This is a genomic window from Bradyrhizobium sp. SZCCHNS1022 (genome assembly GCF_032484835.1).
Classification (GTDB): Bacteria; Pseudomonadota; Alphaproteobacteria; order Rhizobiales; family Xanthobacteraceae; genus Bradyrhizobium.
On the sequence record NZ_JAUETT010000001.1, the window covers coordinates 2,581,271 to 2,694,592 of the forward strand.

General features: G+C 64.3%; 110 protein-coding genes and 2 pseudogenes (2 of these 112 only partly in view). 77 read left to right on the forward strand and 35 right to left on the reverse strand.

Annotated elements, in window-relative coordinates; translation table 11 throughout:
• The 15 genes from ytfQ to QX071_RS11725 form a co-directional block, all read left to right on the forward strand.
• Positions 1-195, forward strand: the 3' portion of a protein-coding gene (gene ytfQ, locus QX071_RS11655) for a galactofuranose ABC transporter, galactofuranose-binding protein YtfQ (protein WP_315700673.1). It extends 774 nt beyond the left edge of the window; only the last 195 of its 969 coding nucleotides appear in the window; the start codon falls outside the window, past its left edge; its stop codon occupies positions 193-195.
• 201 nt (positions 196-396) lie between these two features.
• On the forward strand, positions 397-1,938 hold the full coding sequence (locus tag QX071_RS11660) for a sugar ABC transporter ATP-binding protein (RefSeq protein WP_315700672.1): 1,542 nt from the start codon (positions 397-399) through the stop codon (positions 1,936-1,938).
• Positions 1,935-2,927 carry an ABC transporter permease gene (locus tag QX071_RS11665; RefSeq protein WP_315700671.1) on the forward strand — a complete coding sequence of 331 codons (993 nt, stop codon included), beginning with the start codon at positions 1,935-1,937 and terminating at the stop codon, positions 2,925-2,927. Before QX071_RS11660 ends, QX071_RS11665 begins: the two co-directional genes overlap by 4 nt.
• A complete protein-coding gene (yjfF, locus tag QX071_RS11670) occupies positions 2,924-3,904 on the forward strand; it encodes a galactofuranose ABC transporter, permease protein YjfF (RefSeq protein ID WP_315700670.1) in 981 nt (326 codons plus the stop codon). The genes QX071_RS11665 and yjfF overlap by 4 nt, the downstream gene beginning before the upstream one ends.
• Entirely contained in the window at positions 3,901-4,641 is a 741-nt protein-coding gene (locus QX071_RS11675; protein WP_315700669.1) for a FadR/GntR family transcriptional regulator, read from the forward strand. Before yjfF ends, QX071_RS11675 begins: the two co-directional genes overlap by 4 nt.
• A complete protein-coding gene (locus QX071_RS11680; protein ID WP_315700668.1) occupies positions 4,638-6,374 on the forward strand; it encodes an IlvD/Edd family dehydratase in 1,737 nt (578 codons plus the stop codon). The genes QX071_RS11675 and QX071_RS11680 overlap by 4 nt, the downstream gene beginning before the upstream one ends.
• Positions 6,375-6,383: 9 nt before the next feature.
• Positions 6,384-7,313 carry a dihydrodipicolinate synthase family protein gene (locus tag QX071_RS11685; protein WP_315700667.1) on the forward strand — a complete coding sequence of 310 codons (930 nt, stop codon included), beginning with the start codon at positions 6,384-6,386 and terminating at the stop codon, positions 7,311-7,313.
• Between the two features lie 2 nt (positions 7,314-7,315).
• Positions 7,316-8,242: a Gfo/Idh/MocA family oxidoreductase gene (locus tag QX071_RS11690; protein ID WP_315700666.1), complete on the forward strand. Its 927-nt coding sequence runs from the start codon at positions 7,316-7,318 to the stop codon at positions 8,240-8,242.
• A 4-nt stretch (positions 8,243-8,246) separates the two neighbouring features.
• Positions 8,247-9,326, forward strand: coding sequence for an aldose epimerase family protein (locus tag QX071_RS11695; protein WP_315700665.1), 1,080 nt, complete (start codon positions 8,247-8,249; stop codon positions 9,324-9,326).
• Positions 9,326-10,207 (forward strand): SMP-30/gluconolactonase/LRE family protein, encoded by an 882-nt coding sequence (locus tag QX071_RS11700; protein WP_315703065.1) that lies wholly within the window; start codon positions 9,326-9,328, stop codon positions 10,205-10,207. The genes QX071_RS11695 and QX071_RS11700 overlap by 1 nt, the downstream gene beginning before the upstream one ends.
• A 109-nt stretch (positions 10,208-10,316) precedes the next feature.
• Positions 10,317-11,387, forward strand: coding sequence for a multiple monosaccharide ABC transporter substrate-binding protein (gene chvE, locus QX071_RS11705; protein ID WP_315700664.1), 1,071 nt, complete (start codon positions 10,317-10,319; stop codon positions 11,385-11,387).
• A 152-nt stretch (positions 11,388-11,539) separates the two neighbouring features.
• Complete coding sequence (gene mmsA / locus QX071_RS11710; RefSeq protein WP_315700663.1) at positions 11,540-13,111, forward strand: multiple monosaccharide ABC transporter ATP-binding protein; 1,572 nt, start codon at positions 11,540-11,542, stop codon at positions 13,109-13,111.
• A 5-nt stretch (positions 13,112-13,116) separates the two neighbouring features.
• Positions 13,117-14,307, forward strand: a complete 1,191-nt coding sequence (gene mmsB / locus QX071_RS11715; RefSeq protein WP_315700662.1) for a multiple monosaccharide ABC transporter permease — start codon at positions 13,117-13,119, stop codon at positions 14,305-14,307.
• 223 nt (positions 14,308-14,530) lie between these two features.
• Positions 14,531-15,988: a putative sulfate exporter family transporter gene (locus QX071_RS11720; RefSeq protein WP_315700661.1), complete on the forward strand. Its 1,458-nt coding sequence runs from the start codon at positions 14,531-14,533 to the stop codon at positions 15,986-15,988.
• An 18-nt stretch (positions 15,989-16,006) separates the two neighbouring features.
• Positions 16,007-16,159, forward strand: coding sequence for a hypothetical protein (locus QX071_RS11725; protein ID WP_315700660.1), 153 nt, complete (start codon positions 16,007-16,009; stop codon positions 16,157-16,159).
• A gap of 243 nt (positions 16,160-16,402) precedes the next feature.
• Here the strand turns inward: QX071_RS11725 and QX071_RS11730 are convergent, their stop codons facing one another.
• From QX071_RS11730 to QX071_RS11755, 6 genes are all read right to left on the reverse strand, one after another.
• Entirely contained in the window at positions 16,403-18,019 is a 1,617-nt protein-coding gene (locus QX071_RS11730) for a rhodanese-like domain-containing protein (RefSeq protein WP_315700659.1), read from the reverse strand.
• Entirely contained in the window at positions 17,979-18,566 is a 588-nt protein-coding gene (locus tag QX071_RS11735) for a cysteine dioxygenase (protein WP_315700658.1), read from the reverse strand. The genes QX071_RS11730 and QX071_RS11735 overlap by 41 nt, the downstream gene beginning before the upstream one ends.
• A gap of 66 nt (positions 18,567-18,632) precedes the next feature.
• A complete protein-coding gene (locus QX071_RS11740) occupies positions 18,633-18,785 on the reverse strand; it encodes a hypothetical protein (protein WP_315700657.1) in 153 nt (50 codons plus the stop codon).
• Positions 18,786-18,881: 96 nt separating this feature from the next.
• Complete coding sequence (locus QX071_RS11745) at positions 18,882-19,400, reverse strand: hypothetical protein (RefSeq protein WP_315700656.1); 519 nt, start codon at positions 19,398-19,400, stop codon at positions 18,882-18,884.
• A gap of 2 nt (positions 19,401-19,402) precedes the next feature.
• Entirely contained in the window at positions 19,403-19,810 is a 408-nt protein-coding gene (locus tag QX071_RS11750; RefSeq protein ID WP_315700655.1) for a hypothetical protein, read from the reverse strand.
• 150 nt (positions 19,811-19,960) lie between these two features.
• A complete protein-coding gene (locus QX071_RS11755) occupies positions 19,961-20,371 on the reverse strand; it encodes a nuclear transport factor 2 family protein (protein WP_315703064.1) in 411 nt (136 codons plus the stop codon).
• 121 nt (positions 20,372-20,492) lie between these two features.
• Here QX071_RS11755 and QX071_RS11760 point away from each other — a divergent pair, with 121 nt between their 5' ends.
• Entirely contained in the window at positions 20,493-22,115 is a 1,623-nt protein-coding gene (locus QX071_RS11760) for a flavin monoamine oxidase family protein (RefSeq protein ID WP_315700654.1), read from the forward strand.
• 31 nt (positions 22,116-22,146) lie between these two features.
• Positions 22,147-23,859, forward strand: coding sequence for an ATP-binding protein (locus tag QX071_RS11765; RefSeq protein WP_315700653.1), 1,713 nt, complete (start codon positions 22,147-22,149; stop codon positions 23,857-23,859).
• A 7-nt stretch (positions 23,860-23,866) separates the two neighbouring features.
• On the opposite strand, the gene QX071_RS11770 is transcribed toward QX071_RS11765, so the two are convergent.
• Positions 23,867-24,505: a glutathione S-transferase family protein gene (locus QX071_RS11770; protein ID WP_315703063.1), complete on the reverse strand. Its 639-nt coding sequence runs from the start codon at positions 24,503-24,505 to the stop codon at positions 23,867-23,869.
• Positions 24,506-24,617: 112 nt separating this feature from the next.
• On the opposite strand from QX071_RS11770, the gene QX071_RS11775 reads away from it, so the two are divergent.
• Entirely contained in the window at positions 24,618-25,067 is a 450-nt protein-coding gene (locus QX071_RS11775; protein WP_315700652.1) for a Rieske (2Fe-2S) protein, read from the forward strand.
• A 228-nt stretch (positions 25,068-25,295) separates the two neighbouring features.
• On the opposite strand, the gene QX071_RS11780 is transcribed toward QX071_RS11775, so the two are convergent.
• From QX071_RS11780 to QX071_RS11810, 7 genes are all read right to left on the reverse strand, one after another.
• Positions 25,296-25,541 (reverse strand): hypothetical protein, encoded by a 246-nt coding sequence (locus QX071_RS11780; protein WP_315700651.1) that lies wholly within the window; start codon positions 25,539-25,541, stop codon positions 25,296-25,298.
• 28 nt (positions 25,542-25,569) lie between these two features.
• Positions 25,570-25,884, reverse strand: coding sequence for a hypothetical protein (locus QX071_RS11785; RefSeq protein ID WP_315700650.1), 315 nt, complete (start codon positions 25,882-25,884; stop codon positions 25,570-25,572).
• Complete coding sequence (locus QX071_RS11790; protein WP_315703062.1) at positions 25,881-26,615, reverse strand: ankyrin repeat domain-containing protein; 735 nt, start codon at positions 26,613-26,615, stop codon at positions 25,881-25,883. Before QX071_RS11790 ends, QX071_RS11785 begins: the two co-directional genes overlap by 4 nt.
• A gap of 65 nt (positions 26,616-26,680) precedes the next feature.
• Positions 26,681-28,315 carry a SagB/ThcOx family dehydrogenase gene (locus tag QX071_RS11795; RefSeq protein ID WP_315700649.1) on the reverse strand — a complete coding sequence of 545 codons (1,635 nt, stop codon included), beginning with the start codon at positions 28,313-28,315 and terminating at the stop codon, positions 26,681-26,683.
• Positions 28,316-28,525: 210 nt separating this feature from the next.
• Positions 28,526-28,729 carry a hypothetical protein gene (locus tag QX071_RS11800; RefSeq protein WP_315700648.1) on the reverse strand — a complete coding sequence of 68 codons (204 nt, stop codon included), beginning with the start codon at positions 28,727-28,729 and terminating at the stop codon, positions 28,526-28,528.
• Between the two features lie 25 nt (positions 28,730-28,754).
• Complete coding sequence (locus QX071_RS11805) at positions 28,755-29,717, reverse strand: PDR/VanB family oxidoreductase (RefSeq protein ID WP_315700647.1); 963 nt, start codon at positions 29,715-29,717, stop codon at positions 28,755-28,757.
• A gap of 154 nt (positions 29,718-29,871) precedes the next feature.
• Positions 29,872-31,002 carry a sensor histidine kinase gene (locus QX071_RS11810; protein WP_315700646.1) on the reverse strand — a complete coding sequence of 377 codons (1,131 nt, stop codon included), beginning with the start codon at positions 31,000-31,002 and terminating at the stop codon, positions 29,872-29,874.
• A gap of 337 nt (positions 31,003-31,339) precedes the next feature.
• Here QX071_RS11810 and QX071_RS11815 point away from each other — a divergent pair, with 337 nt between their 5' ends.
• Positions 31,340-31,804: a GNAT family N-acetyltransferase gene (locus QX071_RS11815; protein ID WP_315700645.1), complete on the forward strand. Its 465-nt coding sequence runs from the start codon at positions 31,340-31,342 to the stop codon at positions 31,802-31,804.
• A 70-nt stretch (positions 31,805-31,874) separates the two neighbouring features.
• Here the strand turns inward: QX071_RS11815 and QX071_RS11820 are convergent, their stop codons facing one another.
• Positions 31,875-34,223 (reverse strand): phosphocholine-specific phospholipase C, encoded by a 2,349-nt coding sequence (locus tag QX071_RS11820; protein WP_315700644.1) that lies wholly within the window; start codon positions 34,221-34,223, stop codon positions 31,875-31,877.
• Positions 34,224-34,655: 432 nt separating this feature from the next.
• Here QX071_RS11820 and QX071_RS11825 point away from each other — a divergent pair, with 432 nt between their 5' ends.
• Positions 34,656-35,498, forward strand: a complete 843-nt coding sequence (locus QX071_RS11825) for a MurR/RpiR family transcriptional regulator (RefSeq protein ID WP_315700643.1) — start codon at positions 34,656-34,658, stop codon at positions 35,496-35,498.
• A gap of 19 nt (positions 35,499-35,517) precedes the next feature.
• Here QX071_RS11825 and QX071_RS11830 read toward each other — a convergent pair whose 3' ends face one another.
• The 5 genes from QX071_RS11830 to QX071_RS11850 form a co-directional block, all read right to left on the reverse strand.
• Positions 35,518-36,405, reverse strand: a complete 888-nt coding sequence (locus QX071_RS11830) for a DUF1259 domain-containing protein (protein WP_315700642.1) — start codon at positions 36,403-36,405, stop codon at positions 35,518-35,520.
• 35 nt (positions 36,406-36,440) lie between these two features.
• Positions 36,441-37,832, reverse strand: coding sequence for a chromate efflux transporter (chrA, locus tag QX071_RS11835; protein ID WP_315700641.1), 1,392 nt, complete (start codon positions 37,830-37,832; stop codon positions 36,441-36,443).
• On the reverse strand, positions 37,829-38,650 hold the full coding sequence (locus tag QX071_RS11840; RefSeq protein ID WP_315700640.1) for a sulfurtransferase/chromate resistance protein: 822 nt from the start codon (positions 38,648-38,650) through the stop codon (positions 37,829-37,831). Before QX071_RS11840 ends, chrA begins: the two co-directional genes overlap by 4 nt.
• Before the next feature lie 363 nt (positions 38,651-39,013).
• A complete protein-coding gene (locus QX071_RS11845; protein ID WP_315700639.1) occupies positions 39,014-39,412 on the reverse strand; it encodes an EF-hand domain-containing protein in 399 nt (132 codons plus the stop codon).
• Between the two features lie 200 nt (positions 39,413-39,612).
• Positions 39,613-40,341: an SDR family oxidoreductase gene (locus tag QX071_RS11850; RefSeq protein ID WP_315700638.1), complete on the reverse strand. Its 729-nt coding sequence runs from the start codon at positions 40,339-40,341 to the stop codon at positions 39,613-39,615.
• A 224-nt stretch (positions 40,342-40,565) separates the two neighbouring features.
• On the opposite strand from QX071_RS11850, the gene QX071_RS11855 reads away from it, so the two are divergent.
• The 11 genes from QX071_RS11855 (at position 40,566) to QX071_RS11905 (ending at position 49,615) form a co-directional block, all read left to right on the forward strand.
• Positions 40,566-40,913 carry a DUF2282 domain-containing protein gene (locus QX071_RS11855; RefSeq protein ID WP_315700637.1) on the forward strand — a complete coding sequence of 116 codons (348 nt, stop codon included), beginning with the start codon at positions 40,566-40,568 and terminating at the stop codon, positions 40,911-40,913.
• Between the two features lie 55 nt (positions 40,914-40,968).
• Positions 40,969-41,856 (forward strand): DUF692 domain-containing protein, encoded by an 888-nt coding sequence (locus QX071_RS11860; protein WP_315700636.1) that lies wholly within the window; start codon positions 40,969-40,971, stop codon positions 41,854-41,856.
• A complete protein-coding gene (locus tag QX071_RS11865) occupies positions 41,840-42,628 on the forward strand; it encodes a DNA-binding domain-containing protein (RefSeq protein ID WP_315700635.1) in 789 nt (262 codons plus the stop codon). The genes QX071_RS11860 and QX071_RS11865 overlap by 17 nt, the downstream gene beginning before the upstream one ends.
• A complete protein-coding gene (locus tag QX071_RS11870) occupies positions 42,625-43,131 on the forward strand; it encodes a DoxX family protein (protein WP_315700634.1) in 507 nt (168 codons plus the stop codon). Before QX071_RS11865 ends, QX071_RS11870 begins: the two co-directional genes overlap by 4 nt.
• Positions 43,121-43,753, forward strand: a complete 633-nt coding sequence (locus QX071_RS11875) for a sigma-70 family RNA polymerase sigma factor (RefSeq protein WP_315700633.1) — start codon at positions 43,121-43,123, stop codon at positions 43,751-43,753. The genes QX071_RS11870 and QX071_RS11875 overlap by 11 nt, the downstream gene beginning before the upstream one ends.
• Complete coding sequence (locus QX071_RS11880; RefSeq protein WP_315700632.1) at positions 43,750-44,418, forward strand: DUF1109 domain-containing protein; 669 nt, start codon at positions 43,750-43,752, stop codon at positions 44,416-44,418. The genes QX071_RS11875 and QX071_RS11880 overlap by 4 nt, the downstream gene beginning before the upstream one ends.
• Before the next feature lie 154 nt (positions 44,419-44,572).
• On the forward strand, positions 44,573-45,241 hold the full coding sequence (locus QX071_RS11885) for a hypothetical protein (RefSeq protein ID WP_315700631.1): 669 nt from the start codon (positions 44,573-44,575) through the stop codon (positions 45,239-45,241).
• 799 nt (positions 45,242-46,040) lie between these two features.
• A complete protein-coding gene (locus QX071_RS11890; RefSeq protein WP_315700630.1) occupies positions 46,041-46,649 on the forward strand; it encodes a nuclear transport factor 2 family protein in 609 nt (202 codons plus the stop codon).
• Positions 46,650-46,817: 168 nt separating this feature from the next.
• Entirely contained in the window at positions 46,818-47,861 is a 1,044-nt protein-coding gene (locus QX071_RS11895) for an aromatic ring-hydroxylating dioxygenase subunit alpha (RefSeq protein WP_315700629.1), read from the forward strand.
• A 5-nt stretch (positions 47,862-47,866) separates the two neighbouring features.
• On the forward strand, positions 47,867-48,622 hold the full coding sequence (locus QX071_RS11900; RefSeq protein WP_315700628.1) for a GntR family transcriptional regulator: 756 nt from the start codon (positions 47,867-47,869) through the stop codon (positions 48,620-48,622).
• Between the two features lie 12 nt (positions 48,623-48,634).
• Positions 48,635-49,615 carry a PDR/VanB family oxidoreductase gene (locus tag QX071_RS11905; protein WP_315700627.1) on the forward strand — a complete coding sequence of 327 codons (981 nt, stop codon included), beginning with the start codon at positions 48,635-48,637 and terminating at the stop codon, positions 49,613-49,615.
• Positions 49,616-49,627: 12 nt separating this feature from the next.
• Here the strand turns inward: QX071_RS11905 and QX071_RS11910 are convergent, their stop codons facing one another.
• Positions 49,628-50,236, reverse strand: a complete 609-nt coding sequence (locus tag QX071_RS11910; RefSeq protein WP_315700626.1) for a cupin domain-containing protein — start codon at positions 50,234-50,236, stop codon at positions 49,628-49,630.
• 170 nt (positions 50,237-50,406) lie between these two features.
• On the opposite strand from QX071_RS11910, the gene QX071_RS11915 reads away from it, so the two are divergent.
• From QX071_RS11915 to QX071_RS11930, 4 genes and pseudogenes are all read left to right on the forward strand, one after another.
• Positions 50,407-51,183, forward strand: a complete 777-nt coding sequence (locus QX071_RS11915; RefSeq protein ID WP_315700625.1) for an ABC transporter substrate-binding protein — start codon at positions 50,407-50,409, stop codon at positions 51,181-51,183.
• Entirely contained in the window at positions 51,183-51,836 is a 654-nt protein-coding gene (locus QX071_RS11920) for an amino acid ABC transporter permease (protein ID WP_315700624.1), read from the forward strand. The genes QX071_RS11915 and QX071_RS11920 overlap by 1 nt, the downstream gene beginning before the upstream one ends.
• Positions 51,833-52,565 (forward strand): annotated as a pseudogene (locus tag QX071_RS11925) (amino acid ABC transporter ATP-binding protein). Before QX071_RS11920 ends, QX071_RS11925 begins: the two are co-directional and overlap by 4 nt.
• 11 nt (positions 52,566-52,576) lie before the next feature.
• Positions 52,577-53,869: an FAD-binding oxidoreductase gene (locus QX071_RS11930; protein ID WP_315700623.1), complete on the forward strand. Its 1,293-nt coding sequence runs from the start codon at positions 52,577-52,579 to the stop codon at positions 53,867-53,869.
• A 35-nt stretch (positions 53,870-53,904) separates the two neighbouring features.
• Here QX071_RS11930 and QX071_RS11935 read toward each other — a convergent pair whose 3' ends face one another.
• On the reverse strand, positions 53,905-54,759 hold the full coding sequence (locus QX071_RS11935) for a LysR family transcriptional regulator (RefSeq protein ID WP_315700622.1): 855 nt from the start codon (positions 54,757-54,759) through the stop codon (positions 53,905-53,907).
• Positions 54,760-54,864: 105 nt separating this feature from the next.
• Here QX071_RS11935 and QX071_RS11940 point away from each other — a divergent pair, with 105 nt between their 5' ends.
• From QX071_RS11940 to hemC, 5 genes are all read left to right on the forward strand, one after another.
• Positions 54,865-55,257: a tautomerase family protein gene (locus tag QX071_RS11940; RefSeq protein ID WP_315700621.1), complete on the forward strand. Its 393-nt coding sequence runs from the start codon at positions 54,865-54,867 to the stop codon at positions 55,255-55,257.
• Positions 55,258-55,620: 363 nt separating this feature from the next.
• Entirely contained in the window at positions 55,621-57,027 is a 1,407-nt protein-coding gene (locus QX071_RS11945; protein WP_315700620.1) for a bifunctional enoyl-CoA hydratase/phosphate acetyltransferase, read from the forward strand.
• Complete coding sequence (locus QX071_RS11950; RefSeq protein ID WP_315700619.1) at positions 57,027-58,208, forward strand: acetate/propionate family kinase; 1,182 nt, start codon at positions 57,027-57,029, stop codon at positions 58,206-58,208. Before QX071_RS11945 ends, QX071_RS11950 begins: the two co-directional genes overlap by 1 nt.
• A gap of 101 nt (positions 58,209-58,309) precedes the next feature.
• On the forward strand, positions 58,310-59,935 hold the full coding sequence (locus QX071_RS11955) for a choline dehydrogenase (protein ID WP_315700618.1): 1,626 nt from the start codon (positions 58,310-58,312) through the stop codon (positions 59,933-59,935).
• A gap of 15 nt (positions 59,936-59,950) precedes the next feature.
• On the forward strand, positions 59,951-60,928 hold the full coding sequence (gene hemC / locus QX071_RS11960) for a hydroxymethylbilane synthase (RefSeq protein ID WP_315700617.1): 978 nt from the start codon (positions 59,951-59,953) through the stop codon (positions 60,926-60,928).
• Between the two features lie 3 nt (positions 60,929-60,931).
• Here the strand turns inward: hemC and hemE are convergent, their stop codons facing one another.
• A complete protein-coding gene (gene hemE / locus QX071_RS11965) occupies positions 60,932-61,978 on the reverse strand; it encodes a uroporphyrinogen decarboxylase (protein WP_315700616.1) in 1,047 nt (348 codons plus the stop codon).
• A gap of 212 nt (positions 61,979-62,190) precedes the next feature.
• Between hemE and QX071_RS11970 the strand changes: the two genes are divergently transcribed.
• The 3 genes and pseudogenes from QX071_RS11970 (at position 62,191) to QX071_RS34060 (ending at position 64,575) form a co-directional block, all read left to right on the forward strand.
• A complete protein-coding gene (locus QX071_RS11970) occupies positions 62,191-62,439 on the forward strand; it encodes a hypothetical protein (protein WP_315700615.1) in 249 nt (82 codons plus the stop codon).
• Positions 62,440-62,670: 231 nt separating this feature from the next.
• A pseudogene (locus tag QX071_RS34055) lies at positions 62,671-63,348 on the forward strand (cache domain-containing protein); the annotation flags it as partial.
• 243 nt (positions 63,349-63,591) lie between these two features.
• Positions 63,592-64,575, forward strand: coding sequence for a diguanylate cyclase (locus tag QX071_RS34060; protein ID WP_410052188.1), 984 nt, complete (start codon positions 63,592-63,594; stop codon positions 64,573-64,575).
• Here the strand turns inward: QX071_RS34060 and QX071_RS11980 are convergent.
• Entirely contained in the window at positions 64,572-64,805 is a 234-nt protein-coding gene (locus QX071_RS11980) for a SlyX family protein (protein WP_315706836.1), read from the reverse strand. The two genes, QX071_RS34060 and QX071_RS11980, sit on opposite strands and share 4 nt — an antisense overlap.
• Complete coding sequence (locus tag QX071_RS11985) at positions 64,798-65,562, reverse strand: rhodanese-related sulfurtransferase (RefSeq protein WP_315706851.1); 765 nt, start codon at positions 65,560-65,562, stop codon at positions 64,798-64,800. The genes QX071_RS11980 and QX071_RS11985 overlap by 8 nt, the downstream gene beginning before the upstream one ends.
• A 131-nt stretch (positions 65,563-65,693) precedes the next feature.
• Here QX071_RS11985 and ggt point away from each other — a divergent pair, with 131 nt between their 5' ends.
• Complete coding sequence (gene ggt / locus QX071_RS11990; RefSeq protein WP_315706835.1) at positions 65,694-67,280, forward strand: gamma-glutamyltransferase; 1,587 nt, start codon at positions 65,694-65,696, stop codon at positions 67,278-67,280.
• Between the two features lie 163 nt (positions 67,281-67,443).
• Positions 67,444-67,917 carry an FKBP-type peptidyl-prolyl cis-trans isomerase gene (locus QX071_RS11995; protein ID WP_315706834.1) on the forward strand — a complete coding sequence of 158 codons (474 nt, stop codon included), beginning with the start codon at positions 67,444-67,446 and terminating at the stop codon, positions 67,915-67,917.
• Between the two features lie 96 nt (positions 67,918-68,013).
• On the opposite strand, the gene QX071_RS12000 is transcribed toward QX071_RS11995, so the two are convergent.
• Positions 68,014-68,244, reverse strand: coding sequence for a hypothetical protein (locus QX071_RS12000; RefSeq protein WP_315706833.1), 231 nt, complete (start codon positions 68,242-68,244; stop codon positions 68,014-68,016).
• A gap of 384 nt (positions 68,245-68,628) precedes the next feature.
• On the opposite strand from QX071_RS12000, the gene QX071_RS12005 reads away from it, so the two are divergent.
• On the forward strand, positions 68,629-69,285 hold the full coding sequence (locus QX071_RS12005; protein WP_315706832.1) for an OmpA family protein: 657 nt from the start codon (positions 68,629-68,631) through the stop codon (positions 69,283-69,285).
• 45 nt (positions 69,286-69,330) lie between these two features.
• On the opposite strand, the gene QX071_RS12010 is transcribed toward QX071_RS12005, so the two are convergent.
• Positions 69,331-70,674, reverse strand: coding sequence for a phospholipid carrier-dependent glycosyltransferase (locus tag QX071_RS12010; RefSeq protein ID WP_315799351.1), 1,344 nt, complete (start codon positions 70,672-70,674; stop codon positions 69,331-69,333).
• A 153-nt stretch (positions 70,675-70,827) separates the two neighbouring features.
• On the opposite strand from QX071_RS12010, the gene QX071_RS12015 reads away from it, so the two are divergent.
• The 3 genes from QX071_RS12015 (at position 70,828) to QX071_RS12025 (ending at position 74,193) form a co-directional block, all read left to right on the forward strand.
• The gene (locus tag QX071_RS12015; protein ID WP_315706849.1) at positions 70,828-71,505 is read left to right on the forward strand and encodes a FecR domain-containing protein; all 678 of its coding nucleotides are present in this window, start codon (positions 70,828-70,830) and stop codon (positions 71,503-71,505) included.
• Positions 71,506-71,507: 2 nt separating this feature from the next.
• Positions 71,508-72,641, forward strand: a complete 1,134-nt coding sequence (locus QX071_RS12020; protein ID WP_315706831.1) for a hypothetical protein — start codon at positions 71,508-71,510, stop codon at positions 72,639-72,641.
• 109 nt (positions 72,642-72,750) lie between these two features.
• Entirely contained in the window at positions 72,751-74,193 is a 1,443-nt protein-coding gene (locus QX071_RS12025; RefSeq protein WP_315706830.1) for an MATE family efflux transporter, read from the forward strand.
• Here QX071_RS12025 and QX071_RS12030 read toward each other — a convergent pair.
• On the reverse strand, positions 74,180-74,668 hold the full coding sequence (locus QX071_RS12030) for a VOC family protein (protein ID WP_315706829.1): 489 nt from the start codon (positions 74,666-74,668) through the stop codon (positions 74,180-74,182). The two genes, QX071_RS12025 and QX071_RS12030, sit on opposite strands and share 14 nt — an antisense overlap.
• A 241-nt stretch (positions 74,669-74,909) precedes the next feature.
• Between QX071_RS12030 and zigA the strand changes: the two genes are divergently transcribed.
• The gene (gene zigA / locus QX071_RS12035) at positions 74,910-76,115 is read left to right on the forward strand and encodes a zinc metallochaperone GTPase ZigA (protein ID WP_315706828.1); all 1,206 of its coding nucleotides are present in this window, start codon (positions 74,910-74,912) and stop codon (positions 76,113-76,115) included.
• A 149-nt stretch (positions 76,116-76,264) separates the two neighbouring features.
• Here zigA and QX071_RS12040 read toward each other — a convergent pair whose 3' ends face one another.
• On the reverse strand, positions 76,265-76,786 hold the full coding sequence (locus QX071_RS12040) for a cupin domain-containing protein (RefSeq protein WP_315706827.1): 522 nt from the start codon (positions 76,784-76,786) through the stop codon (positions 76,265-76,267).
• 134 nt (positions 76,787-76,920) lie between these two features.
• On the opposite strand from QX071_RS12040, the gene QX071_RS12045 reads away from it, so the two are divergent.
• Together QX071_RS12045 and QX071_RS12050 are read left to right on the forward strand one after the other, a co-directional pair.
• Entirely contained in the window at positions 76,921-77,136 is a 216-nt protein-coding gene (locus QX071_RS12045) for a CsbD family protein (protein ID WP_315706826.1), read from the forward strand.
• 160 nt (positions 77,137-77,296) lie between these two features.
• Positions 77,297-78,466: a winged helix-turn-helix domain-containing protein gene (locus QX071_RS12050; protein ID WP_315706825.1), complete on the forward strand. Its 1,170-nt coding sequence runs from the start codon at positions 77,297-77,299 to the stop codon at positions 78,464-78,466.
• 17 nt (positions 78,467-78,483) lie between these two features.
• Here the strand turns inward: QX071_RS12050 and QX071_RS12055 are convergent, their stop codons facing one another.
• Positions 78,484-78,921: a DUF2809 domain-containing protein gene (locus tag QX071_RS12055; RefSeq protein ID WP_315706824.1), complete on the reverse strand. Its 438-nt coding sequence runs from the start codon at positions 78,919-78,921 to the stop codon at positions 78,484-78,486.
• Between the two features lie 126 nt (positions 78,922-79,047).
• Here QX071_RS12055 and QX071_RS12060 point away from each other — a divergent pair, with 126 nt between their 5' ends.
• From QX071_RS12060 to QX071_RS12155, 20 genes are all read left to right on the forward strand, one after another.
• On the forward strand, positions 79,048-80,382 hold the full coding sequence (locus tag QX071_RS12060) for an MFS transporter (RefSeq protein WP_315706823.1): 1,335 nt from the start codon (positions 79,048-79,050) through the stop codon (positions 80,380-80,382).
• A gap of 251 nt (positions 80,383-80,633) precedes the next feature.
• Positions 80,634-81,740 (forward strand): efflux RND transporter periplasmic adaptor subunit, encoded by a 1,107-nt coding sequence (locus QX071_RS12065; protein ID WP_315706822.1) that lies wholly within the window; start codon positions 80,634-80,636, stop codon positions 81,738-81,740.
• 240 nt (positions 81,741-81,980) lie between these two features.
• Complete coding sequence (locus QX071_RS12070) at positions 81,981-85,121, forward strand: efflux RND transporter permease subunit (protein WP_315706821.1); 3,141 nt, start codon at positions 81,981-81,983, stop codon at positions 85,119-85,121.
• A 58-nt stretch (positions 85,122-85,179) separates the two neighbouring features.
• Entirely contained in the window at positions 85,180-85,788 is a 609-nt protein-coding gene (locus QX071_RS12075; RefSeq protein WP_315706820.1) for a TetR/AcrR family transcriptional regulator, read from the forward strand.
• A gap of 100 nt (positions 85,789-85,888) precedes the next feature.
• Entirely contained in the window at positions 85,889-86,512 is a 624-nt protein-coding gene (locus QX071_RS12080) for a flavin reductase family protein (RefSeq protein ID WP_315706819.1), read from the forward strand.
• Between the two features lie 217 nt (positions 86,513-86,729).
• Entirely contained in the window at positions 86,730-89,006 is a 2,277-nt protein-coding gene (locus QX071_RS12085) for an acyl-CoA dehydrogenase (protein ID WP_315706818.1), read from the forward strand.
• Positions 89,006-90,289 carry an acetyl-CoA C-acetyltransferase gene (locus QX071_RS12090; RefSeq protein WP_315706817.1) on the forward strand — a complete coding sequence of 428 codons (1,284 nt, stop codon included), beginning with the start codon at positions 89,006-89,008 and terminating at the stop codon, positions 90,287-90,289. Before QX071_RS12085 ends, QX071_RS12090 begins: the two co-directional genes overlap by 1 nt.
• A 2-nt stretch (positions 90,290-90,291) precedes the next feature.
• Positions 90,292-92,388, forward strand: a complete 2,097-nt coding sequence (locus QX071_RS12095) for a 3-hydroxyacyl-CoA dehydrogenase NAD-binding domain-containing protein (protein ID WP_315706816.1) — start codon at positions 90,292-90,294, stop codon at positions 92,386-92,388.
• Complete coding sequence (locus tag QX071_RS12100; protein ID WP_315706815.1) at positions 92,385-92,816, forward strand: acyl-CoA thioesterase; 432 nt, start codon at positions 92,385-92,387, stop codon at positions 92,814-92,816. Before QX071_RS12095 ends, QX071_RS12100 begins: the two co-directional genes overlap by 4 nt.
• A 498-nt stretch (positions 92,817-93,314) precedes the next feature.
• Positions 93,315-93,557 carry a hypothetical protein gene (locus tag QX071_RS12105; RefSeq protein WP_315706814.1) on the forward strand — a complete coding sequence of 81 codons (243 nt, stop codon included), beginning with the start codon at positions 93,315-93,317 and terminating at the stop codon, positions 93,555-93,557.
• A gap of 294 nt (positions 93,558-93,851) precedes the next feature.
• Positions 93,852-94,043, forward strand: a complete 192-nt coding sequence (locus QX071_RS12110) for a hypothetical protein (protein ID WP_315706848.1) — start codon at positions 93,852-93,854, stop codon at positions 94,041-94,043.
• 137 nt (positions 94,044-94,180) lie between these two features.
• On the forward strand, positions 94,181-95,014 hold the full coding sequence (locus tag QX071_RS12115; RefSeq protein WP_315706813.1) for a DeoR/GlpR family DNA-binding transcription regulator: 834 nt from the start codon (positions 94,181-94,183) through the stop codon (positions 95,012-95,014).
• Between the two features lie 141 nt (positions 95,015-95,155).
• Positions 95,156-96,700, forward strand: coding sequence for a glycerol-3-phosphate dehydrogenase (gene glpD / locus QX071_RS12120; protein WP_315706812.1), 1,545 nt, complete (start codon positions 95,156-95,158; stop codon positions 96,698-96,700).
• Positions 96,697-97,779, forward strand: a complete 1,083-nt coding sequence (locus tag QX071_RS12125; protein WP_315706811.1) for an ABC transporter ATP-binding protein — start codon at positions 96,697-96,699, stop codon at positions 97,777-97,779. Before glpD ends, QX071_RS12125 begins: the two co-directional genes overlap by 4 nt.
• A 12-nt stretch (positions 97,780-97,791) precedes the next feature.
• The gene (locus QX071_RS12130) at positions 97,792-98,877 is read left to right on the forward strand and encodes an ABC transporter ATP-binding protein (RefSeq protein WP_315706810.1); all 1,086 of its coding nucleotides are present in this window, start codon (positions 97,792-97,794) and stop codon (positions 98,875-98,877) included.
• Entirely contained in the window at positions 98,877-99,782 is a 906-nt protein-coding gene (locus QX071_RS12135) for a sugar ABC transporter permease (RefSeq protein WP_315706809.1), read from the forward strand. Before QX071_RS12130 ends, QX071_RS12135 begins: the two co-directional genes overlap by 1 nt.
• Positions 99,782-100,588: a carbohydrate ABC transporter permease gene (locus QX071_RS12140; protein ID WP_315706808.1), complete on the forward strand. Its 807-nt coding sequence runs from the start codon at positions 99,782-99,784 to the stop codon at positions 100,586-100,588. Before QX071_RS12135 ends, QX071_RS12140 begins: the two co-directional genes overlap by 1 nt.
• 125 nt (positions 100,589-100,713) lie before the next feature.
• Positions 100,714-101,043: a DUF2160 domain-containing protein gene (locus QX071_RS12145; protein ID WP_315706807.1), complete on the forward strand. Its 330-nt coding sequence runs from the start codon at positions 100,714-100,716 to the stop codon at positions 101,041-101,043.
• Positions 101,044-101,184: 141 nt separating this feature from the next.
• Entirely contained in the window at positions 101,185-102,927 is a 1,743-nt protein-coding gene (locus QX071_RS12150) for an ABC transporter substrate-binding protein (protein WP_315706847.1), read from the forward strand.
• A 424-nt stretch (positions 102,928-103,351) separates the two neighbouring features.
• Positions 103,352-104,062 (forward strand): hypothetical protein, encoded by a 711-nt coding sequence (locus QX071_RS12155; RefSeq protein WP_315706806.1) that lies wholly within the window; start codon positions 103,352-103,354, stop codon positions 104,060-104,062.
• Here the strand turns inward: QX071_RS12155 and QX071_RS12160 are convergent.
• Both QX071_RS12160 and QX071_RS12165 read right to left on the reverse strand, forming a co-directional pair.
• Positions 104,059-104,868 (reverse strand): tetratricopeptide repeat protein, encoded by an 810-nt coding sequence (locus tag QX071_RS12160; RefSeq protein WP_315706805.1) that lies wholly within the window; start codon positions 104,866-104,868, stop codon positions 104,059-104,061. The genes QX071_RS12155 and QX071_RS12160 overlap by 4 nt on opposite strands.
• 126 nt (positions 104,869-104,994) lie before the next feature.
• The gene (locus QX071_RS12165; protein WP_315706846.1) at positions 104,995-105,387 is read right to left on the reverse strand and encodes a hypothetical protein; all 393 of its coding nucleotides are present in this window, start codon (positions 105,385-105,387) and stop codon (positions 104,995-104,997) included.
• A gap of 847 nt (positions 105,388-106,234) precedes the next feature.
• Here QX071_RS12165 and exbB point away from each other — a divergent pair.
• Genes exbB through QX071_RS12180 form a run of 3 tightly spaced genes read left to right on the forward strand, consistent with a single transcriptional unit; the run spans position 106,235 to position 108,321 of the window.
• The gene (exbB, locus tag QX071_RS12170) at positions 106,235-106,975 is read left to right on the forward strand and encodes a tonB-system energizer ExbB (RefSeq protein WP_315706845.1); all 741 of its coding nucleotides are present in this window, start codon (positions 106,235-106,237) and stop codon (positions 106,973-106,975) included.
• A 3-nt stretch (positions 106,976-106,978) separates the two neighbouring features.
• The gene (exbD, locus tag QX071_RS12175; RefSeq protein WP_315706804.1) at positions 106,979-107,404 is read left to right on the forward strand and encodes a TonB system transport protein ExbD; all 426 of its coding nucleotides are present in this window, start codon (positions 106,979-106,981) and stop codon (positions 107,402-107,404) included.
• Positions 107,401-108,321 (forward strand): TonB family protein, encoded by a 921-nt coding sequence (locus tag QX071_RS12180; RefSeq protein WP_315706803.1) that lies wholly within the window; start codon positions 107,401-107,403, stop codon positions 108,319-108,321. The genes exbD and QX071_RS12180 overlap by 4 nt, the downstream gene beginning before the upstream one ends.
• Positions 108,322-108,361: 40 nt before the next feature.
• Here QX071_RS12180 and QX071_RS12185 read toward each other — a convergent pair whose 3' ends face one another.
• Together QX071_RS12185 and QX071_RS12190 are read right to left on the reverse strand one after the other, a co-directional pair.
• Positions 108,362-108,703: a hypothetical protein gene (locus tag QX071_RS12185; protein WP_315706802.1), complete on the reverse strand. Its 342-nt coding sequence runs from the start codon at positions 108,701-108,703 to the stop codon at positions 108,362-108,364.
• Between the two features lie 65 nt (positions 108,704-108,768).
• A complete protein-coding gene (locus QX071_RS12190; protein WP_315706801.1) occupies positions 108,769-109,668 on the reverse strand; it encodes a hypothetical protein in 900 nt (299 codons plus the stop codon).
• A gap of 840 nt (positions 109,669-110,508) precedes the next feature.
• Between QX071_RS12190 and QX071_RS12195 the strand changes: the two genes are divergently transcribed.
• Positions 110,509-110,904 (forward strand): EF-hand domain-containing protein, encoded by a 396-nt coding sequence (locus tag QX071_RS12195; protein WP_315706800.1) that lies wholly within the window; start codon positions 110,509-110,511, stop codon positions 110,902-110,904.
• A 119-nt stretch (positions 110,905-111,023) separates the two neighbouring features.
• Here the strand turns inward: QX071_RS12195 and QX071_RS12200 are convergent, their stop codons facing one another.
• Positions 111,024-111,662 carry a response regulator transcription factor gene (locus QX071_RS12200; protein WP_315706799.1) on the reverse strand — a complete coding sequence of 213 codons (639 nt, stop codon included), beginning with the start codon at positions 111,660-111,662 and terminating at the stop codon, positions 111,024-111,026.
• 291 nt (positions 111,663-111,953) lie between these two features.
• Between QX071_RS12200 and QX071_RS12205 the strand changes: the two genes are divergently transcribed.
• Positions 111,954-113,322, forward strand: partial view of a TonB-dependent receptor gene (locus QX071_RS12205; protein ID WP_315706798.1) — the 5' portion only. It continues 1,013 nt past the right edge of the window; only the first 1,369 of its 2,382 coding nucleotides appear in the window; it begins with the start codon at positions 111,954-111,956; its stop codon lies off the right edge, out of view.

Below are 113,322 nucleotides of genomic sequence, written 5' to 3' on the forward strand. Positions count from 1 at the left end.
GCGATGGCCGCCGGTGAAGCCAACGCCACGGTCGAGCTGACGCCGAACATGGCCGGACCCGCGCTCGATGCGATCGTTGCCTACAAGGACAAGGGCACCACGCCGCCGAAGTGGATCCAGACCGAGTCCAAGCTCTACACCGCGGCGGACGATCCGCAAAAGGTCTACGACAGCAAGAAGGGCCTCGGCTACTGAGCCGAGAGCTCTGATGGACGTATCACCGTCGTCCTGGCGAAAGCCAGGACCCATAACCACAGACGCTGGCGAGGCGCGCGGTATTGGCCATGTGCCTAATTGAATCGGTCCGCGGTATGGGTCCCGGCTTTCGCCGGGACGACGCAAATACATCGCGCGGCGTCCGTACATGGTGCGGACGCCGGCGTGGTTGACCTTGCGATGCAAACAAATATCGGTCCCATATCGCCGCTGCTTGAAGTGCGCGGACTTGCCAAGAGTTTTGGCACGCTGAAGGCCTTGCAGGAGGTCGATTTCACGTTGCGCGAAGGCGAAATCCACGCGCTGCTCGGCGAGAACGGCGCCGGCAAGTCGACGCTGATCAAGGTTGTCACCGGCGTGTTCGCGTGTGACGCCGGCGTCGTCAGGTTGTCAGGAGTGGAGATCGCGCCGCGCTCGGCCAAGGCCGCGCTCGACGCCGGGATCGCCACGGTCTATCAGGAAGTGAATTTGCTGCCGAACCTGTCGGTGGCGCAAAACCTCTATCTCGGGCGGCAGCCGACGCGCTTCGGCGTGGTGCGCGAGGCCGAGATGCGGCGGCGCGCCAAGGCGCTGCTCAACGGTTTCGGCCTCGATATCGATGTCGGCGCGCCGCTGTCGAGCTATTCGGTCGCGATCCAGCACGTCACCGCGATCGCGCGCGCCGTCGACCTGTCGGCGCGCGTGCTGATCCTGGACGAGCCGACCGCGAGCCTCGACCGTCACGAGGTCGAGATCCTGTTCAAGGTGATGCGCCAGCTTGCGGCTGGTGGCATCGGCATCATCTTCGTCAGCCATTTCCTCGACCAGGTCTATGAGATCTGCGACCGCATCACGGTCTTGCGCAACGGCCGCCTGATCGGTGAGCGCGAAACCGCCGCGCTGCCGCGGCTGGACCTGATCCGGATGATGTTGGGGCGCGAGCTCGCCGAGACCACGGAGACGCGCGCAGCCGAACAATCAGCCAACGCGGGCGAGGTCTGCGCCGGCTTCAAGGGGTACGGTAAGCAGGGGTATGTCGCGCCGTTCGATCTGGATCTGCGTCGCGGCGAGGTCGTCGGCCTCGCCGGCCTGCTCGGTTCCGGGCGCACCGAGACCGCGCGGCTGATCTTCGGCGCCGAGCGCGCCGATACTGGCGAAGCTAATGTCGATGGCAAGCCGGTGCGGCTGAATTCGCCGCGCGATGCCGCGCGCCTCGGCTTCGGCTATTGTCCGGAAGAGCGCAAGACCGAGGGCATCGTCGCCGACCTCACCGTGCGCGAGAACATCGTGCTGGCGTTGCAGGCGCGGCGCGGCCTGCATCGGCCGCTGTCCCGCCGCGAGCAGGACGAAATCGCGATGCGCTTCATCCGTCTGCTCGACATCCGCCCCCCGGACCCGGAGCGACCGATCGGGCTGCTCTCCGGCGGCAATCAGCAGAAGGCGCTGCTGGCGCGCTGGCTCGCCACCGAGCCGCGGCTGTTGCTGCTGGACGAGCCGACCCGCGGCATCGATGTCGGCGCCCATGCCGAGATCATCCGCCTGGTGCGTGAGCTCTGCGACCAGGGCCTCTCGCTGCTCGTCATCTCCTCCGAGCTCGACGAGATCGTCACCTATTCGAACCGCGTCGTGGTGTTGCGCGACCGCGCCCATGTCGAGGAATTGAAGGGCGAGGCGATCGAAGTCTCCAGCATCCTGGCCGCGATCGCCGCCGATGCTGCCTCAGCGCAAGAGGCGGTGTCATGACGCTCCGCCTGCCGCGCCGTGGCCTTGCGCAAGTGCTCGCGCTGCTCGTGATCCTGCTGGTCGATCGTGCGGTGTCGCCGCAATTCTTCAACCTGCATCTGCAGGACGGACGGCTGTTCGGTTCGGTCATCGACGTGCTCAACCGCGGCACGCCGGTGGCGCTGCTTTCGCTCGGCATGGTGCTGGTGATCGCAACCGGCGGCATCGACCTGTCGGTCGGCGCGGTCATGGCGATTGCCGGTGCCACGGCGGCGAGTCTCGCCGATAGCCATTCGTTGCCGGTCGTGCTCGGGGCGGCGCTCGGCGTCGGCCTGCTCTGCGGCCTCTGGAACGGAATCCTTGTTGCGGTGCTGCGCATTCAGCCGATCGTCGCCACGCTGATCCTGATGGTGGCGGGGCGCGGCATCGCGCAGCTGATCACGGAAGGCCGCATCGTCACCTTTACCTCGCCAGATCTGGTCTGGTTCGGCAATGGCGCCGTGCTCGGGCTGCCAGCGCCGGTCGCCATCGCGATCGGCATGCTGCTGCTGACCGCCGGCGTCGTGCGCGGCTCTGCGCTCGGGCTTCTGATCGAGGCGACCGGCGGCAATGCCCGCGCGAGCGAACTCTCGGGCGTAGGCACCCGCGCCATGATCCTCTCGGTCTATGTCTGGTGCGGCATCTGCGCCGCGCTCGCCGGCGTGATCGCGGCCGCCGACATCATGGGCGCGGACGCCAACAATGCCGGGCTTTGGCTCGAGCTCGATGCGATCCTTGCGGTGGTGATCGGGGGGACCTCGCTGTTCGGCGGGCGTTTCAGCCTGATCCTCGCCGTCGCCGGCGCGCTGATCATTCAGGCGATGAACACCGGCATCCTGTTGTCGGGCTATCCGCCGGAGCTCAACCTGCTGGTCAAGGCCGTCGTGGTGCTGACCGTCCTGCTCGTGCAATCGCCGCGGCTCGGCGAGTGGTCCGGATTCGTTGCGCGCTGGCGGAGCAGCAAGCCATGAAACGCCTGTCCCCGATCGCCGTCACCGCGCTAGTGCTCGTCGCCGGCTTCGCCCTTTGCGCGCTGCAGTTTCCGAACATCGCCTCGACCCGCGTGGTCGCCAATCTCCTCACCGACAACGCCTTCCTCGGCATCGTCGCAACCGGCATGACCTTCGTGATCATCTCCGGCGGCATCGACCTGTCGGTCGGCTCGGTGATCGGCTTCACCACCGTGTTCGTGGCGCTCGCGATCGAGCGCTGGGGCATTCCGCCTTATCTGGCGTTCGCCATGGTCCTGTTGCTCTGCGCGTTGTTCGGCGCTGCGATGGGGGCCATCATCCATGTCTTCGACCTGCCGCCCTTCATCGTCACCTTGGCCGGCATGTTCCTGGCGCGCGGCGTAAGCTTCCTGCTTTCGACCGAATCGATCCCGATCACGGCGCCGATCTATTCCACCGTCTCCGACTTCGCGATCCACCTTCCTGGCGGCGGGCGGCTGACCGCGATCGCCATGGCGATGCTGCTGGTGCTGATCGCGGGCGCGCTGTTGCTGCATCTCACGCGGTTCGGCGCCAATGTCTACGCCCTCGGCGGCAGCCGCGCCACCACGGCGCTGATGGGCATCCAGGTGGGGGCGATGACGGTGCGCATCTACATGCTCTCCAGCGTACTCGCGGGTCTCGCCGGAATCGTCTTCTCCTTCTATACTGCGGCCGGCTACTCACTCTCCGCTGTCGGCGTCGAGCTCGACACCATCGCCGCGGTGGTGATCGGCGGCACGCTGCTCACCGGTGGACAGGGCTCGGTGATCGGCACCTTTTTAGGGGTACTGATCCAGGGCATGATCCAGACCTACATCAATTTTGACGGCACGCTTTCGAGCTGGTGGACCAAGATCGCGACCGGCGTGCTGCTGTTCGCCTTCATTGCACTGCAGCAGGGCTTGATGGCGCTCTCGCGCAGCTCGGCGGCCAAGACGGTGAGGGGCCACGCATGACCTCGAGCATCGTCGTCATCCCGACCCGGCGGGCGCATTCCAACCACGCGGAAGTCGCGCGCAGCATCGGCATCGACATCATCGCCGGGCGCTATTCTGAAGGCACGCGGCTGCCGGGCGATGCCGAGCTGATCGCGATGTTCGGGGTGTCGCGACCGGTGCTCCGCGAAGCCGTGAAGACACTGGTCGCCAAGGGCCTGCTCTCGACCAAGGCCCGCGTCGGCACCGTCGTGCGCGGGCGGGCGGACTGGAACATGTTCGATCCCGACGTGCTGGCCTGGCATCTGGACGCCGGCATTGGCCGGCGCTTCCTTTCCGACCTCGCCGAGATCCGCCTTGCCGTCGAGCCGCGCGCGGCGGCACTTGCGGCGGAACGTCGCACTGAGAACGACCTGTCGGAGATGCGCAAGGCGATGGAGTGGATGCGAAGCGAGCCGTCCACCTCGATCGCTTTTGCGGAAGCCGATCTCAGCCTGCACGTTGCGGTCGCCAACGCCGCCGGCAATCCCTTCATGCGCTCGATCGGCGCCGTCATCGAGGCGGCGCTACGTGCCTCCTTCGTGCTGAGCGCGCCGGTGGAGAGCGCCGATCGCGAGACGGTTCTGATCTGGCACCAGAGCATCGTCGATGCCATCGCCGCGCGGGATGCCGAGGCGGCGTCGGCGGCAATGATCGAAGTCATTCACAACGGCCGGCGGCGCCACGCGCAGTCGGTCGAACAGGCGAATCAGAAATGAGCAACGACACACCCAAGAAACCGCTGCGCAGTCAGGCGTGGTTTGGCCGCCAGGACAAGATGGGCTTCTATTATCGCTCGTTCCTGAAGAACAGCGGCACGCCGCAGGACCGCTTCGAGGGGCGGCCGGTGATCGGCATCTGCAACACCTGGTCGGAGCTCACGCCGTGCAACGCGCATTTTCGCGTGATTGCAGATCACGTGCGGCAGGGCGTGCTCGATGCCGGCGGCTATCCGCTGGAGTTTCCGGTCTCCTCGCTCGGCGAGGTGACGATGCGCCCGACTGCGATGCTGTTCCGCAATCTCGCCTCGATGGACGTGGAGGAGGCGATCCGCGCCCATCCGCTCGACGGCGTCGTGCTCCTGATGGGCTGCGACAAGACCACGCCGGCGCTGTTGATGGGCGCTGCCTCCGCCGACCTGCCGACCATCGGCGTCTCCGGCGGGCCGCAGCTGCGCGGCGTCTATCGCGGCCAGATCATCGGCTCCGGCACCAACATCATCTCGATGAGCGAGCAGCTGCGCGCTGGCGAGATCACCTTGGCGGAGTTCCACGAGGCCGAGGCGGCGATGAACCGCTCCGCCGGCAGCTGCATGACCATGGGCACCGCCTCGACCATGGCCTCGATGGTCGAGGCGCTTGGCATCGGCCTGCCGGAGAATGCCGCCATTCCTGCTGCCGACGCGCGGCGCAACCTGCTGGCACGCATGGCCGGCCGGCGGATCGTCGAAATGGTCGGCGAGGACCTCAAGCCATCGGACGTCCTGACCCGTGCCGCTTTCGAGAACGCGATCCGGACCTTGGCTGCGATCGGCGGCTCGACCAATGCGGTGGTGCATCTGCTCGCCATCGCCGGCCGCCTCGGCGTAGAGCTCTCGCTCGATGATTTCGACCGGCTCTGCCGCGACGTGCACTGCCTGGTCGACCTGATGCCGTCCGGCCGCTTCCTGATGGAAGATTTCTACTACGCCGGCGGCCTGCCAGCGGTGCTGCGCGCGCTCGGCGAGCGCGGGCTGCTGCACAAGGATGCGCGCACCGTCAACGGCAAGACGCTGTGGGAGAATGTGGCCTCCGCGCCGAACTGGAATTCCGAAGTGATCACGCCGTTCGAGACGCCGTTCAAGACCGAGGCCGGCATCGCGATCCTCACCGGCAATCTCGCGCCCAATGGTGCCGTGATCAAACCATCGGCCGCCTCGCCGGAGCTGATGCGCCATACCGGCCGCGCCGTCGTGTTCGAGAGCGTCGAGGAAATGCACGACGCGGTCGATGACGAGAGCCTCGACATCGACGCCTCCTGCATCATGGTGCTGAAGAATTGCGGGCCGAAGGGGTATCCGGGCATGGCCGAGGTCGGCAACATGCCGCTGCCGGCCAAGCTGTTGCGCCAGGGCGTGCGCGACATGATCCGCATCTCGGATGCCCGCATGTCCGGCACCGCCTATGGCACCGTGGTGCTGCATGTCGCCCCGGAAGCCACCGTCGGCGGTCCGCTGGCACTGGTGAAGAACGGCGACATGATCACGCTCGACGTCGCCGCGCGCGCGCTGCATCTGCATGTCAGTGACGAGGAGCTCGCGACGCGCCGTGCCGCCTGGACTCCACCGAAGCCGCATGCGGCGCGCGGCTATCAGAAGCTCTACATCGATCACGTGTTGCAGGCCGATCGCGGCGTCGATTTCGATTTCCTGGTCGGCCACAGCGGCTCGCCCGTGCCGCGCGACAATCACTAGAGGTGTTGCATGACCGCATCCGCCACCCCGCGCTATAAAGGCGTCTTCCCGGTCGCGCCGACCGTGTTCGATGCCGACGGACGCCTCGACATCGAAGGCCAGAAGCGCGCGATCGACTTCATGATCGATGCCGGCTCGCACGGCATCTGCATCCTCGCCAATTTCTCCGAGCAGTTCGTGCTGACCGATGACGAGCGCGACGCGGTGATGACGGCGGTGCTGGAGCATGTCGCGGGGCGCGTGCCTGTCATCGTCACGACCACCCATTTCTCGACCTTCGTCTGCGCCGAGCGCTCGCGCCGGGCGCAGGAGCTTGGGGCCGCCATGGTCATGGTGATGCCGCCCTATCACGGCGCCACGTTCCGGGTGCCGGAGGCCGCGATCTACGATTTCTACAAGGGTGTGTCGGATGCGATCTCGATTCCGATCATGGTGCAGGATGCGCCGGTCGCGGGTACGCCGCTGTCGGTCGCCTTCCTTGCCCGCATGGCCAAGGAGATCGAGAATCTCGCCTATTTCAAGGTCGAGGTGCCGCGCGCGGCCGAGAAGCTGCGCGCGCTGATCGAGGCCGGCGGCGCGGCGATCGAAGGCCCGTGGGACGGTGAGGAGGCGATCACCCTGATGGCCGATCTCGATGCCGGCGCGACCGGCGCCATGACCGGCGGCGGCTATCCCGACGGCATCCGTCAGATCACCGATCCCTACTTTGCCGGCGAGCGCGACAAGGCGGTCGATGCCTACCAGCGCTGGTTGCCGCTGATCAATTACGAGAACCGGCAGTGCGGGCTTGCCGCCTGCAAGGCGTTGATGAAGGAGGGCGGCGTCATCAGGCATGACACGCTGCGCAGCCCCCAGCCGGCGATGCATCCGGCCACCCGCGCCGGCCTGATCGAGCTTGCGCGCCGGCTCGATCCGGTCGTGCTGCGCTGGGGACGCTGAGCATGGGCGAGCTTCGAGTGGCCATTGTCGGCTTCGGCAAGATCGCGCGCGACCAGCATGTGCCGGCGATCTCCGCCACCGATGGCGTGACGCTCGCGGCGGTCGCGAGCCGCAATGCCTCGCTGCCGGGCCTGCCGCATTTCAGCACGATCGAGGATCTGTTGCGCGAGGGACCCGAGATCGATGCGGTGGCGCTCTGCACGCCGCCGCAGGTCCGCCGCGCGCAAGCGGTCGCCGCGCTGCAGGCCGGCAAACATGTGATGCTGGAGAAGCCGCCGGGCGCGGCGGTGAGCGAGCTCGATCCGTTGATCGCGCTCGCCGCCGAGCAGAAGCGCACGCTGTTTGCGACCTGGCATTCCCGCTATGCGCCGGCCGTCGAGCCCGCGCGCGAATGGCTGGCCTCGCGCGAGATCCGCAACGTCAAGATCGAATGGAAGGAAGACGTGCGCGTCTGGCATCCGGGCCAGGGTTGGATCTGGGAGCCCGGCGGGCTCGGGGTGTTCGATCCCGGCATCAATGCGCTCTCCATCCTTACGCGGATATTGCCCGAGCCGGTATTCGTCACCGCGGCCGATTTGTCGTTCCCGTCCAATCGCGCGGCACCGATCGCGGCAACCCTTGAACTCACCGATACCAACGCGCTGCCGATCATAGCTGAATTCGATTTCCGCCAGACCGGCCCGCAGAGCTGGGACATCATCGTCGACACCGACGACGGGTCATTGAAGCTGTCGAAAGGTGGCGCCAGGCTGGTGGCGGGCGACGAGGTGCTGGTGGACGAGAAGGAGGCCGAATATCCCGGACTCTATCGTCGCTTCGTCGAACTGACCGCGCGCGGCGCGATCGACGTCGATCTGGTGCCGTTGCGGCTGGTGGCCGATGCGTTCCTGCTCGGCAGCCGCCGCCTCGTCGAGCCGTTCGAGGATTGACCGCATGACAGGCGTACGGATCACCGAGGATGTGTTCGGCACCCTGCCTGACGGGCGCGCGGTGGATCGCGTCACGCTGCGCGGCGCGCAGGGCTTCGAGGCGCGGATCATCACCTATGGGGCCGCGCTGCAGGCGCTCGTCGTGCCTGACGCCAATGGTGTTTGCGACGACGTCCTGCTCGGCCATGATGATATCCAGGGCTATCTCGCGCATCGCCAGTTTTTCGGCGCCACCGTCGGCCGCTACGCCAACCGCATCGCCAACGCGCGCTTCGTGCTCGATGGCCAGACCGTCCGGCTCAACCCCAATGACGGGCCGCATGCGCTGCATGGCGGACCGGACGGCTTCGATCGCCGGCTGTGGCAGATCACCAAGGTCGAGGAAGGCGCCCAGCCGGCGGTGACTTTGCTTTATGTCAGCGCTGACGGTGAAGAGAACTATCCTGGACGGCTCGACATTCGCGTCACCTATCGCCTGACCGGCCCGACCGAGCTGTCGGTGGAGTTCGTGGCCAGGACCAGCCGTCCGACCATCGTCAACCTGACCAATCATAGTTTCTTCAATCTCGACGGCGTGTCGGCGCAGACGGATATCCTCGGCCATCGGTTATCGGTCGCCGCGGATCATTTTCTCGCGATCGACGAGAGCGCGATCCCGCTGCCCGGGCCGCCGCGCCCCGTCGCCGGCACGCCGTTCGACTTCCGCGAAGCGACCGCCATCGGGGCACGCATCCGCGCAGCCGATCTGCAGCTTCGCAGCGGGCGTGGCTATGACCACAATTACTGTCTGCGCGATGCCGGCGGCCTGCGACTCGCCGCGCGATTGGAAGCGCCGCGCTGCGGCCGCGTCATGGAGCTCCTGACCAACCAGCCCGGACTGCAGGTCTATTCCGGCAACTATCTCGACGGCACCAAAGGCGGCAAGGGGCGGCTGCATCGCCAGTCCGATGCGATCTGCCTGGAGCCGCAGAACTGGCCCGACGCGCCCAACCGGGCGGATTTTCCGAGCCCGCGGCTTTCGCCGGATCAGACCTACAAGCACACCATTGTATATCGCTTCTCCACCACGGGGGTCCGCGCATGATGGAGCAGGTGCCGACGTCCGTGCTCCACGCCGAGCGCTGCCACCTCGGCGAGGGGCCGACCTATGATCCCTTGACCGACATTGCGTGGTGGTTCGACATCCGCGAAGGCCTGCTGTTCGAGGCGACACTGAGCAGCGGTGAGGTGCGGCGCCATGTGCTGGGCAAGATGGCCAGCGCGCTGGGGCGGATCGATGCCGTGCGCCAGCTGATCGTCGCCGAGGACGGGCTCTATATCCGCGACGTCACCAATGGCGCGCTCTCGCTCTATCTGTCGCTGGAAGCGGATAATCCGGCGACGCGCTCCAACGATTCCCGGGTCCACCCCTCGGGTACGTTCTGGATCGGCACCATGGGCCGCAAGGCGGAACGCGAGCTGGGCGCGATCTACGCGCTCCATCGCGGCGAGATCGTCCGGCTGTTTCCGAACATCACCATCCCCAACGCGATCTGCTTCAGTGCCGACGGCGCGATCGGCTATTTCACCGACAGTGCCGAGAACGTGCTCTATCGCGTCGAACTCAATCCGGACACCGGCCTGCCGCGCAGTACGCCGACGGTATTGGTCCGGCATCGCGGCGGTGGCGATCTGGACGGTGCGGTGGTCGATGCGGAGGGCAGGATCTGGAATGCGCGCTGGGGCGCAGGCTGTGTCGACGTCTACAGCCCGCAAGGCGTGCACCTGCGCTGCGTCAAGGTGCCGGCGAGCCAAGCCAGCTGCCCGGCCTTCGTTGGCGCCGATCTGTCGCGCCTGCTGGTGACTTCTGCCTGGCAGGACATGGATGAGGCCGCGAAGGCGGCCGATCCCGAGCACGGGCGAACCTTTCTGCTGGAGGTCGGCGCGCGCGGTCGCGCCGAGCCCGACGTCAGGCTCTCGAGCTAAGAGGAGGATCGTTCAGCAAGGCGAGTGGGTGCTACCGAACTATCCAGGAATCGCGATCGCGGATCGCAGGTTTGTTTGTTCAACGTCGAAAAGACAAAGGGAGTGAGACATGTTGAGAGTAAAGACCATCATGGCTGCGGCGCTCGCCGGCCTCGGCGCGATCGCGCTGTCCGGCGCAGCCATGGCGCAGAGCAAGCCGACCATCGGCATCGCCATGCCGACCAAATCGTCCGCGCGTTGGATCGATGACGGCAACAACATGGTGAAGGTGCTGAAGGAGCGCGGCTACAACACCGACCTGCAATATGCCGAGGACGACATCCCGAACCAGCTCTCGCAGGTCGAGAACATGGTCACCAAGGGATCCAAGGTGCTGGTGATCGCCGCGATCGACGGCACCACGCTGTCCGACGTGCTGAAGCAGGCCAAGGCGGCCGGCATCACCGTGATCGCCTATGATCGCCTGATCCGCGATACGCCGAATGTCGATTACTACGCGACCTTCGACAACTTCCAGGTCGGCGTGCTGCAGGCGCAATCGATCGTCGACAAGCTCGGCTTGAAGGACGGCAAGGGGCCGTTCAACATCGAGCTGTTCGGCGGTTCGCCCGACGACAACAACGCCTATTTCTTCTACAACGGCGCGATGTCGGTGCTGAAACCCTATATCGACTCCGGCAAGCTGGTCGTCGCCTCGGGCCAGATGGGCATGGACAAGGTCGCGACGCTCCGCTGGGATGGCGCCACCGCGCAGGCCCGCATGGACAACCTGCTCAGCGCCTATTACGGCAACAAGCGTCTCGACGCCGTGCTGTCGCCCTATGACGGCATCTCGATCGGCATCATCTCGTCCGTGAAGGGCGTCGGCTATGGCAGCGGCAACCAGCCGATGCCGATCATCTCCGGGCAGGATGCCGAGGTGCCGTCGGTCAAGGCGATCCTGCGCGGCGACCAATACTCGACCATCTTCAAGGACACCCGCGACCTCGCCAAGGTGACCGCCGACATGGTCGATGCCGTGCTGAACGGCAAGCAGGTGCAGGTCAACGACACCAAGACCTACAACAACGGCGTCAAGGTCGTGCCCGCCTATCTGCTCAAGCCGGTGGTGGTCGACAAGAGCAATTGGGAGAAGGTCCTGGTCGGCAGCGGCTACTACAAGAAGTCGCAGGTCGAGTGATGCTTCCTTCGATTCCCTCTTCCCGCTTGCGGGGAGAGGGGGCAGGGTGAGGGGGAGGCGCCGCGAACGCGAATGGTTGGGTTCGCAGCGGCTCCCGTTCATCCGTCCCCGCAGGCGGGGAGAGATGAGGTCAAGGACAGGGACACAAGGCGATGACGGCAATCCTGGAGATGCGCAGCGTCAGCAAGAGCTTTGGCAATGTGCAGGCGCTGCGCGACGTTAGCTTTACGGTCGAGGCGGGCGAGATCCACGCCCTCGTCGGCGAGAATGGCGCCGGCAAGTCGACCCTGATGAAGGTGCTGAGCGGCGTGTATCCGCACGGCCGCTATGAGGGCCAGATCATTTTTGAGGGCGAGGAGCGGCGGTTCCGCGACATCAATGATTCCGAGGCGCTCGGCATCATCATCATCCATCAGGAACTCGCGCTGATCCCGCTGATGTCGATTGCCGAGAACATCTTCTTGTCGCATGCACCGTCACGCCTGGGTGTCATCGATCGAGACGAGGTGTACCGGCGCAGCCGGGAGCTGCTGGCGCAGGTGGGCCTGAAGGAATCGCCGGATACGCTGATCACCGATCTCGGCGTCGGCAAGCAGCAACTGGTCGAGATCGCCAAGGCGCTGTCCAAGCGGGTCAAGCTGTTGATCCTGGACGAGCCGACGGCGAGCCTGAACGAAGCCGACAGCCAGGCGCTGCTCGATCGGCTCATCACCTTCCGCGAGCAGGGGATTGCCTCGATCCTGATCACGCACAAGCTGAACGAGGTCGCCCGTGTCGCCGATCGCATCACGGTGCTGCGCGACGGACGGACCGTCGACAGCATCGATTGCCACGCCGAGCCGGTCCTGGAGGACCGGATCATCAAGAGCATGGTCAATCGCGATATGGCGCACCGTTTCCCGGAGCGCCAGCCGAAGATCGGAGAGCCCGTCTTCACGGTCGAGAACTGGTCCGTCTATCATCCGCAGCATCACGACCGCCAGGTGATCAAGAACGTGAATTTCGCGGTGCGCCGCGGCGAGATCGTCGGCATCGCCGGCCTGATGGGGGCCGGCCGCACCGAATTCGCCATGAGCCTGTTCGGCCGCTCCTGGGGCACCCACATCACCGGCCGCGTCCGGCTCGAGGGACACGATGTCGATCTCTCCAGCGTGCCGGCCGCGATCGATGCAGGCCTCGCCTACGTCACCGAGGACCGCAAGCAGCTCGGCCTGATCCTGGCCGACGACGTCCGCAAGAACATCACCTTGGCGAGCTTGGATCAGGTCGCGCCGAAGGGGGTGATCGACGACATCGCGGAACTCAAGGCCGCCGCCGGCTATCGCGGGCGCATGCGCATCCGCTGTTCCGATGTCTATCAGGAGACGGGCCAGCTCTCGGGCGGCAATCAGCAGAAGGTCGTGCTGTCGAAATGGCTGATGACCGACCCCAAGGTGTTGATCTTGGACGAGCCGACGCGAGGCATCGACGTCGGTGCAAAATACGAGATTTATTGTATCATCAACGAACTGGCCGAGGCGGGTCGCGGCGTGGTGGTGATCTCGTCGGAAATGCCGGAACTGCTCGGCATCTGCGACCGGATCTGCGTCATGAACGACGGCGCCTTTGTCGGCGAGTTTCCGGGCCATGAGGCGACGCAGGAGAAGATCATGCGTGCTATCATGCGCAACGAAGCCATTAACAATCAACAGGACGGCCGCCTCGTGGAGCGGGTGGGAGGATAACGATCATGACCGACAAGACGGTTTCGCTTCCCGAGGAGCGGCCGCACGGCGGCTTCCTGAAGAACAATCTGCGCAGCTACGGCATGATGCTGTCGTTGGCTGCAATCATGCTGTTCTTCCAATTCATGACCGACGGCACGTTGCTGCAGCCGCTCAACCTGACCAACCTGGTGCTGCAGAACAGCTACATCGTCATCATGGCGCTGGGCATGCTGCTGGTCATCGTCACCGGGCATATCGATCTGTCGGTCGGATCGGTCGCAGGTTTCGTCGGCGCGGTCGCCGCCGTGCTGATGGTCCGCTACCACGTCGATTTTCCGCTCGCCATTCTGGCCTGTCTCGTGGTCGGGGCTGCGATCGGCGCGGCGCAGGGCTATTGGGTGGCCTATTTCGGCATTCCCTCCTTCATCGTCACGCTGGCGGGCATGCTGGTGTTCAAGGGCCTGGCGCTGGCGCTGCTGCAGGGGCAGTCGGTCGGACCGTTCCCAGGAACCTTCCAGAAACTGTCCTCCGGCTTCATCCCGGAAATGTTCCCGAGCGCGGCGCATCTCTATCCGACCTCGCTCGCGATCGGCGGACTGCTCACCTTGGCGTTGGTCTATGCCAGCGTGAAGGGGCGCTCGCGTGAGCAGGCGCATGGCATCGAGGTCGAGCCTTACGCCTTCTTCGCTGCGAAGAACCTCGTCCTGGCGGCGGTGATCCTGTACTTCACCTTCCTGATCGCCTCGCATCGCGGTTTGCCCAACGTGCTCGTGATCATGACCGTGCTGATCGCGCTCTACGGCTTCATGACGCGGCGAACGGTGGTGGGCCGGCAGATCTATGCGGTCGGCGGCAACGCCAAGGCGGCCAAGCTCTCGGGCATCAAGGCCGAGCGGCTGGTGTTCATGACCTTCGTCAACATGGGGGTACTGGCGGCGCTGGCCGGCCTGGTGTTCGCCGCGCGTCTCAACACCGCGACCCCGAAAGCTGGCCTCGGTTTCGAGCTCGACGTGATCGCGGCCTGCTTCATCGGCGGCGCGTCGGCCTATGGCGGCGTCGGTCGCGTCGGCGGTGCGGTGATCGGCGCCATGATCATGGGCGTGATGAACAATGGCATGTCGATCCTCGGCATCGGCATTGACTATCAGCAGGTGATCAAGGGCCTGGTGTTGCTGGGCGCGGTCTGCATCGACGTCTACAACCAGCGCCGTTAGCGTGGCTCCAAGGCCGTTGCGTGGCGCAGCCGCGCCCGCAACAGGCACCGCACAGGAACGTTCTCCTACTCCGGGGGACTTCGGCGCGGTGTTTGTGCTCCAGATAAGACGAAGAAAAAAATTCTATAAGATTGCCTGCTTGCCCCGACATGGTTTCATAACGCGCGGATTGCAGCGGCTGAGCCGCGCTGGGCGCTGAGGGGATTTTATGTCGGATATTGCGGTGAGACCCGCCACAGGGGTCGTCTCCAAGGGAAGCTTGACGGAGGACTGGCTGGCGCTCGTGATCGGCGTGCTGGTCTTCGCACTCGCTCTGTTCAGCCTAGCCGGCACCGATCTGCTCGGCTGGGCGGTGACGACGTCGGTCTATACCGACATCGGCAAGGCGCTGGCACCGGTCGCCAAGGGCTATGCGGCGCTCGGCGGTCTCGGTGCGCTGATTGCGACCTTTGCATCGCTGCTGGTCGTACTCACAGCCGGGGTTGCGGCGCTGGGCGGCGACGTCAAGCGTTTCGCGCTCGCTTTCACCGTCGTATTCGCGATCGCCTATGCGAGCTGGATCGTCGGCAGCTATGCCTATGTTGCGGCAGTTACGCCGGCGGAGCAGCAGAAATTCGGCATTGCCTGGTCGCTGAAGCTGACCAATGAGGGCGGCTTCGTCGTCGCGCTGCTGTCGGGCCTGGTGATCGCCAATTTCTTCCCGCGTTTTGCCGAGTGGCTGAAGGAGGCGATCCGCCCCGAACTCTACATCAAGATCGCGATCGTGATCCTCGGCGCCACCATCGCGGTCACCGCAGCGGGCCGGCTCAACCTCGCGTCCTCGGTCCTGCTGCGCGGCGTCGCCGCCATCATCGAGGCCTATCTGATCTATTGGTCGGTGGTGTATTTCGTCGCCCGCAGATTCTTCGGCTTCAGCCGCGAATGGTCGGTGCCGCTCGCATCGGGCATCTCGATCTGCGGCGTGGCCGCGGCGATCGCCACCGGCGGCGCCATCCGCGCGCGCCCCTCGGTGCCGATTTTGGTCTCCTCGCTGGTTGTCGTGTTCGCGGTGGTGGAGATCCTGATCCTGCCGTTCCTGGCGCAGACCTTGCTGTGGCAGGAGCCGCTGGTCGCCGGCGCCTGGATGGGCCTTGCGATCAAGACCGATGGCGCGGCGGTGGCCGGCGGCGGCATCACGGAATCGCTGATCATGGCCAAGGCGGCTGCCGAAGGCATCAAATATCAGCCGGGCTGGATTCTCGCGACCACCGCCACCGTGAAGGTGTTCATCGACATCTTCATCGGCATCTGGGCCTTCATCCTCGGCTATATCTGGACCAACTACATCACCCCTCGCGCCGACAAGGCAAAGACCTCCGAGATCTGGGAGCGATTCCCGAAATTCATTCTCGGCTTCGTGGTCGTGTTCGCAATCTCGCTCTGGCTTGCGGTCGGCACCACGCCCGAGATCGCGAAGGCGCTGCCTGCGGCGGCGGGCGAGGCCAATGTGTTCCGGGTGATCTTCTTCATCCTGACCTTCTTCTCGATCGGCGTGCTGTCGGATTTCCGCAAGCTCTGGCAGGACGGTTTCGGCAAGCTCGCCGCGGTCTATGTGGTCAGCCTGTTCGGCTTCGTGATCTGGGTCGGCTTACTGATTTCCTGGCTGTTCTTCAGCGGCATCAAGCCGCCGCTCGCCAGCTGAGTTCGAGGAGAAGTGGCCATGTCAGCCAATGATCTGAATGCGCAGAACAACAATGGGGCCGAGCCGCTGCTGCCGATCGAGAAGAAGCTGATCGGCTACAGCCTCGGCCTCGGCATCGTGCTGTTGGTGATCCTGGTCGCGATCAATCACCTGTATCCGGCACAGCTTTGACAAGCGCGTAGTTCAACCGATCGAGTCATTTGCGAGGCGCCGAATGCGACAAAGCAATCCAGGCTGCTTTCCTGGCCCTGGATTGCTTCGCTTCGCTCGCAATGACGATGTCGAGATCGTGCCTTGAAGTAGATGCGTAGGGTGGGCAAAGGCGCGAATGCGCCGTGCCCACGTTGTGCTCGCTGGTCTCGAAGCGTGGGCACTCTTCGCTTTGCTCACCCTAAGATTCTACGGATCTCGCTGCTACACCACGTGGAAATTCGACACCGAGTCATTGGCGAGCTGTGCCACCAGCTGCAGCTCCCAGTCGATATAGGCCTGCATCGCCGCTGACGCGTTGTCGGTGCCTTCATAGGGACGCTTGTAGACGTCGTTTGCATCCGAGATCCACGACGGCCGATCGCGATCGAGCTCACGGCCGGATGCGGTCCAGGCGCGCGTGCCGCCGCTGAGCACGCGGAACTGGCGTTTCGTCGCCGTTCGTGCGTCGGCCAGCGCAAAGGCGGCCTCGGCTCCATCCTCACTGGTGAGCACGATTCCGCCGTCACCCGGCAGCTTCGCGATGTCCTCGGCAAAGCGGGACGCCAGCACGAAATGCGCGCCGGGAATGTGGCCGGCCTTATAGGTCGGGCTGCGGGTGAGATCGACGATGGTCCAGGCGGAGGGATCGGCGGCAAGCTCATCGGCGCTGATCGCCGCCTCGCCGATATCGGGAAGGCGCGGCCGACGTGGCGGACGAACGCCGGCGTCGTCTGCCGCGATGACATCGGGACCGACGATCGACGCATCCCATCCCATCTGCACCAGCCAGGATGCCGTCATCCGGGCGCGCACGCCGTCATCATCGAACAGCACCAGGCGGGCACCACGTACGCCGATCCATTCGTCGAGGGCCTGCACCAGCTGGCCGCCTGGCGCGGAGACGAAGCCATCTGGATGCGAGGCGGCATATTCCTCGGGCGTGCGAACATCCAGGCAATACAGCGTGCGCTGGCCAGCTTCTGCGCGCAGCCGCTCGAATGCCGTGCGATCGAGGCTCTTGACCCCGACCCGCTCGGCCCAGGCCTTCGCATCCTCCAACGCCGCGGCGTAGCTCGCCTGCGGCCGCTCCAGAAACCGCGCGGTCTTGCCGCGCTCGACCTGATGGCCGGCCAGGGTCCATCCGATGGTGCCGTTGCGCAGCGCGTAGATTCGGTTCGGCAGCCCTGCGTTGATCAGCGACTGGGTGCCGACGATCGAGCGCGTGCGCCCGGCGCAGTTGACGATGATCGTGGTGTCGGATGACGGCGCGATCTCGCGTGCGCGATAGGCGAGCTCGCCGCCGGGCACGCTGATCCCGCGCGGAATGCTCATGGTGCGGTATTCCTCGAAGCGGCGGGCATCGAGCACGACGAGGTTGGACTCCGTCTCGATCAGCGCCTTGGCCTCGTCGGCCGAAAGGGACGGCGTATGCCTGACCGCCTCCACCAATTCGCCAAAGGCCTTGCTCGGCACGTTGACGTCGCGGAACACTTCGCCGACCCACGCGTACCCGGCAAGCCCGCCGTCGAGGATCGCGACGTCCGTATAGCCGAGCGCCTTGATCCGCGGCACCGCGCGCGCGGCATAGCCTTCACCATCGTCATAGACGACGACAGGGGCGGAGAGCCTCGGCACCAGGTCGAGAATCCGTAGCTCGATCTGCGACAGCGGCAGCGAGACCGCGAAGAACGGATGCGACAGCGAGTAGGGGCCTTCCTCGCGCACATCGAGCAGCGCAACTTCATCGCCTGCGCGCCAGCGCAGGCGCAGCTCGGTCGGCGATAACAGCGCTGTCCGTTCAGGCAGGGTGACCGGGCCAGAGGTTTGGTACAGTGTCATTCGAATATCCGGAAATGAAATCGCGGGCAGCGCCAGTCTCCGCGTCGTACACCGCGCGGCGGATACGACCGATATTGCCGCCATAGACGTGTATGCTGATCGAGGACGCGTCCGACAGGCCATTCGAGATCGCGTGGATATCGCCGATTGCAGGCGATACCGCGGCGACTTGGCCGGCCGTCAGCCGTTCGGGTGCGCCGGCACGGAGCGAGCCGTCAGGCTGCTGTTGGTAACGCACCGAAATCTCTTCTCCCCGCAGCACCCCGACCAGGCCCCAGACGCGATGATCATGGATCGGCGTGCCCTGGCCCGGGCCCCAGACAAAGCTCACAATCGAGAAGCGGTCAAGCGGGTCCGCGTAGAGCAGATGCTGCCGATAATGGTCGCCTGCCGTACTCGCGGAGACCTCGGGAAGCCAGTCATCGTGCCGGATCAGGTCTTCCAGCCTTGGCGCCAGCTGCGCGAGGATCGTGGCTTCGCTGGTTTCGTTCTGCAAAAGGCGCGCCGTGTCGACGACGAAGGTGCGCAACCTCGTAATGTCACTCATCCCAAACCTGTTCGTCCCTGAGTGAGCTAAGGATCTGACCGCGCGACGCAGTCAAGGTCCTCCCGCTCACACGTGAGGGCCGAGCATTGCGATGTAGAAGAGATCCTCGGCCGACAGCTGCGCTGGCATGCCCGGATGTCTCGCGGTCTGCCGCCCTTGCGGGCCGTGCGTCGGAATGAGGCGATAGATCCAGTGACCGAACCACGAGACGTAGCGCACGAGGACCTCCACGCAAGCTTCGGCATCCCGTTTGGATAGCACGAGGTTGCTGCCGCCGAACATAGCCAAATCCGCGCTTGCGCAAGTTTGGCAGGATCATGCCTGCTGGAGCGCGTCCTCAGCTGATTCATTTTGCATCACGCGCATTGCGCGCTGGTTCGCTTCCGCTGTCTCCTCGGCACGATCCGCGGCCGTCGGTTGCAGCCGCTCCCGCCAATGTGTCTTGAAGGCCAGCCACGACGCGGTGTCCTGGAAGGCGACTTCGGCGAACCATTCGACGGTGAGCGCGCCGCTGGGCCACAAGCGTTCCTGATCGTGCCAGCAGACGACGGGCCAGCGCGGATTGCGGTAGGCGCGGCCCGAGGCGTCGTGCAGCGACGGGCGGCCGAGGTGATCGATGAGCCAATTCATCACCTCGGGCAGGAAGGTCGCTGCGAAGGAGACGCCGTGGCGGCCGATCCGCTGCGGCATCCGCATCACGCGCTGGTCGATGATCGCAAACGCCGGCGGCACCGCGCCGGAGTTGAATTGCCGGATCATCAGCAGGCGGAAGCCGCACTCGCCCAGTTCAGCAGGCTCGGCCTGAATGGCGCTCGGTTGCAGCGGAGCCGTCATGTTCATACCAGTGCTCCCTTTGCCTGCCTGAGCATGTCATCGGATGTCAGCAGCGCGCCGTCGCGCACGACGATCGCGTCGAACTCCCGCATGAAAGCCGCACACACGGCCAGCGCGGCCGCTTCCTCGCGCGGATCGCCGCCCCATTTGCAGGAGATCGCCACGTCGCGGTCGCCGATCGCGCTCTGCAGCGCGGGCGTTGCTGCAAGCTCGGCGGCCGCGTCCTTGAATCGCAGGTCGAAGCCGGCGTCCTCGCCGTCGAGCGTGCAGGGCAGATAGCCGGCCGTTTCGAACGGGGCATAAGCATCGTCGAGCATCAACGCGAATGGCAGGCGATCGATCGCCTGCTGCAGCGCCTTGCGCGCCGGAACGTCAGCGCGTTTCAGATAGGCCGTCAGTGCACGCGCCATCGCATTCCTCCCTCGCGATCTGCACGCTGCCTTCCACAGTGCGCAAACCACCCCAGCGCGGAACCGGACATTGGCCGACATCCGACGCACGACATTCGACAAACCGGTGAATACGGCCGGTTGTATCGTGCAAATCAAATTTCGTGCCAGTTAGTGGATGCTGCGGCCGTGCTCGGTCTGGTCGTCCACGCTCGCGGCGAATTGGGCAATCGCGCTGGATTGGTGATGGACCATGCGCCAGGCTCCGTCGACGCGCCGGAAATAATTGGTGGCTGCGAGCGGCGCACCGTCGACGAGTTCGATGCAGACGACGCGGCCGTGGTCGCCATCGACGATCGCATAGGGGTCCGCGCAGACGATTTGCGGCCGCGCGGCATTCTTCAGGATCTCGCGCCAGCTGCCGATCACGCCGGCGCGGCCGACGATCGCCGGCCAGCCCGGGTGAATGCAGGAGATCGTCTCCTGATCGGACCAGACCGCGGCGAGCGCGACAAAGTCGCCGGCCGCGAAGGCTACGTAGAAGGCCGCATTGGCGGCGATGATCTCGCTGGCGTCGCTCATATCCATGGCCTGGGCCAAGGTGGTGCGGAAATCAAGCAGCAATTGGACGGACGCGCGCCCGTCGGGCATTGCGCGAATCTTGCAAGGCCGTCCTTGCAACGCATCATGCGAGGTCTTGACCATGCTCGAAACGGCCATTGTCGGGGGTGGATTGTGCGGATTGGCACTGGCGCGCAGCCTGCAGCAAAGGGGAACGACGTTCGCGTTGTTCGAAGCCCGACACAGGCTTGGCGGACGGATCCTGTCGGTCGCGGCCGGCTCCGGGCTGGCGCTCGACCTCGGCCCGACCTGGTTCTGGCCGGAGACGCAGCCGCTGCTCACGAGCCTGATCGGCGAACTCGGGCTGGTCCATTTCCCTCAGCATGATGACGGCACGGTGCTGCACCTGACCGACGCCGACAAGGCGGCCCAGCAGATCAGCGGGCCGCCAATCCATCAGGGCGCGCAGCGGGTGCAGGGCGGCATGGCCAGCCTGGTCGCCGCGCTGGCGCGCGAGCTGCCGCAGGAGCAAATCCATCTCGGCTATGAGCTGACGCGCATCGTCGATTGCGCGACCCACGTCCGGCTCGTCTTCGCGACCGCGACCGAGTCCGTCGCCATCGATGCCAAGCGGGCAGTCCTGGCCGTGCCGCCGCGTCTCTTGGCCGACCGCGTCAGCTTTTCGCCGGAGCTCGACGAGGCGACGTCGGAGGCGATGCACAATGCCGCGACCTGGATGGCGGCGCAGGCCAAGGTACTGATTGCCTATGACCGCGCACATTGGCGCGACAAGGGCCATTCCGGCAACGCGTTCGTCAGCCATGAACAGGCGGTGGTCGGCGAGATCTTCGACGCCTGCGATGCCGACGGAGCCAAGGCCGCGCTCGGAGGCTTCCTGGCATTCTCACCGGAGCTGCGCGAGACCTTCACAGTCGGGCTTCCGATGCTGATGGCGAGCCAGATGGTGCAGCTGTTCGGATCGGCACTCGACGATGGTGAGCAGCATTATCAGGACTGGGCGAGCGAGCGCTTCACCTGCAGCGCTGCTGACCGTTCCGATCCGCCTGGCGAGCACATCGAGATCGCCAATCCGATGCTGCGCAGGGCGCTGTGGGACGGCCGGCTGCATCTCGGCTCCGCCGAGACCGCAAGTCACGCGGCCGGCTATCTCGAGGGCGCAGTCAACGCCGCCAGGCGGATCGAGCGTGCGCTGGCGCGGAGCAACTCCGCGACGGAAGGCAGCACGGCGCGCCCGCAGATCGCGATCGATTCCGGTTTGTCAGGCAATGCCGCAAGTCTGGCCTGGTTCGCCTCCTGGGTGATCGCGCAGCGCGATCCTGCTTTCGATGATTACCGGCAACGGCTCACGCGCAGCCTCGCCGCGCAGCAGCGCGAGCAGCTGACGCAGCTGGCTGTTCTGGGCGTCATGGAATCCGTATTCGCCGCTGCACTCAAGGTGCTGGAGGCGCTGAGCTTCGACATGCGCGACGTCGCGGTCGAGCGTGGCCGGTCCGCCCTGACGCCGGAGGTGCAGAAGCCGTTCCGCGACTTCATGCAGTCGCTGCTCGACGATGCCGTCGCCTTCAATCGTACCTCCTGCGCGCTGTCGAACTTCCCGCACGAGCACAAGCCCTCGAAGGACTACGTGCAGGCCATTCTGCGCGACATCGCCGCCGCCTGGCAGGAATTCTCGCTCGCGGCCAATCGGTTGCTGCTGATGAAGGCGGAGGCGGCGGCGCGCCAGCCGAGCGGCGTAGCGTCGTGAGCATGACCCGAACTGACAGGTATGATGTCGCATGAAGCTGCAGATCGAACGGCCCTTCATCGAAACGATGGCCGCGGCGTTTCCGCATCTTGCACCGCTCAAGGAGCAATTGCGGTTCGGGGACAAGGTCGAGGTCGACTTTGCGCAGCTTGCGAGCGCTGAAGTCGACGCGCTGCGCGCGTCCTATCAGCAGGCCGGACCCGAGTTCCACGCCCGCGCCGCCCATCTCGCGACCCTGCAACGCGCCCTCGCCGATACCGGAACGCGCTTCGCAGAGAATGAGCTCGAATCCGTGTTGCCGGCGATCGCCCGCTATCTGATCGCGGACGCGATCCGCGGCTGGATGTTCACCGCCAATGTCGCGAGCCGGCCGCTGCCCTATGTGGTCACTCGGCTCGACTATACGGCGCCATCGAACGACGAGGCGGGCCGCGTCTTTATCGAGCTGAAGGCGAACGCCAAGGGCGCGATCACGACCGCCACGTTGCGGATTTCCGCCGGCGACATCGTCGGCAGGACGGTTGCGGAGATCTTCGCCGCCAAGGGCTTCCTGAAGGAAACGCCCGAGCTGATTGCGGCCTATGACGAGACCACCGAGAGCTATTTCGCTTGGCGCGGCCGCTACGGCGCGCAATTTTCCGGCCGCGGCACCGGCTTCTTCGCCGACGATCCGAACTCGTCGCATCGCGACATCGACTGGTCGCGCAAGGACGTGATCGTGCTGTCGTCCGGCGGCGGCGCGGCGCGGCTGGTCAACGACGAAGGCATTCTGACGGAGCGGGCCCTGACCTTGGAAGTCACCGGAGACATCCTCGGGCAATATCTGCGGAAAGCGGCCAAGAGCAACATCTATGAAGCCGAGGAGGAGGTCGAGCAATCCCGCGCCGCGATTCCGAAGGGCCTGTTCTGCCGCATTCCGGTGCATCCCTACATGCTCATGTTCCATCTCGAACTGCACCACTACATCTGGGTGCACGCCGATGACATGGAGCCTTATGCCTACCAGCCCGACCTGAAGCAGAAGCTGGTGCTTCCGGAGGAGCAGACCGACCTGATCGACATCCTCACGGCCGAGATGGATCTGCTGATGGACGACATCGTCGCCGGCAAATCCGGAGGCACCACGGTGCTGTGTGCGGGCCCGCCCGGCGTCGGTAAGACGCTGACGGCGGAAGTCTATGCCGAGATCATCGGCCGGCCGCTGTACCGGGTGCATTCCGGGCAGCTCGGTCTCAACGTCGCCGCGATGGAGAATGCGCTGAAGGAGGCGCTGACCCGTGCGCAGCGCTGGGGCGCGGTGATGCTGATCGACGAGGCCGACGTCTACATCAAGCGCCGCGAGGACGACATGACCATGAACGCGGTCGTCGGCGTGTTCCTGCGCGTGCTCGAATATTTCAATGGGCTTCTGTTCCTGACCACCAACCGCATCGACGACATCGACGAGGCCATCGTGTCGCGCTGCATCGCGCTGATCAAGTTCACCTCCCCGGACGCCGAGGCGCGCCGCCGCATCTGGCAGGTCATGAGCGAGCAGTTCGGCCTCAAGGTCGAGATCGCGCTGGTCGATGTCCTGGTCGAGACGTTTCCGGGCGCTTCCGGGCGCGACATCAAGGGCCTGGCGAAACTGGTCGCCAAATATTGCCACCACAAAGGCGTTCGGCCGACGATCGAGGTGTTCCGGCGCTGCGCGATCTTCCGCGGCATCGATCTCGGCGACGACGTGGCGCTTGCGGCGGAGTAGGCGCGGTCTACACGGCCTGCCCGAGCGTGGCCGGATTGTAGCCCTCCTCGCGTAGGACTTGCTGAACGACGGGGCGCGCGAGCATCCGCTTGTAATGCGCGGCGAGGTTTGCGGGCAGGGTAATGCCGGTCTTGTCGGCCCAGAATTCGACATAGAACAGGATCGGATCGGCGACGGTGAAGGCGTCGCCCAGATAGGGGCGCTCATCGAGCATCTTGTTCAAGACCGCAAAGCCCTTGATCACGATATTGCGGCCGAGTGCTCGCACCGATTCCTGATCGGCTTCATTGCGGCTGAAGGTAGGGGTGGCGAAGATGCGTGCGAAGCCATGGCCGTGCACCGTGCCGGCGATGTAGCTCATGGCCTCGATCAGCCGGGTTTCGGTCTCGACATCGGCAGGCCAAAGCTTGCCGCACCGTCGCGTCCGCCCGAGCCAATAGGCGATCGCGGGGACCTCGGTGAGCACGCTGCCGTCATCGCGAACCAGAGCGGGGATCGTCGATTTCGGATTGATCGCGACATAGTCCGGCTTGAAATTGTCGCCGGCAGGCAGGTTGACGATGTAGGCCTCGAACACCTCTTCCAGCTCTTCGAGGATGATGTGGATGCCGGTCGAGCACGAGCCCGGCGTCATGTAGAATTTCATGATGGCCATCATTGTCCCCATACCGGATGGCGCACCGGCGCGCCCACCCGGCATGCTTCATGCAAGGATCGGTGCAGTTGTCTCTGTCGTGAGGATTGTGAGAGGGCGAGCCATGACACCCCGCGAACCGGATGTCTTCGTTATTTGTTCCGCGAGGAGCATCGCGCCCGGTGACGCCAAGGCCTTCAGCCTGTCGCGCATCGGCGACAATGGTGAGGCGCGGCCGTTCCCGATCGTGATCGTCCATACGGCCGCTGGTGGCTTCGTCGGTTACGTCAATTCCTGCCCGCATGAGGGCAAGTGGCTCAACATCGGCAGCGGCCAGTTCTTCAATGACGACCGTAGCCTGCTGAAATGCGGCCGCCACGGCGCGACGTTCGAGATCGAGAGCGGCGCCGCTATCGACGGTCCGTGCAAGGGGGAGAGTCTCGAGCCCATCGCGCTTGCAGTGGTGGACGGTGATGTCTGCCTGTGCGGCGTCACGCTGGTCGAGGACGACGGAATTCCGGATCCGTTCGAGGAGCTGGACGATACCATGGAAATCATGATCCATCCGGATTAGTCAACCATTGATGCTGCTGTTGTGGGGCGCCCTTCGAGACGCCGCGCTTTGCGCGGCTCCTCGGGCAAGGTCTTGAATTGGCGGCATGCTAGATCCGTAGGATGGGCAAAGCGAAGCGTGCCCAGCGTAAGCAGCAAACAGATCATTGGCGGGCACGGCGCATTCGCGCCTTTGCCCGCCCTACGCATCTCCAGGTCATGGCGCGCGATATCGACGGTCCCAACTCCGCTAAAACCCGTCCTCCTTCTTTCCCCATGGGTGGCTGCCTGGAACCAGCGGGGCCTTGATGCCGGCCTTCTCGACGTCGGCGACCGTCTTGAAATAGGTGGCTTCGTGCACCAGGGTCCCGGTCTTGGTCGTGATTGCGACATAGCGCGCGACCATATCCGTCTCGCAGAGATACCCCCCGCCCGGATCGGCGGTGCTGCGCAGATTGCCGTCCCAATCCACGAAAAAGCCTGCGGGCTCCGACATTCACCTTATCTCCTATCTTGGGCTGAGCTCAGGGCTCGCTATCATCGGACACGAGGCTGCTGAACGCCGCCGCGACGATCGCTTGGCAGTTCAGCAGCCGTTGATATTCGGCCTTGCCGACCACGACGGTGTCAGCCGGTTCGTCCGTGGTTGGCGTTGCCGCCTGCACCGCCTCGAACAGCGCCTTTTCCAGCTGATAGATTCGTTCGCTGGCGCGCTCGAGATACGGCACCGGGTTGGCCCGCACGTTGGCTTCGTGCAGCGCGTTGAGGCTCAAGAGCTTGCGGAAGCGCCGCTCGGTCTGGCGCAGCTTGAGGCCGAAATCGTGTTCGATGATGCTCATGCGCTCGCCTCGCGCAGGGGGGCAGCGCCTGCTTGCCTCGCGCGGCGCAGCAGCTGCAGGCATTCGAGCGAGGCGGCCATATCGAGTGCCGTGAAACCATCGAGCGTCTCGGTGCCGGTGGCGGCGCCCTTGGCCAACAGGTGTGCGACCACGCCGGCCTTGCCGGATGATGATGCATACATCAGCGCGGTCGCGCCATTGTCGTTGCGGTTGTCGATATCGATGCCCGCCTCGACCAACACATCGATGGCGTCGAGATGGCTGCCGACGCAGGCGAGCCACAACGCGTTGTTGCCGTCGGCATTGGTCGCTGCGATCGCGGCGCCTGCCGCGAGCAGTTCGCGCGTCATGGCCACGTCGCCGAGATGCGCCGCCTTCATCAGCGGCGTCGTGCGGTTGGCGATGGTCGCGTTCACGTCCTGCCCGGGGAAGCCATGGTCTGCGAGCCAGCGCGCCAGCGGCTCGCTGATAGTCACTGCGCGGCCGGCAGGGCTTTGCAGCCGCCAGGCCTCGAAGCCGCCATCGAGGCTGTAGACCTCGGTAAAGCCGAGGTCGGAGAAGGTCTGGGCATATTCCTGGCTGGCGTTGCCGTGATAGCAGTAGATCAGGACGGGTGTGCGCTTAGCCGTCGTTGTGATCAACTCCGACAGGTTGCGCTGGGTGAGATGCTGTGCGCCGTCGATGTGGGCCTGTGCGAATGAGGCCGCATCGCGGACGTCGAAGCGCAGCACGTCGCCGCGCTGCAAGAGCTCCGCTGCGAACCCGACGTCGATGCGTTGAAAGGGAATGCGCGGTCTCATGACAGAACTCCCGCTTCGTTGCGCATGCGGCCGGGATAGGCGGCGAGCGTTGTGATGCGACTGTCGGTCAAGGGCTGGCCGACGGTGAAGTGATAGATCGTCTGGAATTCTTGCGTCGTGATGCCCAGCATCTCGTGCACGGAATCGTCGAAGAAGCAGCCGATGCCGGTGCCGCGCAGGCCCGCCGCTTCGGCCTGCAGATACAGCACCTGGCCGAGCAGCCCGGCTTCCCAATGCAGTTGGCGGTAGCGCCAGGGATTGGCGCGCACGAGGCCTTCGAACTCGGCGAGCATGGCCAGCGCAAAGCAGCTGTCGCCGGCGATCGCCTGGTGGCAGCTTGCGGTGCGGATCACGCCGCGGCAGTCGGTCGGCAGCAGCCGGAACAGCGGAAGATGCGCGGGAGCGCCGTCGACGCGCCGCCAGTCGAAATCGGCGCGTAGCGCTCGGCGCAGCGCATGCTCGGCATCGGCACGCCTCGGCAGCGCATAGACGCCAGGCGCGACGCCCTCGACCCGATGCACGAATAGGATCGGATGCAGCCGGGGCGTGAAGCGCCAGAGATCCCACGGCAGCGTCGGCCGTGGCAGCAGCGCATCGAGGAGGTGATAGAACTGATCGCCGCGCATGGTGAACCTGGCATCGAAGCGCTGTGCGCTGCGGCGCCCGAGGATGATCTCGGCCGCACGTGCGTCCGACGTAGTGTGGAGAGGCGGGCAGGGCGGCGAGGCCTCGGCGTCGCCGTGACCTTCGCCTGTCGTCGCTGCACTGACCTCCGTGATCACCGGCCAGCGATAAAGCGGATGGGGATCGAGCCGGTTGGCTTGCCCACTCCACTGGTCCGCCGCCGCGTGAGCCTCGGGCGCGGCAGGCGGAGCACCAGCCGCATCACGCGGCTCGATCGCGAGCAACAACTCGGCATCTTCCGCTTCGACGCCGGAAAAATCCGAAGCGCGATCGAGTCCCATCGATGCAGCCAGCGCTCGACTGTCGGCATCTTCGACCACACGGCTGCGCCAGCCCAGCGCCGCGGCGGCGTAGGCGATGGCGCCGAGCGCGTGGCCGACGTCGAGCTGGCAATAGCGGAAGGCGCGCTCGCCGTATTTCCAGGCTTCGCGCCAATGGATCGACGAGAGGCCAAGCCAGAGGCGTGACGGTCCTTGCGATGGCGCCGTGCGTCTGCAGCGCTGCTCGAGTACGTGATCGCGGCTCACATAGTGATGGAGTCCGTCAGCGAGACCGCCGACGTTCTCCGCGATGACATAGGCCTCGGTCGGATGCAGATTGCCGCTGGAGGGATTGCAGCGCAGCGCCCAGCGATCGGGGGCGAACTCTTTCCAGGCAGCCAGCCCGAACGAGAGTTCGAGCAGCAAAGCGATGTTGTCGATCGTGAGCGGCGCAGATGGCGTGCCCGCCTCATGGAGCTGCGCGAACGTGGTCGCCAGCCGATCCGAGGTCAGCGGCAGCGCGATGCGTGCGGCGTCGGCGAACTCGCGGAATGGATTGGGCTGTGCGTCCCAATCCAACGTCTCGGGGCCGGCGGCATAGGCTTTGAGGCTATGCTTGGTGCGGACGTGATAGCTCAAGGTGAGCTCGGCGTCCGTCGCAGGCCTTGGAGCAATGGAAGTCGGCACGCAATATTCCTCTCGCAGAGCGGGCGCGCACAGCGCCCGCTCACGGTTGGTGGCCGTAGTCCGGCCGTCTCCGATGTAGCAAGTTCTATTCCCGATTCCGCCGAGGGCCATGGGGCAGAACGGGAGCGCGAATCCGTCTGCGGGCGGGATCAGGATTGTTCGATTCCGGACAGAGCTATGCGCTCTGTCCGATTCAGAACATCGTAATCTTCATTGCGTCACGACAGGCTCGGAGCGTTCCCGCAATGTCAGGGCTTCGACCTTGGCCTTGATCGAGAGCCATGTCCGGTGCGCTTCCAGCTTGTGGCCGATCTTGAAGCTCGATGCCATCTGGTCCGCAAAGGCGGCGCCATCGCTGCCATATTGCTCGGCGATGATCCAGGCGGTCCGCCAATGATCGGCCTCGGAGGTCACAACAGCGCTCCCGTGTCCGGCCTTGTTACAAATCCAACACCAGCGTGTCGCCCTTCGCGCGCGAGACGCAAGGCAGGAAATAGCCCTGCGCGCGTTGCTCGGACGACAGCCGCTTGTCGCGATGATCGATCTCGCCTTCCAGCACCTTGGTCTTGCAGGTGCCGCACATGCCTTGCTCGCACGAGGTCTGGATCTTGACGCCGCTTTCTTCCAGGAAGGCCGTAACTGTCTTGTCGCCGGGGATCTTGAAGGTCGCGCCGGTCGAGGCGATCTTGACCTCGAACACCTTGTCGAGCAGGGCCGCCGCTGCCTTGGCGGTGAAACGCTCGACATGGATGCGCTCCTCGGCGAAGCCCTTCTGCTTGGCGAGCGCGATGATGGGATCCTGCCACCAATCCACCCCGCAGATGAACAGCTGCGTATCCTCGGGGCGATCTGCGAGCACGGTCGTGGGCTTCAGGAGCTGGTTGTCCTCGCTGGATTCCTTGTAAAACGTGGTGTTCTCGGCGAAGGACGACGCTTCGATGGTGCTGCGGAACGAATCCGGCGACATCAGCGCGAATACATAATGCAGCTCGAACGGGATGTTCTTCGCCTTCAAAGCGTCGGCAATGCTGAGCATCGGCGTCACGCCGATGCCGCGGGCAAGCAGCAACGCGCGCGTCGTGGTTTTCGGCACCTTCAGACGGTTGCGCGGACGGCTGACCTGTAGCTTGTCGCCTTCCTGGATGTCGAGATGCAGCGCCTTGGAGCCGCCGCGGCTGTTGGCATCCTTCCACACGCCGATGCAGTAGCGGTTGCGCTCGGATGAGCTATTCCAGAGCGAGTATTGCCGGATCAGCCCGTTCGGCAGGGTGACGTCGATATGGCTGCCCGGGGTGAACCCCGGCAGCGGCTGATCGTCTGCAGGGACCAGTTCGAACGAGGCCATGTTGTAGGCTTCGATGGCCTTCCTGGCCACGACGACTGTGTGCAGGGCGTCTGTCATTGCTCCACTCCATCAAACCAACCTGCTGATGAGGCGATGCAAGGAGGGGGCCAAGCGGAGGACGATTGGAGAGCGAGCCGCGACGCGCGTCGAGACCGCCTTGAGATTGGGCAGAGGAGCGGATCAGCTGGTCCGACGTATCGGGGGCAACTGCTCAGCGCAACGCTGCGCGCTGCAGGGTCAAGGTCGCCGAGAGACCTTCGGGCTGCCAATCATAGCTGATCGTTCCGCCCAGGCTGGTGATCGTGGCCTGGAGCAGGCGCATGCCGAAGCCGGTCGATGCGGGTTCACCGACCGCGGGGCCGCCGGTCTCGTTCCAGACCACGCGAACGAGATGATCGTCCGCGGACCAGTCGATGGATATCTTCCCGCTGTCCTGGCTCAAAGCCCCGTACTTCACGGCGTTCGTCGCCATCTCGTGGAAGATCAATGCGAGGTCGTTGATGGCGCGCTCGCCGACCACGAGCGTCGGCCCATGCGGCACGGGCGTCTCGTTGTGATAGGGCAGCAGGATGCGCTGGATGAGTTCATCGAAGGTGACGCCTTGGGCTTGATCATCTCCGAAGGATCGCCGCACCAGCGCATTGGCAACCGACAGCGCGCGAAAGCGCCCCGACAGATTGGTCTCGAGCTCATCCTTGGTGCTGGCGGCCCGCGCGGTCATGCGGACCAGTCCCTCTGCGATCGCGAAGAAATTCTTGACCCGATGGCTCATCTCGTGTGTGAGCATTTCCTGCTTTGCAAGCGCGGCCTGTAGCCGCTGCTCGCCTTGCACCATGCGCAGCGCCAGACCTGCGAAAGCCGCCAGCTCCGTCATGATGCGGGCATGGCCTTGGTGGAAGTGCCCAGGGGTCTCCGATACGATCCAGAGAGTGCCGATCTGAGCGCCGTTTTCGATCTTGAGCGGAACCAGCAGGACTTCCGGGACGGTGATGTCGGCATCCCGGATCCAATCATAGGCCAGCTCCGGCCGCGCCATCAGGATCGGACCGCCGACATCGAGGCAGACGCCGCACGGGCTGAAATTGCGCGGCGTCGTGGCCCCTTCGAACACGGCCAGCGTACCCGATAGGCCGAACCAGCGGAATTGATCTGTATCCTCTTCCAGAATGCTGATCCCGGCGGATTGCGCTGCGCAGATGTCCCTGGCGAGTTCGACCAGATGGGTCATCACGGCATCCGGCGGCCCGGACATATGCCGTGCCAGTTCGTGGACGGCCAACTTCTCGCGCAGGTAATCTGGAGGCGGCGAGACGCGGTTCGCCAGCTCGTCGGTGATGAACACGCGAGCCACTGCTTCTGGCAGCGGAGAGTGAGAAGCCACGCGGCATACCCCCGTTATGCTGCGATTATGGCAGCTATTTCTCGCGGGGGCCACCCGGAAGAGGAGAACTGTCTTGCCGGATCCGCGCGACACTGGACCGCAGAAGGCCACAAGAGCCGGTCTCGGTAATTGAATGTGTGGAATGGTAATGAGTTATGGCAATGCCGGTCGTTATCCTCAAGGTCGCGGCGTGCTTTTGTCGAACCATGTCCTGGTCCACAGATCGTCAATGGTGCTCTCTATGCAAAGTTCCGAAAGCTTCCTCCCGCCCAGCACCCCGCCGAGCGCGATACGCCCGATGACCGAGCGTGACGTGCCGGAGCTGCTTCGGCTCATGCATGCGATCGTCAGCTTCGAGCGCGGTCAGGATTTCAATCTTACCGAAGCGGAGTTGCTTCGCCGCGGCTTCGGGGAGCGGCCCGAATTCGGCGCTTATGTCGCGGATGCAGGCGGAGGGGCTCTCGCGGGCATGGCGGTGCACTACGAGATCCCGTTCATGCATACGCTGCGACCGCTGCTGATGCTGAAGTGGCTCTACGTCGATCCGCAGTGGCGAGGCGCTCGCGTCGGCCAAAGGCTGCTGCGGCAGATGGCGAGGCACGCCCGCGCGACGGGGCATGAGCGCTTCTGCTGGTTCGTGCTGAACGACAACGCAGCTGCTCAGTCGTTCTATCGCGGCCTCGGCGCGACCGAGGACCCGGAGTGGCGACGCTGGATCATGCCGGCCGAAGCTGTGAGCCGGCTGGCGGAAGGCGTGGAATGACGGCCAGCATGAAATGAAAGAGGCGCCGGCGCGGGCGCCTCAGTCGCTGTGATGATTGCGCTGCTAAAGCTTAGAAACGATCGGTCAGCGCCATGCCGGGGTCGCTCACCGACGCGCGGCCGGTCTCCACATGGCCGGCGACGCGACGATAGAAGCTATCGTCGGTTTCGCAGGTGATGACGAAGTCATACCACAAGCCGGTCTTGCGCAGATTCCAGTACAGTTCCTTGGGACGGCCGTGGACTTCGACTTCCCACGAAGTGCCGGGACCGCCGAGGCCGGGGCCGGGGAAGAAGACCGGCTGACCGAAGCCGAAGCCGGGCGCGCGGAAGTCCGGCGCCCACCGGAAACCAGGCACCTGGCCGAAGCCCACAGGATGGAAGTCGGGACGCGGACCGAAGCCCGGGCACATCGGCTGATCCGCGGCGGCGACCGAAGCGCGGACGCCGAGCAGCGGCCCATAGATCGCGTTGGACTTCACCGTGAACTCCACCTCGCCGTGGCTGTGGCCGTCGTTGCGGAATTGCACGTGCAGACCACCGTCGTGGACGTTGTAGCCGACGAAGATCTCGGGGTTCGGCGCGTTCTTCTGCGCGACCTTGCTGAGGTCGCCCTTGAACTGGCGATGGAAGCCGTTGGGGCCGAGCACCCAGAGATCATAGAGGCCGTCGGCGCCCACCGTCCATTCGTCGTTCAGCATCTTGCCCGCCTCGACCGTGTAGCGGCGCGGGATCAGATCGAGGTGCAGCTTGTCGTAGACGTGGAACACGGCGCCTGCAAAGCCGGTGTTGGCGAACAGCAGCTTGACTTTGTTGTTGCCGGCATCGACCTGCGCGGTGGCGTGCAGGATGTAGGGCAGCGCGCGGGAATAACGCACGCCGGTCTCCTGGAACAGCGGCTGCGGCGTCGCCGGCGCGACGGGGGCCGGCAGCGTCTTCTGATGCGCATCCGAAGCTTGCCAGTTGCTCTGGTCGGGCAGCTCCGGGAAGCTCGGATCGTTCGGGCTCGCGAAATCGAAGGCGGAGGTGAGATCGCCAGAGATGGCGCGGTGCCAGGGGCTGATGGCGTCGACCTTGATGCCGAAGCGCTGCTCGAGGAAACGTCCGATCGAGGTGTGGTCGAACACCTGCGAGTTGACCCAACCCCCCTTGCTCCACGGCGACACCACATACATCGGCACGCGCGCGGAGAGACCCCACGGCCGGATGTTGCCGCTGATGGTGTCGGCGCTGTTCAGGACGTTGCCGACGGTGTTGGAGAAATACTCGCCATCGAGCGGCAGCGTGGCCTTGCCCATCAGGTTGTTGTTGATGTCATAGGACGGCACCGCCGGCGCGGGCAGGTGATCGAAGAAGCCGTCATTCTCGTCGAAGGTGAGGAAGAAGACGGTCTGGCTCCAGACCTCGGGGTTGGCGGTCAGGGCTTCCAGCACCTGGTCGGTGAAATTGCCGGCGCGCGTCGGGCTGCCGCCGCCGGGATGTTCGGAGTTGGCCTGCGTCGGCAGGATCCACGAGACCTGCGGCAGGGTGCCGGCCATCACGTCGGCCTTCAGCCGGTCCAGATAGTCCGGGCCGCCGGTCAGGCCGTGGACGTAGTTGGGATCGCCGGGCTGGGCATGGCGGAAGCTGGAGAACGCCAGACAGCCGTGCATGGCGCCGGTCCAATTGTCGTTCATGTCCTGATAGATGTGCCAGCTGACGCCGGCCTTGTTCAGCAGGTCGGGAAGGGTGTCCCAGGCGAAGTCGCTGCCGACATATTTGTAGTTCGGCTGGGGCTGCGGCAGGCCGTCCACCCAGGTGTGAGGGTTGGGCCAGCAGCGCAGGTTGTTGGGCTCGGAATCGTTGGTCGTGCAGTTGATGCCCTGCGCGCGCAGCGCCGGATTGAAGTTGGAGCCCGACCAGAACACGATCCGGTTGGGGTCGGTGCCGGTGGTGACGGAGGCGTGATAGGCGTCGCACAGCGTGAACGCCTCGGCGAGCGCAAACTGGAACGGGATGTCGTCGCGGCCGAAATAGCCCATCGCGTAGGGAGTCTTGTACTTGGGCCAGTAGCCCATCTTGCCTTGATTCCACGCGGGCTGGCTGTCGCCGAAGGAGTGCGGGGTGCCGTAGCCCACCAGCGCGTTCGAGGTCGAGGAATCGCGGTGATAGGGCGGGATCTCACGGGTGCCGTCGGACTGGAACCACACCGGCTTGCCGCTTTCGAGCGGGATCGGGAAGCGATCGCCGAAACCGCGCACGCCGCGCATCGTACCGAAATAGTGGTCGAACGAGCGGTTCTCCTGCATCAGGATCACGATGTGCTTGACGTCCATGATGGTGCCGGTCCGGCGCCGCGCCGGAATGGCCAGCGCCTGGCGGATGCTGGCAAAGGCAGCCGCCGCGGTGGCGCCCGCCAGAAAATTACGACGTGTAGTCATCCTGTATCGCCCTTCCCTGGGTTGAAACGGTTCGAAACGACGGATCGCGGTGTGCGCGCGTGTGGCGCACTGCGCGTCAGCGGGACGGGGCGTAGCAGCGGGAGTTGACGTGGGTGTGAATTTTTTATTTCTATGAGAATTTGCTATGAGATTTTCTCAGTATCGGGTATTCATAGGGAATTCGCAGGGTGGCAGGAGGAATAGAATGATCGCATCCGTGCGCGACCGGCCGGTGACATCGTCAGACAGGAGAGCGAGCCTTCGCGCGCGGACCGGAGCACAGCGCAGGTCGCGCCGGACACATCCGGCAAACAAGCAGCCATTGACATCACAACCGGCACTGCACTTCGCTCCGGATGATCTACCAAACGGATTCTCACGTGGTACGCGGGGGCGCGGGTGACACTTCCGACCTTGAATGCAGGACCGTCCGTGAACGGTGTCCTCTCCCGCGTGCGTGAATTGCAGACCGACCTTCCGCCGAAGGCGAGGCAGATCGCCGAGCTGATCATCGCGCAGTCCGAATCCTTCATCCACATGTCGATCACCGACGTCGCCGAGACATGTGGCGTCAGCGAAGGCACCATCGTCTCCTTTTGTCGTCGGGTCGGTGTACGCGGGTTTCAGGAGCTGAAGATCCTGCTGGCGCGGGATCTGATCGAGCCGGTGCGCCTGATCCAAGAGGATCTGCATCGTGGTGACGATCCGGCCACCGTCACCGACCACATCTTTGCCGCGCATGCCGCGTCGCTGCATGAGACGCGCCGCCTGCTCTCGATGGAATCCTTGGCGAAGGCGGCGAGCCTGCTGAGGGAAGCGCAGCGGATCGAAATCTACGGCATCGGAAGCTCGGCGCCGATTGCGCAGGATCTCTCCTACCGCCTGCTGCAACTCGGCCTTGCCGCGAGCGCCGTCGTCGATTCCCACGTTCAGGCGGTCAGTGCCGGGATGACCGGCCCGGCCATCACCACGGTCACCGTGTCTCACTCGGGCAGTACGGTCGAGACCGTGCTGGCGACGCGGCTGGCGCGCGAGGCGGGTGCCCGCACCATCGGCATCACGCGGCTCGGCAAGTCGCCGCTCGCCGCGCATTGCGACGTTCTGCTCTATACGGTCGCCAACGAAACCCGATATCGGCCGGAGGCCATGAGCAGCCGAGTCGCGCAGCTCGCCATCATCGACACCCTGGTCAGCTGCTGCGCCCTGACCGACACCGAGCGCTCCGTCGACCGGCTGCAGCACGCCGCGCGGATTCTGTCCGAGAAGCGGTTTTGAACGGCTGCAGCCGCTCCGATCAGTTCTGTGCGACCGCTGTTTTGTCGAGCGCCGCGCGCACGGCTCGCGCCAGTTTCTGCGCGTCGTCATTGGCCCAGAAATGGATGAAGAACATGCGCGGCTGCTCGTCCAGCATATGGCTGTGGATCGCGGTCACCTCGATATCGCCCTCGCGCAAGCTGCGGATCAGCGGATTGACCTCGTCGCCCGTCACCAGGAAGTCGCCGGTGATGGCCGCCTTGCCGTTGCCGGTCGGCTGAAAATTGATGCCGTTGGCGCCGCCCATCGCCGCGCTGACCGTCATGCCGCCCTCGGTGGCCGCTTGCCGGCGCGGGATGCCGAACTGGTAGACGCCGCCGACCGCCTTGCCTTTGGCGTGCATGGTCTCGTCGAGCTTTGCGGTGTCGAGATCAAGCGCCGGTGCGGCGCTGGCCGTCGTGGCCGGCGGCTCGAACGGGGTCTTGCTTCCGGTCGACAGCGCCTCGCGGATCGCCGCCGCCATCTTCTCGGGATCGCCGTGGCCGGCGACATGCATGTAGAACGTGGCGGGCGAGGATCGCAGCAGGTGGTTGTGGATGGCCGTGATGTCCAATCCGCTGCCGAGGAGCTTGGTCATGACGGGCGTGATCTCGGTATCGAGCAGAACGACATCGCCCATCACCATCGCTTCACCATGCATCGGTGCGAAGGCGACCCAGCCACCGAGCGCGAGAGCCGGTTTGATCTCGACGCCATCGAGGGTGACGTGCAGGTCGGATCGCGGCAGCCCGTAACGGTGGACCTCTCCGCTGACGCTGGCGCTCTTCCCGAGGGCTGCATCCACCTTCTTCCAATCGATCGACTGAGCGGCGGCGCCGGGCAGAAGCGCGGCAACGGCCAAAGCGGCGATCATTCTCGTTATCGTCATCATGTTTCACTCCCGATCCTTGTCAGCCCCTTTCGTCAGATGACACCCGCGAAGCGGAGCAGGATGCCGGTGATGCATGAAGCGGCGAGGACGACGAGCATCCCCGCGTTGAAGCGGAAGATCGCAATTGCGGCCGCGACCGAAAGCGCGAGCGCCGGCAGGTCGACGCTGCGTAGCACCGGCGCATCGAAGGCCAGACCGAAGCTCTGGATCGCAACGGTCTGCCGGAACAGCGTATGCAGCGCGAACCATATCGAGAGGTTCAGGATCACCCCGACCACCGCGGCCGTGATCGCCGACAGCGCGCCTGCGAGCGCCTTGTTGCCGCGCAAGGCTTCGATGTAGGGCGCGCCGACGAAGATCCAGAGAAAGCACGGCGTGAAGGTGACCCAGGTCGCGAGCAGGCCGCCGAGCGTGCCGGCGAGGATCGGTGACAATCCGCTGGCTTCGCGCAGCGCTGCCATGAAGCCCACGAACTGGACCACCATGATCAGCGGACCGGGCGTGGTCTCCGCCATGCCCAGGCCGTCGAGCATCTCGCGCGGCTGGACCCAATGATAGTATTCGGCGGCCTGCTGCGCGACGTAGGCGAGAACCGCGTAGGCGCCGCCGAACGTCACCAGCGCCATCTTGCTGAAGAAGATCGCGATCTGGCTGAACACGTCGTTGGGCCCGAGGCCGATGAGGAGCGCGAACACCGGAATGAGCCAGAGCGCGAGCCACACGGCCCCGACGCGCAGCGTCCTGGCCGGATTCGGCCTGATGTGATCGGGCACGGCTTCGCCGAGCATGCTGTCGATCGCGGCGGAGCTCTTCCCGCCGTGCTCGACGGGCGCGAACTCCGTCCTGCCGAGCCGCGCGCCGGCAAAGCCGATGGCGGCAGCGGCGATGACGATCACCGGAAATGGCGCAGCGAAGAAGAAGATGGCGACGAAAGCGATCGCCGCGAGGCCGATCATCACCGGGTTGCGCAGCGCCCGCTTGCCGACGCGCACCACTGCCTGGATGACGATGGCGAGCACCGCCGCCTTGAGCCCGAAGAAGAGAGCTTCGACGAAACCGACATTGCCATAGGCCGCATAGATGTAGCTCAGGCCCATGATCGCGAAGATGCCGGGCAGGATGAACAGGCCGCCCGCCACGATGCCGCCGACGGTCCGATGCAGCAGCCAGCCGATATAGGTGGCGAGCTGCTGCGCCTCCGGACCGGGCAGCAGCATGCAGTAGTTGAGCGCATGCAGGAAACGCGCTTCCGAAATCCAGTTCTTCTCTTCGACCAGGATCCGGTGCATCACGGCGATCTGACCGGCCGGCCCGCCGAAGCTGAGGATCGCTACGCGAATCCAGACCACGAGCGCTTCGGTGAAGGCGATCCCGTGAGCTTGGGCCTGCGGGGCGGCCTTTCGGTTTGCCGCGACATCGGTCATGGCATCGCCTTGTTGGTCGGCCAGTTGTGCGTCTCCTTGGTCGCGTCTCGGCACCAGCGATAGAACGCATCATAGAGGAGCAGGCCGGCATTCAGCTGCGCGAGATCGTCGTCGAACATCCGGGAGAGCCCGAGCGAGGCGGCGAGCAGCCCCGGCGCTTCCGGACAGAGCTCGAGCCGCGCAGTGTCCGCCGCGCGGACTATGGTGGCGAGACGTTCAAGGGCTGGCGTCGTCAGGCCGAATTCCTTCACCATGATATCGAAGGTGCAGAGCCCGCCGCGATGGCTCCAGAACACGTTCTCGATGTCGAAGGGCGTCGCCTCGAAGCGCTCGGCAACGGCAGCGACCTCGGACGAGGCCACGAACAGGAAGACGGCGGCAGGGTCGACGAAGCGCCGGATCAGCCAGGGGCATGCGATGCGATCGATCTTGGGGCGCGCGCGTGTGACCCAGACGGTGCGGCCGTGCTCGTCCCGTTTGGGAATCTTTGCGATCGGGACGGTCGGGTGCTCGGCCTGGACCCAGCCGGCATGGCCGCCTTCCAGGATCTCGGCGGCGACGCCCGCGTAGCGCAGCCATGCGGCTGTGCCCTCGCTGAGCTTTTGGCCCCTCTCGCAGATGACGACGACGGAGTGCCCAGCAAGGCTTGGAGCCCACGATTGAACGTCGAGGTGCGAGTGCCGGCTCGCACCCGGGATCAGCCGCGGGTGTGCAGCAAAATCCTCGTCGGTGCGGACATCGATCAGCGCCGGCGCGTTGGACGTGCCGATCAGCCGGGACAGTTTTTCCGATGAGATGGAGGTATATGAAGTAGACATGCTGCGCCCTTTCAAAAATCAGGACGCGATACTTGGGCATGTCGCCTCGCGGGGAGATCGCAATCCCCGTGGGCCTCATCAAATCGCCTTCGGCCGTCACTGTCAATGCAGTCCGGGCCGATGACGATGTCTTGAGGGATGCGGTTCCACACGACAGGAGCCGCGGATTGAAACCGCCTGCTTCACATAGGTGAAGCGACGTCCATCACCGTCGGACAGGTGCGCGAACGATGATGGGTTCGCTTTCACCATCGGGCGCGAAGATAAAGCTGCGCCCGTCTGCTGAGCTCTTGCTGGCGCTTCCCGCGTTTCAAATGCGCCGTGCTCGGTGTTCCGGCTGCCTGGAGCGCCGACGCAAGCCGATCACTTGGTTCCGTGGATGAAGGCTTCCATCTCTTCCGGCGTGAGCTTGCCGTCCTTGTTGGTGTCCATGGCCTTGAAGATTCGTTCGTGAGCTGCCTGGAACTCCTGCAGCGAGAGGGTGCCGTCGCTGTCGGTGTCCATCAGGGCAAACATCACCCGCATGATGAGAGGTCGTGCCATCGCGCCGCGCCCCATCATGCCGCGCCCCATCATCTGTCCCATCATGCCGCCGCCCATCATGCTTCCGGGCCCCATCATCCCTCCGCCGTCCTGGCCCATGGCGGGCGATTGCGTTTGCTGACCCGGTGGGGGTGTCGTCTGGCTCTGGGCCAAGGCGCCGGCGGTGCCGCACGCCAGTATGAGAGCAGATGTCGTCAGTCCGAGGATGTGCCGGTACATTGAAGCCTCCCTCAAAGGGTGATCACGGTCCGATAATTCCATCCAAGTGGGATTGATCCTATCACGTTCCGTCAAGCGGCGCTCTGGGGTCATCGGCGATCGAGCGCTCCGCGTCCGATTTTCGGCCGCCGCGCCACACAAGTCGCCCAGTCCATCTGCATTCGGGGCGTCTGCCAACGCCTTTCGTAGGAAGACTGCCGTTAGAGGTCGAAATTCGTGGGCATCATCACGACATCGCGAATGGTCATGCCGCGCGGCCGCGTCAGCATGAACATCACGACCTCGGCGACTTCGCCGGCCTCGAGCAGGCTTCCCTGGTCCTTCGCTTCCCGCAGCTTCTCGGCCGGCCAGTCCGCGAGCAGGGCGGTGATGACGGGACCGGGCGAGATCGAGCCGACGCGAATGCCGTGCTTGAAGACCTGGCGCCGGACCGTCTGGACGAAGCAGTTGATGGCCCATTTGGACGAAGCATAGACCGGCTCCCAGGGCGTCGGAAAATGCGCCGCCAGCGAGCTCGTGACGATGATGTCGCCGGTCCGGCGCGCGATCATATGCGGCAGCACGTCGTGCACGTTCTTCATCACGACGTTGACGTTCAGGTTCAGCATCCGGTCGATCGCCGCGCTGTCGGCATCGACCAGGTCGCCGCCGACATAGGTTCCGGCATTGGCATGAAAGATGTCGAGCTGACCGGCCTTCTCCAGGACTCTCGGCAGCAGCGTCGCGCAATCCTTCGCGTCGAGCAGGTCGATGACGAGCGGGATCGCCGCATCGCCATGCTTGGCGCACAGCGCGCTCAGCGCCGCTTCGTCGCGGTCGATCATCACCACGCGCGCGCCTGCAGCCAACATCGCCTCGGTACTGGCCAGCCCGATGCCCGAGGCAGCCCCGGTCACGGCGGCAACCTTGCCTTCCAGTTCTCTCGCCATACGTTTCCGTCCCTTTCCGGTCATCAATAGACCTTGTGCAGTATAGCAGCACCGCAAGGCGCTGTCGGGAGCCGCACTGCCGGCGTCTTGGATGCGGTCGGGCGATGTCTCGCAACAGGCACGTAACCTTTTGGCGCGTGCAGCGAACCACTGAGCAGGCGTGCCGATGGCCGCCAGATCACCTGCATATCCGCAGGCTGAACCCGGAAAATGGAGGAACACGCATGTCCAATCGCACGCTGTCCGCACTCATCGTCAGCGCATTTGCGGTCGCCGCCGGCACGCTCGCCGTCACGTCCGCTTCCGCCGAGATGATGCCCAAGGGCGACATGGAAAAGATGATGAAGGCCAAGCAGGCCGAGACCATGAAGGCGATGAAGGACGGCAAGATGGAGAAGTGCTTCGGCGTTGCGCTCAAGGGACAGAACGACTGTTTTGCCGGGGCTGGCACGACGTGCGCGGGAACGAGCACGGCGGACTATCAGGGCAATGCGTTCAAGCTCGAGCCGAAAGGTACCTGTACGACGATGCAGACGCCGAAGGGGCCGGGAAGCCTCGCCCCGAAGGCCTGAGACGCAGCGGGCGGGCTGTGCACGGCCCGCCTCATCTCTCGATCGGAGTCTGCACGTGTCACGCTCGCAATTCCAGGCGACTGGCCAGATACCTGCCCGCGGAGGCGTCGGTCTGAAGGCCGAGCATTACCGCGGCATCGTCGAAACCTGGCCCGACATCGGCTTCTTCGAAGTCCATGCCGAGAATTACATGGGCGCCGGCGGCCCGCCGCACCGCTATCTCACGGCGATTCGCGAGCGCTATCCGCTGTCGCTTCACGGCGTCGGACTATCGATCGGCGCCGATCGCCCGCTGGATCGCGCGCATCTCAGCCGGCTTCGGCACCTGATCGATCGCTACGAGCCGGGGCTGTTTTCGGAGCATCTGGCCTGGTCGTCGCACGACGCCGCCTTCTTCAATGACCTGCTTCCGGTCCCCTACACGACAGAGACCATGATCCGCATCTGCGCCCATATCGACGAGGTGCAGAGCGCGCTTGGTCGCCGCATGCTGCTCGAAAATCCCTCGACCTATGTCGCGTTCGCCGAGAGCAACTGGTCAGAACCCGCCTTCATTGCCGAAATCGCGCGCCGCACCGGCTGCGGACTGCTGCTCGACGTCAACAACGTTCATGTCGCGGCGACCAATCAGCAGTGGGATCCGCTTGCGTATCTCGACGCCTATCCGCTCACGCAGGTGATGCAGATTCATCTCGCCGGACATGCGCGCGAAGTCGACGAGAACGGGCAGCCGCTGCTCATCGACACGCATGACCGTCCGGTCGACGACATCGTCTGGGCGCTGTACGCACGCGCCGTGCGGTCGACCGGCGCGGTGCCGACGCTGATCGAGTGGGACGCCGATGTGCCGCCATGGCCTGTGCTCGCCGCACAAGCCAGCCGCGCCGAGGCGCTCATGCTTCTCCCTGCGACGGAGGTGGCCTGTGATGCCGCCGCTTGCTGAACGTCTCGACGGCTTTGCGCGCGCGCTGCTCGATCCCGAGCAGCCGGTGCCGGCCGGTCTGGTCGGACCGGACGGCAGGCCGAGCCGGCGACGGTTCGGCGTCTATCGCAACAACGTCGTGGTCGGCTTGACGCACACGCTGAAGGACGCCTATCCGGCGGTGCATCGCATCGTCGGGGCAGAGTTCTTCCAGGCCATGGCGCACCACTATCTGGTCTCCGAGCCGCCGTGCTCTCCGATCCTGCTCGACTATGGCGCCGGCTTTCCCGCCTTCATCAGCGGCTTTGCACCGGCCTCGATACTGCCGTATCTGGCCGATGTCGCACGGCTCGAGCGCGCCTGGATCGAGGCCTACCATGCGGCCGAGGCGGAGCCGATCGCGCCCGCAGCCTTCGCCGCCATCGCGCCGGCCGATCTGCCGGCACTTCGCCTGCGCTTTCACCCGTCGCTGCGGCTCATCGATTCCCGCTTTCCCGTGCTCACGATCTGGCAGATGAATGCGGCCGGAGGTATTCCTGGCTCTGTGGATATTGACGGAGGAGGAGAGGCGGTTCTGATCGTCCGTCCCGACGCCGATGTGGTGGTCCGCTCGATCCCGCCGGGCAGCTTCGATTTCGTCCAGGCGGTCGTGGTCGGCAAATCGATGCTGGCTGCGCTGCAAGGCGCGCTGCGCGCCGATCCCGGTTTCAACCTCGCCGGCACGCTCCACGACCTGATCCAGAGCGGAGCCGCGATCGGCTTCGACCTCGAGCCGATGGCGGGAACAGCATGAGCGCGGCCGCAACCAGCCCGGCGCTCGCGCTCCTCGTGCAGGAGGCTACGGATCGGCTCGCCCGCCTGGCCTGGATCGCGGCCCCGCCGGTGCTGCGCGTTGCGCTGGCGGTCCCGTTCTTCAGATCCGGCCTGACCAAATGGGACGGAGTCCTGTCGCTGTCGCCGGCCGCGATCTATCTGTTTGAGGATGAGTTTAAGCTGCACCTGTTCGGGCGCGCCTACGACTTTCCGTGGCCTGCCGCATTTGCGTATTTCGATGGCGTCGCCGAGATCGTGTTGCCCGTGCTGCTGATGGCCGGGCTCGCAACCCGGATCAGTGCGCTTATGCTGCTTGTCATGACCGCAATCATCCAGCTCGTCGTCCCTGAAGGCTGGGCCAATTTTCATCTGCCCTGGGCTGCAATGATCCTGGCGATCATCGCCTTGGGACCGGGGCCTCTCAGTCTCGATCATCTCGTCGCATCGTTCCGCCGGAAGGCCGAGGCGCTGGATGAGCAGTGACCCGAATGGTCCCGCGCCGCGGCTGAGGCTCGTCACCGCGGATGATCGCATGGGCGTCGAGGTCAAGCCCGGGCGGCGTGCGCTCGATTGGGCGATCCTGATGGCGCATGCCCAGGACGGCGATCGCGTGGCGTATCAGCGACTGCTGCAGGAGATCTCGCCCTATCTGCGCTCGCTTGCCGCCCGGCGCTGCAACGACCGCAGCGACATCGAGGACGCGGTGCAGGACGTCCTGTTGACCATTCATTCGATCCGGCACACCTATGATCCGACAAGGCCTTTCGCGCCATGGCTGGTGACCATCGCAAACCGCCGCCTGATCGACCGGATGCGACGACAGATCCGTCAGCGCGGGCGCGAGATCGCGCTGGCGCCGGAGCATGAGGTCGCTGCCGAGCCCGAGACCGGCGTGGAGGCAACGCCCGATCGCCGCGAGCTCGAGCGTGCGATCGATATTCTCCCGCCGGCGCAGCAACAGGCCGTGCGGCTGCTCAAGCTGAAGGAGCTGTCGCTCAAGGAGGCCTCGGCGGCGACCGGAATGTCCACGACCTCACTGAAGGTGAATATGCACCGCGCTCTGAAGAGCCTTCAGAAGCTGCTCATGCCGCGGGACGAGCCATGATCAAGACGACCGATCTGATCGACTCTCTTGCGACCGACATGCGGCCGGTGAAACGGCTGCGACCGCCGCTGCTGCGCGCGTGCGGCTGGCTGCTCGGGGCGGCCGCCGTCGTGGCGCTGCTTGCAGTCAATCAGGGGATCCGACCTGACCTGGCTCAGCGTCTGCACGATACGCCCTTTGTCATGAGCCTCGCCGGCTCGATCCTGACCGGCGTGCTGGCCGTCATCGCGGCGTTTCTGGTCAGCCTTCCCGACCGCTCACGATTGTGGATGCTTCTGCCGCTGCCCGCCCTCGTGCTTTGGCTGTCCAACATCGGTTATCAGTGCCTCACGGACTGGGTCTCGATCGGCCCCGACGGAATGAGCCCGGGAGAAGCCGCGAGGTGTTTCACGACGCTCCTGGTGACGAGCCTGCCGCTGTCGCTCGCCTTGCTCGTGATGCTGCGTTATGCCGCCCGGCTTCGTCCGACGATGGTCGCCCTTATGGGAAGCCTTGCCGTATCCGCGATCACCTCGACTGCCCTGGCCCTGTTCCATACCATCGATGCCACGGTGATGATCCTGATGTGGAATCTGGGAACGGCGGCCCTGCTAATGGGGGCGGCCGCTCTGTTCGGCCGGCGGATGTTTCTCTGGGTCGCGCCGCGCGCGTTCGCTCAGGATTGAGGTCGCGCGCGGCGCGACCCGCTCTGGCCGGGCAGGTGGCGAGCGTAACCTTTGCCGCGGCCGCAGCGAATAGACAGCGGGCTTCGGCGCGGACAAGCCCCATTCCGGACATGCATCGCACATCGACATTCACTGCCGCCAGGAGAGTGGGATAATGCAACGATCGAAGAACTTGACCTTGTGGGCCGGCGCGGCGCTCATGCTGGCGGCAGTCGCGCCGTTCGGTGCGAGCGTCGCGGCTGATGCAAGCCATCTGACATTCGCCACGCATGCTGCGTTCTTCTCGGCAGAGACGAAGCAGCCCAAGCCGCTCGATCCTCATGCCTTCGTCGCCGATGCCGCGGCGCCGGCCGCTGTCGGACCGCAGAACATTTCGCATGTTGCTGGTTTTCGGCCGGCCTTCATCGATCAGGATCCGAAGACCGCCGCGGTCTCCAATGCGAAGGGGGAACCGATCGGATTCACGCTCGGTGACTGGCTTGCGGCGAGCGGCACCGTGATCCTCACGCCGGTGGCCGGAGGCAAGGTCGAGATTTCACTCAGCTTCGACCATCTGAAGCCGGGCGGCCATTACAGCCTGTTCGAGAACCACTTCGATCAGAAGCCCATCGGCTTCACCCCGCTCGACGGGACCGCGAAGACCAGCGACTTCGTCGCCGCCGCCGATGGCACTGCGAAACTGACGATCGCCGCCCCGCAGCCGCTGACGCACGACAACGCGGTGCTGCTGGTCTATCACAGCGACGGGACGGCGCATGGCGCGCAACGTGGCGAGATCGGCATCGCCGCCCATCATCAGTTGATTGCCAGGATTCCGGAATAGCAGGCGGGATACGGGCACCTCGTCGCAAATTCGTCGAGGTTAGTCCGAGATGTTATCTGCGAGCGTCAGCGCCGCTGGCGCTCGCCCGTAGGGCGCCTCAGTCGCGATGGCGCTTAGACCGGAGGCGGAGGGCAAGGCTGATGCCGCTGATTTCGCCTGCGCCAAACGACGAAGTTCGCAAGCAACTTCAAGGTGGGCGCTCAGTCCGGTCCTGCGGCGAGAAAGATTTTGATTGCTGTTTTTCAGAAATCGTGCTTATCTCTTTGCATCCCGCCTCGTGCAGAGGGACGTACGCGTCGTCACGATACGTGGAGGTGGGCTGCGGTGGACGCGACGCCTGTGCCCGACGAGCGCAGGCCGGCGCGGACGGCGAAGTCGTGTGGTCCTGGCCTCTCGACGCTGAGGTCTGCGCAACGCGCTGAAGGCGCGTTGTCGCAAATGGGGGCAAGAAAGCCCGATCCCCAGGGAGAGCACGAAGGACACCGTTAAAACCATGCGCGCGGGGAAGGCCGGGAGGTCTCGGCCGAACCTGTGGTGACTGCCGCCTGCTTTTCTTTCTGCAGGCGGGCCATGGGGGCGGCGAGCTCCCGGCCTTCCCCGCTCCCTCTCGATTTTCGAAAGGGACATGACCGCCGCATCGCCCGGGCATGACGTGCTGCGGGGTGCAAACGGCTGTTTTCACCTCGGCTGCTTCGACATGGATGGTGGACATCCATGGTCAGCATTTGGACACGTCAGCTTTGCCGCGATCGCAAGATACATGTATTCAGCAGCCGAAAACGAACGAGGAAACGTCGCCATGACCCAGACCGCCGCCGAGATCGAAGACATCAGGCAGATCCGCGAATTGCTGCAGAACTGGGCGATCTGGCGCGATGCCGGCGATTGGGAGCGCTTCCGCACGGTCTGGCATCCCGACGGGCGCATGATGGCGACCTGGACGCAAGGCACCGGCGATGAGTTCATCGAGATCAGCAAGCAGGCCTGGGCCAAGGGCGTCAACATCCTGCATTTCCTGGGCGGCATCTCGGTCGATCTTTCAGGTCCCCGTGCGATCAGCCAGACCAAGATGACGATCTCGCAGCGCGCCGAGGTCGAGGGCGTGTTGTGCGACGTGCTCTGCACCGGGCGCTTTTATGATTTTATCGAGAAGCGCGATGGCAAATGGGGCATCGTGCTGCGCCAGCCGATCTACGAGAAGGACCGCATGGACCCGGTGACACCGGGCGCCGTGCCGGCGCTCGATCGCGCGCTGCTCGAGCAGTTTCCGGTCGGCTACCGCCATCTCGCCTATCTGCAGACCCGGATCGGTTACGCGGTGAAGCGGGATATGCCGGGACTGAAGGGGCCCGAGGTCGAGGCGCTCTACGCGCGTGGCGCCGCTTGGCTCAGAGGCGAGGGGCTCTGAGCCGAAAGCTGTCACGTTGCGGTTTCTTATTACCGTTTTTCGTCGCGACTAGGCCGTACATGTATACATGACGCCCGTTGGTAACGCCTGATTTGCCAGGTCTTGCCTTCAATTGTGGAGTTATTGTATACATACGGCATCCAATAAGGACGACGCGAGGAAATCCCCATGGCCGCCTCCTTTCCCATGAATGCCTGGTACGCTGCCGCCTGGGACGCCGAGGTGAAGCCGGCGCTGCTGCCGCGCACGATCTGCGGCAAACACGTCGTGATGTACCGCAAGGCCGACGGCACGGTGACCGCGTTGGAGGATGCCTGCTGGCACCGCCTGGTGCCGCTGTCCAAGGGCCGGCTCGAAGGCGACACCGTCGTCTGCGGCTATCACGGCCTGAAGTTCAACCCGCAGGGCCGCTGCACCTTCATGCCCTCGCAGGAAACCATCAACCCATCGGCCTGCGTGCGCGCCTATCCGGCTGTCGAGCGGCACCGCTTCATCTGGCTGTGGATGGGCGATCCTGCCTTGGCCGATCCCGCCACCATCCCGGACATGCACTGGAATCATGATCCGGCCTGGGCGGGCGACGGCAAGACCATCCATGTCAAATGCGACTATCGTCTCGTGGTCGACAATCTGATGGACCTCACGCACGAGACCTTCGTGCACGGCTCTTCGATCGGCAATGATGCCGTGGCCGAGGCGCCGTTTGACGTCACCCATGGCGAGCGCACCGCGACCGTGACCCGCTGGATGCGCGGCATCGAGCCGCCGCCGTTCTGGGCCAAGCAGCTCGGCAAGCCGGGCCTTGTCGACCGCTGGCAGATCATCCGCTTCGAGGCGCCGTGCACGGTGGCCATCGATGTCGGCGTCGCGCCGACCGGCACCGGCGCGCCGGAGGGGGACCGCTCGCAGGGCGTCAACGGCATGGTGCTCAACACCATCACGCCGGAGACCGAACGCAGCTGTCATTATTTTTGGGCGTTCGTCCGCAACTACCGCCTCTCCGAGCAGCGGCTGACCACCGAGATCCGCGAGGGCGTCTCCGGCATCTTCCGCGAGGACGAAGTGATCCTGGAGGCACAGCAGCGCGCGATGGATGAGAATCCCGGCCGGGTGTTCTACAATCTCAACATCGATGCGGGAGCGATGTGGTCGCGGCGGATCATCGACCGCCTGATCGCGCGCGAAACGCCGTTGAGGGAAGCTGCGGAGTAATCACCATGACCGAGCGTGACGCCGACCGTTCCGTTTCACAGACCGTGCGGGCGCAGCTCGCCTTGCGTGATCTGATCCTTTCCGGATCGTTGCGGCCCGGTGAGCGCATCAGCGAACTGCAGGCGGTGGAGGCGACCGGTGCATCACGGACGCCGGTGCGCATGGCATTGGTGCGGCTGGAGGAGGAGGGGCTGCTGGAGGCGATCCCCTCCGGCGGGTTCATGGTGAAATCCTTCTCCGAGCGCGACATCCTCGATTCCATCGAGCTGCGCGGCACCCTCGAAGGACTGGCGGCGCGGCTCGCGGCCGAGCGCGGCGTCTCCGTGCGCGATCTCGTGCCTTTGCGCGAGTGCCTGGCGCAGATCGATGAGCTGGTGGCGCAGGACCCGATCTCGATCGAGTCGTTTTCATCCTATGTGGCCCTGAACGCGCGCTTCCACGCGCTGCTCGCCGAGCTCTCGCGCAGCCCGCCGGTGATCCGCCAGGTCGATCGCGCCTGCGCCCTGCCTTTCGCCTCGCCGAGTGGCTTCGTGATGGCGCAATCGGCGCTGCCGGAGGCGCATTTGATCCTCCTGCTGGCGCAGGATCACCATCGCATCGTGCTCGATGCAATCGAGAACCGCGAGGGTGCGCGGGCTGAAGGCATCATGCGCGAGCACGCCCGGCTCGCCGCCCGCAATCTGCGGGCCGCGCTGAAGACGCGCAGCCATTTCGATCTGGTCCCGGCCTCGGTGCTGATCAAGGCGCCGAACGCGAGCTGACAGGAGCCAAGCATGCGGTTTGAAGACAATTGGGAGTCCGCCACGCTGGTCGCGATCCGCGACCTGACACCGGGCATCCGCGAATTCACCCTGCGGCCAGATCGTTACGCCTGCGCGCCCTATCCGCTCGGCAGCCACATCAAGACCGGCGTTCTCGTCGAGGGCCAGCCGGATGTGCGCTCCTATTCGCTGGTCGGCGAAGCCGATCCGGCCGGCTATCGTATCGCGGTCCGGCTCGCCGAGGATTCGCGCGGCGGCTCGCGTTATCTGTGGTCGCTGAAGCCGGGCGCCCGGCTGCAGGTGACGAGTCCGACCTCATTGCTGCAGGTCGACTGGCAGCGTCAGCACTATTGTCTGGTTGCCGGCGGCATCGGCATCACGCCGCTGGTCGGCGTCGCGCAGGCGCTCTTGCGCAAGACGCCGAACGTCTCGCTGCATTATGCGGTGCGGTCGCGCGAGGACGCGGCCTATGCCGAGGAGCTATCCGACGTGCTCGGCGAGCGCGTCGTGCTTTATCCTGCAAATGAAGGCAGGCGGCTCGATCTCGCACAGCTGTTTGCCTCGCTTCCATCCGATGCCGCGGTGCTGTTTTGCGGTCCGATGCGTATGCTGGAGACGGCACGCAGCGCCTGGGCGGCGAGCGGCCGGGCATCGACCGATCTCAGCTACGAGACCTTCGGCTCCTCGGGCCGGTTTGCGGCCGAGCCGTTCCGCGTCCGCCTGAGCGGCAGCGGCGAGGAGATCGATGTGCCGCGTGACCGCTCGATGCTGGACGTCCTGAACGCGGCTGGTCACGAGATCATGGCCGATTGCCGGCGCGGCGAGTGCGGCGTCTGTGCGGTCGACGTGGTCGCGGTCGACGGCGAGCTCGATCATCGCGACGTGTTCTTCAGCGAGCATCAGAAGCAGGAGAGCCGCAAGCTGTGCGCCTGCGTCTCGCGCGCCCATGGTGTGGTCACGATCGATACGCTGGAGCGCGCCGACGCGATCTGAGGCTGATCGGTGTCAGGTCACCGAGTTCACCCACAACACCACCGCCTTGGCCCGCTTGGCGGGATTGCTGAACCGGTGCGGGCGGCGGCTCGCGAAGCGAAAGCTGTCGCCGCTCCTCAGCGTCCAGGTCTCGTCATCGACGGTCAGCGTCATCTCGCCTTCGAGCACGAGCCCGGCCTCTTCGCCGTCATGGGTGTACAGCTCATCGCCGGTCGAGCCGCCGGGCTCCATGTGCACCAGAAACAAATTGAGCTTGCCGTCGGTGCCGGTCGGGTGCAGCAGCTGCTTTGAAATGCCGCTGCGCCAGAGTTTCAGCTCCGCGCGTTCGGTGGCGCGCGTGACGATCCCGGCCGACGCCTCCGCGCCGCCGGTGCCATCGCCGAACAGCGCGGCGATCCCGACGCCGAGCACATCGGCCAGCGTCGCCAGTACCCGTAATGACGGCGAGGACAGGCCGCGCTCGACCTGGCTGAGGAAGCCGACCGAGAGCGCGCTGCGGCTTGCGACTGCCTCCAGCGACAAATTGGCGCCGTGCCGCAGCTCGCGCAGCCGCTGCCCGACTGCCACGTCCATTGCCGGCTCGGCCTGCTTTGCTTTCGCTCTGGATGCCTGTTTGCCCATTCCCGCGTCGTTACCCGGTTCTTTCAGCCTTTTTCATTTGCATGAAAACCGCTTGCCAAGTCCAGCACAAGATGATCAAATTTTCATATAGGTGAAAATGGCCCTGACGATATGCACGCCCTTTCCGAGCGCGCCATCGCAATAGACCCGGGCCAGGAGGAGGCGGAGCCATGCTCGTCAAGCGTTTCACGCAGTTGGTACTGGGAACGTTGCTTCTCGCCAGCCCTGCAACAAGCATTCCGGCTGCGGCGGAGCAGGTGCTCAAGGTCGGCAGCACGCCGACCGGCATTCCCTTCACCTTTCTCGACACCAAGACCAACTCGATCCAGGGCGTGATGGTCGATCTGATCACCGAGGTCGGCAAGGATGCGGGTTTTTCCGTACAGATCGAGCCGATGCAGTTCTCGGCGCTGATCGCTTCGCTCACCTCGAACAAAATCGACATCATCGCGGCTGCGATGTTCATCACCCCGGCCCGCAAGGAGGTGATCGACTTTTCCGACCCGATCTACACTTATGGCGAGGGTTTGGTGGTGCCGAAGAACGACACCAAGGATTACATCGGCCAGGATGATTTCAAGGGCCAGGCGGTCGGCGCGCAGGTCGGCACCGCCTTCGTCGATGCGTTGAAGAAGTCGGGACAGTTCAGCGAGGTGAAGGCCTACGATACGATCCCGGATATTCTGCGCGACGTGAATGCGGGACGGCTGAAGGCCGGCTTCGCCGATTATCCGATCCTCGCCTACAATCTGAAGCAGGGCGCGTTCTCCGATGTTCGCATCGTCGAGAGCTACAAGCCAACGATCATCGGCTCGGTGGGCATCGGGATGCGCAAGGGCGATTCTGAGCTGCTGGGCAGGATCAACACCTCGCTCGCGAAGCTGAAAGCCAACGGCACGATCGCGAAGATCCTCGACAAATGGGGCCTGAAGGCGCAGGCGCTCTGATGGAGAAGTTTGCGCGCGACGCTGCCGAGTTCCTGCCGATCCTGATGCACGGCGTCGCGCTGACGGTCATCGTCACGCTGGGGTCGTTGCTTCTATCGACGCTTCTCGGCCTAGTCTGGGCCATGATGCGGGTCTCGGGCGTCAGCGCATTGGCCTGGCTGAGTGCCGCCTTCATCAACGTGATCCGCGGCATTCCGATCATTGTGCTCCTGTTCTACCTCTATTTCGTGATGCCAGATCTCGGCGTGTCTTTGACGGCCCTGCAGGCCGCTATCATCGGGCTGGGCGTCGCTTATTCGGCCTATCAGGCTGAGAATTTCCGCGCCGGCATCGCTGCGGTCGACAAGGGACAGATCGAGGCGGCGCAGGCGATCGGCATGGGCTGGTGGCTCACCATGCGCCGGGTGATATTGCCGCAGGCGGTGCGCATCGTGCTGCCGCCCTACGGCAACGTCATGATCATGATGCTGAAGGATTCCTCGCAGGCCTCGACCATCACGGTTGCCGAGCTCGCGTTGCAAGGCAAGCTGATCGCGTCCTCGACCTTCAAGAATACCAGCGTGTTCACGCTGGTGGCGTTGATGTATCTGACCATGAGCATTCCGCTGATCCTTCTGGTGCGTCACTTCGAAAAGCGGGCGAGCCACCGATGATCGAGCTCACGGAGGTTCACAAGCGTTTCGGGCGCAACGAGGTGTTGAAGGGGATCTCGATCGCGGTCGAAAAGGGCGAGGTGGTCTGCATCATCGGCCCGTCGGGCTCGGGCAAATCGACCATTCTCCGCTGCATCAACGGTCTGGAGAGCTATGACCGCGGCGACATTCGCGTCGAAGGCTTGCGGGTCGACCGCGCCGCCGCCTCCATCATTGCCGTCCGGACCCAGGTTTCGATGGTGTTTCAACGCTTCAACCTGTTCCCGCATCGCACGGCGCTGGAGAACGTGATCGAAGGGCCGGTGTTCGTGAAGAAAGAGCCGCGCGCGCAAGCCATCGAGCGTGGTCGTACGCTGCTGGCGCAGGTCGGGCTGGTGGACAAGGCCGACGCGCATCCGCCGCAGCTTTTCCGGTGGCCAGCAGCAGCGCGTTGCGATCGCCCGCGCGCTCGCGATGCAGCCGAAGGCGATCCTGTTCGACGAGCCGACCTCAGCGCTGGATCCGGAACTCGTCGGCGAGGTGCTGTCGGTAATGCGCAAGCTCGCCGATGACGGCATGACCATGGTCGTCGTGACCCATGAGATGGGCTTTGCCCGCGAGGTCGCCGACCGCGTCTTGTTCATCGACGGTGGTGTCATCGTGGAGCAGGGGACGGCGAGGAGCCTGCTCAACCAGCCGCAGCATCCGCGCACACAGGATTTTCTGCGTCGCGTGCTGCATCCTTTGTAAGAGATCACTCGATGGCCACACCCGTGCGGCTTCCTCTGCCCCCGAGCCTTTATGCCGACACCGCGGTCCCGCCGGTGGCCTCACCGCCGCTTGAAGCAGACAAACACGTCCCGGTCGCGATCATCGGCGGCGGCTTCACCGGGCTCTCGACCGCGCTGCATCTGGCCGAGCAGGGCATCGAGGCCACCGTGCTGGAAGCCCAGGAGCCCGGCTGGGGCGCGTCCGGCAACAATGGTGGGCAGATCAATCCAGGCCTGAAGCACGACCCCGACAAGATCGAAGCCGATTTCGGGCCTGAGTTGGGGCGGCGCATGGTCGATTTCGCCTATGGCACCACCAATTTCACCCTGGATCTGATCCGACGCTATCAGATCCCCTGCGAGGCGCGCCAGAACGGCACTCTGCGCGCCGCTTACAACGAGGCGGCCGCGGTCGGCATCCGGACCACCGCCGAGCAGTGCATCGGCCGCGGGATGCCGGTGAAGCTTCTGAACCGCGATGAGGTGCGCGCGATGACCGGCACGGATCGCTATCTCTGCGCGATGTTGGATGTGCGCGGTGGCGACCTGCATCCGTTGAGCTATGCGCGTGGGCTCGCGCGCGCCGCGATCTCGGCGGGAGCTTCCGTCCATGGCGAGACGCGGGCGCTGTCACTCTCCCGCGACGGCGGCCGTTGGCGTATCACCACGCCGCGCGCGACCGTGCATGCAGACAAGGTGCTGCTTGCGACCAACGGCTTCACCGACGATCTCTGGCCAGGCCTGGGCCGCACCATCGTGCCGGTGTTCTCCTCGATCGCAGCGACCGAGCCGCTGCCCGACGAGATCGCGCGCGCGATCATGCCCACGCGCTCGGTGCTTTACGAGAGCGGCCACATCACCGTCTATTACAGGATGGACCAGCGTCACCGTCTGCTGATGGGCGGCCGCGGTCCGATGCGCTGGATCAAGAGTCCAACCGATATCTCCTACCTGATCCACTATGCGGAGCGGCTGTGGCCGCAGCTGAAGGGCGTCGTCTGGACTCATGGCTGGAACAGTCGGCTCGCGATCACGGCCGACCACTATCCGCACGTGCATGAGCCGGCCGACAATCTCCTGGTCTCGCTGGGATGCAATGGCCGCGGCGTCGCCTTGTCGACTGCGATGGGCGCGCAGCTCGCGCGGCGGCTGATCGGTGGTGCCAAGGCCGACATCGACATGCCGATCATGGGCATCAAGCCGATGCCGTTTCACGCGTTGTGGCCGGTTGCGGTGACCGCAACGGTGCTGGCGGGCCGGCTGCGAGATCGGCTTGGCGTGTGAACGACTGACGTCGGCGCCGGGCAGCCAGCCTCGCTCTAACCCACGCTGGCGCGCAGCGTTGCGGCCAGGGTCTTCAGCGAGGCGCGAGCCCATGCATCGGCGATCTTCGCATGCATGACGACGTCACGCGCCGGCAACACCGGCAGGCCAAGTTGTGCGCCCACCTCGATTGTGCCGCGCGGAGCCACCCGCCGGCCTAGTGCCGCAACCGCGAGCCCGGCCGCCACCGCGGCGCCAATGGTGCCGATGCCACCACCCACAAACACCTCGCGCCAGGGAATTCGGGCGGCCTTCAGGGCGCCGACAGCCAGGCTCCGCACGCTGCAGGGTTCGGCCTGTGTCGCCAGCGGCAGCGGCTCGCCGGATTGATGAGTGAAGTCCGGGGCGGCGAACCAACCGAATGCTTCCTTGATGATGGCCTCGCCGCCCCGTCGGCGGTTGTCGTGCCGGAACACGATCGCCGCATCGACGAGGCCCCTGTCGAACTCCGCGAGCACCTCGCGCGAGGCCGCGATGCGGATTTCAAGCACCAGGCCGGGTTCTGTGCGCTTCATTCGTCGTAGCAGCAACGGCAGATCAGCGCCGACGATGTGATCGCTGATTCCGATGGTCAGGCGGTGGCGTGACGCGGCCTGGAACGATTGCAGCGCGGCCTGGTGCGCCGCGATGAGCGTCCGTGCCGGCTCCAGGAACGCGTTGCCATCCGCTGATAGCTGGACGTTGCGCGGTGTCCGCTCGAGCAGCCTGCGGCCAAGCTCTTGCTCGAGCCGCCTGATCTTGAGACTGACCGCCGATTGTGCGGTTTCCAGCGCCTCCGCCGCGCGCGTGAAGCTTTTCAGATCGGCGGCCAAAACGAACGCCTGCACCGCTTCGATATCCAAGGCCTTCATGCCTGTACCATTTGAAATGAATATCACTGATATACCATAGCATAGCATTTTTAAATGATAGGGCAGCCGCTATCTTCGATCTGTCCAAACATTCGGGAGCCAGCCATGCCTTTCACACGCGTCTCACTTCGGTCCGGTAAGTCGACGGCCTATCGACACGCCATCCTCGAGGGCATTTACCGCGCGCAACGGATGGTCTTTGACGTGCCCGAGGATGACCGATTCATGGTGGTGAACGAGCATGATGGTCCCGACTTCTGGTACGGCGCCGATTATCTTGGCATTCACCGCAGTGACGATCTGGTCATGATCCAGATGACGGTCAGCAATACGCGCCCGCTTGCCAAGAAGAAGGCGCTCTATCGCGAGATCGTCGCACAGCTGAGCCAAGATCCCGGGCTGCGTCCGGAGGACATCTTCATCAATCTTGTCGAAGTCGTGCCGGAGAACTGGTCATTCGGTAACGGTCTCGCGCAGTATGCGTCAGAAAAGGCCTGATGATTTGGTTAGGGAGTAGCGCCTACTTGCGGCAACCTTTCATTGTCCATCGTTGGGTGCTGTCATCGTGCGACCGACGGGCTTTTGCCCGTCGGTTTGCCGGGCTGCTTGCGCGCCGAGGCGCCCTTTTGCCCCCCGGTTCAATTGTCATCGTTTCGTCACTTGCATCCCGTGACTTGCGTGGCATTCGTTGATGCACCGCAAGGTAATATCCGGCGTACGACGTAGCTTCATACCGGCTTCCGAGGCGGGCGTCGCCATGGACGCTTCGACCTTGGGGCGTCGATATGTTTCGCAGGCAATGCGGGTCGACGGGGCGCAGACCAAGCTGAAGCAGCTGTGCACTGAAGGAGAGAGCGCGGCATGATCCGCGAGAACAAGCTGTATGACGAAATGAAGGTGGGTGATACCGCCTCAATCACGCGTGTCTGTACCGCCAACGACCTCTATATCTTTGCGCACGCTTCGGGGAATTTGAACCCGCTGCATCTGCCGGAGCAGAATGGCACGACGTATTCGGATGCCGTTGCACCATCGATGTGGGTCGGCGCGCTGGTGTCGGCCGTCCTCGGCAACATCCTGCCAGGCGCCGGAACGCTCTACAAAGCTCAGAGCTTCACCTTTACCAGCCGTGTCCACATCGGAGACGAGTTGCATGTCGGCGTCACCGTGCGCGAGAAGCTGCCCGATCGTTGTATCCGATTGGATACGACCATTACTCATCGGAACGGTGATCTCGTGGCTGAAGGCGTTGCCGAAGTGCTGGCGCCAGCCCGAAAAATTTGCTGGGACGACAGTTCCGTGCCTGAGTGCCCGATCCAGCGGCATCGGCATTTTGATCGTCTGCTGAAGGCCTGCGAAGGGCTGCCGCCGCTTGTCACGGCTGTCGTCGTGCCTGAAGACAAGAGCTCGCTCGGGGGCGCGATGCTGGCGGCCGAGCATGGCCTGATCCGTCCCATTCTGGTCGGGGCGGCAGCCATCATCTCTGAGGTCGCCAAGGAGATCGGCGTCGACCTGACCGGTGTGGAAATCATCGACGTGAGGGGCGATGATGCGGCCGCGGCCGCGGCCGTGGCGCTGGTGCGGGCCGGGAAGGTAGATGCGCTGATGAAGGGGCACCTGCATACAGATGCGCTTCTGCATCACGTGGTCAAGCACGACGGCGGCTTGCGTACCAGCCGACGCCTCAGCCACGCCTTCGTGATGGACGTGCCGGGGCTCGATCACGTGCTGATCGTCTCGGACGCGGCCATCAATATCACGCCGGATCTGGCGGCCAAGGTCGACATCACCCAGAACGCGATCGACATGGCGCTAGCGCTCGGCATCGACAAGCCGAAGGTCGGGGTGCTCTCCGCGATTGAGACCGTCAACCCGCAAATTCCATCGACACTCGACGCCGCCGCGCTCGCGAAGATGGCGGATCGCGGTCAGATTCGCGGCGCGGTGGTCGATGGGCCGCTCGCGATGGACAACGCCATAGATGTCACCGCTGCCCAGACGAAGGGGATATCTTCGCTCGTTGCCGGCCACGCCGATATTTTGATCGTGCCGAACCTGGAAGCCGGGAACATGCTCGCCAAGGAACTCGTTTTCGTCGCTCAGGCGGAAGCCGCCGGGCTGGCGCTCGGTGCGACCGTTCCGATCATCTTGACCAGTCGCGCCGACGGCGAGAAGGCGCGGCTCGCGTCCTGCGCCATCGCGGCGCTGTATAAAGCGTGGAAGGATGGCGGTCAGGCGCGGGTTCACATCGATGAGGCGGCTCAATAGTGCAGCACATCCTCACTCTGAATTCAGGTTCGTCCTCGATCAAATTCGCGCTGTTCGAGACGGATGCCGAAATCGCCCAGCGCCTTGAAGGCCAGATCGACGGCCTTGGCACTGCGGTTCCTTATTTGAAGGCGAAGCAGGGCGCTGAGACGGTCGCAGACCAGCAGGTCGATGCAGCCAAGGCGGCCGACCATGAAGCTGCGCTTGACCTCATATTGTCGCTTCTGGGCAAGGTGATCGGTAAGACCGCGATCGAGGCGGTCGGACATCGCGTCGTGCACGGCGGGATCGAGTTCTCCGAATCCATCGTGCTCGACGTCGCCAACATCGAGAAGCTGGCAAAACTCATCCCGCTGGCGCCGCTGCACCAGCCGCACAATCTGTCCGGAGTCCAAGCCGCCCACAAGGCGTTTCCCGACGCACTTCAGGTGGCCTGCTTCGATACCGCCTTCCATCGCTCGCATCCGTGGGTCAACGACGTCTATGCTCTGCCGCGTGAGTTCTATGACGAGGGCATCCGACGCTACGGCTTTCACGGCCTGTCCTACGAATTCATCGTCGAGCGAATGAAAGAGATCGCGCCGCTCTATGAGCAGGGGCGGGTGGTCGTCATGCATCTCGGGAACGGTGCTTCGATGTGTGCCATTCGCGATGGCCAGAGCGTCGGCTCGACCATGGGATTCACCGCGCTGGACGGATTGCCGATGGGCACCCGTTGCGGCCAGCTCGACCCTGGCGTCGTGCTCTATCTGCTGCAGGAAAAGGGAATGACGGCCGAGCAGATCACAGACCTGCTCTACAAGCATTCGGGGCTGAAAGGCCTGTCTGGTCTTTCGCAGGACATGCGCGAATTGGAGGCGGCCGGCAGCCGCGAGGCGGCGGAGGCGATCGACTATTTCGTCTTTCGCATCCGGCGCGAGCTCGGTTCGATGGCGGCGATCCTCTCGGGCCTTGATGCCGTCGTGTTCTGCGGCGGCATCGGCGAGCATGCCTGGCGTATTCGCGAGCGCCTGTGTCAGGGCTTCGAATGGCTCGGTATCGAACTCGACGATATCAGGAACCGGGCCGGCGAGTCCGTGATCTCGTCGGATCGCTCGCGCGCCCGCGTCTTCGTCATCAACACCAATGAGGAGATGATGATTGCGCGCCATACCGCGCGACTGTTGGCCGCAAGCCGGTAGCCCGAGCCCATCGCAGAGGACGGCTGTCCGAATTGCCCTTGCCTGCGCCGCCGATTTGGTATCTGCAGGACAGGATAAGAACAGGATAGCTCGGGGGAAACATGAGCAGCCATATGGCGTCGCAGCAGGCGGATTTGGAGTTCGACTACGTCGTGGTCGGTGCGGGGTCGGCCGGCTGCGTGCTAGCAAACAGGCTGAGCGCCGACGGCAAGCACAAGGTGTTGCTGTTGGAAGCAGGTCCCAAGGACACCAATATCTGGATCCATGTGCCGCTCGGCTACGGCAAGCTGTTCAAGGACAAGACGGTCAACTGGATGTACCAGACCGAGCCCGAGCCTGGATTGGATGGCCGCTCGGTATTCCAGCCGCGCGGCAAGGTGCTCGGCGGCTCCAGTTCGATCAACGGACTGCTCTACGTTCGCGGCCAGCATGAGGATTACAATCGGTGGCGTCAGCGGGGCAATGTCGGCTGGGGCTATGACGACGTGCTGCCTTATTTCAAGCGGGCGGAAAATCAGCAGCGCGGCGCCGACGATTACCACGCGGTCAGCGGACCGCTTCCGGTGTCGGATTGGCGGCACGACGACCCGCTCTCGGAGGCCTTCGTGAAGGCGGCTGTCGAGGCCGGCCTTCCCTACAACACCGATTTCAACGGCGCGACCCAGGAGGGCGCAGGCTTCTTCCAGACCACGACGCTCCGCGGCCGGCGTGCCAGCAGCGCCTTCTGCTATCTGCGTCCGGCGAAGCGTCGGGCCAACCTGCACATCGAGACCGATGCGCTGGCGCAGCGCATCGTTTTCGAAGGCCGCCGTGCCCGTGCGGTCGAATTCCGCCAGCATGGGCGTGTGCGCACCGCGCGCGCCCGCAGGGAAATCCTGGTTGCCAGCGGTGCCTACAATTCGCCGCAGCTCCTGCAACTGTCCGGCGTCGGTCCGGCCGAGCTCCTGAAGCGCCATGGCATCGATATCGTGCTCGACGCGCCCGGCGTCGGCAACGATCTGCAGGACCATATGCAGGTGCGGATCGTCATGCGCTGCAGTCAGCGGATCACGCTGAACGATATCGTCCACCATCCGCTACGCCGGGTGCTGGCCGGCGCTCACTATGTCGCGTTCCGAAAAGGACCGCTGACGATCGCGGCCGGCACCGCAGGTGCCTTCTTCAAGACCGATCCGCGGCTCGCGAGCCCCGACATCCAGATCCATTTCATCCCGTTTTCGACGGATAAAATGGGCGAGCAGCTGCATACCTATTCGGGCTTCACCGCCTCCGTCTGCCAGTTGCGGCCCGAAAGCCGCGGCTCGCTCAAGATCAGGAGCGCCGATCCGGCCGCGCCGCCGGAGATCCGCATCAATTATCTGGCCAGCGAAACCGATCGGCGGGCCAATGTCGACGGCCTCCGCATCCTGCGGAAGATCCTGGCCGCGCCGGCGCTGCAGCCCTATGTGACCGATGAGGCCTATCCGGGATCGAAAGTGATTGCCGACGAGGACATCCTGGCCTATTGCCGGCAGACCGGGAGCACGATCTATCATCCGACCTCGACATGCCGGATGGGGAATGATGCGCTGGCCGTGGTCGATGAGCGCTTGCGGGTGCGCGGCATCGAAGGTCTGCGCGTCGTCGACGCTTCGATCATGCCCGATCTGGTCTCGGGTAATACCAACGCGCCGGTGATCATGATTGCGGAAAAGGCCTCCGACATGATCTTGCAGGATGCGCACTGAGCAGGAAGTAGAGTTGTGACTCGTTTTCGGATCGGCACACGCAAGAGCACCATGGCCTTGGCCCAGACCGAGGAGATCGCGCGCCGGCTGAGCGCCGCGATCCCCTCGCTCGACATCGAGATCGTCAGGTTCGAGACGACGGGGGATACCGACCAGACCAGCAAGCTGTTGACCCATGGCGGCAAAGGTGGCGCCTTCGTGGCCGAGATCCGCCGCGCGATGCTTACCGGTGAGTTGCATGCGGCCATGCATTCGCTGAAAGATATGCCGGGCAATGAGGAAACGCCGGCACTGGTTGTCGCCGCGCTGCTCTCGCGGGACCCGCCCGGCGACGTGCTGGTGCTACGGCAGGGGCTGTCGCTGGACGATTTCCGCCGCGAGGGCGGCAGGGGCTTCAAGATCGGCACCAACGCGGTACGGCGCGCGGCCTATGCGCGGCGGCTGCTTCCAAACGCGGACGTGATCCATTTTCGCGGCGCCGCCGACACTCGCATCCGCAAGCTCGATGGTGGCGAGCTGCAGCGTTTGCCCGACGGGGGCGCCGTCGGACCGGCGGACGCACTGATCATGGCCCGGTCCGGACTCGAGCGGGTCGGCCTTGCGGATCGTGCGTCCTACGATTTTCCGATTGCCGACATGCTGCCCGCAGTGGGGCAGGGCATTGTTGCGGTGGAATGCGCGGCTTCCGATTGGGAGACGCGGCGCATTCTGTCGACCATCGACGACCCGGTTGCGCGTGGCTGTGCGGACGCCGAGCGTGAAGTTCTGTGGGTCTTGAACGGTCACTGCAATTCGCCGATCGCCGGATTTGCGACGATCGCCGGCATGCAGATGACGCTGACCGCCTCCGTGCTCGACGAAGCCGGTGACCGCTTCATCGAGGCGCAGCGCACAGGGCCGGCCGATCGTCCCCGCGAGCTTGGCCGCGCGGTCGGGCTCGAACTGCTGGCTCAGGGCGCGGCCGAGCTGATCGAGCGCAGCCGGCCGCGTTAACAGTCAGCCGCGATAGGCGCGCACGCGCGCGAGCATCTGTTCGACATGCGCGATCGGCGTTTCCGGCAGGATGCCGTGGCCGAGATTGAAGATGTGCCGTCCTTGCGCGTAGTTCGCCAGCACATCGTCGACGGCCTGATCGAGCGCTGCGCCGCCGGTGATCAGCGCCAGCGGATCGAGGTTGCCTTGCACCGCGACCTTGCTCTGGACTCGGTCGCGGATCAGGTTCGGCTCTGCTGTCCAGTCGATGCTGACGGCGTCGACGCCGGTTGTTGCCACGTAGTCCGGCAGCAGTGCGCCCGCGCCGCGCGGAAATCCGATGATTTTGGCGTGTGGCCGCGCCTTGCGCACGCCCTCGACGATGCGTCGGGTTGGTTCGATCGACCACCGCGCGAATTGGCGCGGCGAAAGCACGCCGGCCCAGGTGTCGAAGATTTGCAGCGCCTCGGCGCCGGCCTCCAATTGCTTCAGCAAATAGGCAATCGAGGCCTCGACCAGCACGTCGATGATCCTGCTGAAGGCCTCAGGATGCCGATAGGCGAGCAGGCGCGCCGGCGCCTGGTCGGGCGTGCCCTGGCCCGCAACCATGTAAGTCGCAACCGTCCATGGCGCGCCGCAGAAGCCGATCAGTGCGGTCTCCGGCGCCAGCTGGCCGCGGACGCGGCGTAGCGCTTCGAACACCGGCTCGAGCTTGGAAAAATCGGCTTCCGTCGCCAGCGTCGCGATCTTCTCCGGCGTGTCCAGCGGGTCGAGGCGCGGACCTTCGCCGACTTCGAACCGCACGCTGCGGCTGAGCGCATGTGGGATGACCAGGATGTCGGAAAAGATGATTGCTGCGTCCAGCCCGAAGCGGCGGATCGGCTGCAAGGTCACTTCGGCCGCAAGCTCGGGCGAAAAGCACAGGTCGAGGAAAGCGCCGGCCTTGGCGCGAACCTCGCGGTATTCCGGCAGATAGCGGCCGGCCTGTCGCATCATCCAGATCGGCGGCACAGCCTGTCGCTGACCGGAGAGCACGGCGATAAAGGGCTTGTTCGTCTCGGTCTGGGTCAAGCTTGAGGCTCCGCAATCATCGGGAACGATTGACCGCTGTGATACATGGGGATGCGGTTCCGGCCAAGGTCAATCCGGCATCCGGACGTGGGCTCGATGCGGCGTTCGTGAGCGATCCCTGTGCCCGTGCAGAGCCCGCGAAATCCGGTCGGAACGCCGGTTTTCCCCCTGCGTTGTCTCACTCAGATTATCGAGCTCAAAGGGAGATGATCATGGCTGAGAAGTTCGATCCCGCCCCGCACGACAAGCATGCCGACGATCCGCGTGAAGCGGCACGGCGCGATCGCGAGACGACGACGCAACTCGACAACGGTTTGATGGACACGTTTCCCGCATCCGATCCGGTCAGCGCGCAACAGCCGTCGGTCGTCACCAAGAGGGGGCGCAGCGTCGATGACGAAAGCGCGGATGCGCACGCCCCATCTTTGTGGGACAAGTTCCGATCCGTCTTCGTGCGCTGAGGTATCGGAAAACGCCGTGCGCCAAAACGTCGCGGCATCCGAGTCCTGACTGGTGCCACGACCCGTAAATATACGGCGATAACAGTAGTCATACGGGAATGTACCCGTCATCCGACCTCGCCGTTCGGCGTCCATTTCAGAGATAAATAAGATGTGCGTGGGATTTTTCCTCGATCTGGAGAGTCCCGCGGAATGGATGTTGTCGCGCATAACCGACTGAGCCGCCTGCCTATGTGGGCGGCTGTCTTTGTCCTGTCTGTTTGCGCAGCCATCGTCGTTTTGAGCGGCGGGAGCGAATGGGCCTCTCGCGACAACACGCTCCGGAGCGCCGAAGTTGAGCTCGGCAATCTGACACGCTCGCTTGCGCAACATGCCGAGGATACGATTGAACTCGCTGAAGCAACCATCCGCGGCGCCGTGAGCGCGCTCGAGACAGACGATGGAAGCATCACGACGGTTTTGCGGCTACAAGCCATTCTCACGAGCGGTAGATCCAGCCTGGGCCGGATCCGGGGCGTTTTTGCCTATGATGAGAATGGGCGCTGTCTCGCGGCGACCGAGGACGTCGCTCTTTCGAACGTCAACAATGCCGACCGCGATTACTTCGGTTACCATCGAAAATCGGCGGACCGCTCGCTCCTGATCGGCGGGCCCGTGCAGAGCAAGTCCGGCCACCAATCGGCGATCAGCTTGTCGCGCCGGTGGAATCATCCTGACGGCCGCTTTGCGGGCGTGGTGCTTGCCACGATCGAGGTCGACTATTTTTCCGATTTCTACCATCAGTTCGATGTCGGCCCGCACGGGACCATCAGCTTGATGCGCCGCGACGGAACGATCCTCGCGCATAGCGTCGATCTGGTGGCCGATGCGGCACCGCAGCCACTCGCCGATGACATTCCCTTTTATCCGAGCTCCGGAAACCTGCATGTGCAGTTCCTGCAGGATGACTCCGAGCGGATCGGCTTCTACCAGCGCGGGCAGCGCTATCCATTCCTGCTGCTCGTGACACGGACGCAGGAGGATGTACTGGCAGAATGGAAAAGGCATTCATTCGTTCGGATCGCGGTCATCGTTGGCCTCGTCCTCCTGATATTGGGAATCGGCCTTTTCCTGGTGCGATTGATACTCCAAGGACGGCGCTTGGCGTCGGCATTGGTTTCTAGCGAAAAGAATTTCCGCCTGCTCGCCGAGGATTCGAGCGATATCGTCGCTCGGATCGGGCCGGACGATCGCATCCGCTACATCTCGCCGTCGGTGGTCCGGGTGCTTGGCTGGAGGCCGGCGCAACTGCTTGGCAAGCGTGCGCTCGCCGGCATCCATCCGCTCGACGCCTCGCCGATCGAAGAGATCATCCTCTCGATCAAGCGCGGTGAAACGGAAGAGGCGCGCGCAACCTATCGTACCCGGCGGCGCGACAAATCGGAGATCTGGGTCGAGACCACATTGAGCGCAAGCCGCAACGATGACGGCTCGCTCGATGGCTTTGTAGCGATCACGCGCGATGTCACCCAGCAGATGACGCTGCAGGGCAAGCTCGAAACCTTGGCAGTCGTGGACGGCCTCACTGGCCTCGCCAATCGCCGCCGTTTCGACGAACGGCTGCTCGAGGAATGGAGCCGCGCCTATCGCGAGAAGACCTCGCTGGGGCTCCTGATGATCGACCTCGACCATTTCAAGGCCTTCAACGATACCTATGGGCATCAGGCCGGTGACGAATGCCTGCACACCGTGGCTGTCGTTCTCGCCGGGGAAGTGCAACGGACCTCCGATCTTGCCGCGCGCTATGGCGGCGAGGAATTTGCGATTCTGCTGCCAAACACCGATGCGGCCGGCTGCGCGCGCATCGGCGAGCGGATTCGCCGCGCGATCCGCGAGAGGGCCATCGCGCATCGGGGTAACGCCCCATTCGGCATCGTGACGGCGAGTATCGGCGGTGCCGTGTGCCGGCCGGGCAGCGAGCGTTCGCTGGAGCGTGCATCGTTGATCGAGGCGGCCGATCGCTCGCTCTATGCGGCGAAGGATGGCGGCCGCGACCGCGTCATCATGGCGGGCGAGTTGATCCCATTGGCGCCGAGCCTAGCCCCTGACGGCGACACCAGCCTAGGCGAACGCACGGGTGTTCGCGCCAGACCCTAATAGTGTGGCGGCGGCTCGTTGGTAGGCCCTTCCGCACCTGCCTGGGCTTCATCGAGCCGCTCACCGAGTGCGGCAATCTGCCGCTTCAGCGCCTCGATCTCGCGCCATTGCATCATGACGGTCTGATTCAGCGTCTCGATCGTGTCGTCCTGGAACATCACGCGCGCTTCCAGCGCGTCGATGCGCTCGCTCAACTCCTTGGTCGCATTCAGCTCTCCGGCTTCACTCATCACCCGCGCCCTCCTGCTGGCGACGTTCGGAATGTTCTCGCAGGCCGTGACCGAGCGCGACGCGTTCATCGAATACGAAGCACTCGCCGCGCCAGCGGCTTTCCCCCTGGGGGATCTGTTCCAGATATTTGAGGATGCCGCCTTTGAGATGGTAGACCTCGGCAAAGCCGCGCGCGAGCAGCAGCGAACTCGCCTTCTCGCAGCGGATGCCGCCGGTGCAGAACATCGCGATCCGCTTATGCTTGGCGGGATCGAGATGGGCGGCCGCGAAATCCTTGAACTGGCCGAAGCTCTTGATGGAGGGATCGACGGCGCCTTCGAAGGTGCCCATCGCCACTTCGAACGCGTTCCGGGTGTCGAGCACGAAAACGTCGGGCGATGATGTCAGCGCGTTCCAATCGGCGGGATCGACATAGGTCCCGACCTGCCGGGTCGGATCGGCCGCGGGATCGCCTAACGTCACGATCTCCTTTTTCATCCGCACCTTCAGCCGCTGGAACGGCATGGCACGCGCGGACGAAAATTTCAGTTCGAGGTTGTCCAGCCGCCCGCCGAACAGCGGTCCATCGCAGAATTCCCGCATCAGGGCGTCGATGCCGTCGGGGCTGCCGGCCAAGGTCCCGTTGATCCCTTCCTGCGCCAGCAGCAGGCTGCCCCTCACTCCCAGCCGGCCGCACAGCGCCAGCAGCGGCGCACGGAGTGCCCTGAAATCCGGCAGTGCGGTGAACTGATAGAAGGCTGCGACCTTGAAAGCCATGCCGCCGTTTACCAGCAGAACTGCCATCGGAAAAGCTGGTATCCCAGCCATTGCCCAGGCGGGACAGAATATGTCATGACGGCGGCCAGCGCGGGCTCCTTTGCCCTTCTAGCAGAACGCAGCGAGCAAGAATGAGAAGCTTCCACTTCCCCGGTCGATCCACGGTTCACGCCCTCAACGCCATGGTTGCAACGTCGCATCCGCAGGCCGCCTTGGCCGCGATCGAGGTGCTGCGGGCCGGCGGCACTGCGGCAGATGCGGCCGTGGCAGCTGCCGCGCTGCTCGCGGTGATTGAGCCGCAATCGACCGGCATCGGCGGCGATTGTTTCGCGCTGGTGCAGCCGAAGGGCGATGGCAGGATCACGGCCTATAACGGCTCCGGCCGGGCTCCGATGGCAGCCAATGTCGAGTGGTATCTGGAGCGCAAGATCCACTCGGTGCCGCTCACGTCGGCGCACGCGGTGTCGGTCCCCGGCGCGGTCGATGCCTGGCATCGCATCCTGCAGGATCACGGCCGGCTGGGGCTCGACCGGCTGCTGCAGCCGGCGATTCGTGCGGCAGAAGAAGGCTATGTGGTGGCGCCGCGCATCGCCTTCGACTGGAAGAACCAGTTCGAGAAGCTGAAGAACGGCACCAACACCGAACGGTATCTGTTGCCGCATGGCAAGCCCGCGGTCGCTGGCGATGTGATCCGCCAGCCGGAACTCGGGCAGACCCTGCGTGCGATTGCCAAGGACGGGCCGCGGGCCTTCTACACCGGTCCGATCGCGGACGACATCGTCGAGACGCTGCGCGGCATCGGCGGCCTCCACACCCTGGAGGATTTCGCCAACCACAGGACCGAGGTGACCTCGCCGATCGGCACCATGTACAAGGATTACGACGTCTGGCAGTGCCCGCCGAACGGCCCGGGCATCACCATGCTGGTGATGCTCAACATCCTGTCGCGTTTCGACCTCACCAAGGTTGCGCCGCTCTCGGTCGAACGCATGCATCTCGAAGCCGAGGCAGCGCGCATCGCCTATATGATCCGCGAGCAGCATGTGGCTGATCCGGCGCATATGACGGTCGACGTCGCCGCGATCCTCGCCCGCGAATTCGCCGACGAGTATATCGGCCGTATCAGCATGGACCGTCTGCTCGATCTGCCGAACGTGGCACCGCCGATGAATCCGGATACGGTCTACATCACCGTCGTCGACCGCGACCGCAACGTCTGCTCCTTCATCAATTCGATCGCGCATTCCTTCGGCTCGGCGATCGTCTCCAACAAGACCGGCGTGCTGTTGCAGAACCGCGCCGGCGGTTTCCGCATCCAGGTCGGTCATCCCAACTGCATCGGGCCCGGCAAGCGGCCGCTGCACACGATCATCCCGGCGCTGGTGACGAAAAACGGCCGCGCCCAGATGTCCTATGGCGTGATGGGTGGCCAGTATCAGCCGACCGGCCAGACCCACGTGCTGACCAACATCCTCGACTTTGGCTGCGACGTGCAGGAGGCCATCGATATGGCGCGCGGCCTGCACTACGAGGGCGTCTATCAGCTCGAGGACGGCATTCCGGCCGATGTCGTCGAGGGCTTGCAGAAGATCGGTCACAAGACCACCAAGCTGGTTGCGCCGCTCGGCGGCGGCCAGGCGGTCTGGATCGATTGGGACAAGGGCACGCTCACCGGCGGCTCCGATCCGCGCAAGGACGGCTGCGCGCTGGGCTATTGAGCCGGCTTGAGCGTCATCGCCGCGCGCGCAGCGAAACGATCCAGAGCCTCCGTGCGGTGCTGGATCTGCTTCTCGGCGCAGGCGGAGCGGGATGTGAGCGGCTGGAAACAGGCGCCGCTTTGCGTTAAACAGCGGTCCCTCGAACAAGCCAAGACGGTGACCGATGCGGCGTCCGAAGTTTACGAAGCTTGCGATCACGGCGGCGGCAATTGCGCTGGCCGCCTTGTCCGCGTCTGTCCCGACCTCTGCGTCGGCGCAGAGTGCTGCTCCTCAGACCAAAGGAAAGATCATGACCACGCCCTCCGGACTCGAGATCATCGACATCAAGGAGGGCACAGGACCCTCGCCGAAACCGGGGCAGATCTGCGTGATGCATTATACGGGCTGGCTTTATGAGAACGGCCAGAAGGGCAAGAAGTTCGACTCCTCCGTCGACCGCAACGAGCCGTTCGAATTCCCGATCGGCATGAAGCGCGTGATCGCCGGTTGGGACGAAGGCGTCGCCACGATGAAGGTGGGCGGCAAGCGCACGCTGATCATTCCGCCGCAACTCGGCTATGGCGCACGCGGCGCCGGCGGCGTGATCCCGCCGAACGCGACACTGATGTTCGACGTCGAATTGCTGGGCGTGAAGTAGTCCAAAGCCGCGCCGCCTCGGGTCGGGCGGCGCGGTAGCAAGACCACGGCCGGCGGGTCGTTCGGCATGCCCACGATGCCGAGATGATGTCCCTCATCAAGGTTTGGGCTTGTCGGAAATGCTGCCGGTTGCGGCGTCTGCCTTGCAGGCCGCCCGGCCGGGTTCCGCAGCTTGACATTTGTAGACCCGCCCGGTGAGGCGGTCGACCAGCCAGGCCGTGTCGTCTGCCGGACTCTCAAGGCCGACATAGCGACTGCCCAGGGCCGAGATCAATGTCGACAGCAGGATCGCCGCGGCGATCAAGCCGGCGCCGATCAGGATCGACATGGAACTGGAGCCAGCCTGATCCGAATTGCCCGTGCGGTAGTTTTGATAGTCACGCCGGCGCGGAGAATTGAACACGTCGTCTGCTTTTCTGGTCGTTTCTTGCTGTGGTTGATCGTCGTCGCGCGCTGAAGCCTATCCTGTGATCGAACAACCGCGTAGAGCGGTCTCTGGCCGTTTTCTTGTCCGCAGGCCGGCAGCCTCACGACTGCTTTGCGGCCGGCGCGCAGCAACGCAACTCACTGGCGTTTCAACCTGAGAACGTTCTGCGCGGGCGGCATGTTCCTCGTCCTCTGCGATGTGATCTCCGTCACATCGGTGCGTTTGAACCGGTCCTATCGTTCCGGCATCCAATTGCCGTCAGGCGCGATTTCAAGGATGACGAAGATGACACGTTTCATTGCACCCTTTGGACTGCATGCGATTGCGCTCGGTGCCGCGTTCTCGGTCGGGGGCGGTCTCGCGCTGGCGGGCGAGGGGGCCGTTTCGGCGGAGCAGATCCTGAACGCACTGAAGCCGAAGCCGGTCACGCGCGGCCTTTCAGCCGGCGCGCAAGCGACGACGCCGCAGCCCGACCCAGCCCAGCAAGCCAAGGAGGCGAGCTTTATCGACAGCGTGCGCAACCGCAACACCCGCTCGCTGTCGCTCGGCGAACGCGCGCAACTCGCCGAGCTTGCGGCGAGCAGGCCGAAGATCGATCTGGAGATCCAGTTCGACTACAACTCGGCGCAGATCAGCAAAGCGGCGATGCCGGCGGTGCAGGAGCTTGGAAAGGCGCTGTCCGATCCGAGCCTGAAGGGCGCGACCTTCGTCGTCGCCGGTCATACCGACGGCATCGGCGGCGACAGTTTCAATCAGGACCTGTCCGAGCGTCGTGCAGACACCATCAAGCGTTATCTGGCCGATAGATTCGGCATCGTGGGCAAAGATCTCGTCACGGTCGGCTATGGCAGGACCAAGTTGAAGGATCCCGCCAATCCGGCTGCCGCCGTCAACCGTCGTGTCCAGGTGATCAACATGGAGACCAAGACCGCCACGAAATGACGGCTTGCGCGCGCCGTCTGCAATTAGCGGCGCGCTAGCAAAGTTTCAGATCCAGCTCTGAAACAGCATCAGGCGGTTGAAGGTCTGCATCGAGGTGCCGACGAAGGCGGCGCTGATCGGCAGCATCGCCACGAAGCCGGCGGCGACGAGAGCCACATAGAGCCACAGGGCCCAGTACCTGCGCGACTTCGCCAGAGCATAAGGCAGCGCCAGGCTCGCGAGCGTCGCCGATGGCAGGTAGTAGTAGAGAAAGCTCAGTGCGCGCGGCAGCAGGGCCCACGGCAGGTAGCAGCCCAGATAAAACGCGACGATCAGGAACGGCTCGGCTCGGCGCGCCATCACGACGTCACGCACGCACACGAGGAGCGCCAGCAGCGCCGGCCAGAGCGCCACGGGATTGCCGAGAAACACCACCGCGGCGATGTGCTGATCATCGGTCTTGTCGAACAGGAACCACACCGGCCGCAGCAGCAGTGGCCAGCTCGGCCAGGCGCTCATATAGGTGTGGCCGGCGATCGCGGTCGTGATGTTGTCGGCGAAGATGCGACGCTGCGCCTCGAGGATGTCGGCGACCGAAGGGCCGTACAGCGGGATGAAGGTCGCGAAGTAGCAAGCGGCGGGAATGACCAGGAAGCAAAGCGCAATCTGATAGGATTTCAGGTTCGCCCAAAGCTCGGGCCGGTACCAGTCGTCCTCGCGCGGCTCGGCAAACGATGTTCGCCAATGCTGCAGCAGTCGGACCAGCGCAACGATGCCGAGCACGGCGACGAGCGGAAACGCGCCGCTCCACTTGCAGGCGGCGGCCAATCCGAAGCCTGCGCCCGCAAGCGCGAAGGCGGCTTGCGGGCTGCGCCGCCTGTAGCCATGCAGGAACGCCGCGATCGCGAGCAGGCTCAAGGCCAGCGCGTAGATGTCGAGCATCGCGGTACGCGCCTGCACATACAGCATCTGATTGAAGACGGCGATCAGGGCTGCAGCGAGCGCGGGGGCTTGCGCGGCAAAGAGGGTAAGTCCGCAGAGGTAGATAGCCACCACCGCAAGCGCGCCGAACAGCGTCCCCGGGTAGCGCCAGGCGAACGCATTGTCACCGAAGCTGCGGATCGAGAGCGCGATCAATTCCTTGGCGAGCGGCGGATGCATCGGGTTGAGCTGCGGCGTAGCCGGCATGAGGCCGAGCATCTGCCGCGCCGCTGGCACGTAGTGCAACTCGTCGAAGACGAATTTCTCCGGTGCGGACAGGCCGATCAGGAGCGCGACATGAGTGCTTACGAAAATAGCGAACGCAATCGCCGCGCACCGAGGAGCCGAGAGGCTCGGCTGAGTTGAAGGGCGCTGAGGCGTGCGGGCACGTCCGGTCGCGACCGAGTCAGGGGCAACTTTTGTGTCCATCGCCTTGAACTGAGTTCGAGCCTGGCGCCACTAACAAGCTACGCGGATGAATCGCCGCTGTTGCGCTTCGACAACATCGCAGCTCGCGGTTTTCGGTTACGATCATAGAGGCAATCCATTGGTATTGAAATGCGTTCGCGTCACCTCATTCTGATGATCGGTTTTTCCTGTATCGCTGCACCGCTTGCAGCGAGCCCTGCATGCGCCGAGACCCGAATCGGGGAGGCCGCCGTCATCCAGAATCAGGTGTTGCGCATTGCAGGTGCTGCAATGAGCCCGATCAATGTCGGCGACCAGGTGGTCCGCGACGAGACGGTGCGGACCGGCAACGAGAGCGCCGCACGTCTTGTGATGATCGACAGTACCAATCTGTCGCTCGGTCCCAATGCGACGCTGACGCTCGATCGGACCGTCTTCAACGGCGAGACGAGCTATCGCGACATTGCCATCCGGCTCGGCACCGGCGTCTTCCGTTTCGTGACCGGTCATTCCGAGAAGGCGGCCTACAAGATCAATACGCAACTTGCGACGATCGGCGTGCGCGGCACCATTCTCGACATCAAGTCGCAGCGCGGCCAGACCATGGTGGTGCTGCAAGAGGGCGCCTCCACCGTCTGTACGCTTACCTTCCAGTGCATCCAGCTGACCCAGCCCGGCGATACCGCGATCGTCACTGCAACGGGCGGAGGCAAGAGCACGATCAAGAAGACCAATAATCCGCCCTGGAGCTTCGCTGCGAGTTGCGCGTCCACGGCGGGACTGTGCACCGTGACGGATCTTGCCAGCAACACGCCGGGCCAGGATTTCACCGGCATCTTGTGCGGGCGCTGATCATGGCGAGATTTGCGTACAGATCCGCAGCATTCCTCATATTCGCCACGGCATTGGCCATTGCCGTGACCCTGCTGCAGGGAGCGCCCGCGGCCGCCCAGGGCTGCTCCGGCACGGCGACCTCCAGTCTCGTCGCCGCGGCATGCCCGACGTCCAGCCCCAGCCCGAGCCCGAGCTCATCACCTTCGCCGACTCCAACGTCGACCCCGACACCGAATCCTTCGCCGAGCCCGACGCCGACCGGCTCGGATTCCAGTGGACGTTCGATCAATAGCCTTGCCGATCAACGCTTCAACCAGATGATCACCAACCGCGTGCTCGGCACCGTGTTGCTCGGTGTCAACGAGCAGGTCAATTGCAGCGACTGTGTCAGCGCGTTCGGTTCGGCCGGCTCGTTCTCAGCCGGCATTCACGGCCGCAAGACGCTGACCAACAATTTGTCGCTGCTCGCCGGCCTCGCCTACACGCAATACAATGAAGGCGGCTATCACGTCACCAGTGCGCCGATCGGCGCGTTCGCCTTGCGCTATGATTTCACCGATTGGGGCTCGTCGCGGCCGTTCTTCGACGTCGGCACCGTCCTGACGCCCTACGAGAAGCTACGCTACGGCCGCAGCTATACGACGAGCCTCGGCACGGTGACGCTGGACAGCAGCACCACAGCCTCGAACTACGCCATCTACGGCCGTGCCGGCTGGATCAACCGGATCTCGCCGCGAGACGAACTCGCCGCCTCGGTCGAACTCTGGCAGCTCTGGCAGCATATCTCCGGCTATCGCGATCCCGCGGTGATCTTCAACCCGTTCGACGCACAGGTCGCCGGTGGCACCGACCGCACCAGCCTGGTCAAGCTCGGCGGGCAGTGGACGCATCTGTTCGGCGCCAGCCTCGAGGCCAATCTCAACGGCGGCTATGTGCAGTCCTTCGCCACCCGCTCCGGCATCGTCGCGACCGTGACCGGCAACGGCACGGTGACACCGACCATGGGCAACCAGGGCTGGTTCGAATATGGCGGCCGTCTCGGTTTTCGCCTCGCCCAGGGCTGGGTTGCCGATCTCTTCGTCAACGGAACGCTGGGACCGCAGCCGGTCGGCAACACCATCCATGGCGGTGTCGGCTTGCGGGTCAATTACTGAGCCCGCTCAAGATTTCATGACCCGTATGCGCTTGTGCCGGCAATCGCTCGGCTATATTGAATGATGAGTATCATCTAATAACCCTGGCCGAGGCGAGGGACGTGAAGCGATGGACATTGACGTCCCCACCACTGCGTCTCGGCCCGGTGTCGCCGAAGCGGCGCGTCCCGTAAGCGGCGCCGCGCGCCAGCCCGCCTCCAACGCCGAGAGGACCCGGGCGGCGCTCCTGACCGGCCCGGTGCTGCCGACGCTGTTCAAGCTGGCGTTGCCGACCATGACGGTGCTGCTGGCGCAGACCGCGGTGAACGTCGCCGAGGCCTATTATGTCGGCTTCCTCGGCACCGACGCGCTGGCGGGCGTTGCGATGGTGTTTCCGCTCTTCATGCTGATGACGATGATGTCGAACGGCGGCATCGGCAGCGGCGTCTCCTCGGCGGTCGCGCGTGCGATCGGGGCTGGTCGGAAGGCGGATGCTGATGCCATCGTGTTTCACGCCATCGTGCTCTCGGTCGTGGCGGGTGCGCTCTTTTCGATCGGCACCGCGCTCGGAGGCCCGGCGCTGTACCACGCGCTCGGCGGACGCGCCGGCGCGCTGGACGCGGCGCTGAAATATTCCAATTACCTGTTCGCGGGCGCGATACCGGTCTGGATCGTCAACCTGCAGGCGGCGGCGCTGCGCGGTTCGGGCAATGTCCGGGTGCCGGCGCTGGTGACCCTGATCGGCGCTGGCGTAATGATCCCGCTGTCGCCGCTCCTGATCTTCGGTCTTGGCCCGATGCCTGGCCTCGGCATCGGCGGCGCCGGCATTGCCTTCGGACTATACTATGCCGGAGCAATGCTGGTCCTGGTGCGCTATATGGCCTCAGGGCGTTCCAGCCTGCATTGCCGCATCGCGCCGCTGCAGTGGCGGCTGTTCGCCGATATCCTCAAGGTTGGACTTCCGACCTCGGCCAGCGCCGTGCTGGTGAACCTCACCGTGATCCTGGTGACCTCCGCGGCCGGCCGCTTCGGCACTTCGGAACTTGCCGCCTACGGCATCGCATCGCGGCTCGACTACATCATGATCCCGATCCTGTTCGGGCTCTGCACCGCGACGCTGACCATGGTCGGCATCAATATCGGCGCCGGCCACGGTGCGCGCGCCCGGCATATCGCAAGGCTCAGCGCGCTGGTCGGCGCCGGTTTCGTCGGTGCGATCGGCTGTGGCGTTGCGCTGTATCCGCCGCTCTGGCTGACGCTGTTCAGCCATCAGCCGGATGTGTTGCGCGAAGGTGCCATCTATCTCCGCTTCGTCGCACCGGCCTATGCCGCGCTCGGCTTTGGCTTCGTGCTGGCCTTTGCCGGACAGGGCGCCGGTCACGTGCTGTGGCCGTTCCTCGCCTCGGTGGTGCGTATCCTGATCGCGGCCGGAGGCGGCTGGCTTGTCGTCGCGCAGTTCGGCGGCGGCATGGCGGCGCTTGCCGCCATGGTGATGCTGTCGCTGCTGGCCTACGCCGCGATCTGCAGCCCGGTGTTGATGTCAGGCCATATCTGGCGCCTTACGCCGCGCTGACGCCTTCATAGGCGCGGCGCAGCACGTCGAGGTCGAGCTTGACCATCTTCATCATCGCCGCCATCGCCCGCTGCGCAGCGGCGCGATCGGGCCCGCCAAGATAGCGCATCATCGCATTGGGCACGATCTGCCAGCGCATGCCCCAGCGGTCCTTGAGCCAGCCGCATTGCACCGGCGCACCGCCGTCGGCGCAGAGCGCATCCCAAAGACGGTCGACCTCGGCCTGGTCCTCGCAGCCGATCTTGAACGACACCGCGTCCGTGTGCTCGACCTTCATCCCGCCGTTGAGCGCCATGAAGCGCTGGCCGGCCAGCGTGAACTCGACCACCAGCACCGCACCCGCCGAGCCCGAGGGGTTGTCCATCGGGCCGCGCATCACCGTCTCGATCCGCGACTCCGGAAGCAGCGAGACGTAGAAATTGGCGGCCTCCTCAGCGTCGCCATTGAACCACAGGCAGGGGACGATCTTGGACATCCATTTTCCTTTCGGGCTTTGCGATGCCCGGAGGACGAACGAGAAGCCACCGGGCCGACAGCGCAGGACATGAAAAGCGCAGAACTTGGTCCGGACGCCGCAGCCATCAAGTCGGTGTGAAGCGTCTCCCGCAGCAACGCCTTGACAGGGAGTGCTGCTCAAGAGATGTTATGTTATAACATAACATATGCAGCCATGCGACACCCGCGACCGATCCCGTTGAAGAGGCTCTTCGATCTCCATGCGCAGACTCCCCGTCACCGTCTTGTCCGGCTTCCTAGGGGCTGGGAAGACCACTTTGCTGAACCACATCCTGAACAATCGTCGCGGCCTAAAAGTCGCGGTGATCGTCAACGACATGAGCGAGGTGAACATCGATGCGGACCTCGTTCGCGATGGCGGTGCCAACCTGTCGCGGACGGATGAGAAACTGGTCGAGATGAGCAATGGCTGCATCTGCTGCACGCTACGCGACGATCTTCTCAAGGAGGTGCGCTCGTTGGCCGAGAGCGGCCGGTTCGACTACCTCCTGATCGAATCCACCGGCATCGCCGAACCGCTCCCGGTGGCAGCGACCTTCGATTTCCGCGACGAGCACGGCGGGAGCCTTTCCGACATCGCGCAACTCGACACGATGGTCACCGTGGTCGATGCCGTGAACCTGCTGAAGGATTATTCCTCCTCGGATTTTCTCGCCCATCGCGGCGAGGCGCTCGAAGGCGACGACCGTGCGCTGGTCGATCTTCTCGTCGAGCAGATCGAGTTCGCCGACGTCATCGTGCTCAACAAGACCGACGACGCGACGCACGACCAGCGCGATGCTGCGCGCAAGATCATCCGCGCGCTCAATCCGCGTGCCGACCTCATCGAGACCAATCATGGCGTGGTGCCCTTCGACCGTGTGTTGGCGACCGGCCGCTTCGATTTCGAAAAGGCCCAGCAGCATCCGCTCTGGTACGACGAACTGTACGGCTTTGCCGATCACGTGCCGGAGACCGATGCCTATGGCGTGGCCAGCTTCGTCTACCGCGCCCGTCGCCCTTTCGTTCCCGAGAAGTTCGATCGCTTCATCAAGCAATCTTGGCCGGGTGTCATTCGCGCCAAAGGCCATTTCTGGCTGGCGACGCGGCCGCAATGGCTCGGCGAAGTCAGCCAGGCAGGCGCCCTGGTACGCACCCATGCGCTCGGCTTCTGGTGGGCCGCTGTGCCGTCCAAGCTTTGGCCGCAGGATCCGGCCTGGCGTTCACGGTTGCTCGAACGTTGGGACGACATCTATGGCGACCGCAGGCAGGAGATCGTCTTCATCGGCACCAACATGGACGAGGCGGCCCTGCGCGCGCGCCTCGATGATTGCCTGCTGCCGGGTCAGCCGTCGATGGATGTTGCGACATGGGCCAAGCTGTCGGACCCGTTTCCGGATTGGCGCCGCGCCGGCCAGCCGGCCTAGCACCGCCGAACGGCCTGTTCACATGCCACTTGCATAAACGCCGTCGCCTACGGCTTTGCGAGGGCGCCCTGGGGCGCGCCAGACGTGCCTCAGGGCGATCTCACCCGGGCAGAGCACCAGCCCAGGATCAACAGCCACTCGACCGGGCGCTACGGCTTCCCTTCAGAGGGATCCCGGTGCACGGGATCGACCCACAGCACGGTCTCCGGTTTTTCGACCGGTTCGATGTCGATGTTGACGGCGATCGCCTCGCCGTCCGAGCGCACCAGCACGCATTCCAGCACCTCGTCCGGGCTGGCGTTGATCTCCTGGTGCGGCACGTAAGGCGGCACGAAGATGAAATCGCCGGGGCCGGCTTCGGCGGTGAACTGCAGCTTCTCGCCCCAGCGCATCCGCGCCTTGCCCTTCACGACATAGATGATGCTTTCCAGATGGCCGTGATGATGCGCGCCGGTCTTGGCGTCGGGTTTGATCGTCACCGTGCCGGCCCACAATTTCTGCGCGCCGACGCGGGCGAAATTGATCGCGGCCTTGCGGTCCATGCCGGCGGTCGACGGCACGTTGGGATCGAGCTGATCGCCGGGAATGACGCGGATGCCATCGTGCTTCCAGCGCTCGTCAGCGTGATCGTGAGAATGGCCGTGTGCGTCGTGATGGTGAGAACCGGACATGGATGCTTTTCTTCTTGGATGGAACTACGCGCAGCTTAACGAAAAGGCCGCGGCAACGCCACAAAGGTTCCGCGAACCTTTTGGCATGGCCGGCGTTGTCTGTGGGAGAGCAACACAACGGAGGAGAAATGACCATGGGTGCCACCACTGACAAGATCAAAGGCGCAACCAACGAGGCTGTCGGCAAGGCCAAGCAGGGCATCGGCGAGGCGGTCGGCTCGGATCGCATGCAGGGCGAAGGTGCCATGCAGGAAGTGAAGGGCAAGGGCCAGAAGGCGGTAGGCGACGCCAAGCAGGCCACCAAGGACGCTGCGAACAGCGCGGCTTCAACGGTCAACAAGAATCTCTAAGCGAGGTTCACTCGACGGCTTTGTAATGTGCGCGCGTCGAGAGACCGGCTCCCTCATCCCGGGGGAGCCGGTCTTTTTTCGTCCGTCGGGACGCGGCGAGGTCACGCCCCAGTGATCGCCGGCTGCCCATGCCGGTACGAATCCCGCTACAATCGGTGCGATGGCGCGCGCGATTCCCTCAGTTCATCTGACACAGGTTCAGGCAAGACGCATTTGGCTGCGGGCACAACGGCTGGATGAGGAGACGCCCTTCGGTGCTGGCCCGGAAGCCGTCGCGGCGGCGGTGGCCCATCTCGGTTATGTCCAGATCGACACCATCAACGTCATCGAGCGCTGCCATCATCACATCCTGTTCACGCGCATTCCTGCCTATCGCCGCGCCGATCTCCGCCAGGCCCAGAGCGTCGACAAGAGCGTTTTCGAATACTGGACGCATGCGCTGGCCTATGTGCCGATGCATGATTTCCGCTTCTTCCTGCCGGCGATGCGGCTGCATCGCCGCGATGGCCATCGCTGGCTCAATTCCGTCAAGCCGGAGGACATGCGCAAGGTGATGCGGTTGATCCGCCAGGGCGCGTTGACGATCCGCGACATCGAAGACGATGTCCTGACCGAAAAGGAACATCTGTGGGCGAGCCGCAAGCCGTCGAAGCGCGCGTTGCAGCTCGGCTTCTACCAGGGCACGCTCACGATCTCCGGCCGTGAGGGCATGCTCAAGACCTATGATCTGACCAGCCGGCATTTCGGTTGGGACAAGCCGCCCAAGCCCGCAACCCAGGCTGAGATCACAGCCTATCTGCTCGACCGTGCGCTGCGTGCGCAAGGCGTCGTCAGTCTCGACTCGGCCTGTCATCTCGATGCGCCGGCCAAGCCAGGAGTCCGGCGCTTGATCGAGGCGCGGCAGCGGCGCGGGGAACTTGTGCCGGTCGATATCGAAGGGGCTGGAAAGCTGCAGCATTGGGCCCGGCCGGAGATGCTCGATCGCATCGGCGAACTTGGCTCGGACCGTGTGCATATCCTGTCGCCGTTCGATCCTCTGATCATCCAGCGCAAGCGCACCGAGCTGTTCTTCGACTATGCGCACCGCTTCGAGGCTTATGTACCGAAGGAGAAGCGGCAGTTCGGCTATTTCGCGCTGCCCGTCCTGGTCGGCGAGGACATCGTTGCGGCGCTCGATCTGAAGACCGACCGGCAGAAGCGGAAGCTGTTGATGCAGAAATGGAGCTGGGTCGGGTCCGGCAAAGCGGCACGGGGTGAAGCGCGGAAAGCGCTGAAGCGGCGCATCGAGGAGGAATTGCACCGGTTCGAGCGGTTTCAACTGAGGGATTGATCCGGCGGCGCTACGGCTCAATTGCCGTCATTGCGAGAGGCATCAGCGCAAACCTTCAGATCTACCGCCGCGCCCAGCGCGATCCCCACCGCATAGGCCACGATATTCCATACCGAGAAGATCCTTCCGAGCAGCAGGGCGCCGGCGAGCGTCAGGCGGAAGCTGTCGAGCCAGGGCGTATGCACGAGGCGGATCAGCTCGACCAGGATCGCGACCGTCAGCGCGATGCCCACCAGTCGCGACCGCGACAGGCGAGGCGCCGTTGCGGCGAGCAGGAAGTACACCATCGTGGCCCACAGGGCCGAGCCGCCATACTTGACGATGAAGACGGGCAGGCCGAACCCGCGGCCGTAGAAGCGCAAGCCGAGGCCGAGCGCGATCACCGTCAGCGCCAGCGCAAGGGCCACGATGGCGCGGCGCGCGGCTGCGGCGCGGGGCACGGGCAGCACGCTCATGTGCGGGGCAACTCGCAGCGCTCCGTCGATGATGGCTGATATATGCACAATTCCAATTGACTTGCCTCCGCCGATGCTGAAAACCCGATCCCAACAGAACGACAAGAGTAGTCCGGGAGAAGCGCCATGAGCCTGTCCGCCACTTCATCTGCCGCGCGCGATCGCGCCGGCGACATCGAGACCTCGACCATCCGCGCCATCTCCTGGCGGCTGATCCCGTTCCTGGTGCTCGCCTATTTCTTCTCCTATCTCGACCGCGTCAATCTCGGCTTCGCGGCGCTCACGATGAACGCGGAGCTGAAGTTCACGCCGCTGATCTTCGCCTGGGGCGCCGGCATCTTCTTCATCGGCTATTTCATCTTCGAGGTGCCGAGCAACCTGGCGCTGGAGAAGTTCGGCGCCAGCCGCTGGATCGCCCGCATCATGGTGACCTGGGGCATCATCTCGGCGCTGATGGCCATGGTCTCCGGCGCCACCAGCTTCTATATCCTGCGCTTCCTGCTCGGTGTGGCCGAAGCCGGCTTCTTTCCGGGCATCATCCTCTATCTGACCTATTGGTATCCGGCGCAGTATCGCGCCCGTTTCCTCGCGGCCTTCGCCGTGGCCGTGCCGGTGTCGACCGTGATCGGCGCGCCGATCTCGGGCCTGCTGCTCGGGCTGGACGGTGTCATGGGCCTGCAGGGCTGGCAGTGGCTGTTCATCCTGGAAGGCGTCCCGTCCGTGCTGCTGGGCGTGGTCACCTGGTTCTATCTCACCGATAGACCTGAGCATGCGGACTGGCTCTCGTCCGAGCAGAAGGCGTGGCTCGCGGCACGCCTGGACGCCGAGATCGCCGCCAAGCAGGCGACCCATCAGATGACGCTCGGTGAGGCGCTGTCCTCGCCCAAGGTGATCATGCTGAGCCTGATCTATTTCGGCTTCGTTGGCGCGCTCTATGGCATGCAGTTCTGGCTGCCGCAGATCGTGAAGGCGTTCGGCCTCACCAACGCGCAGACCGGCTTCGTCACCGCGATCCCCTATCTGTTCGGCACCGTGGCGATGATCCTGTGGGCGCGGCATTCGGATGCGAGCCGCGAGCGCGTTTTCCATGTCGGCGCGCCGCTGATGCTGATCGCGGTCGCGCTCGCGCTTTCCAGCTATATCACCGATCCCACCGTCACCATGATCGTGCTGACGGTGGCCGCGATCGGCGTGTTCTGCGTGTTCGGCGTGTTCTGGACGTTACCGACCGCGTGGCTGTCGGGCACGGCTGCCGCCGGCGCGATCGCGCTGATCAATTCAATCGGCAATCTCGCGGGGTTCGGCGGCCCGTATCTGATCGGCTGGATCAAGGATTCCACCGGCTCGACCGCCAACGGCCTGCTGGCGCTTGCCGTGCTGCCCTTGGTCGCGGGCGTGCTCACCTTCCTTGGCGGGCATGAGAGCAAGGTCGAGTTTGCGGGGCAGAGCCCGGCAGAGTGAAGGCCAGTCGCTCGTCTTTCCGAGGCGGCCTCCAAGTGACCGAACCCGGAATTTCGCCGTTGCGACCATCTGGCAAACAAGCTGGAAATCCCGGGGGCGAGCGTGTCACGCGCGCTCCAGAAAGGGCGCTGCACCCCAAAGCCCCCTGCGGCAACATGTCTTAACATTCACGAAGTCATGATCACTGATGATTATTGACATTCGTCAGTCAACATTCGACACTCCGTGCAACTGCAACATGGGAGTGTCGGATGCTGTTCCGATCCTTTTTGCTCAGCGATTCCAAGCTCTTGACCGGCGCTGCGCTGGCCGTCGGCGCGATTGCCCTGGCCGGCTGCAACGATACCGTCGCCCAGAAGGCCGAGCCGATCCGGCCGGTGCTGGTCGCGACCGTGCATTACGAGGCCGAGACGCCCGAGCGCAGCTTCGTCGGTACCGTCAAGCCGCGGATCGAAGCCGATATCGGCTTCCGCGTCGCCGGCAAGGTGGCGAAGCGCCTGGTTGAGGTCGGCCAGACCGTCGACGTGGGGCAGCCGCTCGCCGTCCTCGACGAGGTCGACCTGAAGCTACAGGCCGAGCAGGCGGAAGCCGAACGCCGCGCCGCCACCGGCGTGCTGGCCCAGGCTGCCGCGGCCGAGACCCGCGCCAGGGAACTGCGCGCCAGGGGCTGGACCACGGACGCGCAGATGGACCAGGCGCGGGCGTCAGCCGACGAAGCGCGCGCCCGGCTCAACCGCGCCGAGCGCTCGGTCGAGCTGACCAAGAACTCGCTGTCCTACGCCACGCTCGAATCGGACGCCCGCGGCGTGGTCACGGCGACCATGATCGAGCCCGGCGTGGTCGTTGCGGCCGGCCAGGCCGCGGTCCGGGTCGCGCGCTTTGCCGAGAAGGAAGCGGTCGTGGCGATCCCCGAGACGCTGCTGGAGCGTGCCAAGACCGGTACGGCCAGCGTGACCTTGTGGTCGGGCCCCGACAAGAAATACGCGGCGCGCCTGCGCGAGATCGCGCCTGCGGCCGACGCCGCCACGCGCACTTATCTCGCCAAATTCTCGCTGCCCGATGCCGACGACAATGTCTCGCTCGGCATGACCGCAACGCTCACGCTCGCCGATGCCGCCACCACGCGCGTGGCGCGGCTGCCGCTGTCGGCACTGTTCAGCGAGGGCAGGGAGCCGTCGCTCTACGTCGTCAACGACAAGGGCGAGATCAGCCTGACGCCGGTCACGGTGAAATCCTACGACAGCAAGGATGTGCTGGTCACCGGCGGCGTCGAGGAGGGCGCGAAAGTGGTCGCGCTCGGCGTGCAGAAGATCGACCCCGCCCAGAAGGTGCGGGTGGTGTCGGCGCTGTCGTTCTAATTCGCGGTCGTTCCGGGGCGATGCGGAGCATCGAACCCGGACCTCTAGATTCCGGGTTCGCCTCTGCGAGGCGTCCCGGAATGACGGAGATAACAACTTTCGTCATTGCGAGGAGCCGAAGGCGACGAAGCAATCCAGACTATATCTGAGGAAAGATTCTGGATTGCTTCGCTTCGCTCGCAATGACGAACCAAATCGGCAATCGCAAGTGACCAAGCGGATCATCTCTCGGAGCGTGCCATGAAGCGGTTCAATCTCTCGGCCTGGGCGGTCAGCCATCCGCCGCTGGTGCTGTTCTTGATCCTCGCGCTCGGCGTGATGGGTTTCTTCTCCTATCAGAAGCTCGGCCGCGCCGAGGACCCGTTCTTTACGGTGAAGGTGGTCAATGTCTCCGTGATGTGGCCGGGCGCCACGGCCGCCGAGATGCAGAGCCAGGTCGCCGATCCGATCGAGAAGAAGCTGCAGGAGCTGCCCTATTTCGAGAAGGTGCAGACCTATTCGAAGCCGTCGTTCGCGGCGATGCAGGTGACCTTCCGCGACTCCACGCCGCCGAAGGACGTGCCGCATCTGTTCTATCTGCTGCGCAAGAAGCTCGACGACGTCGCCGGCCAGTTGCCGTCGGGCATTCTCGGGCCGTTCGTCAACGACGAGTTCTCCGATGTCGATTCCATCCTGTTCATGATGACCGGCGATGGCGCCGATTATGCGCAGTTGAAGAAGGTCGCCGAAGGCCTGCGTCAGCGGCTGCTGAAGGTCAACGGCGTCAACAAAGTCAATCTCTACGGCACCCAGGACGAGCGCATCTATGTCGAGTTCAGCCACGCCAAGCTCGCCACGCTCGGCATCACGCCCCAGGCCTTGTTCGACTCGCTCGCCAAGCAGAACAATGTGACACCGGCCGGCACGGTCGAGACCTCGGCGCAGCGGGTGCCGCTGCGCGTCACCGGTGCGCTCGACGGCGCCAAGGCGGTGGCCGAGACGCCGGTGGAAAGCAACGGTCGCGTGTTCCGGCTCGGCGACATCGCAACCGTGACCCACGGCTATGTCGATCCGCCGAGCTTCAAGGTGAGCCAGGAGGGCAAGCCGGCGCTCGGCATCGGCGTCGTCACCGCCAAGGGCGCCAACATCCTCGAGCTCGGGAAGGATGTGCATGCCGCGACCGACGATTTCATGAAAGCGGTGCCGCAGGGCATCGAACTCAAGCAGATCGCCGATCAGCCCAACGTGGTCGAGCACGCCGTCGGCGAGTTCGTGCATTCCTTCGTCGAGGCGCTGGTCATCGTGCTGTTCGTCTCGTTCCTGGCGCTCGGCTGGCGCACCGGGATCGTCGTGGCACTGTCGGTACCGCTGGTGCTCGGAATCGTCTTCATCGTCATGAACGCGATCGGGCTCGACCTGCACCGCATTTCTCTTGGTGCCCTCATTATCGCACTCGGACTTCTGGTCGATGACGCCATCATCGCGGTCGAGATGATGGTGGTGAAGATGGAGCAGGGCTGGGACCGGATCCGCGCGGCGTCCTTCGCCTGGGAATCAACCGCTTTCCCGATGTTGACCGGCACCCTGGTGACGGCCGCAGGCTTCCTGCCGATCGGTTTCGCCAATTCGGCGGTCGGCGAATATACCGGCAGCATCTTCTGGATCGTCGCCATCGCGCTGATCGCTTCCTGGTTCGTGGCGGTGATCTTCACCCCCTACATCGGCGTGAAGCTTCTGCCCGACATGAAGGCGCATCACGGTCACGACGAGCACGCCATCTACGACACCCGCATGTATCGCGGTTTGCGCCGTATCGTGCGCTGGTGCGTCGAGCATCGCATCACCACGGTCGCGGCGACCGTCGGCGTCTTCGTCGCCGCGATCGTCGCGTTCGGCCATGTGCAGCAGCAGTTTTTCCCGCTGTCCGAGCGGCCCGAGCTGTTCCTGCAACTGCGGCTGCCGGAGGGCACGGCCTTCAACGTCACCGAAAAGGCGGCGAAGAAGGCGGAAGCGCTGCTGAAGGACGACAAGGACATCGCGACCTACACCGCCTATGTCGGCCAGGGCTCGCCGCGCTTCTGGCTCGGTCTCAACCCGCAGCTGCCGAACGAGGCCTTCGCCGAGATCGTGATCGTCGCCAAGGATGTCGCCGCACGCGAGCGCATCAAGGCGAAGATCGAGAACGCCGCCGCCGATGGCGCGATCAACGAAGCGCGCGTCCGCGTCGACCGCTTCAATTTCGGTCCGCCGGTGGGCTTCCCCGTGCAGTTCCGCGTGATCGGCCCCGACACCGCCAAGGTGCGCGACATCGCCTATCAGGTGCGCGACGTGATGCGGCAGAATCCGAATGTGAGGGATCCGCAGCTCGACTGGAACGAGCAGTCGCCGTACCTCAAGCTGGTCGTCGACCAGGATCGCGCCCGGGCGCTCGGGCTGACGCCGCAGGACGTCTCGCAGTCGCTGGCGATGCTGATCTCGGGCTTGCAGGTCACGACCATCCGCGACGGCATCGAGAAGGTCGGCGTCATTGCCCGCGCGGTCCCGTCGGAGCGGCTCGACCTTGCCCATGTCGGCGACCTCACCATCACCTCGCGCAACGGCCTGGCCGTGCCGCTGCAGCAGATCGCCAAGATCGAGTATTCACATGAGGAGCCGATCCTGTGGCGACGCAACCGCGACATGGCGATCACCGTGCGCTCCGACGTCGCCGACGGCGTGCAGGCGCCTGATGTCACCAACCAGATCTGGCCGAAGCTTGCCGATATCCGCGCGCATCTCGAGCCGGCCTACCGGATCGAGATCGGCGGCGCGGTCGAGGAATCGCAGAAGGGCAATGCCTCGATCTTCGCGCTATTCCCGCTGATGGTCGCCGTGATGCTGACGCTTCTGATGATCCAGCTGCAGAGCTTCTCGCGCCTGATCCTGGTGTTCCTGACCGCGCCGCTCGGCATCGTCGGCGCTTCGCTCGGCCTCAACGTCGCCAACGCGCCGTTCGGCTTCGTCGCGCTGCTCGGCCTGATCGCGCTCGCCGGCATGATCATGCGCAACACGGTCATCCTGGTCGATCAGATCGAGACCGACGTCGCCCATGGCTTGACCCGCAAGGAGGCGATCATCGAGGCCACGGTGCGCCGGGCCCGGCCGGTGGTGCTGACCGCGCTGGCTGCGATCCTCGCCATGATCCCGCTGTCGCGCTCGGCCTTCTGGGGACCGATGGCGATCACCATCATGGGCGGGTTGTTCGTCGCAACCTTCCTCACGCTCTTGTACTTGCCAGGGTTGTATGCTCTCTGGTTCCGCAAGAGCCTCGATCAGCGTGGGACGGACGCTGAAACTGATCCTGCGGCGCAGCATGAGCGGCATGCGGATGAGACCATTCCGCTCGCCGAGGCTGCTGAATAAATCCCGCTGAATGGATCGCGCTGAAAATCGCGTTGGACAGAGGAGAATGATGGCGAGCATGGCGCTGGTTTCCGACCATATCGAGCCCGATACGCGCGAGCGGATTCTCGTGGTGGCGGAGCGGCTGTTCCGGCAGATCGGCTACCAGAAGACCACCGTGGCCGACATCGCCAAGGAGCTCCACATGAGCCCGGCGAATGTCTATCGCTTCTTCGATTCCAAGAAGGCGATCCATCACGGTGTCGCGCGAACGCTGATGGGCCAGGTCGAGGTGGCGGCGGAGGAGATTGCGGCGCGTCCCGGACCGGCGGTGCCGCGCCTTCGTGAACTGCTCGCCACCATCCATATCATGAATACCGAGCGCTATGTCGGCGACGCCAAGTTGCACGAGATGGTTGCGGTCGCCATGGAGGAGAGCTGGGAGGTCTGCGAGGCGCATATGCTTCTGATCACGGAGATTATCGGCCGGGTGATCGGGCAGGGCGCGGCATCGGGCGAGTTCGAGGCGGTCGATCTGCCGCTCTCGGCCCAGTGCGTCACCACCGCGATGCTGCGATTCTTCCACCCGCAGATGATCGCTCAATGCGAGCGGAAGCCTGGACCGACCATCGATCAAATGATCGATTTCGTGCTGGTCGGGCTTGGTTCAAGGAAGGTTGCGAGCTAGTTTCCCGTCATTGCGAGCGAAGCGAAGCAATCCAGGGCCGCAAGGAAGCGCTGGATTGCTTCGTCGCTTGCGCTCCTCGCAATGACGGAAGGGTGAAGGCGTGACCGAGCAGGACTTGCACTTCTACGAACCGAAGAACGGCCACGGCCTCAAGCACGATCCCTTCAACGCCATCATCGCGCCGCGTCCGATCGGTTGGATCTCCTCGCGCGACAAGAGCGGCAACGTCAATCTCGCGCCTTACAGCTTTTTCAACGCCTTCAATTACACCCCGCCGATCGTCGGCTTCTCCTCCACCAACTGGAAGGACTCGGTCGCCAATATCCAGGACACCGGCGAATTCGTCTGGAATCTGGTCACCCGCGACCTGGCCGAACGCATGAACGCGACCGCCGCGCATGTCGCTCGCGACGTCGATGAATTCAAGCTGGCCGGCCTCACCCCCGTACCCTGCAAGTTCGTGAATGTGCCGCGGGTCGGCGAGAGCCCGGTGGCGTTCGAGTGCAAGGTCTCCCAGATCATCCAGCTGCAGGGCGCCGACGGCACCAAGGCCAATGCCTGGCTCACGCTCGGCGAAGTGGTCGGCGTCACGATCGACAGGTCGCTGATCAAGGACGGCGTCTACCAGACCGCGCTGGCGCATCCGATCGTGCGCGCCGGCCGCCGCGGCGACTATTTCGAGATCACGCCGGAGGCGATGTTCGAGATGGCGCGGCCGGATTGAGGCGTTATTCTAGCGTCTGGACCTGCTCTGCGGCGACCGGAACCGCATTGTTCGCTCGCCGTTGATCGGGGGCGCGCGTAACTCACTCGATTCTCATGCGAAAGTGTCAGCTGAGAACTGTCACCTGAATCGCCGGGTGTTGGGCTAAGATGGCGCCGCTCCGGCGCCGGCGCTACCTTCGTCGAAAGAGCGTTCGAGGACAAAACCGTTCGAGGACATGGCCATGAATTCGTTCCGCCGCGATTTCATCACCAAGCCGATCTTCTCCTGGGCCCGCGGTGTCCTGCCGTCGATGTCGGCGACCGAGCGCGAGGCGCTGGAGGCGGGCGATGTCTGGTGGGATGCCGAACTGTTCACCGGCAACCCCGATTGGACCAAGCTGCTCGCTGTCCCGCAGGCGACCTTGACCGAGGAGGAGCGCGCCTTCCTGGATGGCGAGGTCGAAGAGCTCTGCAGAATGCTCGACGACTGGAAGATCAATTGGGAATGGCGCGATCTGCCGCGCGAAGTCTGGGACTTCGTTAAGCGCAAGAAGTTCTTCGGCATGATCATTCCGAAGGAATTCGGCGGGCTCGGCTTCTCGCCCTATGCGCATTCGGAAGTCGTGCGCAAATTGTCCTCACGCTCGATTGCGGCAGCCGTGACTGTGATGGTGCCGAACTCGCTCGGGCCGGGCGAACTCTTGATGCGCTTCGGCACCCGCGAGCAACAGGAGCGGTGGCTGCCGCGACTGGCGGATGGGCGTGACATTCCCTGCTTCGGACTGACCAGCCCGGAGGCCGGCTCGGATGCGGCGGCGATGGTCGATAGCGGCGTCATCTGCAAGGGCGAGTTCGAAGGGCGCGAGGTGATCGGCCTCAGGCTCAACTGGCACAAGCGCTACATCACGCTCGGCCCGGTCGCGACGCTGCTCGGGCTCGCCTTCAAGGCCTATGATCCCGATCACCTCGTGGGCCACCAGGACGAACTCGGCATCACGGTGGCGCTGATCCCGACCCATCTGCCCGGCGTCCGCATCGGCCGCCGTCATCTGCCGTCGATGCAGGTGTTTCAGAACGGTCCGAACTGGGGCGAGGACGTCTTCATCCCGCTGGACTACATCATCGGCGGCAAGGCGCGGCTTGGGCAGGGTTGGCAGATGCTGATGACGGCGCTGGCTGCCGGGCGCGGCATCTCCTTGCCGTCACTGTCGGCCGCGGGTGCGGCGTTCGCCGCCCGCGCCACCGGCGCCTATGCGCGCATCCGCGAGCAGTTCAACATCCCGATCGGCAAGTTCGAAGGCATCGAGGAGCCGCTGGCGCGGATCGCCGCGACGGCTTACCTGCTCGACGCGGCGCGCCGGCTCACCTGTGCCGCGCTCAACGCCGGGCATCATCCTGCCGTGATCTCCGGCATCATGAAGCTGCACGCGACCGAGCGGATGCGGATCGCGATCGACGATGCGATGGACATTCATGGCGGCAAGGCAGTGATCGACGGACCGCAGAACTATCTCGGCAGCATCTATCGCGCCGTGCCGGTCGGCATCACGGTCGAAGGCGCCAATATTCTCACCCGCAACCTGATCGTGTTCGGGCAGGGCGCCATCCGCGCGCATCCTTATCTCTTGCAGGAGATGAATGCGCTTGCGGATAGCGACCGCAAAACCGGGCTCGACGCCTTCGACACCGCGTTCTGGAAGCATGTCGGCCACAGTATCACGACACTGTTTCGTGCCTGGGGCCGCAGCTGGACCTTTGGGATCTTTGCACCGGCGCCCGAAGCGGGGAGTGCGACCGGGCATTATCGCCGGCTCTCGCGCTATGCGGCGGCCTTCGCGCTCTGCGCCGACGTGGCGCTGCTCACGCTGGGCGGCGCCTTGAAGCGCAAGGAGATGTTGTCGGCGCGCTTTGGCGACATCCTTTCCGAGCTCTATTTATTATCTGCCGCACTGAAGCGCTGGCAGGATGAAGGCCGTCAAGCCGAAGACCTGCCGCTGCTCGAATGGTGCATGGCATCGGGCTGCAGGACGATCGAGAACCGTTTCGCCGAGATCATCGCCAATCTGCCGAACCGGTTTGTGGCAGGGCTTCTGAAATTCGCGGTGCAGCCGTTCGGCTCGCGCGTGCTCGGGCCCTCTGATCGCATCGTTCATCAGTGCGCGCAGATCCTGCTCGCGCCATCAGCAGCGCGCGACCGGCTGACGCCTGACCTCGCCGAGGTCGATGATGACGGGCCGGTGGCGCGACTGGAGAAGGCGCTGCGGCTTGTCGTCGCCGCCGAGGACATCGTGAAGCGGCTGCGCGCCGCGCGGCTGCGCGATCCCGCCGAAGCGGTGAAGAAGGGCGTCATTACGCAGAGTGATGCAGACCGGCTTATCGCGGCCCACGAGGCGGCGGCCAAAGTGATCGAGGTCGACGATTTCGCAGCCGAGGCGCTGTCGCCGATCGCCGGCAAACCGGCCGATGTGCATCAATTCTTTCAGCAGCTCGGCGAACAGAGGGCGGCAAGCTGATGGCACGCGCGGTCTACATCATCGACGGCAGCAGGACGCCGTTCCTGAAGGCGCGTTCCGGGCCGGGGCCCTTCACGCCGGTCGATCTCGCCGTGCAATGCGGCCGGCCGCTGCTCGCGCGCCAACCCTTCGCGCCAGATCGCTTCGACCAGGTGATCCTCGGCTGCGTCAATGTGATCGCCGACGAGATGAACCCGGCTCGTGTCGCTGCGCTCCGGCTCGGGATGGGCGAGCGGATGGTCGCCTTCACCATGCAAATCAATTGCGGCTCGGGCATGCAATCGATCGACACCGCCTACCGCTATATCCGCGAGGGCCACGCCGATCTGATCCTCGCCGGCGGCGCCGAAGCGTTGAGCCATGCGCCGCTGGTCTGGCCGCAGCAGGGCGTGCGCTGGTTCGCGGGGCTTGCCACCGCAAAGACACTGGCCGCCAAGATCGCGGCCGCGTTGAGAGTGAGGCCCAGCTACTTCAAGCCGGTCATCGGGCTGGAGCGCGGGCTCACCGATCCCGTCACCGAGCTCAACATGGGGCAGACCGCGGAAAAGGTCGGCCATCTGTTCGGGATCACCCGGGCGCAGGCGGACGAGTATGCGGCCGAGAGCCACCGACGGCTTGCCCGCGCCCAGGCCGAGGGCTGGCTGAAGGGCGAGGTCGAGACCGCGTTCGCGCGCGACGGCAAGTTCTATGATCACGATGACGGCGTGCGGCCGGACTCGACGGCGGAGTCGCTGGCGAAATTGCGTCCGGTGTTCGAACGTCCCTGGGGCCAGGTGACCGCGGGCAATTCCTCGCAGATCACCGATGGCGCGTCCTGGGTGATCCTGGCCTCGGAAGATGCGGTGGCGAAGCACGGGTTGTCGCCGAAAGCCGTCATTCTCGACAGCCAGTGGTCGGCGCTCGATCCCTCGATCATGGGCCTTGGTCCGGTGCTGTCGGCCACCGCGCTGCTGAAGCGCAACAATTTCGCTTTGCAGGATGTCGAGACCTGGGAGCTGAACGAAGCCTTCGCCGCGCAGGTGCTTGGCTGTCTCGCTGCCTGGCAAGACGAGCGGTTCTGCCGCGAGGTGCTCGGCCTCGACGGCGCGGCCGGATCGATCGATCGCGCCAGGCTCAACGTCGATGGTGGTGCGATCAGTCTCGGTCACCCCGTCGGCACGTCGGGCAACCGGATCGTGCTGCATCTGGTCAATGCGATGAAGCGGCTCGGCACGCGGCGCGGCGTTGCCACCGAATGTATTGGCGGTGGGCTCGGTGGTGCCATGCTGATCGAGGCGGTGTGATCATGAAATCGCAAATCATGGATGTCCTCAGTGATCGCGTGCGCGAGCTTGGGCCGGTGGCTGATGCGGCAGGCCCGTACAAGAACTTCAAGCTGACACGCGATGAGGACGGCATCGCCTGGCTGCTGTTCGACCGGCCCGGGACCAGTGCCAACACCTTGTCTGCGGACGTTCTCGAGGAGTTCGATCGCGTCCTCGCCGAGCTGGAAGCGCACCGGCCGTCCGGGCTCGTCATCCGCTCTGCGAAAGCGTCCGGGTTCATTGCCGGCGCCGACGTCAATGCTTTCCGCGGCGCGAGCGATGCGCGCGCGGTCGGCACCGAGATGCTGCGCGCGCATGCGGTGGTCGACCGGTTGGAGGCGCTGCGCGTCCCGACGGTCGCCGTGATCCACGGCTTCTGTCTCGGCGGCGGGCTCGAAGTGGCGCTTGCCTGTCAGTCACGGATCGCGATCGAGGGAGCCCGCTTCGGTTTCCCCGAGGTGATGCTGGGCCTGCACCCGGGCCTCGGCGGCACCGCGCGCTTTACGCAAGCGGTCAATCCGGTGCAGGCGATGAGCCTGATGCTGACCGGCAAGACCATCGATGCGCGCCGCGCCAAATCGCTCGGACTGGTGGATGCGGTGACGCAGGAGCGCCATGTCCGCGGCGCGGTGAAGGATGCCGTGTTCGGGCGGCTGAAGCGCGCCAAGCCCGGCATGCTGAACGCGCTGCTCAATGCCGGCCCGGTGCGCGGGCTGCTCGCCAATCGCATGCGGAGCGAAGCGGAGAAGAGCGCGCCGCGCGAGCATTATCCTGCGCCTTACGCGCTGATCGATTTGTGGGAACGGCATGGTGGCGACAAGGTCGCGATGCTGCGGGCGGAGCAGACCTCGTTCGCCGGCCTGATGGTGACGCCGACCGCGCAGAACCTGATCCGCGTCTTCTTCCTGCGCGAGCAGATGAAGAAGAGCGCCGGCACCGGCAGCCAGGTCCAGCATGTCCACGTGATCGGTGCCGGCGCGATGGGCGGCGATATCGCGGCCTGGTGCGCCAATCAGGGCTTGCGCGTCACGCTCGCCGACATGAAGCCGGAGCCGATCGCAGGCGCGATCAAGCGCGCCGCCGATCTGTTCAATAAGATCATCCGAACAGGCCCCGAAGTGCGCGATGCGCTCGACCGGCTGATCCCGGACATGGCGGGCGAAGGTGTGCGCAACGCCGACTTGGTTATCGAGGCGGTGCCGGAGAAGCTCGAGCTCAAGCAGAAAGTCTACGCCGCGATCGAGCCTCGCATGAAGGGCGATGCGATCCTTGCCACCAATACGTCGAGCATTCCGCTTCAGGATCTGCGCACCAGCCTGCTGCGGCCGGAACGGCTATTGGGGCTGCACTTCTTCAATCCCGTGTCGCGGCTGCAGCTCGTCGAGGTGATCCATCACGAGGGCACCGATCAGGCGTTGTTCAGCCGTGCACTCGCCTTTGTCGGCGCGATCGATCGGTTGCCGCTACCGGTGAAGAGCTCGCCCGGCTTTCTCGTCAATCGCGCGCTGACGCCCTACATGCTGGAAGCGATGGTGCTCCTGGATGAGAAGATCGACCAGACCGTCATCGATGCCGCCGCGCGCAGGTTCGGCATGCCGATGGGACCGATCGAGCTCGCCGACCAGGTCGGGCTCGACATCTGCCTCGACGTCGGCGACATGCTGCGTACCAAATTCGGCGACGCGCTGCCGCCGACGCCGGCGTGGCTGCGCGAGAAGGTGGCGAGAGGCGAGCTCGGCCGCAAGACCGGCAAAGGCTTCTATAGTTGGCGAGACGGCAAGCCTCAGCGCATCGCGAGCCAACCGACGGAGCGCAAGCCCTCGCAAGAGATGATCGATCGCCTGATCCTGCCGATCTCCAATGTCTGCGTTGCTGCCCTGCGTGAGGGCATTGTGGATAATGCTGATAGTGTGGATGGAGCGATGATCTTCGGCACAGGTTATGCTCCGTTTCGCGGTGGCCCCTTGAATTATGCGCGCACGCGCGGCATCGAGGATGTCGTGACCACCTTGCGCAGCCTCGCGCAGAAATTCGGTGATCGGTTCACCCCCGATACCGGTTGGGAGACTTTCAGGTGACCGAAGCTTCTGTTCATGCCGCATTCACCACATCGAGCGAGCCGGGTGGCGATCTCTGCATTCGCACGCTTGCGATGCCGGCCGATACCAACGCCAATGGCGATATTTTCGGTGGCTGGCTGTTGAGCCAGATGGATGTCGGCGGCGGCGTGTTCGCTTCCAAGGTCGCGAGATCGCGTACGGTCACGGTGGCGATCGAAGCGATGAATTTTCGTAAAGCTGTCTATGTCGGCGATCTGGTCTCCGTGTATGCCAACCTCGTTCGGCTCGGCCGCACGTCGATGACGGTGCATCTCGAAGCCTGGGTGCTGCGACGCAAAGAGGAGCAGCCGATCCTTGTGACCGACGGTAATTTTACTTACGTCTCGATCGACGATGATGGTCGTCCGCAGATGATCAAACGGGACGGCGCGGCGGCGGCCAGCTAGATAGGCCCAGGAGCGCGTGCAGTTGGACGTATGCAGTTGTTAGCATAATCGTTCTGCTTCTCGCGCTATAGCGAGCCGCTTCTGCTAGGAATTTGCAGGCATGTGGCGGGGTTGAACGCATTGGCATCAGGCGCAATCGATGCGGCCGATCCCGGTGAGCCGATCACTCGGCAAGAATTGCCGTGCGTATTGCGACGGTACTTTTAGCCGCAGCCCGCTACGTTTGTCTGTTCAAGGCGCGAGGTCTTCGTTAGTCATCTTAGCGTAGCGCCATTCGGGTGACGTATTGCGCACCAGTGGTTGTGTAGCTACTATCATGATGATTTGTGGTGTGTAGTCGTGACTTGCTGCTCCAGCAGGACAGAGATTGACGCATCAAGACAACGGCGTCGTCCAGTTCATGACGGTGGCTCGCCATCCGACGAGGCTTCGGCCTCCGCTAAGCGAATACGATGGCGAGCAGCAATGCGACGGGAGTTATGATTGGTGGAGTTGGATATGTCCGATGTTGACGACAGGTTGACTTTGGAAGTTCTTAAAAGGCTTCAGCAGCGGCTTCATCGTGCCGAGAACAAGATTGATGATTATGAGATCGAGCTGAACCTATTTCGAGAGCAGCAGATTTCAGTGCTTCGAGATCTGCACCAGATTTATGAGTTGCTCGGCCAGCACCACGAAAGCTTGATCCATGCGCGCGGGCCATCGAAGCCGACGCTGGTGTCGCGCGATGAATCCCGATGAGAGTGCTCTCCATTGGTTCGACAAGGGCGTGCGTTCGAGCTTATGGGCTGGCCTCGCCGGCGGGTAGAAGCAAAGGACGCCGGTGACCTGCAGGACTGTGGCGGGCGTCGTTGCTGTGCTGGGATCAGCGCCGCCCACCAATAAGGAAGCATGACCAGCCGTGCGGCGAATTTGAAGTTCCGATCAAATCCGCCGGGCCGTCTTCATCGGAACACCGGGGTGCGGCACCTGGTCCCTGGAACTCCTGCCGTCATCCTCCGTTATAGGCCCGGACTTAAGCTGAAGGACTGGGTAATGTCGGACACCTACATCATCGAGGTCAGCAATCAGGCGGCAGGGATCGTCGTGCGCGACTGCGGTGGCTATCGTTTCTTTGCTGCGTCGCATCGCTTCAACCCACTCGAGGGCCAGGTATTTCGCAATGCGCGCGAGGCGGAGCGCGCGGCGATGCGGCTCGTCAACGGTGAATTGTCAGCGGCGGCGTAAGCACGGCAGGCTCTGGACAAAGAGCATGCGGCGGTTCCGGCTGTCATCTCCCGTGAGTGGCGGCCGCTTCGAGGGCTCGGGCGGATTGACGCTTGCGAGAATCCGCCGCACCATGGCGCTCTATCAAGAGGCGTGCCATGGCCCTGCTTTCTCAACGTCAGACCGAGATCCTCAATCTGGCGCGGTCTTCGGGCCGTGTCATGGTCGAAGATCTCGCCCGCCGCTTCGAAGTCTCTGCACAAACCATCCGCAAGGACCTGAACGATCTCTGCGAGCAGCGCGCGCTGACCCGTATCCATGGCGGCGCCATCATCGCCTCCGGCGTTGAGAACCTGGCCTACGAAGCGCGCCGGTTCGTCGCAGCCGAGGAGAAGAAGGCGATTGGAGCGGCGGCTGCGGCGCGAATCCCGAACGGGTGCTCGCTGTTCATCAACATCGGCACCACGACGGAGGAGGTCGCGAGCGCGCTCTCGGCGCACCAGGACCTGCTCGTCATCACCAACAATCTGAACGTCGCGATGCTGCTCTATCGCCATCCGCGCATCGAGGTGATCGTCGCCGGCGGCACAGTGCGCCGTTCCGATGGCGGCGTGGTCGGGTCGACGGCGACGCAACTGATCGGCCAGTTCAAGGTCGACTACGCGATCATCGGCGCCTCAGCGATCGATGAGGAAGGCGCGCTGCTCGACTTCGACTATCGCGAAGTGCAGGTGGCGCAGGCCATCATCGCCAACGCGCGTAGCGTGATGCTGGTGGCCGACTCCACCAAGCTTCATCGTTCCGCGCCGGTGCGTATCGCGCATCTCAGCCAGATCCAGACCTTCGTTACTGATCGTCCTCTGCCCGATGGGCTCGCCGGCCTGTGTCACAGCCGCGGCATCCAGGTCGTCACGGCGATGCCCACTGCCGATTTGGAGGACGGTGGCGATGTGCCCGAGGCTTCAACTTCAACGATACTTCGCCGGGCCTGAGGACACGTTCGCCAGCCCATTTTGCTGCGGCGCATTCGCGACATTCCTGTGAAATTCGGTTTGCTTTCACTTTCGTTTGTGTTTATCTCGCAAACGAAAGTGAAATCGCCGGAGTGAAGGCGATTGCCGGGGGAACGTCGGTTGGAGCGGATTTACGACCTCGCCATTATCGGAGGCGGCGTGAACGGTTGCGGCATCGCCCGCGATGCGGCCGGACGCGGCAATTCGGTATTTTTGTGCGAGATGAATGACCTGGCCAGCGGGACCTCGTCCTGGTCAACCAAGCTGGTGCATGGCGGCCTGCGCTATCTCGAATATTACGAGTTTCGGTTGGTGCGCGAGGCGCTGATCGAGCGCGAAGTTCTCTGGCGGATCGCGCCTCACATCATCAGCCCGCTGCGCTTCGTTCTGCCGCATCACGCGGGCCTGCGGCCGGCTTGGCTGCTGCGCCTCGGGCTTTTCCTTTACGACCATCTCGGCGGCCGCAAGCTGCTGCCGCCGACGCGCTCGGTCGATCTGCGCAGCGACGAGGTCGGCAAGCCGCTGCTTGCGGGGCGATATTCACGCGCCTTCGAATATTCGGATTGCTTCGTTGACGACGCCCGTCTCGTGGTCCTGACCGCGCGCGACGCCGCCGACCGCGGCGCCGTCATCCGCACCCGCACCCGCGCGACCGAGATCCGGCAGACCGGCGGCGTCTGGCAACTGACCGTCGTGAATACCGAGACCGGCGAGCGCGAAACCATCCGCGCCCGTGCGCTCGTGAATGCCGGCGGCCCCTGGGTCGAGGAGGTGCTGGCGCGCGGCGCCGGCGTGAATGCCAAGGCCAAGGTCCGCCTGGTGCAGGGCTCGCACATCGTCGTGCCGAAGCTCTATGACCACGATCGGGCCTACATCTTCCAGAATGCCGATGGCCGCATCGTCTTCGCGATTCCCTACCAGCAGGATTTCACGCTGATCGGCACTACCGATCGCGACTATCACGGCGATCCGGCCAAGGTGAAGGCGACGGAGGAGGAAATCCGTTATCTCTGCGCGGCGGTCGGCGAGTATCTCGCCAAGCCGGTCCGCCCCGAAGACGTGGTGTGGACCTATTCCGGCGTGCGCCCGCTCTATGACGACGGCGCGTCCGAGGCCAAAGCCGCGACGCGCGACTATGTGTTTGAGCTCGACACGCCCGACGGACTGCCGCTGTTGTCGATCTATGGCGGCAAGATCACGACCTATCGGCGGCTCTCCGAGGAGGCGCTGGAGCGCCTGTCGCCATATTTGAAAGGCGGCAAGGCGGGCGCGGGCTGGACGGGCCAGTCGCCCTTGCCCGGCGGTGAGATGGTGGTTTCCGGCGTGCCGGCCCTGGCTGCGGAGTTGCGCAAGGCCTATCCGTTCCTGGCCGAGGCGCATGCGCGCCGGCTTGCCCATGCCTACGGAACGCGCGCTGCAAAAATGCTCGGCAACGCTGCCGCAGCTTCCGATCTCGGCCAGGATTTCGGCGCGACCTTGACGGAGCGCGAAGTCAGGTACCTGATGGCGGAAGAGTGGGCATGCACGGCCGAGGACATCGTGTGGCGTCGATCGAAGCTTGGTTTGCGGATGTCGCCGCAGGAGATCGCGGCGCTCGATCATTGGATCGAGGCCAACCGCGCCTCCGTTGTCGCGCCCGCGCGTGAGGCGGGAGGACGCGCATGAGCGTGACGCTCGACCAGGTCACGCGCGTCGTCGATGGTCTTCCGACCATTCGCGATGTGTCGTTGACGCTGCAGCGCGGCACCTTGAGCGTGCTGCTCGGCCCGACCTTATCGGGCAAGACCTCGATCATGCGGCTGCTTGCCGGGCTCGACAAGCCGACCACCGGTCGCGTGCTGGTCGACGGCAAGGACGTCACCGGCGCCGACGTGCGGCAGCGTTCGGTCGCGATGGTCTATCAGCAGTTCATCAACTATCCGTCGCTGACGGTCTATGAGAACATCGCTTCGCCCCTGCGGGTGCAGGGCAAGCCGCGCGACCAGATCGAAAAGCGCGTCGCGGAGGCGGCGAAGCTGTTGCGGCTCGAGCCTTATCTGCAGCGCACGCCGCTGCAACTCTCCGGCGGTCAGCAGCAGCGCACGGCAATCGCCCGCGCGCTGGTGAAGGGCGCCGACCTCGTGCTGCTCGACGAGCCCCTGGCCAATTTGGACTACAAATTGCGCGAGGAGCTGCGCGCGGAGTTGCCGCGCATCTTCGAGGCCTCGGGCGCGATCTTCGTCTATGCCACCACCGAGCCGTCGGAGGCGTTGCTGCTCGGCGGCCGTACCATCTGCATGTGGGAGGGCAAGGCGCTGCAGGTCGGTGAGACCGCCAGCGTCTACCGCCGCCCGGACACGTTGCGGGTGGGGCAGGTGTTCTCCGATCCGCCGATGAACATCGTCGGCATCGTGAAGCGCGGCGACCAGGTGCATTATGACGGCGACGTTGCTGCGCCGGCGACCGGGCTCTATGCCGGTCTGGCCGACGGGACCTATCGTGTCGGTTTTCGGCCGCATCAGCTCGGGTTGACCAAGAGCGGCGCCAGCCACGGCCGCCACGCTTTCCCGGCGACCGTCTCGGTCACCGAGATCACGGGCTCCGAGAGCTTCGTCCATTTGTCCCGCAACGGCGTGAACTGGGTCGCGGTATTGCACGGCGTGCACGAATACGAACCCGGCGAGGCGCTGGACGCCGTGCTCGACCCCGGCAATATCTTTGTCTTTGATGCCGCCGACCGGCTGGTCGCGGCCCCCAGCGCCTGAGGGAGATGCCGAATGGCCCGCATTGACCTCGTCGACCTCGCCCATGCCTACAACGGCAACGTTGCCGACACCGAAAGCTACGCGCTGAAACCGGTGACGATGACTTGGCGCCAGGGTGGCGCCTATGCGCTGCTCGGCCCCAGCGGCTGCGGCAAGACCACGCTGCTCAACCTGATATCTGGCATTCTGACGCCCTCGCGCGGCAAGATCCTGTTTGACGGGACCGACATCACGCAGCGATCGACCCGTGAGCGCAACATCGCGCAGGTGTTCCAGTTCCCGGTGATCTACGACACCATGACGGTCGGCCAGAATCTCGCATTTCCGCTGAAGAACCGCGGCGTGCCGAGAGCCGAGATCGACAAGCGCGTTGCCGAGATCGCTCATCTCTTGGATCTGACGCAGGATCTCGACCGCAAGGCGACGCGGCTCACGGCGGATGCCAAGCAGAAGATCTCGCTCGGGCGGGGCCTCGTCCGCTCCGACGTCGCCGCCGTGCTGTTTGACGAGCCGCTCACGGTGATCGACCCCGAGCTGAAGTGGCAGCTGCGCTCCAAGCTGAAGGCGCTGCATCGGGAACTCGATCTCACCATGATCTACGTCACCCATGACCAGACCGAGGCGCTGACCTTCGCCGACACGGTCGTGGTGATGCATGACGGCCGCGTCGTGCAGAGCGGCACGCCGGCCGAACTGTTCGAAAAGCCCGCGCACACCTTCGTCGGCTACTTCATCGGCTCGCCCGGCATGAACATCTTGGCGGCTGAGGTCAAAGGGCACGAGGCGCGCATCGACGGTCACACCCTGACGCTGTCGCGCAGCTATGACGCGCTGGCTGCGGCCGGGAAGATCGAGGTCGGCGTGCGTCCCGAATTCGTCGAGGTGGCCGAGCCCGGGCCCGGGCTTCTCGCCGCCAACCTCGAGCGGATCGACGATCTCGGACGTATCCGCTTCGCCCGCGTGCGGGTCGGTGACGTGAAGTTCGCCGCGCGCGTGCCGGCCGGCTTCTCGCCGTCGGGTTCGTCCGTCGGGCTGAAGTTCGATCCGTCGCATGTGCACGTCTACGCCGACAGCCGTCTGGTCGAGGGAGTCGCCTGATGGAGAAGACCATCAACAACAAGGCCTGGCTCCTGGTGTTGCCGGTGTTCCTGCTGGTGGCGTTCTCCGCCATCATCCCGCTGATGACGGTGGTGAATTATTCGCTGCAGGATACCTTCGGCAACAACCAGTTCTTCTGGAACGGCGTCGGCTGGTTCAAGGAGTTGCTCGATCCCTCGACCGATCTCGGCGGCCGCTTCCTCGCCTCGCTCTGGCGCAACCTCATCTTCTCTGCCGTGGTGCTCGCGATCGAGGTGCCGCTCGGCATCGTGGTGGCGCTCTCGATGCCGCGCGCCGGCTGGACCGTCGCTTTCTGCCTGGTGATGCTCGCGCTGCCGCTGCTGATTCCGTGGAACGTGGTCGGCACCATCTGGCAGATCTTCGGCCGCTCGGATATCGGCCTGCTCGGCTACGTGCTGAACCGGATCGGCATCGACTACAACTACGTCTCAAACGACTTCGACGCCTGGGCAACCGTTATCGTCATGGACGTCTGGCATTGGACCAGCCTGGTGGCGCTGCTCTGCTACGCCGGCCTGAAGTCGATTCCGGATGCTTATTACCAGGCGGCGCAGATCGACGGCGCCTCGCGCTGGGCGGTGTTCACCGCGATCCAGCTGCCGAAGATGCATCGGGTGCTCCTGATCGCGGTGCTGCTCCGCTTCATGGACAGCTTCATGATCTACACTGAGCCGTTCGTGGTGACCGGTGGCGGACCCGGCAATTCCACCACCTTCATCTCGATCGAACTCGTCAAGATCGCGCTTGGCCAGTTCGACCTCGGCAAGGCGGCGGCACTGTCGCTGGTCTACAACCTGATCATCCTGATCGTCTGCTGGGTGTTCTACACGATCATGACCAATGCCGGCGCCGATCGCCGACCGGCGAAGAAGGGAGGCGCGTGATGCATTCGATTCCGGGCCGCCGCATCATCATGTCGGTCTTCCTGGTCTTTCTGCTGTTGCCGATCTACTGGCTCGTCAACATGAGCTTCAAGACCAATGCCGAGATCGTCTCGACCATGACGCTGTGGCCGCATCAGCCGACGATCGCGAATTACAAGCTCATCTTCACCGACGAGAGCTGGTATTCCGGCTACATCAATTCCTTGAAATACGTCATCCTCAACACGGTGATCTCGATCGCCGTGGCGCTGCCGGCGGCTTACGCCTTCTCGCGCTACCGCTTCCTTGGCGACAAGCATCTGTTCTTCTGGCTGTTGTCCAACCGGATGGCGCCGGCCGCGGTCTATGCGCTGCCGTTCTTCAACCTGTATTCCGCGATCGGCCTGTTCGATACGCCGTGGGCGGTGGCGCTGGCGCACTGCATCTTCAATGTCCCGCTCGCGGTCTGGATCCTCGAAGGCTTCGTGTCCTCGGTGCCGCGAGAGATCGACGAGACCGCCTTCCTCGACGGCTATTCGTTTCCGCGCTTCTTCGTGAAGATCCTGGTGCCGCTGATCGCAAGCGGCATCGGGGTGGCCGCCTTCTTCTGCTTCATGTTCTCCTGGGTCGAACTCCTGCTGGCGCGCACGCTGACCTCGGTCAACGCCAAGCCGATCTCGGCGGTGATGACGCGCACGGTCTCCGCCGCCGGCATGGATTGGGGCCTGCTCGCCGCCGCCGGCGTGCTCACCATCATCCCCGGCGCGCTCGTGATCTGGTTCGTCCGCAACTACATCGCGCGCGGTTTCGCGCTAGGTCGGGTGTGACCATGAACTGGCAAGCCCGCCGAAATGAATTCGGTGCGCTCCCTCCCCGGGGAGGGGAGTGGACCATCCTCGGTGAGAGAGCGTCCAGTTCCTCTCCGTCAATTGTTGCCTGGAGGCATTGAGCCATGGACAGCATCGCCTGGATGGCCTGGACGCTGCCGACCGCGATCTTTTTCGTGGTCCTCGCCTGCATGCTCGGCGTTATGACCTGGCTCGCTGCCGCCTATCCCGAGGCCGAGCGTGTCGGGGTCTTAAGGATCCCGACCACGCGCGGTGACCGCCTGTTCATTTCGCTGATCCTGGCCGCCGTCATCCACCTCGCGTGGATCGGCCTGGTCGGCACCGATACGATTGCGACCTTGCCGATCGGCGAGGATGGCATCGAGGTTTCGGGCCTGTGGCTCGCAACCGTCATTTCACTTGCGTCAGCCTTTGCGATCTTCCGCACGGTCTGAGGCAGGCGAAAAAGAGCAGATCCGGGGGCAACCCGGGCCTGGAGAAGTCTGTCGCTGCAACGGAGGAACACCATGCGATATCTGCCGGAAGGAAAGGGGCCTGCGACGAGGGTTAAGGCTCTCAAGGTCAAGGCCTTGATGATGAGCAGCGCGCTCGCGCTGTTGGCGGCATCCGCCGTAGTTACTGGACCAGCCTATGCGGACGAAGCGGCCGCAAAGAAATGGATCGATTCCGAATTCCAGCCGTCCACGCTCTCCAAGGACGACCAGATGAAGGAAATGGAGTGGTTCATCAAGGCCGCTCAACCCTACAAGGGCATGGAGATCAATATCGTCTCCGAGACCCTGACCACGCACGAATATGAATCCAAGACGCTGGCCAAGGCGTTCGAGGAGATCACGGGCATCAAGGTCAAGCACGACATCATCCAGGAGGGTGACGTCGTCGAGAAGATCCAGACCCAGATGCAGTCCGGCAAGAACCTCTATGACGGCTGGATCAACGATTCCGACTTCATCGGCACGCATTTCCGTTACGGCCAGGCGGTCGACCTGACGGACTGGATGGCGAAGGAAGCGAAGGACGTCACCGATCCCTATCTCGACGTCAACGACTTCATCGGCAAGTCGTTCACCACTGCTCCGAACGGCCATCTCTATCAGCTGCCGGACCAGCAGTTCGCGAACCTCTATTGGTTCCGCTACGACTGGTTCACCAACCCGGAGTACAAGGCCAAGTTCAAGGCCAAGTACGGCTATGATCTCGGCGTGCCCGTGAACTGGTCGGCCTATGAGGACATCGCCGACTTCTTCACCAACGACATCAAGGAGATCAACGGCGTCAAGGTCTATGGCCACATGGACTATGGCAAGAAGGACCCCTCGCTCGGCTGGCGCTTCACCGACGCCTGGCTGTCGATGGCCGGCAACGGCGACAAGGGCCTTCCGAACGGCCTGCCGGTCGACGAATGGGGCATCCGCATGGAAGGCTGCCGTCCGGTCGGCTCCTCGGTCGAGCGCGGTGGTGACGTCAACGGACCGGCTGCGGTCTATTCGATCGTCAAATATCTCGACTGGCTGAAGAAGTACGCTCCGCCGCAGGCGCAGGGTATGACCTTCTCGGAGTCGGGTCCGGTGCCGGCGCAGGGCAACATCGCCCAGCAGATCTTCTGGTACACCGCCTTCACCGCCGACATGGTGAAGCCGGGTCTGGCCGTCATGAACGCCGACGGCACGCCGAAATGGCGCATGGCCCCGTCGCCGCATGGCGCGTATTGGAAGGACGGCATGAAGCTCGGCTATCAGGACGTCGGCTCGCTGACGCTGCTGAAGTCGACCCCGGTCGACCGCCGAAAGGCAGCCTGGCTCTATCAGCAGTTCATCGTGTCGAAGACGGTGAGCTTGAAGAAGAGCCATGTCGGCCTCACCTTCATCCGTGAATCCGACATCTGGGACAAGTCGTTCACGGAGCGTGCGCCGAAGCTCGGCGGCCTGATCGAGTTCTACCGCTCGCCGGCGCGCGTGCAGTGGACCCCGACCGGCAACAACGTGCCTGACTATCCGAAGCTCGCGCAGCTCTGGTGGCAGAACATCGGTGATGCGGCCTCCGGAGCCAAGACGCCGCAACAGGCGATGGACTCGCTCGCTGCGGCTCAGGACTCCGTGCTCGAACGCCTGGAGAAATCCAAGGTGCAGGGCGACTGCGGTCCGAAGCTGAACAAGAAGGAGAGCGCCGAGTACTGGTTCAACAAGTCGGCGAAGGACGGCAACATCGCGCCGCAGCGCAAGCTCGCCAACGAGAAGCCGAAGGGCGAAACGATCGATTACGACACCCTGATCAAGTCGTGGCCGGCGACTCCCCCGAAGCGCGCCGAGGCGAAGTGACGGCCGCAGGCCGTCAGGTCGTCCACACTCACGGTCGTCGCCCGGCTTGACCGGGCGATCCAGTACGCCGCGGCGGCCGCGAGAGCCGCTACCGTCTCGGAGTACTGGATGCCCCGCCTGCGCTGGGCATGACGGAGGAGAAAGAATACGAAAGGCCGGGAGCGATCCCGGCCTTTTGCATTGCTCTGTCCTTCGTCATTGCGAGGAGCGGAAGCGACGAAGCAATCCAGATCTTTGGCTGCGCAAGACTGGATTGCTTCGCTTCGCTCGCAATGACGGTTACTATTCGGGCGTGCTCGCCGCATCGCCTTAGAGCATGATCCGGAAAAGTGGAAACCGGTTTTCCGAAAAGATCATGCTCAATCAAACAGATGAGATCATGATGCGGCTCCTTCTAACCGCATGATGATCTAAGGAGCTTGCCATGCGCATGATTTTCCGCTGCGATCCTGCGCTGGAGCCGTATCTGCCGCGACCTGTGCCGGCGCGCACGATGCTGCCGGACTGGCTGCGGCGGATGCCGGCGTCGGCGCATTCCGATCTGCATGGTCGCGACATCCGCACCGTCAAGCAGTGCCCGCCCTTCGTCGATGCGATGGCCCACGGCGTGATGATCCTGCTGCCCTGCGACGTCAATGTCGAACGCGGTACATTCTCCTGGGACTGGGAGATTCCGGAGCCTGCGACCGAAGGGCATCCCCGCGCGCCGCTCAGCTTTCACGTCGCCGCGCAATTTGCCGGCGCTCCGTTTGCGCAAGGCGAACGCTCGGCGATCAAGTTCAACAGCTTCTGGACCATCGAATGTCCCGACGGCTGGTCGCTGTTTGCAACTCATCCCGTCAACCGCGACGATCTGCCGTTCCGCACCGTGACCGGGCTCGTCGATGCCGACCGCTTCCATGATGGCGGCATCAATTTTCCGGCGCTGTGGACGGCGCTCGATTTTTGCGGCGTGCTTGCGAAAGGAACGCCGGTCGCACAATGTTTTCCGGTGCCGCGGGAAACCATCGAACTTGCGTTCGAGCCGTTCGACCCGGCACATGGCGCAGCGTATTCCAAGACCGTCGCGGAGGTGCTGGCTGCGCCGAACGTCTACCGCAAGCGGTTTCGCGCTCGCCGGGGCCGGCTAGTCTAACCAGCTAAAGCGAGCCGCAAGGCGGCCTCGTCGAGCCAGAGCCGGCCGTGCGACGCCGAGGTCAGGGCCATGGCGATCGATCCGAACATTTCAGGCCTGAGATGATAGGCCTGTCGATAGGCCTGCATCGCGGTATCGCGGTCGCCGCTTTCCTGCAGCACGATGCCGAGATTGAGTGCGGCCTCGGCGAAATCGGGTTTGAGCGCGAGCGCCTTCCTGTAGGCTGCGGCCGCGCCGAGGTGGTCGCGCTGGTCCTGGCGAACCAGGCCGAGATCGAACCAAGTCGAGGCGGGAGCGTCATCGGATGCGGCACGCTCGAGATGCGATCTTGCGGATGCAAGATCGCCATCCTCGAAGGCCAGCCGCCCGAGCCGCGCGGCGGCTTCGCCGTGCTGCGGAACCACTTTGAGGATGGCCTGCCAGGCTTCGCGCGCCTGGGCGCGGTAACCCGCTTGGTCGAGGATGCGCGCCTTCTCGACGAAGGCTTCCCGCTGCGGGGCCAGCGCCAGCGCGCGGTCGACATGGTCGAGCGCGGCAGCGAAATCCTTGTCGGCACGCGCGATGCGCGCGGCAAGCAGTTGCGCGGCGGCGTTGTCGGGGCGTTGCGCCAGGCTCGCCGCCAAATGGGGGCGGGCGGGTGCAATGTCGTGCAGCGCATACAGCACCGCGGCCAAGAGATGGCTCAGCCTCGGTTCGCCGGGCGTACGTTTCAGCTCCTGCTCGCAGAGCCGGCGCGCCTCGCCGGCGCGTCCCGCGTTGAAAGCGGCCGCGGCGCGGCGCACGATGTCTTCAGTCGTCGATCCCATGCGGGGACGTTATCGCGTTCCGCGGCGTGCGCCAACGAGAAGCCGAACAGGTACGACCTTCCCGACGCAACGACAGGCGCGGCGATCTTGATGCGCGGCTTCTGGCCGAACTGCTGATCGAGCCGCTCACGTCATGCTGCCGGGGAGGAAGCAGCGGATCTCCACGTGAAGCCACTTGTCGAGCTCCCGATAGTAGATGGGCCAGACCATCGTCCGCCCCGACCGGTTCGGCTCGGTGATGACGGCGTCCTCCGGAACGTCCCACCATTGCCCTTCGATCCGCACGCGATAATGACCCGCCGTCATATCCCAATCGACATCCGACAGCGCCGTTCCGTCTGCGTCGGAACAGCAGGGCCCTTTGCGCGAACGAAGACTTTCGAACCAGCTTTTCAATGGAGAGTTGGCATAGCGGCCGTCGAGATCTCGAGCCGCGGCGAGATGCAGAGAAGGCGCATTTGTGATCAGGGCGACGGTCCCGGCAAACAGCAGCAGGCTCGCGCGATAGCTGTTACGCATTGAAGCAAAGAGCGCCCGTCGTGCGAGGCCTGCAGTCCCATCAGGAAATTTGTGATGTGCGGAGAGATCGGTCGGTGTTGATTTGGAAGGTTTTCTGCGCATCACAAGGGGCCTTGCTGTTTGGGATTGCGAGAAAGTTTCCTCGACGTCTGTGGCGGAAGTTCGTGATTGTTGCACGAAAGCGCGAACTACATCGGATCGCGACGAAAAAGTCGACGGTGATATCCGTCGAAGGATAATCATCATGGAGCGGGCATGGAGATATCCCGAGATGATGTAGTAATGTTCTACTGATTTTGATCGATTAGTTCACTTGCCAGGTGAAGCTGACGCACTCTCTCAGATGGAGCGTCAAGGCTGTCAGCTCGCACGAAGCGCTCGGAATGCTGGCCGACTTTGAACGAGTGCCAGAGTTGGCCGTGTCCCGTCGGCGACGGAATGCGCTTCGATTCCGAAGTTCGCAAACCAGGTAGCCGCCGTTGGACACGGACTTCTGAGTCCAGGCCCTGGTCCCGAAGCAGATCGGGAATTTTTCCCGTTTGAAACGGGAAATCTTTCCAGGCAAGACCGCCTTGAACTGGTCGAGAACAGTGCGCAATCTCGCGCCAGGCGAGGCAACACAAGATGATAGCCAGATCCCATTGGAACTGGGCATCCGCCGCGACGTCGAACGGCTTGGCCGCGCCTGGAGGACAACATGAGTGATGCGCAGCTTCCACCGCGCAGATTGGTTGCATCCCGGTTTGTCGGCGCCTTTACCGCGGCGTTGCTCGGGCTCATGCCCGCGGCCGTCCTGGCTGAGGAGGCGGGGGCGCCGCCAGCGCCGGTTGCGGGCGTAGGCCTGGTCATGCCGCTACCCCAGGGGCTGTCGCCCTGGAGCATGTTCATGCAGGCCGATATCGTCGTGAAGGCGGTGATGATTGGGCTTGCGCTGGCGTCGGTGGCGACGTGGACCGTGCTGGTCGTCAAGCTGATCCAGCTGCGCAGCGTGCGCGGCGAGGCACGGCGCGCGCTGTCGGTCGTCATTGCCGCCCGCTCCTTGATGGACGCGATTCGCCAGCTCGGTGAGCAGAGCAGTGTCACCGGCCGCTTTCTTAGCATGGCGGATGACGAGATCGAGAAGTCGCGCGGCCTGCCCGCCGATGGCATCAAGGAACGCGTCAGCTGGCAGTTCGAGCGGATCGAGGCGGCGGCTGTGCAGCGCATCGGCCGCGGCATCGGCCTCCTTGCTACGGTCGGCGCGGTCGCGCCGTTCGTCGGGCTGTTCGGGACGGTCTGGGGCATCATGAACAGCTTCATCGGCATCTCGCAGGCGCATACGACCAACCTCGCGGTCGTGGCGCCCGGCATCGCCGAAGCGTTGCTCGCCACCGCCTTCGGTCTTGCCGCAGCGATCCCGGCGGTCGTGATCTACAACGTGTTCGCGCGCGCCACCGGCACGTATCGGGCGGTGCTGGCCGATTCCTCGGTTGCCATTATGCGCCTGTTGAGCCGCGATCTCGATCGCCAGGCAATGCCGCTCGATGTGAGGCGGGGCTTGCGTGCGGCGGATGCGCCTACTCTGTCGATCGCCGATAGCGCGGAGTGAGCCATGGCGATCCGGCTTGCCAAGCGCGACGACGAGTTTGCGGAGACGCACGAGATCAACGTGACGCCGTTCATCGACGTCATGCTGGTGCTGCTCATCATCTTCATGGTCGCGGCGCCCCTTGCGACGGTCGACATTCCGGTCAACCTGCCGTCGGCCTCGGCCGAGCCCGCGGCGCGCCCCGACAAGCCGATCTTCGTCACTTTCAGGGCGGATCACTCGCTCGCGGTCGATGATGGCACGGTCGCACGCGACGAGCTTGCCGCCGCGCTCGATGCCGCAACGAATTCCGATCGCAATCAGCGCGTGCTGCTGCGGGCCGACCAGGCGCTGTCCTATGGCGAGGTGATGGATGTGATGAACCTGCTGCGCAATGCGGGCTACACCAAGGTCGCGCTCGTTGCGGTGGAAAATCGGGGCAGCCCGTGAGCGTGCTGACGGTCGATCCGTATCAGCCGGAGCAGGGCCGGGACACGGCATTGTGGACGGTGAGCGCGCTGGTGGTGGCGGCGCTCCATGTCGGGCTGGCCGCGGCCTATCTGCTGCTCAAGCCCGTGCCGGACGGGCGCGCGGAAGCACCTGCCATCGACGTCGCTTTCGTGCCGGCAGCCGCTCCGCCGGCTGTTGCCGCGCCGGACGCCCCACAGGCCGCGCCGACTCCGCCGGTTGAGCAATCGGCGCTCGAGGCGCCACAGGTCGAGCCGCAAGTTGAACCGGTCGTCCCGCCGGATGCCCTCACTGCGCCCGCACCGGCACCAGCCGAACCGCAGGAGAAGGTCGAACTGCCGCCTGAGCCTTCGCCGCCGCTCGCGTTGACCACGCCGGAGCCGCCGCGCACGGAGGACGCCATTGTCGCTCCGCCTCCGCCGCCCAAGCCTGTCGAGGCGAAGCCGGAGCAGCACAAGCCGGTGACGCCACATGAGCGCGCGGAGCGCAAGCCGGAAGACAAGCACGATAAGCCCGAGCACAAGACGGCGCGTGCGAAGCCTGCAGCCGAAGCGAGCAAGCCGACCCGGATGGCCGCCGCGCCCAATCCCGGTGCGCAGAGCGAAGGCGCACGGGCCGGGCAGGCGTCCTGGAACAGCGAAGTGGTGGCGCAAATCCGCCGTTACGCGGCTTATCCGGCCGATGGCGGGGGAGCGAGCGGCACGGTGATGGTCAGCGTCGTCATCGATCGTGGCGGTCGGCTGCGGTCGCACCGGCTGGCCGGCAGCTCCGGCTCACCGGCGTTGGATCGCGCGGCGCTGGCTATTGTCGAACGCGCGCAGCCGTATCCGCCTTTTGCACCCGGCATGACCGAGGCGCAGGTTACGCGCACTGTTCCGCTGCATCTGCGCCCGCGCTGAGTGGCGTCACCACTTAGCGATCACGGGCTCATACGTCCCGTTACTTCGTGCAATCGGCCAGATCCGTATCGCGCACCACGAACTGCGTGCCTTCCTTGAGGTCGATATTCTTGGCGATGCAGATACGGCCGTTCTTGTCGGCGAGCCTGATGTCGTAACGCCCAGACTTGACGCCGACCAGCGTCATGCGTTCGTTGTGATCGACCTCGCCTTCGTCGTCGTTCTTGCACTGGTCCGGTCCCCAGCTCTTCGAGCCGACCGGCGCGAGCTGCATCTTCACTACGGTCTGCCCGGTGCGGTTGAGGAAACGTGGGCCGTCGTCGGTCCATGCGGCCGAGTTCGCGAGGACAAGCAGAACGCTGATGACGAAAGTCCGGTGCATGGGACGTCTCCTTGTGGTGCGGGATCGGACGAGCTCAGCGCCGTCGCGATGGAGGGGAGGGATGCCTAGAAATCTTTGCCGATGCTGGTCTTGAGCGCGAGGCCGCGCGATGCGTTGGTCAGTCCGTAGCCGATGCCGAAGCTGAGTTCGAAGCCCTTGAACCTGGTGTCGGCGACGGCATAGAGCGTCTGCATCTGCTGATGCCACGGCAGGACGGTGCCGATCGGCCCCAAGTTCGAGAAATGCTCGATCCCGACCGTCCATCTGTCGTTGAGGCGCTTGACGAAGCGAATCGAGGGCTCGAACGCCGAACCGGCGCCATCGATGCCGAACGTCATGTTGGCGTTGAAGATGAGCTGGTAGTCGTTCGGCAGGTTCACGCCGATGATCGGCGTGAACATCTGGGCGACGCGCGGATTGGCTTCCTGCACGAACCGCGGCGCGTTCGGATTGCCGGCGGCCGCCTTGTTCGCAACCCACAGGTCCGGCGTCAATCCGCCCTGCGGCGAGAGGATGGTCCGCGAGACGAGGCCCAGGAATACGGTGCGCTCCAGCCGATCGCCCTGAATGAGAGTCTGGCGGATCGTCACGCCGCCGGATTGGAAGGAATAGCCGGGGATGCCGTTGTCCATGCCGCCCATGGTCATCGGCACGTTGGCGCGCGCGAAGGCGTAAGGCGATGTGAGCGCAATCTCGTACCATTCGGTCGGCGAATAGCCGATTTCGGTTTCGCCTGTCAGTGCGTGCTGAGGTACGCGCTGTCCTCCCGCCTGCGCCGGCGGATTGAAGGTGGTGACGTAGCCGAAGCGCTGCTCGACCTGGAAATGTCCGGGCGAGGCGGGATCGTTGCCCTGGATCTCCTCGGCACTCACGCTGCAAGGCGACGCGAAAAGGGCGACGACGATCAGCCGTCGCAGAAGTTGTATCTGCGGACCAGACGGTTCTTTGCCGATGATCGACCGCATTGCCCTCGCGCTCCCCTCATCGACGGAGCTAATGAGTGCGCAGGGCGAAAAAATGCGTCGGCCTCGGCTGAAAGGTGACCCAATCGAGGAACTACAAACAATCGACGCCGCATTTTACTAAAGATGTGCCGCGATCGGCGTCGATAGGGAGCTTTTGGCAAGGTTGTAGGGGTATTTTGACCGAGGAACATGGCAGGTCCCTGTCACCCGCACGCTGGCCGATATGAGCGAATGTGGCAGCCTGCCAACATATTCCAGCCCAAGACGGATGGCAGACGTCACCTCCGCCACCCGGCAAGTCTTGGTTGATGCGAGGCATTCGATTGTTGGAAGATCCCGTCCGCGCGCGGCGCGGCTGCCGTGAACGGGGCCTGCGAACCGCGGCAGTGGCTATGGCAATGTCGATGATCGTCTCCGGCCATGCCTTTGCTGATAATCTGCAGCGGGTGCGACCAGGCCCGGTCGGTATACATTCGTCCCATCGCAGCACGGTGGCGCGCTCTTGCGCTTCGCATCCTGTCATGCGATGTCGACATGGCGCTGTCGGTGTAGCAAAGCCGACACGGGCTGACGTCCATGACCGTCCCGGCTCCTATTTCCTTCATGGTCCCCGCTTCTGATCTTCGGCCGCAAGTGCAAATCTACCTGATCGTCCCGCCACGGCCGGGCATTCGTCCTTGAAGATCCGGGACATCTGGCATATGCGAAGACTTGTTAGCTCGCGCGGATCGCGTGGCTGAAGGGAAGCGCTCTGCCTCTTCCTTGCGCACGTGGAACGCGAATTTGATCATTTCACCCCCGCGCAGAGCTGATCGCGGTGGGACCAAGAGGGCACATTCGATGAATTGGAAAAAGGCGATCACGGCAGCCGGCTTGTGCGCGGCGGCAATTTTCGGCACGATGACCATTGCAACCGGCGCATCGGCAGCCTCCAGCTTCCTGAAGTCCATCGATCCCGATAATGACGGAACCGTCGATGTCAACGAAGCCAAGGCGGCGGCCTCGCTGCTGTTCGACCGGTTGGACCGCGACCACGATGGCACGCTGGATCGCAAGGAACTGCACGGCCGGGTGTCGGCGAAGGATTTTGCCGCGGCTGATCCGGACAACGACGGCACCCTGACCAAGGACGAGTTCCTCGCCCTGGTCGTGAAGCGCTTCAAGACCGCCGACCCGGACAATGACGGCACGCTCGATGCGAAAGAGCTGAAATCGGTCGCGCGCCTGCTGAAGTGAGGCGTCCGATCAGGGTGATCGGCGCAACCACATGGTTTTGAACATTAAAGTGCGATGCGCTTCGGTCGGAAGCCGTCGCATTTTGCTTGCCGGCAGGAGCACCTGCGGTCGGCGGGGCATCAGCCGAATTTCTGACGCGTGATCTCGACGGCGAGACGGATCAGATCGGAGAGGCCGCGCGCGCCGAGCTTGCGTCGAAGCCGAAAAGTAAGGTTGACGACGGTCTTGTAGCTGATCCCGAGATGATCGGCGATGGCTTGGTAAGGCCTGCCTTCTGCAAGCAGGCGGACGACTTGTTGTTCCCGCGGAGTCAGGGCAGCAAAGCGATCGTTCTCGGTTTCCGCGCGAACCAGCGCGACCCTCCTCGCTAGCTCCAGATCCATATAGCGCTGCCCCGAGCGGACGTGCTCGACGGCTTTGGCCAGTTCTTCCGGCGGCGCGTCCTTGGCAAGGTAGCCGGTCGCGCCGGCCGCGATCGCGGCCCTGACGATGCGCGGATCGAGATGCATGCTGAATACGAGAATGGCCGGTCGGGTGGCATGAGATCGGAGACGCTCGATCAGTGCGAGCCCTCCGAATTCTTCGCCATGCAACCGGAGGTCGATGACGACGACGTTGGGCTGGCGATCGAGAAAGGTCTGGTAGGCGGTTGCAGAGTCGTTGGCGTGAAGGACGGTGGTGACGCCGGCTTGCTCGAGCAGGAGGCGGCAAGCGGCGATGACGATCGGATGATCGTCGACAAGAAGAACTTTGCTCATCGGTGAGAAAGGTGTGGCCAAGACGCATCAGCGGGAAACGATTTATATCGGGTGCCGCGAATGGCGCGATCCTAAGGCGATGCAGCGGCCCTTTAGGCCGGGATCGCAGCCCCTTTCTTGGCGGCGGGAAAAATGTCCCTGGAGGTCGGGGAAAAATCCCTATTGAAGCGGTCGGAACCCGTCTCTAGCAATGTTAATGCATGTAAACACGTAGTTCGACTGATTTGTTCGAAGCTCGGGGCGCCGGGCAGCCGCGGACGGGAATCGTCGAAGATTGAAGTGGGGGACGTCTTGACCAAGCTTGGAGCGCTGAAGCGTGCGCTGCTGTTGACCTGCACGATGCTACCTGGGGCTGCGTTCGCGCAGCAGACCTTGCAGACCATTGAAGTCGTCGGCGTGGCGCCGGTGCCAGGGGGCGGAGAGATCGACAAGGAAAAAGTCCCGTCGAACGTTCAGACGATCGATGCGCACGACCTCGATCATACCAAGACGCCGACGCTGCTGGACGGCATGCTGCAGTCGTTGCCCGGCGTCTCCTTGAGCGATCAGTCCGGCAATCCGTTCCAGCGCAATCTCGACTATCGCGGCTTCACTGCCTCTCCGGTGCCGGGCACGCCGCAGGGCATCGCGGTCTACCAGAACGGCACCCGGATCAACGAAGCCTTCGGCGACGTCGTCAACTGGGATCTGCTCCCCGAGGTCGCGATCGCGCGCATGACCTTGATGCCGAACAACCCGCTGTTCGGCCTGAACGCGACCGGCGGCGCGTTGTCGATCGAGATGAAGAACGGCTTCACCTACCACGGCACCGAGGCGCAGCTGTTCGGCGGCTCCTTCGGTCGCATTTCGGGGAGTGCGCAATCCGGCTATCAGGACGGAAACTTTTCGGCCTATGTCGCCGCCGACAGCACCTACGATCGGGGCTGGCGCGACTATTCGTCATCGTCCCAGATCAGGCGCATGTATGTCGATCTGGGCGCGCGCGGCGACCAGACCGAATTCCACGTCTCCTTCACGGGTGCCGACAACAAGCTCGGCTCGGTGGCGGCGACGCCGATCGAGATGCTGAACCAGCGCTGGTCGAGCGTCTACACCTGGCCGCAGAGCACCCATCTGCAACTGGTCTTCCTGCAGGCCAACGCGAAATGGACGCCGACGGATACGTTCACCGTGCAGGCCAACTCCTATTTCCGCGCCTATCGTTCCGCCCATGTCGACGGTAATGGTACCGATGCGCAGGCTTGCGATGACAACGGCGCGTTCGCCGGCCAGCTCTGTATCGGGGATGGCGCCACGCCGCTCAACCAGAATATGGCGGTTCTCAACACATTGGCCGGCAACACCGCGCTCGGCGAGATCGATCGCAACTGGACGCGCTCGAACAGCTATGGCGGCTCGTTGCAGGCGACGTCGACCAATCAGCTGTTCGAGCATGATAATCACTTCGTCGTCGGCACCAGCGTCGATCATGGCCGGACGCGCTTCCAGGCCAATTCCGAGCTTGGCACGGTCGATCCCAACACTCTTTTCGTGAATGGGACCGGCGTCTACATCGATCAGCCTGCAGCCGACCTGACGCCGGTCAACCTCACCGCCAAGAACACCTATGTCGGTGTTTACGCCACCAACACCTTCGACATCACCTCACAGCTGTCGTTCA

Excerpts from the sequence above, each read along its gene's own strand:
- QX071_RS11865 (WP_315700635.1), top strand. The coding sequence starts at position 41,840 with ATGCCGCCGCTTGCTGAACGTCTCGACGGCTTTGCGCGCGCGCTGCTC.
- QX071_RS11850 (WP_315700638.1), bottom strand. The coding sequence starts at position 40,341 with ATGGCGAGAGAACTGGAAGGCAAGGTTGCCGCCGTGACCGGGGCTGCC.
- QX071_RS12060 (WP_315706823.1), top strand. The coding sequence starts at position 79,048 with ATGAGCCTGTCCGCCACTTCATCTGCCGCGCGCGATCGCGCCGGCGAC.
- QX071_RS12150 (WP_315706847.1), top strand. The coding sequence starts at position 101,185 with ATGAGCAGCGCGCTCGCGCTGTTGGCGGCATCCGCCGTAGTTACTGGA.
- chvE (WP_315700664.1), top strand. The coding sequence starts at position 10,317 with ATGTTGAGAGTAAAGACCATCATGGCTGCGGCGCTCGCCGGCCTCGGC.
- QX071_RS11660 (WP_315700672.1), top strand. The coding sequence starts at position 397 with ATGCAAACAAATATCGGTCCCATATCGCCGCTGCTTGAAGTGCGCGGA.
- QX071_RS12085 (WP_315706818.1), top strand. The coding sequence starts at position 86,730 with ATGGCCATGAATTCGTTCCGCCGCGATTTCATCACCAAGCCGATCTTC.
- QX071_RS11945 (WP_315700620.1), top strand. The coding sequence starts at position 55,621 with ATGATCCGCGAGAACAAGCTGTATGACGAAATGAAGGTGGGTGATACC.
- QX071_RS12155 (WP_315706806.1), top strand. The coding sequence starts at position 103,352 with ATGCGCATGATTTTCCGCTGCGATCCTGCGCTGGAGCCGTATCTGCCG.
- QX071_RS12145 (WP_315706807.1), top strand. The coding sequence starts at position 100,714 with ATGGACAGCATCGCCTGGATGGCCTGGACGCTGCCGACCGCGATCTTT.
- QX071_RS11915 (WP_315700625.1), top strand. The coding sequence starts at position 50,407 with ATGCTCGTCAAGCGTTTCACGCAGTTGGTACTGGGAACGTTGCTTCTC.
- QX071_RS11920 (WP_315700624.1), top strand. The coding sequence starts at position 51,183 with ATGGAGAAGTTTGCGCGCGACGCTGCCGAGTTCCTGCCGATCCTGATG.
- QX071_RS12000 (WP_315706833.1), bottom strand. The coding sequence starts at position 68,244 with ATGTCGATCCTGATCGGCGCCGGCTTGATCGCCGCGGCGATCCTGCTG.
- QX071_RS12110 (WP_315706848.1), top strand. The coding sequence starts at position 93,852 with ATGTCGGACACCTACATCATCGAGGTCAGCAATCAGGCGGCAGGGATC.
- QX071_RS12160 (WP_315706805.1), bottom strand. The coding sequence starts at position 104,868 with ATGGGATCGACGACTGAAGACATCGTGCGCCGCGCCGCGGCCGCTTTC.
- zigA (WP_315706828.1), top strand. The coding sequence starts at position 74,910 with ATGCGCAGACTCCCCGTCACCGTCTTGTCCGGCTTCCTAGGGGCTGGG.
- QX071_RS11890 (WP_315700630.1), top strand. The coding sequence starts at position 46,041 with ATGACCCAGACCGCCGCCGAGATCGAAGACATCAGGCAGATCCGCGAA.
- QX071_RS12095 (WP_315706816.1), top strand. The coding sequence starts at position 90,292 with ATGAAATCGCAAATCATGGATGTCCTCAGTGATCGCGTGCGCGAGCTT.
- QX071_RS12075 (WP_315706820.1), top strand. The coding sequence starts at position 85,180 with ATGGCGCTGGTTTCCGACCATATCGAGCCCGATACGCGCGAGCGGATT.
- QX071_RS12165 (WP_315706846.1), bottom strand. The coding sequence starts at position 105,387 with ATGCGTAACAGCTATCGCGCGAGCCTGCTGCTGTTTGCCGGGACCGTC.
- mmsB (WP_315700662.1), top strand. The coding sequence starts at position 13,117 with ATGACCGACAAGACGGTTTCGCTTCCCGAGGAGCGGCCGCACGGCGGC.
- QX071_RS11770 (WP_315703063.1), bottom strand. The coding sequence starts at position 24,505 with ATGAAATTCTACATGACGCCGGGCTCGTGCTCGACCGGCATCCACATC.
- QX071_RS12195 (WP_315706800.1), top strand. The coding sequence starts at position 110,509 with ATGAATTGGAAAAAGGCGATCACGGCAGCCGGCTTGTGCGCGGCGGCA.
- QX071_RS11685 (WP_315700667.1), top strand. The coding sequence starts at position 6,384 with ATGACCGCATCCGCCACCCCGCGCTATAAAGGCGTCTTCCCGGTCGCG.
- QX071_RS11940 (WP_315700621.1), top strand. The coding sequence starts at position 54,865 with ATGCCTTTCACACGCGTCTCACTTCGGTCCGGTAAGTCGACGGCCTAT.
- QX071_RS12190 (WP_315706801.1), bottom strand. The coding sequence starts at position 109,668 with ATGCGGTCGATCATCGGCAAAGAACCGTCTGGTCCGCAGATACAACTT.
- QX071_RS12015 (WP_315706849.1), top strand. The coding sequence starts at position 70,828 with ATGATCGGTTTTTCCTGTATCGCTGCACCGCTTGCAGCGAGCCCTGCA.
- QX071_RS12040 (WP_315706827.1), bottom strand. The coding sequence starts at position 76,786 with ATGTCCGGTTCTCACCATCACGACGCACACGGCCATTCTCACGATCAC.
- QX071_RS11665 (WP_315700671.1), top strand. The coding sequence starts at position 1,935 with ATGACGCTCCGCCTGCCGCGCCGTGGCCTTGCGCAAGTGCTCGCGCTG.
- QX071_RS11980 (WP_315706836.1), bottom strand. The coding sequence starts at position 64,805 with ATGAGTGAAGCCGGAGAGCTGAATGCGACCAAGGAGTTGAGCGAGCGC.
- QX071_RS12055 (WP_315706824.1), bottom strand. The coding sequence starts at position 78,921 with ATGAGCGTGCTGCCCGTGCCCCGCGCCGCAGCCGCGCGCCGCGCCATC.
- QX071_RS11760 (WP_315700654.1), top strand. The coding sequence starts at position 20,493 with ATGCTCGAAACGGCCATTGTCGGGGGTGGATTGTGCGGATTGGCACTG.
- QX071_RS11885 (WP_315700631.1), top strand. The coding sequence starts at position 44,573 with ATGCAACGATCGAAGAACTTGACCTTGTGGGCCGGCGCGGCGCTCATG.
- QX071_RS12065 (WP_315706822.1), top strand. The coding sequence starts at position 80,634 with ATGCTGTTCCGATCCTTTTTGCTCAGCGATTCCAAGCTCTTGACCGGC.
- QX071_RS11870 (WP_315700634.1), top strand. The coding sequence starts at position 42,625 with ATGAGCGCGGCCGCAACCAGCCCGGCGCTCGCGCTCCTCGTGCAGGAG.
- QX071_RS11750 (WP_315700655.1), bottom strand. The coding sequence starts at position 19,810 with ATGGCGCGTGCACTGACGGCCTATCTGAAACGCGCTGACGTTCCGGCG.
- exbB (WP_315706845.1), top strand. The coding sequence starts at position 106,235 with ATGCCGCTACCCCAGGGGCTGTCGCCCTGGAGCATGTTCATGCAGGCC.
- QX071_RS12130 (WP_315706810.1), top strand. The coding sequence starts at position 97,792 with ATGGCCCGCATTGACCTCGTCGACCTCGCCCATGCCTACAACGGCAAC.
- QX071_RS11905 (WP_315700627.1), top strand. The coding sequence starts at position 48,635 with ATGCGGTTTGAAGACAATTGGGAGTCCGCCACGCTGGTCGCGATCCGC.
- QX071_RS11695 (WP_315700665.1), top strand. The coding sequence starts at position 8,247 with ATGACAGGCGTACGGATCACCGAGGATGTGTTCGGCACCCTGCCTGAC.
- QX071_RS12125 (WP_315706811.1), top strand. The coding sequence starts at position 96,697 with ATGAGCGTGACGCTCGACCAGGTCACGCGCGTCGTCGATGGTCTTCCG.
- mmsA (WP_315700663.1), top strand. The coding sequence starts at position 11,540 with ATGACGGCAATCCTGGAGATGCGCAGCGTCAGCAAGAGCTTTGGCAAT.
- yjfF (WP_315700670.1), top strand. The coding sequence starts at position 2,924 with ATGAAACGCCTGTCCCCGATCGCCGTCACCGCGCTAGTGCTCGTCGCC.
- QX071_RS12200 (WP_315706799.1), bottom strand. The coding sequence starts at position 111,662 with ATGAGCAAAGTTCTTCTTGTCGACGATCATCCGATCGTCATCGCCGCT.
- QX071_RS11700 (WP_315703065.1), top strand. The coding sequence starts at position 9,326 with ATGGAGCAGGTGCCGACGTCCGTGCTCCACGCCGAGCGCTGCCACCTC.
- QX071_RS11775 (WP_315700652.1), top strand. The coding sequence starts at position 24,618 with ATGACACCCCGCGAACCGGATGTCTTCGTTATTTGTTCCGCGAGGAGC.
- QX071_RS12025 (WP_315706830.1), top strand. The coding sequence starts at position 72,751 with ATGGACATTGACGTCCCCACCACTGCGTCTCGGCCCGGTGTCGCCGAA.
- QX071_RS11855 (WP_315700637.1), top strand. The coding sequence starts at position 40,566 with ATGTCCAATCGCACGCTGTCCGCACTCATCGTCAGCGCATTTGCGGTC.
- QX071_RS11875 (WP_315700633.1), top strand. The coding sequence starts at position 43,121 with ATGAGCAGTGACCCGAATGGTCCCGCGCCGCGGCTGAGGCTCGTCACC.
- QX071_RS12090 (WP_315706817.1), top strand. The coding sequence starts at position 89,006 with ATGGCACGCGCGGTCTACATCATCGACGGCAGCAGGACGCCGTTCCTG.
- QX071_RS11820 (WP_315700644.1), bottom strand. The coding sequence starts at position 34,223 with ATGACTACACGTCGTAATTTTCTGGCGGGCGCCACCGCGGCGGCTGCC.
- QX071_RS12045 (WP_315706826.1), top strand. The coding sequence starts at position 76,921 with ATGGGTGCCACCACTGACAAGATCAAAGGCGCAACCAACGAGGCTGTC.
- QX071_RS11725 (WP_315700660.1), top strand. The coding sequence starts at position 16,007 with ATGTCAGCCAATGATCTGAATGCGCAGAACAACAATGGGGCCGAGCCG.
- QX071_RS11765 (WP_315700653.1), top strand. The coding sequence starts at position 22,147 with ATGAAGCTGCAGATCGAACGGCCCTTCATCGAAACGATGGCCGCGGCG.
- QX071_RS11880 (WP_315700632.1), top strand. The coding sequence starts at position 43,750 with ATGATCAAGACGACCGATCTGATCGACTCTCTTGCGACCGACATGCGG.
- ggt (WP_315706835.1), top strand. The coding sequence starts at position 65,694 with ATGAGAAGCTTCCACTTCCCCGGTCGATCCACGGTTCACGCCCTCAAC.
- QX071_RS11730 (WP_315700659.1), bottom strand. The coding sequence starts at position 18,019 with ATGACACTGTACCAAACCTCTGGCCCGGTCACCCTGCCTGAACGGACA.
- QX071_RS12105 (WP_315706814.1), top strand. The coding sequence starts at position 93,315 with ATGTCCGATGTTGACGACAGGTTGACTTTGGAAGTTCTTAAAAGGCTT.
- QX071_RS12005 (WP_315706832.1), top strand. The coding sequence starts at position 68,629 with ATGACACGTTTCATTGCACCCTTTGGACTGCATGCGATTGCGCTCGGT.
- QX071_RS11745 (WP_315700656.1), bottom strand. The coding sequence starts at position 19,400 with ATGACGGCTCCGCTGCAACCGAGCGCCATTCAGGCCGAGCCTGCTGAA.
- QX071_RS11970 (WP_315700615.1), top strand. The coding sequence starts at position 62,191 with ATGGCTGAGAAGTTCGATCCCGCCCCGCACGACAAGCATGCCGACGAT.
- QX071_RS12185 (WP_315706802.1), bottom strand. The coding sequence starts at position 108,703 with ATGCACCGGACTTTCGTCATCAGCGTTCTGCTTGTCCTCGCGAACTCG.
- QX071_RS11840 (WP_315700640.1), bottom strand. The coding sequence starts at position 38,650 with ATGTCTACTTCATATACCTCCATCTCATCGGAAAAACTGTCCCGGCTG.
- QX071_RS11895 (WP_315700629.1), top strand. The coding sequence starts at position 46,818 with ATGGCCGCCTCCTTTCCCATGAATGCCTGGTACGCTGCCGCCTGGGAC.
- QX071_RS11845 (WP_315700639.1), bottom strand. The coding sequence starts at position 39,412 with ATGTACCGGCACATCCTCGGACTGACGACATCTGCTCTCATACTGGCG.
- QX071_RS11780 (WP_315700651.1), bottom strand. The coding sequence starts at position 25,541 with ATGTCGGAGCCCGCAGGCTTTTTCGTGGATTGGGACGGCAATCTGCGC.
- QX071_RS12020 (WP_315706831.1), top strand. The coding sequence starts at position 71,508 with ATGGCGAGATTTGCGTACAGATCCGCAGCATTCCTCATATTCGCCACG.
- QX071_RS11930 (WP_315700623.1), top strand. The coding sequence starts at position 52,577 with ATGGCCACACCCGTGCGGCTTCCTCTGCCCCCGAGCCTTTATGCCGAC.
- QX071_RS12115 (WP_315706813.1), top strand. The coding sequence starts at position 94,181 with ATGGCCCTGCTTTCTCAACGTCAGACCGAGATCCTCAATCTGGCGCGG.
- QX071_RS12140 (WP_315706808.1), top strand. The coding sequence starts at position 99,782 with ATGCATTCGATTCCGGGCCGCCGCATCATCATGTCGGTCTTCCTGGTC.
- QX071_RS11985 (WP_315706851.1), bottom strand. The coding sequence starts at position 65,562 with ATGGCTTTCAAGGTCGCAGCCTTCTATCAGTTCACCGCACTGCCGGAT.
- QX071_RS11815 (WP_315700645.1), top strand. The coding sequence starts at position 31,340 with ATGACCGAGCGTGACGTGCCGGAGCTGCTTCGGCTCATGCATGCGATC.
- QX071_RS11955 (WP_315700618.1), top strand. The coding sequence starts at position 58,310 with ATGAGCAGCCATATGGCGTCGCAGCAGGCGGATTTGGAGTTCGACTAC.
- QX071_RS11935 (WP_315700622.1), bottom strand. The coding sequence starts at position 54,759 with ATGAAGGCCTTGGATATCGAAGCGGTGCAGGCGTTCGTTTTGGCCGCC.
- QX071_RS11735 (WP_315700658.1), bottom strand. The coding sequence starts at position 18,566 with ATGAGTGACATTACGAGGTTGCGCACCTTCGTCGTCGACACGGCGCGC.
- QX071_RS11805 (WP_315700647.1), bottom strand. The coding sequence starts at position 29,717 with ATGACAGACGCCCTGCACACAGTCGTCGTGGCCAGGAAGGCCATCGAA.
- QX071_RS11755 (WP_315703064.1), bottom strand. The coding sequence starts at position 20,371 with ATGAGCGACGCCAGCGAGATCATCGCCGCCAATGCGGCCTTCTACGTA.
- chrA (WP_315700641.1), bottom strand. The coding sequence starts at position 37,832 with ATGACCGATGTCGCGGCAAACCGAAAGGCCGCCCCGCAGGCCCAAGCT.
- QX071_RS11680 (WP_315700668.1), top strand. The coding sequence starts at position 4,638 with ATGAGCAACGACACACCCAAGAAACCGCTGCGCAGTCAGGCGTGGTTT.
- QX071_RS11690 (WP_315700666.1), top strand. The coding sequence starts at position 7,316 with ATGGGCGAGCTTCGAGTGGCCATTGTCGGCTTCGGCAAGATCGCGCGC.
- QX071_RS12010 (WP_315799351.1), bottom strand. The coding sequence starts at position 70,674 with ATGGACACAAAAGTTGCCCCTGACTCGGTCGCGACCGGACGTGCCCGC.
- QX071_RS11900 (WP_315700628.1), top strand. The coding sequence starts at position 47,867 with ATGACCGAGCGTGACGCCGACCGTTCCGTTTCACAGACCGTGCGGGCG.
- QX071_RS12030 (WP_315706829.1), bottom strand. The coding sequence starts at position 74,668 with ATGTCCAAGATCGTCCCCTGCCTGTGGTTCAATGGCGACGCTGAGGAG.
- QX071_RS11830 (WP_315700642.1), bottom strand. The coding sequence starts at position 36,405 with ATGACGATAACGAGAATGATCGCCGCTTTGGCCGTTGCCGCGCTTCTG.
- exbD (WP_315706804.1), top strand. The coding sequence starts at position 106,979 with ATGGCGATCCGGCTTGCCAAGCGCGACGACGAGTTTGCGGAGACGCAC.
- QX071_RS12050 (WP_315706825.1), top strand. The coding sequence starts at position 77,297 with ATGGCGCGCGCGATTCCCTCAGTTCATCTGACACAGGTTCAGGCAAGA.
- QX071_RS12135 (WP_315706809.1), top strand. The coding sequence starts at position 98,877 with ATGGAGAAGACCATCAACAACAAGGCCTGGCTCCTGGTGTTGCCGGTG.
- QX071_RS11995 (WP_315706834.1), top strand. The coding sequence starts at position 67,444 with ATGCGGCGTCCGAAGTTTACGAAGCTTGCGATCACGGCGGCGGCAATT.
- QX071_RS11785 (WP_315700650.1), bottom strand. The coding sequence starts at position 25,884 with ATGAGCATCATCGAACACGATTTCGGCCTCAAGCTGCGCCAGACCGAG.
- QX071_RS12070 (WP_315706821.1), top strand. The coding sequence starts at position 81,981 with ATGAAGCGGTTCAATCTCTCGGCCTGGGCGGTCAGCCATCCGCCGCTG.
- QX071_RS11910 (WP_315700626.1), bottom strand. The coding sequence starts at position 50,236 with ATGGGCAAACAGGCATCCAGAGCGAAAGCAAAGCAGGCCGAGCCGGCA.
- QX071_RS11675 (WP_315700669.1), top strand. The coding sequence starts at position 3,901 with ATGACCTCGAGCATCGTCGTCATCCCGACCCGGCGGGCGCATTCCAAC.